This window comes from Vibrio sp. 10N.222.55.A1 (assembly GCF_041473835.1).
Classification (GTDB): domain Bacteria; phylum Pseudomonadota; class Gammaproteobacteria; order Enterobacterales; family Vibrionaceae; genus Vibrio; species Vibrio crassostreae_C.
Map to the genome: position 1 here is coordinate 1 of NZ_JBFRSX010000030.1, position 115,343 is coordinate 115,343.

The 115,343-nt window shown below is 44.3% G+C and carries 92 protein-coding genes, 1 pseudogene and 2 riboswitches (1 of these 95 running past the window's edge); of the genes and pseudogenes, 54 read left to right on the top strand and 39 right to left on the bottom strand.

Going from position 1 to position 115,343, the window contains the following annotated elements:
• Positions 1–414 precede the first annotated feature (414 nt).
• The 3 genes from uvrB to luxU all read left to right on the top strand — a co-directional run bounded on the left by uvrB (position 415) and on the right by luxU (position 4,505).
• Positions 415–2,445: an excinuclease ABC subunit UvrB gene (gene uvrB / locus AB4493_RS09395; protein WP_017066592.1), complete on the top strand. Its 2,031-nt coding sequence runs from the start codon at positions 415–417 to the stop codon at positions 2,443–2,445.
• Between the two features lie 302 nt (positions 2,446–2,747).
• Entirely contained in the window at positions 2,748–4,136 is a 1,389-nt protein-coding gene (gene luxO / locus AB4493_RS09400; RefSeq protein WP_004734031.1) for a quorum-sensing sigma-54 dependent transcriptional regulator LuxO, read from the top strand.
• A gap of 24 nt (positions 4,137–4,160) precedes the next feature.
• Complete coding sequence (gene luxU, locus AB4493_RS09405; protein WP_017062179.1) at positions 4,161–4,505, top strand: quorum-sensing phosphorelay protein LuxU; 345 nt, start codon at positions 4,161–4,163, stop codon at positions 4,503–4,505.
• Positions 4,506–4,579: 74 nt separating this feature from the next.
• Here luxU and AB4493_RS09410 read toward each other — a convergent pair whose 3' ends face one another.
• Entirely contained in the window at positions 4,580–5,467 is an 888-nt protein-coding gene (locus AB4493_RS09410; protein ID WP_017062178.1) for a YvcK family protein, read from the bottom strand.
• 194 nt (positions 5,468–5,661) lie between these two features.
• Positions 5,662–5,814: riboswitch (molybdenum cofactor riboswitch) on the top strand.
• Here AB4493_RS09410 and moaA point away from each other — a divergent pair.
• From moaA to AB4493_RS09465, 11 genes are all read left to right on the top strand, one after another.
• Complete coding sequence (gene moaA / locus AB4493_RS09415; protein ID WP_372154908.1) at positions 5,803–6,792, top strand: GTP 3',8-cyclase MoaA; 990 nt, start codon at positions 5,803–5,805, stop codon at positions 6,790–6,792. (Overlaps the previous riboswitch by 12 nt.)
• Positions 6,793–6,878: 86 nt before the next feature.
• Entirely contained in the window at positions 6,879–7,391 is a 513-nt protein-coding gene (gene moaB, locus AB4493_RS09420; RefSeq protein ID WP_004734027.1) for a molybdenum cofactor biosynthesis protein B, read from the top strand.
• A 12-nt stretch (positions 7,392–7,403) separates the two neighbouring features.
• Positions 7,404–7,883, top strand: a complete 480-nt coding sequence (gene moaC / locus AB4493_RS09425; protein ID WP_004734026.1) for a cyclic pyranopterin monophosphate synthase MoaC — start codon at positions 7,404–7,406, stop codon at positions 7,881–7,883.
• Entirely contained in the window at positions 7,880–8,125 is a 246-nt protein-coding gene (gene moaD, locus AB4493_RS09430) for a molybdopterin synthase sulfur carrier subunit (protein WP_017063465.1), read from the top strand. The genes moaC and moaD overlap by 4 nt, the downstream gene beginning before the upstream one ends.
• 2 nt (positions 8,126–8,127) lie before the next feature.
• Positions 8,128–8,583, top strand: coding sequence for a molybdopterin synthase catalytic subunit MoaE (gene moaE, locus AB4493_RS09435; RefSeq protein ID WP_372154909.1), 456 nt, complete (start codon positions 8,128–8,130; stop codon positions 8,581–8,583).
• 652 nt (positions 8,584–9,235) lie between these two features.
• Positions 9,236–10,867 carry an ABC transporter substrate-binding protein gene (locus AB4493_RS09440; RefSeq protein WP_372154910.1) on the top strand — a complete coding sequence of 544 codons (1,632 nt, stop codon included), beginning with the start codon at positions 9,236–9,238 and terminating at the stop codon, positions 10,865–10,867.
• Positions 10,868–10,981: 114 nt separating this feature from the next.
• Complete coding sequence (oppB, locus tag AB4493_RS09445) at positions 10,982–11,902, top strand: oligopeptide ABC transporter permease OppB (protein WP_017062174.1); 921 nt, start codon at positions 10,982–10,984, stop codon at positions 11,900–11,902.
• A gap of 15 nt (positions 11,903–11,917) precedes the next feature.
• On the top strand, positions 11,918–12,820 hold the full coding sequence (gene oppC, locus AB4493_RS09450) for an oligopeptide ABC transporter permease OppC (protein WP_017062173.1): 903 nt from the start codon (positions 11,918–11,920) through the stop codon (positions 12,818–12,820).
• Positions 12,821–12,862: 42 nt separating this feature from the next.
• Positions 12,863–13,834 carry an ABC transporter ATP-binding protein gene (locus AB4493_RS09455; RefSeq protein ID WP_012603544.1) on the top strand — a complete coding sequence of 324 codons (972 nt, stop codon included), beginning with the start codon at positions 12,863–12,865 and terminating at the stop codon, positions 13,832–13,834.
• Entirely contained in the window at positions 13,831–14,817 is a 987-nt protein-coding gene (gene oppF, locus AB4493_RS09460; protein WP_017062172.1) for a murein tripeptide/oligopeptide ABC transporter ATP binding protein OppF, read from the top strand. The genes AB4493_RS09455 and oppF overlap by 4 nt, the downstream gene beginning before the upstream one ends.
• Before the next feature lie 194 nt (positions 14,818–15,011).
• Positions 15,012–15,950, top strand: a complete 939-nt coding sequence (locus AB4493_RS09465) for a glutathione S-transferase family protein (protein ID WP_372154911.1) — start codon at positions 15,012–15,014, stop codon at positions 15,948–15,950.
• 82 nt (positions 15,951–16,032) lie between these two features.
• On the opposite strand, the gene pta is transcribed toward AB4493_RS09465, so the two are convergent.
• Both pta and AB4493_RS09475 read right to left on the bottom strand, forming a co-directional pair.
• Positions 16,033–18,198, bottom strand: coding sequence for a phosphate acetyltransferase (pta, locus tag AB4493_RS09470; RefSeq protein ID WP_017069189.1), 2,166 nt, complete (start codon positions 18,196–18,198; stop codon positions 16,033–16,035).
• A gap of 147 nt (positions 18,199–18,345) precedes the next feature.
• Positions 18,346–19,542, bottom strand: coding sequence for an acetate kinase (locus AB4493_RS09475; protein WP_017062169.1), 1,197 nt, complete (start codon positions 19,540–19,542; stop codon positions 18,346–18,348).
• 341 nt (positions 19,543–19,883) lie between these two features.
• Between AB4493_RS09475 and yfbV the strand changes: the two genes are divergently transcribed.
• From yfbV to AB4493_RS09490, 3 genes are all read left to right on the top strand, one after another.
• Entirely contained in the window at positions 19,884–20,336 is a 453-nt protein-coding gene (yfbV, locus tag AB4493_RS09480) for a terminus macrodomain insulation protein YfbV (protein ID WP_017062168.1), read from the top strand.
• A 302-nt stretch (positions 20,337–20,638) separates the two neighbouring features.
• Positions 20,639–21,604 (top strand): ABC transporter substrate-binding protein, encoded by a 966-nt coding sequence (locus AB4493_RS09485; RefSeq protein WP_017062167.1) that lies wholly within the window; start codon positions 20,639–20,641, stop codon positions 21,602–21,604.
• 251 nt (positions 21,605–21,855) lie between these two features.
• Positions 21,856–23,322, top strand: coding sequence for a sensor domain-containing diguanylate cyclase (locus AB4493_RS09490; protein ID WP_229647109.1), 1,467 nt, complete (start codon positions 21,856–21,858; stop codon positions 23,320–23,322).
• Positions 23,323–23,460: 138 nt separating this feature from the next.
• Here the strand turns inward: AB4493_RS09490 and dusC are convergent, their stop codons facing one another.
• A complete protein-coding gene (dusC, locus tag AB4493_RS09495; RefSeq protein WP_017069187.1) occupies positions 23,461–24,417 on the bottom strand; it encodes a tRNA dihydrouridine(16) synthase DusC in 957 nt (318 codons plus the stop codon).
• Between the two features lie 175 nt (positions 24,418–24,592).
• Here dusC and AB4493_RS09500 point away from each other — a divergent pair, with 175 nt between their 5' ends.
• A complete protein-coding gene (locus AB4493_RS09500) occupies positions 24,593–25,213 on the top strand; it encodes a YecA family protein (RefSeq protein WP_017062164.1) in 621 nt (206 codons plus the stop codon).
• 121 nt (positions 25,214–25,334) lie between these two features.
• Here the strand turns inward: AB4493_RS09500 and dsbB are convergent, their stop codons facing one another.
• Complete coding sequence (dsbB, locus tag AB4493_RS09505) at positions 25,335–25,850, bottom strand: disulfide bond formation protein DsbB (RefSeq protein WP_029235613.1); 516 nt, start codon at positions 25,848–25,850, stop codon at positions 25,335–25,337.
• A gap of 427 nt (positions 25,851–26,277) precedes the next feature.
• Entirely contained in the window at positions 26,278–27,870 is a 1,593-nt protein-coding gene (gene nhaB, locus AB4493_RS09510; RefSeq protein WP_372154912.1) for a Na(+)/H(+) antiporter NhaB, read from the bottom strand.
• A 640-nt stretch (positions 27,871–28,510) separates the two neighbouring features.
• On the opposite strand from nhaB, the gene fadR reads away from it, so the two are divergent.
• Entirely contained in the window at positions 28,511–29,350 is an 840-nt protein-coding gene (gene fadR / locus AB4493_RS09515; protein WP_017062161.1) for a fatty acid metabolism transcriptional regulator FadR, read from the top strand.
• 194 nt (positions 29,351–29,544) lie between these two features.
• Here fadR and AB4493_RS09520 read toward each other — a convergent pair whose 3' ends face one another.
• On the bottom strand, positions 29,545–30,024 hold the full coding sequence (locus AB4493_RS09520) for a DUF1456 family protein (RefSeq protein ID WP_016783812.1): 480 nt from the start codon (positions 30,022–30,024) through the stop codon (positions 29,545–29,547).
• 221 nt (positions 30,025–30,245) lie between these two features.
• Positions 30,246–32,306, bottom strand: a complete 2,061-nt coding sequence (gene metG / locus AB4493_RS09525; protein ID WP_017062160.1) for a methionine--tRNA ligase — start codon at positions 32,304–32,306, stop codon at positions 30,246–30,248.
• 157 nt (positions 32,307–32,463) lie between these two features.
• Here metG and apbC point away from each other — a divergent pair, with 157 nt between their 5' ends.
• From apbC to AB4493_RS09540, 3 genes are all read left to right on the top strand, one after another.
• Entirely contained in the window at positions 32,464–33,540 is a 1,077-nt protein-coding gene (apbC, locus tag AB4493_RS09530) for an iron-sulfur cluster carrier protein ApbC (protein WP_136978358.1), read from the top strand.
• A 257-nt stretch (positions 33,541–33,797) separates the two neighbouring features.
• Positions 33,798–34,439, top strand: a complete 642-nt coding sequence (gene udk, locus AB4493_RS09535) for a uridine kinase (protein WP_004734002.1) — start codon at positions 33,798–33,800, stop codon at positions 34,437–34,439.
• A gap of 106 nt (positions 34,440–34,545) precedes the next feature.
• Positions 34,546–36,684, top strand: coding sequence for an AsmA family protein (locus AB4493_RS09540; protein WP_372154913.1), 2,139 nt, complete (start codon positions 34,546–34,548; stop codon positions 36,682–36,684).
• A 223-nt stretch (positions 36,685–36,907) separates the two neighbouring features.
• Here AB4493_RS09540 and cobO read toward each other — a convergent pair whose 3' ends face one another.
• On the bottom strand, positions 36,908–37,513 hold the full coding sequence (gene cobO, locus AB4493_RS09545) for a cob(I)yrinic acid a,c-diamide adenosyltransferase (RefSeq protein WP_017062158.1): 606 nt from the start codon (positions 37,511–37,513) through the stop codon (positions 36,908–36,910).
• Between the two features lie 84 nt (positions 37,514–37,597).
• Here cobO and AB4493_RS09550 point away from each other — a divergent pair, with 84 nt between their 5' ends.
• Positions 37,598–38,047 carry a low molecular weight protein-tyrosine-phosphatase gene (locus AB4493_RS09550; protein WP_017067202.1) on the top strand — a complete coding sequence of 150 codons (450 nt, stop codon included), beginning with the start codon at positions 37,598–37,600 and terminating at the stop codon, positions 38,045–38,047.
• A gap of 114 nt (positions 38,048–38,161) precedes the next feature.
• Here AB4493_RS09550 and AB4493_RS09555 read toward each other — a convergent pair whose 3' ends face one another.
• Together AB4493_RS09555 and rne are read right to left on the bottom strand one after the other, a co-directional pair.
• Positions 38,162–39,709: a SulP family inorganic anion transporter gene (locus tag AB4493_RS09555; protein WP_017063477.1), complete on the bottom strand. Its 1,548-nt coding sequence runs from the start codon at positions 39,707–39,709 to the stop codon at positions 38,162–38,164.
• Between the two features lie 258 nt (positions 39,710–39,967).
• Positions 39,968–43,135: a ribonuclease E gene (rne, locus tag AB4493_RS09560; RefSeq protein WP_371724735.1), complete on the bottom strand. Its 3,168-nt coding sequence runs from the start codon at positions 43,133–43,135 to the stop codon at positions 39,968–39,970.
• A gap of 618 nt (positions 43,136–43,753) precedes the next feature.
• Between rne and rluC the strand changes: the two genes are divergently transcribed.
• Entirely contained in the window at positions 43,754–44,698 is a 945-nt protein-coding gene (gene rluC / locus AB4493_RS09565; RefSeq protein ID WP_017054981.1) for a 23S rRNA pseudouridine(955/2504/2580) synthase RluC, read from the top strand.
• A gap of 266 nt (positions 44,699–44,964) precedes the next feature.
• Here rluC and AB4493_RS09570 read toward each other — a convergent pair whose 3' ends face one another.
• The gene (locus tag AB4493_RS09570; protein WP_017067204.1) at positions 44,965–45,546 is read right to left on the bottom strand and encodes a nucleoside triphosphate pyrophosphatase; all 582 of its coding nucleotides are present in this window, start codon (positions 45,544–45,546) and stop codon (positions 44,965–44,967) included.
• A gap of 149 nt (positions 45,547–45,695) precedes the next feature.
• On the opposite strand from AB4493_RS09570, the gene yceD reads away from it, so the two are divergent.
• From yceD to AB4493_RS09645, 15 genes are all read left to right on the top strand, one after another.
• Positions 45,696–46,223, top strand: a complete 528-nt coding sequence (yceD, locus tag AB4493_RS09575; RefSeq protein ID WP_017062153.1) for a 23S rRNA accumulation protein YceD — start codon at positions 45,696–45,698, stop codon at positions 46,221–46,223.
• A 35-nt stretch (positions 46,224–46,258) separates the two neighbouring features.
• On the top strand, positions 46,259–46,429 hold the full coding sequence (gene rpmF, locus AB4493_RS09580) for a 50S ribosomal protein L32 (protein WP_004737376.1): 171 nt from the start codon (positions 46,259–46,261) through the stop codon (positions 46,427–46,429).
• A gap of 9 nt (positions 46,430–46,438) precedes the next feature.
• On the top strand, positions 46,439–47,464 hold the full coding sequence (gene plsX, locus AB4493_RS09585; protein WP_017062152.1) for a phosphate acyltransferase PlsX: 1,026 nt from the start codon (positions 46,439–46,441) through the stop codon (positions 47,462–47,464).
• A 5-nt stretch (positions 47,465–47,469) separates the two neighbouring features.
• Positions 47,470–48,420, top strand: coding sequence for a beta-ketoacyl-ACP synthase III (locus AB4493_RS09590; RefSeq protein WP_017054985.1), 951 nt, complete (start codon positions 47,470–47,472; stop codon positions 48,418–48,420).
• 80 nt (positions 48,421–48,500) lie between these two features.
• On the top strand, positions 48,501–49,424 hold the full coding sequence (gene fabD, locus AB4493_RS09595; RefSeq protein ID WP_017063479.1) for an ACP S-malonyltransferase: 924 nt from the start codon (positions 48,501–48,503) through the stop codon (positions 49,422–49,424).
• A gap of 25 nt (positions 49,425–49,449) precedes the next feature.
• Positions 49,450–50,184 carry a 3-oxoacyl-ACP reductase FabG gene (fabG, locus tag AB4493_RS09600; RefSeq protein WP_029235138.1) on the top strand — a complete coding sequence of 245 codons (735 nt, stop codon included), beginning with the start codon at positions 49,450–49,452 and terminating at the stop codon, positions 50,182–50,184.
• A gap of 166 nt (positions 50,185–50,350) precedes the next feature.
• Complete coding sequence (acpP, locus tag AB4493_RS09605; RefSeq protein ID WP_004737381.1) at positions 50,351–50,584, top strand: acyl carrier protein; 234 nt, start codon at positions 50,351–50,353, stop codon at positions 50,582–50,584.
• Between the two features lie 93 nt (positions 50,585–50,677).
• Positions 50,678–51,922: a beta-ketoacyl-ACP synthase II gene (fabF, locus tag AB4493_RS09610; protein ID WP_010437291.1), complete on the top strand. Its 1,245-nt coding sequence runs from the start codon at positions 50,678–50,680 to the stop codon at positions 51,920–51,922.
• A 104-nt stretch (positions 51,923–52,026) separates the two neighbouring features.
• Positions 52,027–52,905 carry an aminodeoxychorismate lyase gene (pabC, locus tag AB4493_RS09615; RefSeq protein WP_372154914.1) on the top strand — a complete coding sequence of 293 codons (879 nt, stop codon included), beginning with the start codon at positions 52,027–52,029 and terminating at the stop codon, positions 52,903–52,905.
• Positions 52,902–53,918 (top strand): endolytic transglycosylase MltG, encoded by a 1,017-nt coding sequence (gene mltG / locus AB4493_RS09620; RefSeq protein WP_017062149.1) that lies wholly within the window; start codon positions 52,902–52,904, stop codon positions 53,916–53,918. The genes pabC and mltG overlap by 4 nt, the downstream gene beginning before the upstream one ends.
• Positions 53,919–53,928: 10 nt before the next feature.
• The gene (gene tmk, locus AB4493_RS09625; protein ID WP_017062148.1) at positions 53,929–54,561 is read left to right on the top strand and encodes a dTMP kinase; all 633 of its coding nucleotides are present in this window, start codon (positions 53,929–53,931) and stop codon (positions 54,559–54,561) included.
• Positions 54,562–54,567: 6 nt separating this feature from the next.
• A complete protein-coding gene (locus AB4493_RS09630) occupies positions 54,568–55,533 on the top strand; it encodes a DNA polymerase III subunit delta' (protein WP_017062147.1) in 966 nt (321 codons plus the stop codon).
• Positions 55,524–56,291 (top strand): TatD family hydrolase, encoded by a 768-nt coding sequence (locus AB4493_RS09635; protein WP_017067206.1) that lies wholly within the window; start codon positions 55,524–55,526, stop codon positions 56,289–56,291. The genes AB4493_RS09630 and AB4493_RS09635 overlap by 10 nt, the downstream gene beginning before the upstream one ends.
• 445 nt (positions 56,292–56,736) lie before the next feature.
• Positions 56,737–58,167, top strand: coding sequence for a PTS glucose transporter subunit IIBC (ptsG, locus tag AB4493_RS09640; protein ID WP_017062145.1), 1,431 nt, complete (start codon positions 56,737–56,739; stop codon positions 58,165–58,167).
• Between the two features lie 229 nt (positions 58,168–58,396).
• Positions 58,397–58,801: a hypothetical protein gene (locus tag AB4493_RS09645; protein ID WP_017062144.1), complete on the top strand. Its 405-nt coding sequence runs from the start codon at positions 58,397–58,399 to the stop codon at positions 58,799–58,801.
• A gap of 91 nt (positions 58,802–58,892) precedes the next feature.
• On the opposite strand, the gene AB4493_RS09650 is transcribed toward AB4493_RS09645, so the two are convergent.
• Positions 58,893–59,486 (bottom strand): outer membrane beta-barrel protein, encoded by a 594-nt coding sequence (locus AB4493_RS09650; protein ID WP_017067207.1) that lies wholly within the window; start codon positions 59,484–59,486, stop codon positions 58,893–58,895.
• Between the two features lie 145 nt (positions 59,487–59,631).
• On the opposite strand from AB4493_RS09650, the gene AB4493_RS09655 reads away from it, so the two are divergent.
• Both AB4493_RS09655 and AB4493_RS09660 read left to right on the top strand, forming a co-directional pair.
• Positions 59,632–59,721, top strand: coding sequence for a YnhF family membrane protein (locus tag AB4493_RS09655; RefSeq protein ID WP_100214626.1), 90 nt, complete (start codon positions 59,632–59,634; stop codon positions 59,719–59,721).
• Positions 59,722–59,762: 41 nt separating this feature from the next.
• Positions 59,763–60,977 carry a patatin family protein gene (locus tag AB4493_RS09660; protein WP_372154915.1) on the top strand — a complete coding sequence of 405 codons (1,215 nt, stop codon included), beginning with the start codon at positions 59,763–59,765 and terminating at the stop codon, positions 60,975–60,977.
• Positions 60,978–61,136: 159 nt separating this feature from the next.
• Here the strand turns inward: AB4493_RS09660 and pyk are convergent, their stop codons facing one another.
• Complete coding sequence (gene pyk, locus AB4493_RS09665; RefSeq protein ID WP_102321122.1) at positions 61,137–62,585, bottom strand: pyruvate kinase; 1,449 nt, start codon at positions 62,583–62,585, stop codon at positions 61,137–61,139.
• 319 nt (positions 62,586–62,904) lie between these two features.
• Between pyk and AB4493_RS09670 the strand changes: the two genes are divergently transcribed.
• Positions 62,905–64,122 (top strand): ROK family protein, encoded by a 1,218-nt coding sequence (locus AB4493_RS09670; protein ID WP_372154916.1) that lies wholly within the window; start codon positions 62,905–62,907, stop codon positions 64,120–64,122.
• Positions 64,123–64,290: 168 nt separating this feature from the next.
• Positions 64,291–65,232: a chemotaxis protein CheV gene (locus tag AB4493_RS09675; RefSeq protein WP_017062139.1), complete on the top strand. Its 942-nt coding sequence runs from the start codon at positions 64,291–64,293 to the stop codon at positions 65,230–65,232.
• 333 nt (positions 65,233–65,565) lie between these two features.
• On the opposite strand, the gene AB4493_RS09680 is transcribed toward AB4493_RS09675, so the two are convergent.
• The 4 genes from AB4493_RS09680 to AB4493_RS09695 form a co-directional block, all read right to left on the bottom strand.
• Positions 65,566–68,658, bottom strand: a complete 3,093-nt coding sequence (locus tag AB4493_RS09680; protein WP_372154917.1) for an error-prone DNA polymerase — start codon at positions 68,656–68,658, stop codon at positions 65,566–65,568.
• Positions 68,659–68,771: 113 nt separating this feature from the next.
• On the bottom strand, positions 68,772–70,241 hold the full coding sequence (locus tag AB4493_RS09685) for a DNA polymerase Y family protein (protein WP_372154918.1): 1,470 nt from the start codon (positions 70,239–70,241) through the stop codon (positions 68,772–68,774).
• A gap of 3 nt (positions 70,242–70,244) precedes the next feature.
• Positions 70,245–70,952, bottom strand: coding sequence for a translesion DNA synthesis-associated protein ImuA (imuA, locus tag AB4493_RS09690; protein WP_017063488.1), 708 nt, complete (start codon positions 70,950–70,952; stop codon positions 70,245–70,247).
• Between the two features lie 318 nt (positions 70,953–71,270).
• Positions 71,271–72,011, bottom strand: coding sequence for a YciK family oxidoreductase (locus AB4493_RS09695; protein ID WP_017062135.1), 741 nt, complete (start codon positions 72,009–72,011; stop codon positions 71,271–71,273).
• Positions 72,012–72,148: 137 nt separating this feature from the next.
• Between AB4493_RS09695 and sohB the strand changes: the two genes are divergently transcribed.
• Positions 72,149–73,216, top strand: a complete 1,068-nt coding sequence (sohB, locus tag AB4493_RS09700) for a protease SohB (protein WP_372154919.1) — start codon at positions 72,149–72,151, stop codon at positions 73,214–73,216.
• A gap of 197 nt (positions 73,217–73,413) precedes the next feature.
• Here the strand turns inward: sohB and AB4493_RS09705 are convergent, their stop codons facing one another.
• From AB4493_RS09705 to AB4493_RS09715, 3 genes are all read right to left on the bottom strand, one after another.
• On the bottom strand, positions 73,414–74,976 hold the full coding sequence (locus AB4493_RS09705) for a SpoVR family protein (protein WP_017062134.1): 1,563 nt from the start codon (positions 74,974–74,976) through the stop codon (positions 73,414–73,416).
• A gap of 11 nt (positions 74,977–74,987) precedes the next feature.
• Positions 74,988–76,259 carry a YeaH/YhbH family protein gene (locus AB4493_RS09710; RefSeq protein ID WP_017062133.1) on the bottom strand — a complete coding sequence of 424 codons (1,272 nt, stop codon included), beginning with the start codon at positions 76,257–76,259 and terminating at the stop codon, positions 74,988–74,990.
• A 127-nt stretch (positions 76,260–76,386) separates the two neighbouring features.
• Positions 76,387–78,321: a PrkA family serine protein kinase gene (locus tag AB4493_RS09715; protein WP_017062132.1), complete on the bottom strand. Its 1,935-nt coding sequence runs from the start codon at positions 78,319–78,321 to the stop codon at positions 76,387–76,389.
• Between the two features lie 378 nt (positions 78,322–78,699).
• On the opposite strand from AB4493_RS09715, the pseudogene AB4493_RS09720 reads away from it, so the two are divergent.
• Positions 78,700–78,840, top strand: a pseudogene (locus AB4493_RS09720) (MipA/OmpV family protein); the annotation flags it as partial.
• Positions 78,841–78,948: 108 nt separating this feature from the next.
• Here AB4493_RS09720 and AB4493_RS09725 read toward each other — a convergent pair.
• The 5 genes from AB4493_RS09725 to AB4493_RS09745 form a co-directional block, all read right to left on the bottom strand.
• Positions 78,949–79,449, bottom strand: coding sequence for a YfbU family protein (locus AB4493_RS09725; protein WP_017070032.1), 501 nt, complete (start codon positions 79,447–79,449; stop codon positions 78,949–78,951).
• A 224-nt stretch (positions 79,450–79,673) separates the two neighbouring features.
• Entirely contained in the window at positions 79,674–80,414 is a 741-nt protein-coding gene (pflA, locus tag AB4493_RS09730) for a pyruvate formate lyase 1-activating protein (RefSeq protein ID WP_010437353.1), read from the bottom strand.
• A gap of 164 nt (positions 80,415–80,578) precedes the next feature.
• On the bottom strand, positions 80,579–81,580 hold the full coding sequence (locus tag AB4493_RS09735) for a lipid A deacylase LpxR family protein (protein ID WP_017062129.1): 1,002 nt from the start codon (positions 81,578–81,580) through the stop codon (positions 80,579–80,581).
• A gap of 200 nt (positions 81,581–81,780) precedes the next feature.
• Positions 81,781–84,057 carry a formate C-acetyltransferase gene (gene pflB, locus AB4493_RS09740; protein ID WP_017062127.1) on the bottom strand — a complete coding sequence of 759 codons (2,277 nt, stop codon included), beginning with the start codon at positions 84,055–84,057 and terminating at the stop codon, positions 81,781–81,783.
• 307 nt (positions 84,058–84,364) lie between these two features.
• Positions 84,365–85,906, bottom strand: a complete 1,542-nt coding sequence (locus AB4493_RS09745; protein ID WP_017062126.1) for a DUF3360 family protein — start codon at positions 85,904–85,906, stop codon at positions 84,365–84,367.
• Between the two features lie 791 nt (positions 85,907–86,697).
• Here AB4493_RS09745 and AB4493_RS09750 point away from each other — a divergent pair.
• From AB4493_RS09750 to AB4493_RS09765, 4 genes are all read left to right on the top strand, one after another.
• Positions 86,698–87,468, top strand: coding sequence for an ABC transporter ATP-binding protein (locus AB4493_RS09750; RefSeq protein ID WP_004736532.1), 771 nt, complete (start codon positions 86,698–86,700; stop codon positions 87,466–87,468).
• 137 nt (positions 87,469–87,605) lie between these two features.
• Positions 87,606–88,376 (top strand): ABC transporter substrate-binding protein, encoded by a 771-nt coding sequence (locus AB4493_RS09755; RefSeq protein WP_017062125.1) that lies wholly within the window; start codon positions 87,606–87,608, stop codon positions 88,374–88,376.
• Between the two features lie 79 nt (positions 88,377–88,455).
• The gene (locus AB4493_RS09760; protein ID WP_017062124.1) at positions 88,456–89,196 is read left to right on the top strand and encodes an ABC transporter permease; all 741 of its coding nucleotides are present in this window, start codon (positions 88,456–88,458) and stop codon (positions 89,194–89,196) included.
• 2 nt (positions 89,197–89,198) lie between these two features.
• Positions 89,199–89,876, top strand: coding sequence for an ABC transporter permease (locus tag AB4493_RS09765; protein WP_017062123.1), 678 nt, complete (start codon positions 89,199–89,201; stop codon positions 89,874–89,876).
• A gap of 163 nt (positions 89,877–90,039) precedes the next feature.
• On the opposite strand, the gene AB4493_RS09770 is transcribed toward AB4493_RS09765, so the two are convergent.
• The 6 genes from AB4493_RS09770 to emrD all read right to left on the bottom strand — a co-directional run bounded on the left by AB4493_RS09770 (position 90,040) and on the right by emrD (position 100,817).
• The gene (locus tag AB4493_RS09770; protein WP_372154921.1) at positions 90,040–92,910 is read right to left on the bottom strand and encodes a hypothetical protein; all 2,871 of its coding nucleotides are present in this window, start codon (positions 92,908–92,910) and stop codon (positions 90,040–90,042) included.
• 30 nt (positions 92,911–92,940) lie between these two features.
• A riboswitch (cyclic di-GMP riboswitch) is annotated at positions 92,941–93,024 on the bottom strand.
• Positions 93,025–93,036: 12 nt separating this feature from the next.
• Positions 93,037–94,377 carry an HlyD family type I secretion periplasmic adaptor subunit gene (locus AB4493_RS09775; RefSeq protein ID WP_372137717.1) on the bottom strand — a complete coding sequence of 447 codons (1,341 nt, stop codon included), beginning with the start codon at positions 94,375–94,377 and terminating at the stop codon, positions 93,037–93,039.
• On the bottom strand, positions 94,370–96,055 hold the full coding sequence (locus AB4493_RS09780) for a type I secretion system permease/ATPase (RefSeq protein ID WP_372154922.1): 1,686 nt from the start codon (positions 96,053–96,055) through the stop codon (positions 94,370–94,372). Before AB4493_RS09780 ends, AB4493_RS09775 begins: the two co-directional genes overlap by 8 nt.
• A gap of 156 nt (positions 96,056–96,211) precedes the next feature.
• A complete protein-coding gene (gene xthA, locus AB4493_RS09785) occupies positions 96,212–97,018 on the bottom strand; it encodes an exodeoxyribonuclease III (protein WP_010437369.1) in 807 nt (268 codons plus the stop codon).
• Positions 97,019–97,187: 169 nt separating this feature from the next.
• Positions 97,188–99,278, bottom strand: a complete 2,091-nt coding sequence (locus AB4493_RS09790; RefSeq protein WP_017065926.1) for a S9 family peptidase — start codon at positions 99,276–99,278, stop codon at positions 97,188–97,190.
• Between the two features lie 333 nt (positions 99,279–99,611).
• Positions 99,612–100,817: a multidrug efflux MFS transporter EmrD gene (gene emrD, locus AB4493_RS09795; RefSeq protein WP_017065927.1), complete on the bottom strand. Its 1,206-nt coding sequence runs from the start codon at positions 100,815–100,817 to the stop codon at positions 99,612–99,614.
• 499 nt (positions 100,818–101,316) lie between these two features.
• On the opposite strand from emrD, the gene AB4493_RS09800 reads away from it, so the two are divergent.
• Positions 101,317–103,434: a methyl-accepting chemotaxis protein gene (locus AB4493_RS09800; RefSeq protein WP_372154923.1), complete on the top strand. Its 2,118-nt coding sequence runs from the start codon at positions 101,317–101,319 to the stop codon at positions 103,432–103,434.
• 112 nt (positions 103,435–103,546) lie between these two features.
• On the opposite strand, the gene AB4493_RS09805 is transcribed toward AB4493_RS09800, so the two are convergent.
• From AB4493_RS09805 to dinG, 5 genes are all read right to left on the bottom strand, one after another.
• Positions 103,547–104,680 carry a cupin domain-containing protein gene (locus AB4493_RS09805; protein ID WP_017066710.1) on the bottom strand — a complete coding sequence of 378 codons (1,134 nt, stop codon included), beginning with the start codon at positions 104,678–104,680 and terminating at the stop codon, positions 103,547–103,549.
• A gap of 50 nt (positions 104,681–104,730) precedes the next feature.
• Positions 104,731–104,901 (bottom strand): pleiotropic regulatory protein RsmS, encoded by a 171-nt coding sequence (gene rsmS, locus AB4493_RS09810; protein ID WP_017055021.1) that lies wholly within the window; start codon positions 104,899–104,901, stop codon positions 104,731–104,733.
• Positions 104,891–105,439 carry a primosomal replication protein gene (locus tag AB4493_RS09815; RefSeq protein ID WP_017062115.1) on the bottom strand — a complete coding sequence of 183 codons (549 nt, stop codon included), beginning with the start codon at positions 105,437–105,439 and terminating at the stop codon, positions 104,891–104,893. Before AB4493_RS09815 ends, rsmS begins: the two co-directional genes overlap by 11 nt.
• 22 nt (positions 105,440–105,461) lie before the next feature.
• Positions 105,462–106,241 carry a sulfite exporter TauE/SafE family protein gene (locus tag AB4493_RS09820; protein WP_372154924.1) on the bottom strand — a complete coding sequence of 260 codons (780 nt, stop codon included), beginning with the start codon at positions 106,239–106,241 and terminating at the stop codon, positions 105,462–105,464.
• A gap of 128 nt (positions 106,242–106,369) precedes the next feature.
• On the bottom strand, positions 106,370–108,445 hold the full coding sequence (dinG, locus tag AB4493_RS09825; RefSeq protein WP_372154925.1) for an ATP-dependent DNA helicase DinG: 2,076 nt from the start codon (positions 108,443–108,445) through the stop codon (positions 106,370–106,372).
• 513 nt (positions 108,446–108,958) lie between these two features.
• On the opposite strand from dinG, the gene AB4493_RS09830 reads away from it, so the two are divergent.
• Together AB4493_RS09830 and AB4493_RS09835 are read left to right on the top strand one after the other, a co-directional pair.
• The gene (locus tag AB4493_RS09830; protein ID WP_017070022.1) at positions 108,959–109,978 is read left to right on the top strand and encodes a porin; all 1,020 of its coding nucleotides are present in this window, start codon (positions 108,959–108,961) and stop codon (positions 109,976–109,978) included.
• Positions 109,979–110,052: 74 nt separating this feature from the next.
• Positions 110,053–110,700 carry a DUF2057 family protein gene (locus tag AB4493_RS09835; protein ID WP_102398103.1) on the top strand — a complete coding sequence of 216 codons (648 nt, stop codon included), beginning with the start codon at positions 110,053–110,055 and terminating at the stop codon, positions 110,698–110,700.
• A gap of 58 nt (positions 110,701–110,758) precedes the next feature.
• Here AB4493_RS09835 and AB4493_RS09840 read toward each other — a convergent pair whose 3' ends face one another.
• Positions 110,759–111,487 carry a pseudouridine synthase gene (locus AB4493_RS09840; protein WP_136973574.1) on the bottom strand — a complete coding sequence of 243 codons (729 nt, stop codon included), beginning with the start codon at positions 111,485–111,487 and terminating at the stop codon, positions 110,759–110,761.
• 321 nt (positions 111,488–111,808) lie between these two features.
• Between AB4493_RS09840 and AB4493_RS09845 the strand changes: the two genes are divergently transcribed.
• On the top strand, positions 111,809–114,034 hold the full coding sequence (locus AB4493_RS09845; protein WP_017067848.1) for an NADP-dependent isocitrate dehydrogenase: 2,226 nt from the start codon (positions 111,809–111,811) through the stop codon (positions 114,032–114,034).
• Positions 114,035–114,361: 327 nt separating this feature from the next.
• On the opposite strand, the gene cspD is transcribed toward AB4493_RS09845, so the two are convergent.
• The gene (gene cspD / locus AB4493_RS09850) at positions 114,362–114,583 is read right to left on the bottom strand and encodes a cold shock domain-containing protein CspD (protein WP_004736548.1); all 222 of its coding nucleotides are present in this window, start codon (positions 114,581–114,583) and stop codon (positions 114,362–114,364) included.
• A 585-nt stretch (positions 114,584–115,168) separates the two neighbouring features.
• Here cspD and clpS point away from each other — a divergent pair.
• A protein-coding gene (clpS, locus tag AB4493_RS09855; RefSeq protein ID WP_372154927.1) for an ATP-dependent Clp protease adapter ClpS crosses the window boundary here: on the top strand, positions 115,169–115,343 show its 5' portion. The gene runs 146 nt beyond the window's last position; 175 of the gene's 321 nt are visible here — the first part of the coding sequence; it begins with the start codon at positions 115,169–115,171; the stop codon falls past the right edge of the window.

Consider the following 115,343-nt stretch of genomic DNA (forward strand, 5'->3'; position numbering starts at 1 on the left):
AACGCCTTATAGGATTTAGCTTTGCTTTAGTTATCCACCAAAATTGTGGATAAGTGTGTGTGTGAAACTTTAACAACAATAATCGGGATAAATCGAAAAATGTAAAAACCTTATCTAACGTAATGTATTTAAAAGATTTATAGCAAAATGTCGCAATTGTATAACTTTTGTAGATTATAAAACGAACAGTAAAACAAGCGGTATTTTTAGGTTTTTTGGGGAAAAGTAGTGGATTAAAATTCGAGTAATTTAGCTGGGGAAACTTTGCAGGGCACGGATAATACCAAGTTCTAAAAATAAAAGCTATAACTGATCTCTGATCTTAAGATGCATTTCTCTAGATAATTGTTGCAACGACACTCCTCCTAGAGTGACAATGACCTGATTAAAAAAACAGTATGGAAATGGCGACCTATGAGTAAACTCTTTGACTTGGTATCGGACTACAGCCCGTCCGGTGATCAGCCGACAGCGATAACCAAATTACTAGACGGATTAGATTCTGGTTTGGCACATCAAACTCTACTAGGGGTAACGGGCTCAGGTAAAACCTTTACCCTTGCCAACGTCATTTCCCAATCTCAAAGACCTGCGATTCTGTTAGCGCCTAACAAGACATTGGCGGCTCAACTTTACGGTGAGATGAAATCTTTCTTTCCAAACAATGCCGTTGAGTATTTCGTTTCTTACTACGATTACTACCAACCTGAAGCCTACGTTCCAACCACGGACACGTTCATCGAGAAAGATGCGTCTGTGAACGCTCATATCGAACAAATGAGGCTTTCGGCAACCAAAGCCTTATTAGAACGAAAAGACGCCATCATTGTGGCTTCTGTGTCGGCTATCTACGGTCTGGGTGATCCTAAGTCTTATTTGAAGATGATGCTTCATTTGAGTCGTGGCGAGGTGATGGATCAGCGAGACATCCTGCGTCGATTGGCTGAGCTGCAATATTCAAGAAACGATGTCGCCTTTGAACGTGGTCAGTTCCGTGTTCGTGGTGAGGTGATTGATATCTTTCCGGCTGAATCTGACCAAGATGCGGTTCGAATTGAGATGTTCGATGACGAAGTGGACTGCATTAGTATTTTTGATCCTCTGACTGGTGCGGTGAAACAAAGAGACTTGCCGCGCTTTACGGTTTATCCAAAAACTCACTATGTAACGCCAAGAGAAAAAATCCTTGAGGCGATTGAGAACATCAAGGACGAACTGCGCGATCGTGCTCAATACTTAAAAGACAACAATAAGCTTTTGGAAGAGCAGCGTATCTCTCAAAGAACTCAGTTTGATATTGAGATGATGACTGAGCTTGGCTTCTGTTCCGGTATCGAAAACTATTCACGATACTTGAGCGGCCGTGCGGAAGGGGAAGCGCCGCCAACGTTATTTGACTACCTGCCTGATGATGGTTTGCTGATCATCGATGAGTCACACGTGACTGTGCCGCAAATTGGTGCGATGTATAAAGGTGACCGTTCTCGTAAAGAAACCTTGGTCGAGTTTGGTTTTAGACTGCCTTCTGCATTGGATAACCGTCCAATGAAGTTTGAAGAATTTGAGTCTATAGCCCCACAAACGATTTTTGTGTCGGCAACACCAGGTAATTACGAGATTGAAAAATCAGATGGCGAGATTGCTGATCAAGTGGTACGTCCTACTGGTCTGTTAGACCCAATCATCGAAGTAAGACCTGTCGCGACGCAGGTGGATGACTTGCTGTCTGAAATCAGAATCCGTTCAGTGAAAGAAGAGCGTGTTTTGGTTACCACGTTGACCAAGAGAATGGCAGAAGACTTAACCGAATACCTAAGTGAGCACGGCGTTAAAGTGCGTTACTTGCACTCGGATATCGATACCGTTGAGCGTGTAGAGATCATCCGAGACCTACGTTTGGGCAAGTTCGATGTGTTAGTGGGCATTAACTTACTTCGTGAAGGTTTGGATATGCCTGAAGTGTCGCTGGTGGCGATTCTTGATGCAGATAAAGAGGGCTTCTTGCGTTCTGAGCGTTCTCTGATTCAAACCATTGGTCGTGCTGCTCGTAACTTGGAAGGTCGAGCAATCCTTTATGGTGATTCGATTACTAAGTCGATGAGAAAAGCGATTGATGAAACCGATCGTCGTCGCGAGAAACAGCAAGCCTACAACGAAGAGCAAGGCATCACTCCGCAAGCGTTGAAACGCAATATCAAAGACATTATGGAACTGGGTGATCTAACCAAGTCGAAGCAGCAGCGCCAATCGAAACAAGTTCCACTATCTAAGGTGGCAGAGCCTTCTGAAAGTTATGCAGTACTTACGCCGCAACAGCTTGATAAAGAGATCAGCAAGCTAGAATCTGCGATGTATCAGCATGCTCAGAATCTGGAATTTGAATTGGCCGCACAGAAGCGTGATGAAATTGATCAGTTAAGAAAGCAGTTTATTACCAACAGCTAATATCACTTTTCGCTCGAGAATTGATCCCCCTCAACACAAGAATTGAGAGTGTTTCAGACAAAAAAACAGCCAGTAGTAAATGTTCTACTGGCTTACGTTTGTGAACAATCGGTCCACTAACAACGTCAGTTGGCTAGGTGACCCGAAGGTCATTTATACCGTTGCATCGTTCGTGCCAGATAGATAAAACATTGATTGTTTGAAGCAAGTAAAAAAACACACTACAAATACTGTGGCTAATTTGCATAATGCAAAGCGGAATGCGACTATAATAAGAAATGCAAATTATAAATGGCTAGGATATGCAATCAAAAACGCTAGATAACAAATCGAAGTATTTGTTGATGGTAGAGGATACCGCTTCGGTAGCAGCTTTATATCGCTCGTATCTTACACCGCTCGAAATTGATATCAACATTGTTGGCACTGGCCGCGATGCAATCGAGAGTTTGAATCATCGAATCCCAGACCTTATTTTATTAGATCTACGTCTACCTGATATGACGGGTATGGACGTGCTATTTGCTGTAAAACAGAAGTACCCTGAAGTTCCGGTTATCTTCATGACGGCTCATGGCTCTATCGATACCGCCGTAGAAGCGATGCGTCATGGTTCTCAAGATTTCCTTATCAAACCGTGTGAAGCCGACCGACTCCGTATTACGGTGAATAATGCGATCCGCAAAGCCACCAAGCTTAAAAATAGCTCGGAACACCCAGGAAACCAAAATTACCAAGGCTTTATCGGCAGTAGCCAAACCATGCAGCAGGTTTACCGAACGATTGATTCTGCTGCATCGAGTAAGGCGAGCATTTTCATTACTGGTGAAAGTGGTACCGGTAAAGAGGTATGTGCAGAAGCCATTCATGCGGCGAGTAAGCGTGGCGATAAGCCTTTCATCGCGATTAACTGTGCCGCTATCCCTAAAGATCTGATTGAAAGTGAATTGTTTGGTCACGTTAAAGGTGCCTTTACCGGTGCGGCGACCGATCGCCAAGGTGCTGCTGAGCTTGCTGATGGTGGAACACTGTTTCTTGATGAACTGTGCGAAATGGACTTAGAGCTGCAAACCAAGCTGCTGCGCTTTATCCAAACCGGTACTTTCCAAAAAGTCGGCTCTTCGAAGATGAAGAGTGTCGACGTTCGTTTTGTGTGTGCGACCAACCGTGACCCTTGGAAAGAAGTACAAGAAGGTCGCTTTAGAGAAGATTTATACTATCGTTTATACGTGATTCCATTGCACTTGCCGCCATTGCGTGAGCGTGGTGAAGATGTCATCGAGATCGCGTATTCTCTGCTAGGCTATATGTCGGTCGAGGAGGGGAAGGCGTTTGTACGTTTTGCTCAGGAAGTACTTGATCGCTTTAATCAATATGAGTGGCCGGGTAACGTTCGTCAGCTACAAAACGTGTTGCGGAACGTGGTGGTTTTGAATAACGGCAAAGAGATTACTCTCAACATGCTTCCACCACCGTTGAACCAACCGATTGAAAACAGTCTGCGATTGAAAGAGAAGCAGAATGAAGACATCACGGTAAAAGATATTTTCCCATTGTGGATCACTGAGAAAACGGCTATCGAGCAGGCCATTAAAGCGTGTGATGGCAACATCCCTCGTGCGGCAGGTTTCTTAGATGTCAGTCCATCGACGATATACCGTAAGTTGCAAACGTGGAATGCGAAGCAGTAATCAACAAACAATAAGAAAATAATAATGACGAAAGTATTAAATCAGCAAAAAGTTGATGAGCTTGCCGGCGAAATAGGCCAAGAGAATGTCCCGGTTTTACTGGAAATCTTTTTAGGTGAGTTGAAAGGCTACTACGAACACCTAGAGATAAATAAAGAGTCGGATACCTCTAAGTACTTGGCTGATATCAGTCATGCGCTTAAGAGCAGCGCAGCAAGCTTTGGTGCGGATTCTTTGTGTAGTTTTGCGATTAGCTTAGACGCAAAAGTGAAGCAAGCGTTGCCTGTAACCGAGATTGATTTTCAAGATATGCAAGACCTCCTGTTATCGACGTACACTGAATATCAGCAGTTGATGACGGACCTTTAAAACAGCGAGTTATTACTGAGATTAAAAAAGGAGCAGCATGCTCCTTTTTTGTTGTTTGTCGCTTGAACCTATGGCTACGCCAACTGGGCTTCAATGGCTTGTTGAAGCTTCACACGGTCGTGTCGCCAATCTCGGTTTGCCGATGCAAGATCTGTGGTCACACAATTCCATTGCACTTCTAGTTCCGGGTGAGGTTCATTGCCTAACACGATGTCTATTTTCCTTGCCTTACAGGTACGTTCACACCACTCCAATTGCTCTTGAAGCGTCATTTTCCCTGCGGGACCGTGCTCTGGTGAAAGGTTTTCAACGAAGATAACTTTTGCCTTGGTGTTCTCAGAGATTGCTTTGCCAATCTCTGGAAGGAGAAGAGGGGGCATCACACTGGTTAAAAAGCTTCCAGGGCCAAGGACAATGCAGTCTGCTTGCTCAACGGCAGCAACGGCTTCTTTGGTTGCTGGCACTTCTGGAGACAAGTCCATCATGCGCAGCTTTTCCGTCATGTCATCAACGTTGGTTTCGCCGGTAACCCAGCGGCCGTCCATTGATAGAGCCGTGAGGTCTGAAGGATGCTCAGTCATCGGCACGATATTGACATCGACCTTGAGCATATTTCGAATCAGGTTAATTGCTTCCAATGGGCGAACGGAAAGGTTGTCTAACGCCGTCAGCATTAGGTTACCCAAGTTATGACCGTCTAGCTCACCTTGACCACGAAAGCGGTATTCGAACATCATCGAACTGATTGAAGGCTCTGTGATTAATTGGTTGATACAGTTGCGTGTATCTCCCCATGCGATGCCACCTTGGCAATCTCTAATACGTCCGGTGGAACCGCCGTTATCTGTCGTTGCAACAATGCCAGTTGCGTTGTTACCAAAGTCTTTTAATGCAGCTAACATGCGACCTAAGCCATGGCCACCGCCGATTGCTACGACTTTCTTTGAAGAGTAAATATTCATTTATTGTTCTTGTTAGGTTATTACCAACTATAATTTAGGTTAAATGCTTCTCGCTATATACTCAACAAGAGTTATTTTGAGCGTTTGATACGTTTTTTTTGCCGATGTGACCCGTTTTTTACCATCAGAGCTAGATTCACGTACAAATATTAAGTATTTTATTACTCAGCTACTGCGCGTGTGAATATAACGCTCAGTTGCCATAACTCCGAGCTCTCGCATGCTAAGTCGCACAGTGGTATTTGCTGTACCGATACGCATCAAGAGCCAGTGACATGTTGTCACAAGGGCTTAATTGGAAATGATTATGCCTCCCGTGTTTGGAAAGGTGTTCCGTGGCGCAACAATTCGAAGATAGATTCCATCGCAAGTTTTATTACTTGCGCTTGTCGGTTACAGACGTCTGTAACTTTAAATGTACTTACTGCTTACCAGATGGTTACAAACCGTCAGGGCAAAAAAACTCGTCTTTTTTAAGTGTTCCCGAGATCAAACGCGTTGTTAAAGCGTTTGCAGATTGTGGTACCTCAAAGATCCGCATTACAGGCGGAGAGCCGAGTCTGCGTAAAGACTTTCCTGAAATCATACATACCGTTGCTTCTACTCCAGGCATCGAAAAAGTAGCCACCACAACGAATGGCTACCGCATGGAGAAACAAGTAGGGCAATGGCGTGATGCTGGTTTAACCCATATAAACGTGAGCGTGGATAGTTTAGATTCGCGCATGTTCCATCAGATCACTGGTGAGAATAAGTTTACTGAGGTTATGCGAGGCATTGATAAAGCGTTTGAGGTTGGCTTTGAACAAGTCAAAGTCAACGTCGTATTAATGAAAGACCTCAATAGTCAGGAATTACCAGCCTTCCTTAATTGGATCAAAGACAAACCTATTCAATTACGTTTTATCGAGCTGATGAAAACCGGCGAGATGGACGAGTTGTTCGATAAACATCATGTGTCTGGCGTTGCGATTCGCAACCAGCTTATTGCTAATGGTTGGCTGTTAAAAGTCAAAGCCGTTAACGATGGCCCGGCGCAAGTGTTTGTCCACCCAGACTACAACGGTGAAATCGGTTTGATCATGCCTTACGAGAAAGACTTTTGTGAGAGTTGTAACCGACTGCGCGTTTCTGCGACCGGTAAACTTCACTTATGTCTGTTTGGCGACCATGGTGTTGAACTGAGAGATCTGATTCAAGAAGATCAACAAGAGCAAGAACTCATTGATCGAATTCAGGCTCAGCTTCAAACCAAGTCCGTTAGCCACTTCTTACACGATGGCAACAGCGGCATGACTCCAAACTTGGCGTCAATCGGCGGTTAACCCGCTACACACTCTAAAGCATTTTATCGCTCAGCTTCTTCAGGCTGGGCGAATCAGTCTAATGAAAAATTTATATAGGTGAACAAATGGGTCACGCAGAAAGCAAATTCCAAGCAGCAAACATCGCAGTACTAACGGTTTCAGATACTCGTACAGAAGAAAACGACACTTCAGGCGGTTACCTAGCAGAGCATGCTAAAGAAGCGGGTCACAACGTGGTTGATAAGCAAATCGTTATTGATGACATGTACAAGATCCGTGCGATCGTATCTAAATGGATCGCTGATGAAAGCGTACAAGCTATCATGATCACGGGTGGTACTGGTTTCACTTCTCGTGACAGCACGCCTGAAGCGCTTAAGCCACTGTTCGACAAAGAAGTAGAAGGCTTTGGTGAGCTATTCCGTCAAGTATCTTACGAAGAGATCGGTACTTCGACAATTCAATCTCGTGCGATTGCGGGTTTTGCTAACCACACGGTTATCTTTGCGATGCCAGGTTCTACAGGCGCTTGCCGCACCGGTTGGACTAAGATCATCAAGCAACAGATGGATGCTAGCCACCGTCCTTGTAACTTCATGCCACACCTTTCTGTATAAGGCGGTTTGAGTATGAGCCAATTTACACACATTAACGCGTCTGGCGAAGCAAACATGGTCGATGTATCGGCTAAAGCGGAAACAGTACGTGAAGCGAGAGCGGAAGCCTTCGTTCAAATGTCGGCAGAAACGCTAGAGCTGATTGTCTCTGGTAGCCACCATAAAGGTGATGTTTTCGCAACGGCACGTATTGCGGGTATTCAAGCGGCGAAGAAGACGTGGGATCTGATTCCCCTGTGTCACCCTCTGCTATTAACTAAAGTAGAAGTGCAGCTTGAAGCTATCGAGTCTGAAAACAAGGTTCGCATCGAATCTGTTTGTAAGCTTGCGGGTAAGACGGGCGTAGAGATGGAAGCGCTAACGGCTGCTTCTGTGGCTGCGTTAACGATTTACGATATGTGTAAAGCTGTTCAGAAAGACATTGTTATCGAAAACGTGCGCCTGCTAGAGAAGACAGGTGGTAAATCTGGTCACTTTAAGGTGGAGTCATGATTACAGTACTTTTCTTTGCTCAAACTCGTGAACTTGTTGGTGTGGACAGCGTTGAAGTTGATGCACAATTTAAGACGATTGAAGCGATTCGTAGTCATCTTGTGACACAAGAAGGCAAATGGGATATCGCATTGGAAGAGGGGAAGCTTCTGGCTGCACTTAACCAATCAATCGTACCTCTGACAGCTGAAGTGAAAGACGGCGACGAAGTGGCTTTCTTCCCACCAGTGACTGGAGGCTAAGCATGGATCCAAGAGTATTAGTGACAGCTGAGGACTTCTCGGTAGGCGACGAATACGACTACTTGGCTCAAGGTACAGCTGCCGGAGCGATTGTGACGTTCGTTGGTAAAGTTCGCGACATGAACCTTGGCGACAATGTGATTGGTTTGTCTCTGGAGCACTATCCGGGTATGACAGAAAAATCACTGAACGAGATCTGTGACCAAGCTGAGGCTCGCTGGCCTATTCAGAAGATGCGTGTTATCCACCGTGTAGGTGACTTAGATATCGGCGACCAGATTGTTTACGTTGGTGTATCCAGTGCACACCGTGGTGCTGCATTTGAAGCCTGTGAATTCGTTATGGACTTCCTGAAAACCAAGGCTCCCTTTTGGAAAAAGGAACGCACGACCGAAACGACGCGTTGGGTTGATTCTCGTGATTCAGACACGAAAGCAGCGGAACGCTGGGAGAAGTAATTTCTCTTAAAGTGATGTTGCTTCAGCATTTACTCATTTGTATATGAGACAGTCAAAAACCGACCACTTAGGTCGGTTTTTTTGTACCTGCTATAAATCTATTTATAGATAATCATTGATTTGACAAATGATAATTCATTGTGGTTGCATATAAATTCAGCGCGTAATTTTGTCTTAATTGGTGCATTGGATAACCCGGTTTGGTGCAGAGCATTATGCTGTCTTGTATAAAGTGATTATCCTCACAAATAGTGTAGACGGTTTAGGTGATATGTGATGTGCAATTAGATTTCATGTGGCATTAATGTTAATTTGCGCTCAGTGTTCTAGCATAAGATGCTAAAAAAAAGTATCAACACAGATACATCAACACTAAAGGCTGTTTTTTAATTAATCCCTCTACGCAAGTCACTACTGATTTGGGGTTTTTTAGATATTTACACTGATACCTTAAGTATTTCGGAGAATTATCCGATTTTTTGCGACTTGTTTGTGGCAAATTACTTCAATGGTTGATAGTGTGTGCCTCAATCTTTGTAAGGTTTTAGATTTTTATGCTTAAATTTTGAGCTAAATAAATCTAAATCACTGCCGTTCAGTGAACCAAGCAAAGAAGTCATGGATGCAATACGGAAAACTTGGAGTTTATTAAATGTACAAGAATAAAATCACTCAGGCCCTTCTTCTAGGTGCTGGTTTGGCAGTGGCTGCCACTTCTACTCTTTCTATCGCTGCTGAAGTTCCAGCAGGCACAGAACTGGCAAAAGTTCAGGAACTTGTTCGCGGTAACGGTACTGAAGTTGCAACTATCGACCCACACAAATCTCAAGGTGTACCAGAATCTCACGTAATTCGTGATCTTCTAGAAGGTCTAGTGAACCAAGACGGCGACGGCAACACTATCCCTGGTGTTGCGGAAAGCTGGGATACGACAGACAACAAAACATTCACTTTCCACCTACGCAAAGACGCAAAATGGTCTAATGGCGATCCTGTAACAGCTCAAGATTTTGTATACAGCTGGCAACGTGCAGTTGATCCTGCAACGGCTTCTCCATACGCTTGGTACATGGAATACACCAAGATGGCGAATGCGAAAGATATCGTAGCGGGTAAGAAAGACAAGAGTGAACTAGGCGTTAAAGCAGTGGATGCAAACACTCTAGTTGTTGAATTAGAAACAGCGGTACCATACTTCGTAATGATGATGGGCCACACAACAATGAAGCCAGTACACAAGGCTACTGTTGAAGAATTCGGTGATCAATGGACTAAGCCTGACCACTTCGTTGGTAACGGTGCATTCTCTGTTGATAAATGGGTTGTTAACGAGCGTTTAGTTCTAAAACGTAACGACCAATACTGGAACAACGATAAGACGGTTCTAAATAAAGTAACCTTCCTACCAATCGAGAACCAAGTCGCGGAAATGAACCGCTTCCTATCTGGCGAAATCGATTTCACAAACGAACTGCCAACTGAGCACTTCAAGCGTCTTCAAAAAGAGTACGCGGAAGATGTATCTGTAGCGGGTAACCTATGTACTTACTACTACATCTTCAACACGAAGAAAGCACCATTTGATGATGTTCGTGTTCGCCAAGCAATCTCTTACGCAATCGACCGTGATATCGTAACAGGTGCTATCCTAGCGCAAGGTCAAAAACCTGCGTACTTCCTAACGCCTGAAATCACAGCTGGCTTCGATCCTGAGCTACCAGCTTACGGTAAGATGTCTCAAAAAGAGCGTAACGCAGAAGCAGAACGTCTTCTTGAAGAAGCAGGTTACGGTAAAGATAACCCACTTAAATTCAACCTACTTTACAACACTTCAGAGAACCACAAGAAGATTGCTGTAGCGCTAGGTTCGATGTGGAAGAAAACACTGGGTCTTTCTGTAACACTTGAGAACCAAGAGTGGAAAACGTACCTATCTTCTAAAGATTCTGGTGACTTCGAAGTAGCACGTGCTGGTTGGTGTGGTGACTACAACGAAGCGTCTTCGTTCCTGACGCTAATGAAGAGTAACAACACTACCGGTGGTGTTCACTACGACAGCGCGGCTTACGATAAGATCATCGATAAAGCACTTAACTCAACTTCAGAAGAAGAGCGCAAAGCACTTTACCTAGAAGCTGAGGCGCTAATGGCAAACGACATGCCAATTGCTCCTATCTACCAATACGTGAAATCTCGTCTACTTAACCCGCATGTTGGTGGTTTCCCAATCAACAACGCGGAAGACAAGATCTTCTCGAAAGACCTATACATCAAAGCTCAATAATAAGCTTCGATTCTAAAAAGTTAATATAACTATAACGATACAGGCACTACATGCGCAGGGCGCGCATGTAGCGTCTTTCTAATTTTAATTGTCACAGACTGAAAGAGTGAGTTTATGCTTAAATTCATTATGAAACGGATATTTGAAGCGATTCCAACCATGTTGGTGTTGATCACTATATCTTTCTTTCTTATGCGTTTCGCACCGGGTAACCCGTTTTCAAGCGAGCGTCCATTACCGCCAGAAGTTATGGCTAACATCGAAGCTAAATACGGCTTGGATAAACCAGTATTTGAACAATACACCACGTATTTGACAAATATCTTACAAGGTGACTTCGGTCCCTCTTTTAAATACCAAGATTACACAGTAAATGAGCTGATCGCGGTTGCACTTCCAGTATCTGCGAAGGTAGGTTTCGTTGCCTTTATCTTCACACTATTGATGGGGGTCACCGTCGGGACGATTGCCGCCTTGAAGCACAATACCTGGGTCGACTACACCATAATGTCGACCGCCATGCTCGGGGTGGTGATGCCATCCTTCGTGTTGGCACCGGCGCTTATTTACCTTTTCTCCCTGCACTGGAACATATTCCCAGCAGGTGGTTGGCATGGCGGTACATTTATGTACATCGTGCTGCCTGTTATCGCGATGTCTCTTCTTTACGTAGCAACCTTTGCTCGTATTACTCGCGGTAGCATGATTGAAACGCTAAACAGTAACTTTATCCGAACTGCGCGTGCAAAAGGTCTAAGCTACCGTTATATCATTCTAAAACATGCACTTAAGCCAGCAATGCTACCTGTTGTTTCTTACATGGGACCTGCGTTCGTAGGTATCATCACAGGTTCAGTTGTTGTTGAAACCATCTTCGGCCTACCAGGTATCGGTAAGCTGTTTGTTAACGCCGCGTTTAACCGTGACTACTCGCTAGTAATGGGTGTAACCATCTTGATTGGTTTCCTATTCATCTTGTTCAACGCAATCGTTGATATTTTGCTAGCGCTTATTGACCCGAAAATTCGCTACTAACAGGGACGCATGGTTATGTTGAAGAAAAAAGAAAATTTAGAAGCGATCGAAAAGTTCTCTGAGAGCTTAGAGATTGAAGGTCGTAGTTTGTGGCAGGACGCGCGCATTCGTTTCATGCGAAACAAAGCTGCGATGGTGAGTCTGTTCATTCTTACGCTTATGGTACTGGCAGTTATCTTCTTACCAATGCTGGCTCAGTACACTTATGATGATACTGACTGGTACGCAATGCACGTTGGTCCGAATGCGGATCACTGGTTTGGTACCGATAGCTTAGGTCGTGATTTGTACGTTCGTACTCTTGTCGGTGGCCGCATCTCATTGATGGTTGGTGTGATGGGTGCCTTCGTAGCGGTACTGATTGGTACGCTTTACGGTGCAGCTTCAGGCTTCATCGGCGGTCGTACTGACCGAGTGATGATGCGTATCCTAGAGATCTTGTACGCAGTGCCATTCATGTTCCTAGTAATCGTACTGGTAACGTTCTTTGGTCGTAACATCGTCCTAATCTTCGTTGCTATTGGTGCGATTGCTTGGCTAGATATGGCGCGTATTGTACGTGGTCAAACGTTGAGCCTACGTAGTAAAGAGTTCATTGAAGCTGCACACGTATGTGGTGTAAGCAAATGGAAGATCATTACACGTCACATCGTACCGAACGTACTGGGTATCGTAGCGGTTTACTCTACGTTGCTTATTCCAAGCATGATCCTTACAGAATCATTCTTATCTTTCCTTGGTCTTGGTGTTCAAGAGCCTATGACAAGCTGGGGCGCATTGCTTCAAGAAGGTTCGCAAACAATGGAAGTTGCAATCTGGCAATTGACATTCCCTGCGGCATTCATGGTAGTTACGCTGTTCTGCTTTAACTACGTAGGTGATGGTCTGCGCGACGCGCTTGATCCAAAAGACAGATAACGAAATAGCAATTAAAAGCTATAAAAGATTAAGGAAGCAATAATGAGCTTATTAGATGTCAAAGATCTGCGCGTCGAATTTACCACACAAGATGGTATCGTAACCGCAGTAAACGACTTGAACTTCTCACTTAACCAAGGCGAAACGCTGGGTATTGTTGGTGAGTCGGGTTCAGGTAAATCACAAACGGTATTTGCACTGATGGGGCTGCTGGCTAAGAACGGCATCATCTCAGGCAGTGCAAAGTTTGAAGGCAATGAAATTCTCAACCTGCCTGAAAAAGCACTGAACAAGGTTCGTGCTGAACAGATCGCGATGATCTTCCAAGATCCAATGACCTCACTGAACCCTTACATGAAAGTAAGTGATCAGCTGATGGAAGTACTTATGCTGCATAAAGGCATGGGTAAAGCAGAAGCGTTTGAAGAATCAGTACGCATGCTTGAAGCGGTGAAAATCCCTGAAGCACGCAAGCGTATCACTATGTACCCGCACGAGTTTTCGGGCGGTATGCGTCAGCGTGTGATGATCGCAATGGCACTGCTGTGTCGTCCTAAATTGCTTATCGCTGATGAACCAACAACGGCACTGGATGTAACCATTCAAGCGCAAATCATGGAATTGCTGAACGAACTAAAAGATGAGTTCAATACAGCAATCATTATGATCACCCATGACTTGGGTGTTGTTGCTGGTTCTTGTGACAAAGTACTTGTGATGTACGCGGGTCGTACAATGGAGTACGGCACGGTTGATGAAATCTTCTACGAGCCAAGCCACCCATATGCGGAAGGCCTGCTTAAAGCGATTCCTCGTTTGGATACCGAAGGTGAAATTCTACCGACGATTCCAGGTAACCCACCTAACTTACTTCGCCTACCAACAGGTTGTCCTTACCAAGACCGTTGTCACCGTGTAATGGACCGTTGTAAGCAAGAAGCACCGATTTTGCAGCCATTTGCTAAAGACCGTCAGCGTGCTTGTTTTTCTGATTGGGAGACTTGGACAAAATGAGTAAAGAATTACTATTAGATATTAAAGACCTGAAAGTTCACTTTAGCATTGCAGCTAAGTCTGCTTGGCCTTGGGCAAAACCATCAAACCTTAAAGCGGTTGATGGTGTTGATGTTCACCTTTACGAAGGCGAAACGCTCGGCGTAGTAGGTGAGTCTGGCTGTGGTAAGTCAACTTTTGCCCGCGCGATTATCGGCTTGGTTGAAGCGACCGAAGGTCAAGTGATGTGGTTAGGTCAAGACCTAACTAAGATGCAGGAAGTGAAGCGTCGTGAGACTCGTAAAGAGATTCAGATGATCTTCCAAGACCCGCTAGCGTCGCTTAACCCCCGTATGTCAGTAGGCGATATCATTGCTGAGCCTCTAGAGACTTTCTTCCCTGAACTTTCTAAACAAGAAGTAAAGGACAGAGTTAAAGAGATGATGGCAAAGGTTGGTCTACTACCAAACGTAATCAACCGTTACCCACATGAATTCTCTGGTGGTCAGTGTCAGCGTATTGGTATTGCACGTGCGCTTATCTTGAAACCTAAGATGATCATCTGTGATGAACCTGTTTCTGCACTGGATGTATCTATCCAAGCTCAAGTAGTTAACCTTCTGAAAGAGCTACAGAAAGAACTTGGTTTGTCTTTGGTATTCATCGCGCACGATTTGTCAGTGGTTAAACACATCTCTGACCGTGTATTGGTGATGTACCTAGGTAACGCGGTAGAGCTTGGTGAATCAGATGCATTGTTCTCTGATCCTAAGCACCCATACACCAAAGCGTTGATGTCTGCAGTTCCAATTCCAGACCCACGCTTAGAGCGCAGCAAAACCATTCAGATGTTGGAAGGTGATCTCCCATCGCCAATCAATCCGCCATCAGGTTGTGTGTTCCGTACTCGTTGCCCACAAGCAACAGAGGCGTGTGCGCAAACTAAGCCAACTATCCAAGGCGATGACGTACACGCAGTATCTTGCTTGCACGTGCAAGTCTAGAGCCTATTTAAACCGGTTCAGCCTGTGACAGGCTTAAGCGCAACTTGTTTATGAGTTGCGCTTTTTTTGTATCTAAAGATCCATATTAAATAAGCTTCATCAAATAATTCGAACAACTAAGCCAACTTCTTCTAGTTTTGAAAAAGTTGGCTTTTTTTATACTAAAGAAAAGCTTGGATGACAGAGGTTTGGATATGGGTAAGTTAGTTGAAGGTGTTTGGCACGATGTGTGGTACGACACCAAAGAAAGCGGTGGTAAGTTCGTTCGTGAAGATGCGGGCTTTCGTCACTGGGTAGAGAATAAACCGGGCGCGCAGTTTGAGCCGGAAAGCGGCCGTTACCATCTATACGTATCGTTAGCTTGCCCTTGGGCGCACAGAACCCTTATCTTCCGCGAGCTGAAAGACCTAACCGATCACATTGACGTGACAGTCGTTTGCCCAGACATGATGAGTGAAGGTTGGCAAATGGGGTTACCTGAACCTCTGTTTGGTCATACCCGAATGCACCAAATCTACACTCAAGCCAAACCGGACTATTCAGGTCGAGTAACGGTGCCTGTGTTGTGGGATAAGAAAACCAACACCATTGTGAGTAACGAGTCGTCTGAAATCATTCGCATGTTTAACTCAGAGTTTAATGAGCTAACGGGTAACACCGATGATTACTACCCGTGGGAGTTGTCCAAGAAGATTGATGAGTGGAATGATTATATCGACCCAAACATCAACAACGGCGTTTATCGTACTGGCTTTGCGACAACACAAGAAGCCTACGAAGAAGCTTATGACGCCTTGTTTGAAGCCCTAGACAAAGTAGACGCTCACCTTAGCGAACATCGCTATTTAGCGGGTAACGAGATTACAGAAGCGGATTGGCGCTTGTTCACTACTCTGGTTCGATTTGACGCGGTTTATGTTGGGCACTTTAAGTGTAATAAGCAGCGAATTGCTGACTACCCACATATTCAAGGTTACTTAAAAGAGTTGTACCAAATAAAGGGTATTAAAGAGACGACCGATTTCTATCATATCAAGCGTCACTACTACTACAGTCACACTGGTATCAATCCGACTCAAGTTGTACCCAAAGGACCAGAGCTAGACTTAGAATCACCACATGGTCGAGGCTAGGCTTACCAAGTAGTTCCTTTACTCCAGACATAAAAAAACCCTAGATAAACATCTAGGGTTTTTGCTTTTTACAAAAGAAAAATTAGTTAATTACTTTTTCTTCAGCTTGTGCAGCTTGGTCTGCTTGGATAGCCGTTAGAGCTACTGTGTAAACGATATCGTCTACTAGAGCGCCACGAGACAAGTCATTTACTGGCTTGCGCATACCTTGAAGCATTGGACCGATAGATACTAGATCTGCTGAACGCTGTACAGCTTTGTAAGTCGTGTTACCCGTGTTTAAGTCTGGGAATACGAATACTGTCGCTTTACCTGCAACTGGAGAGTTAGGCGCTTTAGAAGCGGCTACGTTTTCCATGATTGCTGCATCGTACTGTAGAGGACCGTCGATCACTAGATCAGGACGCTTCTCTTGAGCAAGTTTCGTTGCTTCACGTACTTTATCTACGTCTGCACCCTTACCAGATTCACCAGTAGAGTAAGAGATCATAGCAACGCGTGGGTCGATACCGAATGCCGCAGCAGAATCTGCAGATTGGATAGCGATTTCAGCAAGCTGTTCAGCTGTTGGATCTGGGTTGATCGCACAGTCACCGTATACAAGAACTTGATCAGGCAGAAGCATGAAGAAGATCGAAGATACGATAGAAGCATCAGGAGCAGTCTTGATGATCTGGAACGGAGGAACGATAGTGTTCGCCGTTGTGTGAACAGCACCAGAAACTAGGCCGTCAACTTCGCCAGCTTCAAGCATCATAGTACCTAGGAATACTGAATCTTCTAGCTTCTCACGAGCAACAACTTCAGTCATACCTTTAGCGCCACGAAGTTCTACTAGACGAGCTACGTAGTTTTCGCGAACTGATGCAGAATCGATGATCTCAACGCCAGCGCCAAGCTCAACACCTTGCTGCGCTGCAACGCGACGGATTTCTTCAGGGTTACCTAGAAGTACACACGTTGCGATACCGCGCTCAGCACAGATAGCCGCAGCTTTAACTGTACGTGGCTCATCACCTTCAGGAAGAACGATGCGCTTAGCCGCTTTACGAGCAAATTCAGTTAGCTGGTAACGGAATGCTGGTGGGCTTAGACGACGGATGCCTTGAGTACCTTCAGATAGAGAATCAATCCAAGGGCCATCAATGTGGCTTGCAACGTGATCGTTAACGAACTCGATACGCTCTTTATCGTCTGCAGGAACTTCTAGGTTGAAGCTCTGTAGGTTTAGAGATGTCTGCCAAGTGTTACCTTGAGCCTTGAAGATCGGTAGACCTGAAGCGAATGCTGGTGCACAAAGGTTAGCAATGCTTTCTGGAATGTCGTAACCGCCAGTAAGCAGGATTGCGCCAATCTCAACACCGTTTTTCGCAGCAAGAGCCGCAGCAACGATAACGTCAGGACGGTCTGCAGAAGTTACTAGCAGTGAGCCTGGTTTGAAGTGCTCAATCATGTGCGGTAGAGAACGTGCACAGAAAGTGATGCTCTTAATACGACGAGTTGAGATTTCACCTTCGTTAACGATTTCAGCGTTAAGGTGCTTAGCCATATCAACCGCACGAGTTGCGATTAGATCGATGCTCCATGGCACGCAGCCAAGAACACGGATAGGGCTAGAGTTGAAGATTTGCATTACTTCAAGGTTCGCTTGCTGAGCGCTGTCTGCATCATCAAAGATTTCAGATAGGTCAGGGCGAGTACGGCCAGCCTCATCAACAGGAGCGTTAAGCTTGTTGATGATTACGCCTTTGATGTTTTTGTTCTTAGTACCGCCGAAGTTAGAACATGCTACTTCTATACGCTCTTTAAGCTGCGTAGGGTTGTCAGTACCAGGAGTCGCAACGAATACGATCTCCGCGCCAAGTGTTTTTGCGATTTCCGCGTTCACTTGGTTAGCAAATGGGTGCTTACGAGTAGGTACTAGACCTTCGATTAGCGTAACTTCTGCGTCTTTGTTGATCTTGTTGTATTGCTCAACAACAGACTCAAGAAGCTCGTCCATTTTTTCGCTACCGATCAAAGCTTCAGCTTTAGTCATTGCGATTGGCTCACCAATCTTAATGTCGCTGTTTGCGCTGATGATAGTAGACGTTAGATCTGGTTGGTTACCACCGCTGCGAGGCTGAGCGATTGGCTTGTAGAAAGAAACACTTACGCCCTTACGCTCCATAGCGCGAAGAACACCCATGCTAACACTAGTAAGACCAACACCAGCGCTTGTAGGGATAAGCATAATAGTACGTGACATTGACGAACACCTTTGACTATTGGAAATAAAAAAAGCTCAACTGCTATTCCCACCGATATTTAAATTGGGGTAGGAATAGAAGTTGAGCCCCATTTTCTTGATATGAAAAACTGACTAGCTTCGAATGAAGCTAGTCAGGAAAATCAATTAAAGACCTGCTAGTTTCGCAGTGTCTTCAGCAATTACTAGCTCTTCGTTAGTAGAGATAACCATTGCAGGGATACGGCTGTTAGCTGTAGTGATAGTACCTTCGCCGCCGAAACGAGCTTTAAGGTTAGCTTCACCGTCAACTTCGATACCGAAGATGCCTAGGCGGTTAAGAACCATTTCACGGATTGGGCCTGAGTTCTCGCCGATGCCGCCAGTGAAAGTGATTGCGTCTAGACGACCTTCTAGAGTTGCAGTGTAACCAGCTACGTACTTAGCTAGACGGTGACAGAACACGTCCATTGCACGAGTTGCTTCTTCTTTCTCACCGTAGTTGTCTTCAACGAAACGACAGTCAGAAGTCACTTCAGTTAGACCAGCAAGACCAGACTCTTTAGTTAGCATGTTGTTGATTTCTTCAACAGAGTAACCAAGTGCGTCGTGTAGGTGGAAGATGATTGCAGGGTCTAGGTCACCACAACGAGTACCCATTACAAGACCTTCAAGAGGAGTAAGACCCATAGAAGTGTCTACAGATTTACCGTTCTTGATTGCACATACAGAAGCGCCGTTACCTAGGTGACAGTTGATGATGTTAACTTCTTCAACTGGCTTGTTTAGTAGGCCTGCAACTTCACGAGTGATGAATAGGTGAGAAGTACCGTGCATGCCGTAACGACGGATGCCGTGCTCTTTGTACAGGTTGTACGGTAGAGCGTATAGGTAAGACTCAGAAGGCATTGTTTGGTGGAACGCAGTGTCAAAAACAGCAACGTTTTGTAGACCAGGGAAGTTCTGTTGAGCCGCTTCGATACCGATAAGGTGAGCAGGGTTGTGAAGAGGTGCGAAAGTCGCAGCGTCTTGAATACCCTTAAGAACTTCATCAGTGATAAGTGCAGAAGAAGTGAACTGCTCGCCACCGTGTACGATACGGTGACCGATAGCGCCAAGGTTAGCTTTAAGCTCAGGCTTAGAAGCAAGAATAGTTTCTACCATGAAAGATAGTGCTTCTACGTGAGCTGCGCCCGCGCCTAGTTGTGCTTCATGCTTGCCATCAAGTTTCCACTTCATACGAGCTTCTGGAAGACCTAGACACTCAGCAAGACCAGTTAGGTGCTCTGCACCTGTTTCTGCATCAACAACAGCGAATTTAAGAGAAGAACTACCACAGTTTAAAACTAAAACTAGCTTAGACATTAATGACTACCTGTTTATTTTTCTGATCGAAATCAGTTAAGGATGAAAATTAATCTCAAGAATAGTCGAAGCACATAGGCTTGCGTACTAACCTTGGTCAAAAAAACGTTAATTTCCGTATAAAGTGAAAGCGCTCTTTATCAAAAAGAGGCTTGTGCATTCCTTGCAGAAGTCTTCTCAAAGTTGCTTAAATTGTAAATAAGGGCAACAATGAGATTGAGGTCTGCAAATAATAGCGATATTGTGCAAATATAACAAAAAAATTTGAAAGAATATTATTTCTCGTCAAATTTTTGTGTTTTTAGTTGATGATTTCAACTTTTTTTTAATGGGAGACTCATATGAGCAATAGAGTTGGTTTAGCTAGTAGTTTAAAAGATGGCCAAAAGTACATGGATCTCTGGCCCGTCCGAAAAGAGTTAAACGCGATCTTCCCAGAACAACGCATTATTAAAGCGACCCGTTTTGGCGTGAAAGTGATGCCTGCGATTGCCGCTATCAGTGTTCTTACACAAATGGTCTTTAATAATTACCAAGCGATGCCACAGGCTGTGGTTATGGCTTTGTTTGCGATCAGCTTGCCGCTACAAGGTATGTGGTGGTTGGGCAATCGCTCAAATACACAACTTCCGCCGGCGCTAGTATCGTGGTACCGCGAACTGCATGAAAAGATCACTGAAACGGGTTTTGCGTTAGAGCCTATGAAGCCGCGCCCTCGCTATAAAGAATTGGCAATCATTTTAAATCGTGCCTTTCGTCAGTTAGATAAATCCTCAATGGAGCGTTGGTTCTAAAGAATCCCAGCTCTCCCTCTTGTCTGAGAACAACTATTCATCTTCTATAGCTTGTTCTCAGATTTGCTCCTCTTTTTGTTACCTCGCTTACTTTCCGTTTAGCTTACCTGTCCTTATTCACTTGGTTTCTTACCTTCCTCCGAAGTCAATATAGCCTTTCTCACATAACTCGAGCCTTGTTGTATTTTTGTTAAATATCACTTCAAGTTATCAATGGTTACTGGTAATAATGTCAATAGTGATTTTGATGTTGTTCTCTTTGAGCGAGTAATGACGGGTAGAGCTTGATTCAGGGAGCGATAATGAGTTCTGTAAGAAAGGTATTGGCAGCGGTTTTAAGTTGCTTGATGTTGCTATGGACTGGCAATGCAATGGCAAACGTTGCCAAAGTGTCGGTTTCACAAGTTGTTGACCATCCAGATCTGAATGCGACACGTTTAGGGCTTCTTGAAGGATTGAGAGCCAATGGTTATGAACCCGGTAAGAACTTAGAATTCTCCTATGAAATGGCGAATGGTAACCCGGCTCAGGCAGCCAAGATTGCCAGAGAGCTCGTCAGTGAAAATCCACATGTACTTGTTGGTATCGCGACACCGACTTCACAAGCCTTAGTGTCGGCGACTCGCTCGATTCCTATCGTGTTTACCGCGGTTACGGATCCTATCGGCGCTAGGCTCGTTAAACAATTAGAAAAGCCGGGGCGTAATGTCACGGGGCTTTCTGACTTATCTCCGATCACTCAGCATGTGTCATTAATCAAAGAACTACTCCCTGAAGCTAATTCAATCGGTGTAGTTTACAACCCAGCAGAAGCAAATGCCGTTGCGTTAGTTGGGTTATTGAGAAAGGCAACTCGAGATTTCGGTTATACACTTCACACCGAAAAAGCGCTGACTGTTGACGATGTCGAAGCAAAAGCAGAATCCATTGCTAAGAAGTCCGATGTTATCTATGCCTTGACCGATAATACGGTTGCAAGCGGCATGGAGGGTCTTATCAAAGCGGCTAACCATGCAGATACGCCAGTCGTCGCAGGCGCCACATCTTATGTCGGAAAGGGAGCGATTGCTGGTTTAGGTCTAGATTATTATGATGTTGGGGTTCAGACCGCGGATTATGTCGCAGCCATTCTGGAAGGACAGAAGCCCGGGAAGTTGAGTGTCAAAACTGCGCAGAGCTCTCAGCTGGTGGTCAACCTAGATGCTGCTCGTGAGCTTGGCGTGACAGTGCCTCAATCTGTGATTGAGCGTGCGGTCATTAGCCGGTGAATTGAGTTTGGTGTTAGGTGAGCTAATAGGCCATAAGTCATATTATTAACAGCATTGAAATGGGCTCAGATAACAAACTCACCTGCTCTATATGTTGGCGCTTCTCTATTTTATTCATTTGTAAGCGGTTATTTGACCGTTAGGTGTGTCGTTAATATCAATTTACATTATTTTACGTCGAGCGAATTGCCGATTAATGTAATAATATTAATGGGGAAAATGAAAATAGCTGAACGCTAAGAGCACATTATATGAAAGTAAATAGGCACTTTAGCCTAACCTTTGTTTTCGGGTTTCCCGCTGTGATCGCCGCGATGTTACTTGGCCTAATAGGAAAGAATCATTTTGACGCGGTAGAAAAAGATATCAGTAGTGAGTTTCATCGTATTGAAGATGTGTTCAAAAGAACCACAAAAGTGGCGACAGCCCTAGACTACAGCTTCTCCAACTATTATAAATCAGGAAACCCTCTCTTTCTTGATCACAACAAACATGTTGTGGATGGTCTTTGCCAAATCTGGCCTATTGATGTATTGCTACTTGCCGACGGTAAAACCTCAGACATTCCCTCTGTCGATATCGACTATATGCTAATCGGTCAAGAGTCTCTTTGTTCTGAAAGCAGTGATAGTTATAAGAGCGCGTCAGAAAAAATAGCGTTAGCTCCTATTCTTTCATTTTTATCCCAGCTTGATGAATACCATGCCGGCGTGCACTTTATTGATACGAGCGGCTATGTGATCTCTTCACCTGAAGGTTTTGCCAAAGGGCTGAGCAAAGAGTTACTCTCGACCATAAAGAGTCGTCCTTATTGGCAGAAAACAGCCAACAACCCTGACCAACTCACCCTTTCAGGCCCTGGTTATCGTTTTGATTCCCTTGACCGTATAATCAGTATGACGATCCCTGTATTCCATAAAGGCGTTCACCAAGGGATGCTGTCGGTGGATATTAATGCTGACAAGCTGCTCGCAAACTCGAATGAGCATCTTGCAGGTCGGATCGATATCATTGATACCACTTTAGCGACTCCGGTAGATTCTGCTGCTTTTTATCACGAGATCAAACTGGATGGTGTCTCGTCTCACCATGCGATGTATTACAAATTAGACATCGCGAAAGAGGTTGAGCACTTTTTCGTCTACGAGAAAGACAGCCTTATTGTTGCCATCATTGTGTATCTGTTCTCAGTAACCATCTTCTTCTACGTCAATTCCAATATTGAACGTGGTTACTTCAAAGATCTCGCAGCCAAAGACCCTATGACAGGGTTATTGAATCGTCGTGGCTTAGAAGCGTTCTGGCGCAGTGTAGAGCACGATCAACTGTTTGCATTAACCGTCTTCGATATTGATGATTTTAAGTCAATTAACGACACCTACGGCCACGATAAGGGGGATGATGTGATTCGTTATATGTCGCGTCAGATCAGCAACAGTATTCGAAGCAGTGACGTTGCAGCACGGTTTGGCGGTGAAGAGTTTGTCGTTTATATGAAAGGCGAAGATCGTGAAACTTTGATGAGAACATTAGAGCGAGTGAAGAATGCGATTTGTTCCACTTCAGCCGACATTATTCCAAATGGATTTACGGTGTCTGGCGGTGTCTGCATTGTTGAAACTGAGCAAAGTAAACTTAACTTCGATGAGATATTTAAGTACGCCGATGAAAAGCTGTACGTGGCTAAGACGACGGGTAAAGACCGTCTTGAATTTTAACCACGTTATTGAATCGATGCTTTGTATGAAAATGAAAATGAAAATGAAAGAGGGAAGAGCGAACGTGTCTACCAAGCAAAGCTTATTTGCACCGGTAAACACGTTTTTAGCGTTGGGTATTTAACCCTAAACATAATCTTAAACAGGTTGGCGGCGTTCTTCTTGATAACGCTGAAGGCGTTCTACAATCGGTGGCGCCTTTTTGAAAGTACGAATTTCTTTAAACAGTTCGTTCGCTTCAGGGTAGCCTTTACTTAGATAAACAAACCACTGCTTCACTCTATTGGGGTAGTACATGCCTTTGTCCCCTTTAATTTGAAACTCTGAATAGCGCAGCAAAAGTTCAATGACTTTATCCCACGGCATTTTCTGGTGGTTGTGCTTAACGACGTTACCAAGGTTTGGAATATTGAAAGCACCACGGCAGACCATTAATGAATCGACGCCTGTTGCTTCTATGCAATCTTGACCATCTTGATAGTTCCAGATCTCCCCATTAGCAATCAACGGCAGAGATGTTTTTTCTCTTATTTGATTGATGAAGTCCCATTTGATTTCGCTGGCTTTATAGCCGCCAACTTTGGTTCTTGCATGCACGGTGAGTTCGTCAGCTTTGGCTTGTTCGATGGCATCGACGATTTCAAAGCACTCTTCCGGATGCTCCCAACCTAATCGAATCTTTGCGGACACAGGAATGTGTGCCGGTACCGCTTCTCGACAGGCGTTCACCACTTGATAGATGAGCTCTGGCTCTTTTAGCAATGAAGCGCCACCATTACTTTTGTTGACCGCTTTTGCTGGGCAACCAAAATTAAGATCGATCCCTTTCGCGCCTAAGCTAGCAGCTTGAAAAGCATTCTCGGCCATCCAATTTGGGTGTTGCCCTAGAAGTTGGAGATGGATTGGCACACCAGCCATGGTCTGAGAGCCTTGATGTAGCTCAGGGCAAATACGGTGGAACACATGCGGGGGAAGAAGTTGATCTACGACGCGCACAAACTCTGTCACACAGAGATCGTAATCATTAATCTCTGTGAGAATTTCACGCATTAGGTGGTCTAGAACGCCCTCCATAGGGCCAAGTATTACGCGCATGTTGCTTTACCAAAACTGAATGAACCGAAAAATTCGAGGCGTGATTGTACGGTGTGCTTACAGAATTGTCACTATGAGTGTGGTGCATGTCTTAATGATGGTTTCGTCTCTTAATAGCGACATCTTTGGGAGGATGGCGTTATAATATCGAAAATGCCCAATATCCAGAGCTTTCATGACATATCAATTATTAAGCCTACCAGAATCAATCACTGACATTACTCCGCAGTTTATGGAAGGTGCAATCCTTGCCTCTAACTTAGCGACCAAACCACTCGATCCAGAAGAGTGGCTGGTTATCGTTGCGCCTGAAGCGGGTAAAGAGCTGGTAACAACGGTGACAGAACAGATTAATCGTCAGCACAACCTGATTCAGCGTAATGAATACCTATTAACAGACGTACTGGCTGAAGGTGACTTTAACGAACAGTTCGCTGATTTTTCTGAAGGCTTCATGATGGTTTGGCCAACAGTGGAAGAGCAGTGGCAGAGCGTGACAGTCGCGGATGGTACTCTGCGCATGTTGCAAGCGCTCTTAACCACCTTGATGCTTGCGATTGATGAAGAGCAAACTCAACAACAAATGATCGCTGCAGGGCTTACTAACCCACCATCGCTTGCCGATTTAGTGGGTCAAGTCGATCTGATGATCTCAGAAGTGGCAATGGCAGCGGATGAAGCTATGTTGGGCAATAAGTCCCAGAGCGTGAACCCGTTTAAAGACATTGGTCGAAACGACCTTTGCCCTTGTGAAAGCGGCAAGAAGTTTAAACAATGCTGCGGTAAAAGCAGCTAATCACGGCTTGTTGAGCAACTTAGTTTGTGTGAATAACAGACTCTCTTAATATGTTCAAAAGCTTAAGTAATAAAAAAGTCGACCTCGTGGTCGACTTTTTTGTTGTCCAAGTGTCAACGGCTTACTGCAAGTCCTTTTTCGACTTCACAAATTGAGAAATAACCACAATACCGAAAGCAACCAAGTTACCTGCAAAGATAATTACTAGCCACTGAGGCATAGAAAGATCGAAGAACTGCCACACAACCTTGCTACAATCGCCGTAAGCCTCAAACATCCACGGAGCCCATTGGTTTAAAGGCGCCCAGCTAGGGAAGGTTACGAATAAGTCGCAGGTTGCGAAAGGGGACGGATTGAACTGGTAATCGACGTGCTCTAAAGCAAGCATCAAACCTTTGTATGCGCCAAATCCCCAGCTAGCAAGGCCTAACCAGCGTGATATTGGGTTATTCGGGGCAATCGCACCAATCATGGCGGCAACACCGATAGCGAGCATAGCAACGCGCTCATAGATACACATCACGCAAGGACCAAGCATCATCACGTGTTGGAAGAAGAGAGCGCACGCTTCAAAAAAGACAATAAAAGCCAGCAGTAAAAGCCAAGATAAACGTCCCTTAGAGAAGTCTTTGATCATTGCTAAAAAGTTCACGAATTGAATCCTGTCTATAAAATAAAAAAGCCCTGATTACTCAGAGCTTTTTATCTTGGATAAGTTTCCTAATCAACTAATATTTTTGATTAGCTAGGGCGTGTTGACCTTTCGCGATTAAATTTTGTTCGAGATAAAAGCGTTTTAATCGCGGCGAGGGGGAAGTAGCCTAGTCATTCTAAGCAAATCCCCCTCAACAAAGAGTAAAACGCTTTTTGCGGGGGCGCCCAGCTCGAACCCTTCGGGCAGTGTTTGCTGGTCATTTCTACTACGTTATCGGCTTCTCATGTAGGCTAGCTACACATCAAAGCCTCTGCCTTGTATAAATACCCAGCAACTCGCTGCAAAAATCAGCTCGAAAGGTCAACACGCCCTCGACACACTTATTGTGGTTTGCGACACAATGTTTAGCTTAATGACCACCAGAGATAACTGGAGCAACGACTTCACCAGTGCGTTGAATGATCCAACCTGCATCATAGAACCATGCTGTTATTGGCTCTACGAAGAACACAATGCCTGCTAGGCCAACCAGTGCCAATACGATGGTGTATGGCAACGCCATGATAACCATGCGACCGTAAGACAATCTAATTAACGGAGCAAGTGCTGATGTTAATAGGAATAGGAATGCAGCCTGGCCGTTTGGCGTTGCAACAGAAGGTAGGTTAGTACCAGTGTTGATAGCAACAGCAAGTAGGTCGAACTGATCACGAGTGATGATGCCTTCAACCAGTGCAGTTTTCACTTCGTTAATGTAAACCGTACCGACGAACACGTTATCTGAAACCATCGATAAAATACCGTTGGCAATATAGAAGAGTGCGAGCTGTGCGCCTTTATCTTCAACGTGAAGTACTGCATCGATGACTGGCTTAAATAGAGCTTGGTCGATGATCACAGCAACAACAGCGAAGAAAACGGCAAGAAGTGCAGTAAATGGCAGCGCTTCTTCAAAGGCTTTACCCATAGAGTGTTCTTCAATAACACCCGTAAATGCTGTAGCTAAGATGATCACAGACAGGCCAATCAAACCTACTTCAGCAACGTGAAGTGCAAGGCCGACGATAAGCCAAACTGCGATTGCACTTTGAACCCATAGTTTTGCTACGTCTTGCTTTGTGCGGTTTGCACGTTCTTTGTTGTCAAACTCAACTAAGATTTGGCGAACATTCATTGGTAGTTGAGCACCGTAACCAAACACTTTGAATTTCTCGACAAGTGCACAAGTTAAAATACCGCAGAAGAAAACAGGTAGTGTTACTGGCAGCATACGGATGATAAATTCACCGAACTCCCAACCTGCTTGCTTAGCAATTACCAAGTTTTGTGGTTCACCTACCATGGTCATTACACCACCCAGTGCTGTACCCACACCAGCGTGCATTAGCAGTGAACGTAGGAAAGCACGGTAGTTTTCTAGGTCATCACGAGTTAGCTCTGAGATCTCTTCATCATGAGTATGATCGTGCGAAGACGTTGTGCCCTTGCCTGATGCAACCTTGTGGTAGATAGAGTAGAAGCCGACCGCAACGCTAATAACTACGGCGATTACTGTTAGTGCATCTAGGAATGCTGATAAGAAAGCGGCAGCAACACAGAAGGCAACGGAGAGTAAAATTTTAGATTGGATGCCAAGCAAGATCTTCGTGAAAATGAACAAAAGCAGTTCTTTCATGAAGTAAATGCCAGCAACCATGAATACGAGCAAGAGTAATACAGGAAGGTTTGCTTGCAGCTCGTGATAAACCATTTCTGGTTTGGTCATGCCAATGGCGACTGCTTGAATAGCTAATAGACCACCCGGTTGAAGTGGGTAGCATTTGAGAGCCATAGCTAGAGTGAAAATAAACTCAACCACCAATAGCCAGCCCGCAACAAATGGGTCAACTAGGAAGAAAACAAACGGGTTGATGATTAAAAAGGAAATGATGGCAAGTTTATACCAATCAGGAGCTTTACCAAGGAAGTTCTTGATAAAAGCGTTTCCGAGAGACATCGGCATGTTAATACTCTTTTATGTTGATTATGAATAGACAAGCAATACAACATTTTGAGAATCGAGCTATAGAAATTGTTAAAAACTATGACTAACAGTGACTTAGAAAAACTACATTCCATGTAATGTTCTGTGGTCTTGCCAAGTCACTCCCTTAGAAACTCAAGCACTGCTTATTTTTGAGCGCAACTTTACTCTTAGATAACATTTAGTCAACAGGAAAAGCCCTGTAGCCCTAAAAATACCTCTTTTTTGTTGAGAAACGCGATCAAAGTAGCGCAAGCATACCACTTAAAATGTGATAAAAACCGACTAGAATCAATATTTCAGCGAAATGATTGAAAATTACAGAATAACGACGGCTTATATATGATTATTACAACTTAATATTGCAAATTAATAGCTTTAAAAATATGACCAATACCATTGATTTTAAAGAAAAATTGTTGTGTTAACGGTTTGTTTAAATGGTGGTTTAGAGTCGCTTGCTTTACAAACCTGAGGTGCAAACGTGTGCTGAACTTTAGAGTTATAACTCTAACGGTGTTTAGGGTGAGTAAAATTTTTGAGGGTGTTTCCGCTAGGTGTGAACTAGTGGTATGATGAGTAAATTAGAACAGAATAATTAAATTGGATTGAAGTGTAGATGGTCATTAAGGCGAAGAGCCCGGCAGGATTTGCAGAGAAGTATATCATTGAAAGTATTTGGAATGGCCGTTTCCCTCCAGGTTCTATCTTGCCCGCAGAGCGTGAGCTTTCTGAGCTGATTGGTGTTACACGTACTACGCTTCGTGAAGTACTACAACGTCTTGCTCGTGATGGTTGGTTGACAATCCAACATGGCAAACCAACTAAAGTTAACCAGTTTATGGAAACCTCAGGTCTTCATATCCTTGATACGCTAATGACGTTGGACGTTGATAACGCAAGCAAAATGGTAGAAGACCTGCTTGCTGCTCGTACTAATATCAGCCCTATCTTTATGCGTTATGCATTCAAAGCAAACAAAGAAGCTTCAGAGCGTACTATCAGTAACGTGATTGAATCTTGTGAAGCGCTACTTGCGGCACCAACTTGGGATGAGTTCCTAGAATCGTCGCCATACGCTGACAAGATCAAACAAGCGGTAAAAGAAGATTCAGAAAAAGATGAAGCGAAACGTCAGACGATCTTAATCGCGAAGACTTTCAACTTCTATGATTACATGCTTTTCCAACGTTTGGCATTCCACTCAGGCAACCAGATTTACGGCCTGATCTTTAACGGTGTGCGTAAACTTTATGACCGTATCGGTAGCTACTACTTCTCTAACCCAGAAGCACGACGTTTAGCGATGGACTTTTATAAAGAGTTGTTCATTATCTGTGAAAGTGGCGAGCGCGAAACTTTGCCATTAGTGATTCGTAACTACGGTATCGCAAGTGCACAAGTTTGGAATGAAATGAAAACGACATTGCCGACGAACTTCACTGAAGACGACAGCTAAGCCATAGGTTTACTATTGTTGTTCCTGTTTAGTCAGTGACGTAAAGAAAACGAAAAAGCGGCGAGATAATTCAATTATCTCGCCGCTTTTTATTTATCTGTCGTTACTAGAAAATTATCAGTGGGTCAGTTACTTACCTATGACGAGTAATTTATCTATGTGTAGCAACTTAAAATTTATCTAGGAGTAGTAACTTAACCCGTAAACTCTTCTGAGTCTGGACGGTTGGTAAATTGCACACCGTTTAGAAAATCGCAAAGTAGTTGGTCTTCACACACTTTGTAGTTTTTGTTTTCTGGCTTGCGGAAGTAAGCGCCGATTTCGTACTTGCTCAAGCTAATGCCAACCACTTCTAGTACGTCCAAAACATCTTCTGCTTTCATGTTCAATGCGATACGAAGCTTCATGAAGATCATGTTGTTCGTCAGTGCAACTTCAGGTTTAGGTTGCTCGCCTTCTTTTTTGCCACGCTTAAGGTTGATGAAACCATTTAGGAATACCGCTAACTCTTTATCTTTCATCTTAGAGCATGACTTGTCGTTGTCATCTTTTAGCCAGTTAATCACTTGGTCATGAGCAACAGTCACATCAGCTTGTTCGATAGCTTTGATGATTTGTGCATTTTTAAGGTTTAGTGCGTGTTGAATACGACGCAAGATTTCGTTGTTAGTCACTGGGGATTCCTAAAAAGGGTTTTAGAGTAAAGAGGTGTTGGTTTAGCCTATTTTTGTCGACGAACCAATTTCTACTCTACATAGCATAGTTGACGGCGACTCTAACAGAGAACGCTAATTTTCGGTAGATATAAAAAATCCCCAATGCTGATTAACTCTTTCAAGTCAAAAATGCATTAGGGATTTAGTGATGGGTGCTTGTTATCTGACTGGAGTCAGAATTACATTACACGCATACCAGGTTGAGCACCTTCGTGTGGCTCAAGGATCCATAGGTCGCTGCCGCCAGGGCCCGCTGCTAGGATCATGCCTTCAGACATACCAAACTTCATCTTACGAGGTTTTAGGTTTGCTACCATTACAGTTAGCTTGCCTTCTAGCTCTTCAGGTTTGTATGCTGATTTGATACCAGAGAATACTTGGCGAGTCTCACCACCGATGTCTAGTTGGAACTTCAGTAGTTTGTTCGCTTTTGGTACTTCTTCACAAGAGATGATACGAGCGATACGCATGTCTACTGCTGCAAAGGCATCGAACTCAATCTCGTCTGCGATTGGCTCTTTGTCTAGCTCAGTTTGGCTTGCTTGCTCTTTTTCAGCTTCTGCTTTTTCTTTCGCTGCTGCTTCAGCGGCTGCATCTTCTTTAGAAGACTCAACCATTGCTTCCACTTTCTTAGGGTCAATGCGGTTGAATAGCGCTTTGAACTTAGTGATCTCGTGATCAGTTAGCGGAGTAGCAATCGCTTCCCACGTTAGCTCTTCGTTTAGGAAAGCTTCAGTGCGAGCTGCAAGCTCTGGCATCACTGGTTTCAGGTAAGCCATCAGTACGCGGAATAGGTTAATACCTACAGAAGAAACTTGTTGAAGCTCAGCTTCTTTGCCTTCTTCTTTTGCAAGAACCCAAGGCGCTTTTTCGTCGATGTACTGGTTAGCTTTATCCGCTAGTGCAGTGATTTCTCGGATAGCACGGCTGAATTCACGAGTTTCGTATAGTTCACCGATACGCTCAGCAGCAGCAACGAATTCGTTGTATAGCTCAGGCTCTGCAAATTCAGCAGCTAGCTTGCCTTCAAAACGCTTAGTAATGAAGCCAGCGTTACGAGAAGCTAGGTTAACAATCTTGTTTACTACGTCAGCGTTTACACGTTGGGTGAAGTCTTCAAGGTTAAGATCTAAGTCATCGATGCGGCTGTTTAGTTTCGCAGCGTAGTAGTAACGTAGACACTCAGGGTCTAGGTGGTTTAGGTACGTGCTTGCTTTGATGAATGTGCCTTTCGACTTAGACATCTTCGCACCGTTCACTGTTACGTAGCCGTGTACGAATACGTTGTTTGGCTTACGGAAACCTGCGCCGTCTAGCATTGCTGGCCAGAATAGGCTGTGGAAGTAAACAATGTCTTTACCGATGAAGTGGTAAAGCTCAGTTGTGCTGTCTTTCTTCCAGTATTCATCGAAGTTTAGATCGTCACGTTTGTCACATAGGTTCTTGAAAGAAGCCATGTAGCCAACAGGTGCGTCTAGCCATACGTAGAAGAACTTGTCTTTTTCGCCTGGGATTTCAAAGCCGAAGTAAGGTGCATCACGTGAGATATCCCACTGTTGCAGACCAGACTCAAACCATTCCTGCATTTTGTTTGCAGTTTCATTCTGTAGAGAGCCAGAACGAGTCCACTCTTTAAGCATGCTTTCGAACTGAGGTAGGTCGAAGAAGAAGTGCTCAGAGTCTTTCATTACTGGAGTTGCGCCAGAAACCGCTGATTTAGGGTTAATTAGCTCAGTTGGGCTGTATGTCTCACCACAGTTATCACAGTTATCACCATACTGGTCTTCTGACTTACACTTAGGGCAAGTACCTTTTACGAAGCGGTCTGGTAGGAACATCTCTTTCTCAGGATCGAAAAGCTGAGAAATAGTGCGGCTAGAAATGAAGCCGTTCTTTTTAAGTTCTAAGTAGATGTGAGAAGCCAGTTCACGGTTCTCTTCGCTGTGTGTGCTGTGGTAGTTATCAAAGCTGATATCAAAGCCAGCGAAGTCTTTTTGGTGCTCTTCACTAACAGCAGCGATCATCTCTTCTGGCGTGATACCCATCTGTTGAGCTTTAAGCATAATTGGCGTGCCGTGAGCATCGTCAGCACAGATGAAGTTTACAGTGTTGCCACGTAGACGCTGGTATCGAACCCAGATATCAGCTTGGATATGCTCAAGCATATGGCCAAGGTGAATAGAGCCGTTAGCGTACGGAAGCGCACAAGTTACCAAAAGTTGTCTTGGATCAGTTGCCATACTTAATAATTCGCTTTTTTGATAGGTATAAATTTGAGAGGTAATACTACTTTATAACGTGTGATACGCCAAGGTATCAGACTAAGGATTCCCCTAGTTTTTTAGGGGTTCAGTCTTCATCTCGTGGGTGATAGCATAAATAAAAAAAGGAGTCCCAATGCGTAACTTTACTTCTAAGCAAGATTTCTGTTCATGGTTGAATGAGTTCGAGTCACCAATCCTCATCCCAGAGTGGGCGCTACACCAAAATATTGTATCGGTTGATCCGCGTGGATCATTTGTTATCACCTTACCTTTTGCCGCTAATCAGCTTGCGGTTGAATTGGAACAGTGGATTCACTCTCAGATTGAACAACAGCTTGTTAGCGCTTTTCAGTTTGAAGTGAAGGTGAAGCCGTCTGCGTTAGAAACCACGGTTGCGACACCATTGAAGGGGGTGAAGAACATCATCGCCGTGACATCTGCAAAGGGTGGGGTGGGTAAATCGACCACTTCAGTCAACCTTGCTTTGGCTTTATCTAAGTCTGGTTCAAAAGTGGGTTTGTTGGATGCGGATATCTATGGTCCTTCTGTACCTATGATGCTTGGCCAATTAGATGCGAAACCAGAAGTCCAGAATAACAAGTGGATGATGCCAATCGAAGCGCACGGTATTTTCACTCACTCTATCGGTTATCTTGTGTCGAAAGATGACGCTGCGATTTGGCGCGGTCCAATGGCGGCCAAGGCTTTAGGTCAGCTTGTTAACGAAACCGTATGGCCAGAGTTGGATTATCTAGTTATTGATATGCCACCGGGCACGGGCGATATTCAGCTGACGTTATCGCAACAGATCCCAGTGACCGGGGCTGTAGTGGTGACCACTCCTCAAGATTTGGCGCTAGCGGATGCACGTAAAGGCGTAGCGATGTTTGATAAGGTGAGTGTGCCAGTCGCAGGCTTAGTTGAAAACATGAGCTATCATATTTGTAGTCACTGTGGTGAGAAAGAGCATATCTTTGGTGTTGGTGGTGCCGAAGCTATGTCAGAAGAGTTTTACCTCGATATTTTGGCACAGATCCCTCTTCATATTGATGTGCGAGAAGATATCGATGCAGGTTGCCCGACGGTGATTCGTCGTCCAGATAGTGAACATACACGTCACTACTTAGAGCTTGCAGAGAATGTGGCTGCGAAGATGTTCTGGACCGGCAAGGCGAGACCAGAAGCGATTAACTTTTCTTTGGTTGAATAGCGAAAGATAATCAAAAAGTTGTGTTAATCATGTTGGATTAGATAAATAGCGGTTGGATTTAGGCTGATAGCCATTGGGGTTGTGCAAATAGTTGTAGGCAAGTTATTTGAAAGCAAACGATTGCATTCATTAAATGCATTGATATCATCAATTTGACTGCAATTAGCTAAAATGGCGACTAGAATCTATGTGCTTTAGCCCCTATAATCAGGCGGTTTATCTCTTCCCACCACCAAACCATATCGGGTGCAAAATTAATGTCTGATAATAATCAATGTGTCATCGTAGGTATCGCTGGCGCTTCAGCTTCAGGAAAAAGTCTGATTGCTAGTACAATTTATAATGAATTGCGCGAAAAAGTAGGCGACCATCAAATTGGTGTTATCACGGAAGATTGCTATTACAGCGACCAAAGCCACTTGAGTATGGAAGAGCGTGTTAAAACTAACTACGATCACCCAAATGCACTAGATCATGATCTTTTATGTGAACATCTACAGCAGCTAATGAGTGGCAACGCCGTAGAAGTTCCTGAATACAGCTACACAGAGCACACACGTACTTCTGAAACGACTACACTTACTCCAAAGAAAGTGATCATTTTAGAGGGTATTCTGCTTCTAACAGACCCGCGTCTTCGTAAACTAATGCACGCAAGTGTGTTTATGGATACACCATTAGACATCTGTCTATTACGCCGTGTTAAGCGTGATGTAGAAGAGCGTGGTCGTACAATGGACACTGTACTTAAGCAATACCAAGAAACAGTACGTCCAATGTTCATGCAGTTTATCGAGCCTTCAAAACAACATGCAGACATCATCGTTCCTCGTGGTGGTAAAAACCGTATTGCGATTGATGTGCTAAAAGCGCACATTGCGAAGTTGTTGAAGTCTTAATCGAATAAAATTTTGCCTAAGTGACTCACTTAGCTTTATTTTTTACCGAATCAGTGGCACTTTTATAGTGCCACTTTCTTTTGGAATCTAAGCAAGGAATATGCGGATGAAGAAACTACTCATTTTCATAGCTGTACCAGTGTTTGTTGTCGTTGCAGCAATTCTGGCACTAGTGCTGTTAGTGAATCCCAACCAATTTAAGCCATTAATTGTCGAACAAGCCCAAAAACACACAGGCCTAGAGCTAGTGATCGAGGGTGATATCAGCTGGCAATTCTTCCCATCCATTGGCTTTGAACTTGGTCAAACTGAATTACGCAACCCTGAAGGTTTTAGGCAACCTAACCTATTTAAGGTTGATACCGTTGGCGTTGACGTTTCGGTTACTCCGCTATTTAGCAACCAACTAGAGATCGGCAACATTACTCTAGATGGTGCAGAATTCTATTTAGAAACGCTTAAAGATGGTCGCAAGAACATTGATGCACTAACGCAAGCGTCAGCGCCTCAAGAATCTGAGCCTGCAGCAGGCACAAGTTCTGAATCAGCGCCTGCCCCTCAAGAGCAAACTACCACAGACGCATCGGGTTGGACGATCAACCTTGCAGGCGTAACTGTATCAAACGCATTGTTTGAAATGGACGACAAGCAAGCGGGTTCATTCACTAAGCTATACGATGTGTCTTTGAATCTTTCTGAGTTTGCCGTTGATACATGGACAACCGCGACATTTGCGGCTTCTGGTGAGAACAATCAACAGAAGTTCTCTGCACAAGGCAGTGCAGAATTCAAATTAGCTGAAGGCTTTGCAAGTTACGCACTTCGTAATATCGACTTAAACGCTAAGTTCAATGATCCAGCGACGTCGATTGAGTCAGCAAAAATTGGCTTGAATACGTTTGAGTTCGATAAGGTAAACCAACTGACTTACGCTGTAATCGGTAATGCAGCTGGCCTTGACCTTGATCTTAAAGGTGGCGGTGAACTTACTGTTGATAGCGCGATTTCAAAAGTAACGCTGAACAAGTTAACGTTAGACTCAACATTCAAAGGCGACACGCTTCCTCAGTCTCCAATGAAAGTCGACATGCTGTCTGACTTAAGCTTCGATCTTAACAAGAGCCACCTGAGCTTTGTGTTAGAGAAGCTACAAGCTAACGCTATTGCATTAGACGGTAAAGCAGACGTAATCCTATCTGAAATACCAAAGGTTCGTTTCTCTCTTCATAGCCCGAATATTGATTTAGATGAATTCTTAGGCTTAGGCAATACAACAGAAACAGCGAGCACAGCGCCTTCTGGTTCTGCTGGTGGTTCAACGTCAAGTTCTGGTAGTTCAGATCCAGCTAAAGAAGTGGAACCTGATCTGTCGGCTCTGAAAACGTTAGACGTGAAAGGTGACATCACGATTGATAAGTTCAAGGCGAACAACGCGAAGATGCAGAATGTTAAAACCGCATTTTCGGTTAACCGTGGTATCGCAGAGCTAACCTCATTCACCTCGAATCTTTACCAAGGTTCTATTTCTGCTACTGCAAAGTTAGACGCTCGTAAAACACCAGCGACTTACACGGCTAAGAAGAAAATCAAAGGCGTGAAAGTACAACCGTTACTGGTTGATGTTGCAGATAACGATATGCTGGAAGGTACCGGTAATATTGATGTCAACGTGAAAGGTAAGAGTCTAACTCCGACGGGTATCAAGAAAAACCTAGTCGGTACTATCGCGATTAACTTTGAAGATGGTGCAGTTAACGGCATCAACGTAGCTCAACTGATTCGAGAAAACTACGCTAAGATCAAGGGCGAGAAAGTTGAAAGCACAAATGAAGCTCAAAAAACGGACTTCAGTGCAATGAAAGCGACGCTGAAAGTGGATAAAGGTTGGGTTTCAACTAACGACTTATCAGCACAGTCGCCACTGTTACGTGTGACAGGTCAAGGTAAAGCAAACTTCATCAATGAAACGGTCGACTTCCTTGTGCGTACATCAATTGTGGGTTCACTTGAAGGTCAGGGCGGTAAGAGCATCGACGACCTGAAAGATGTGACTATCCCAATTAAGGTAACAGGTCAGTGGGCAGCCCCGAAATTTGCACTTGTTTTTGATGATGTATTGAAACAGAAAGCACAGAAAGAAATTGATCGTGGTTTAGAAAAGTTAGACGAAAAGTACGGTGACAAGATCAAAGATGAGAAAACAAGAGACGCAGTAAACGGTCTACTAAAAGGTTTGTTTAACTAGTCTTCATCTCATTTAAAAATGAACAAAGCGCCACTCCTGTTGTAGGAATGGCGCTTTTTATTTTTGGCTCGATAATACTCAAGAGAGATTCCCTATGACACTCGTCCCTCGCTCTAGGGAATGACGATAGGCCGTCGTCCTTTGTTCAAGAGCGTAACGGCCTAGTGGTCGTCATCCTCGAGAGGGAAGAATGACCGAGTCGGGGATCTCTGGTTGAAGGTGATTACCAGTCAACGCCTTGTAGCGCTTTAACACCAGATTCAAAAGCGTGTTTCACATTGCGAACTTCAGATACTGTATCTGCTATCTCAGTAAGAGTACGGTGCGCGCCACGACCTGTAATGATGACAGACTGCATCTTCGGGCGGTTATTCAACGCCTCAACCACTTCATCGAGTTCGATGTAACCGTAGCTAACCATGTAAGTCAGTTCATCAAACAGAATCACATCGATCGACTCATCAGCCAGCATGCGTTGGCACTCTTTCCATACACGCTGCGCAGCTTCAATATCTTGCGCTTTGTTCTGAGTTTCCCAAGTAAAGCCTGTGCCCATGACTTGGAACTCGACATCAAGCTTTTGCAGAACGTTTTTTTCGCCGTTATCCCAGGTACCTTTAACAAACTGAGCAACGGCGCATTTCTTACCATGACCAACTGCACGTGTAATCGTACCAAAACCGGATGTTGATTTACCTTTACCGTTCCCCGTGATGACCAGCAATAGGCCTTTTACTTCTTGTGCTGCAGCGACACGTGCATCGACTTGTTCTTTTACTTTCTGTTGTCTTGCTTTGTGGCGTTGTTCTTTGTTGTCTTCAGTCGACATAACAAATCCTTTTAAGTTGTGATTGCGTCTATCATAGCCTAACTTAACGATAGCAAAAACCATCGGAAGAACAGGTGATTAGGGATGAAAAAGATACTCGTAGTTTGTATGGGGAATATTTGCCGCTCGCCAACAGGTGAAGCGGTGCTAAGGAAGAAAGCGCAACAGCTGGATATTGATGTTGTGGTCGACTCTGCGGGGACGATTGGTTTTCATCAAGGCAACCCGCCAGACTCGCGATCCAAATCTGCAGGAGAGAAGCGAGGCTACAGCTTTAAGGGGATTACTTCTCGTAAAGTGGTAGATAATGACTTCGAAGAATTTGACCTGATACTCGCGGCCGATAGGGCGAATTTAGACGACTTAATGAGCCAATGCCCAGTTCACCTCCAATACAAGCTCGCATTATTTTTGAGCTTTGGAGAGTCACAATATCAAGAGATCCCCGATCCGTATTATGGTGAGGGAAATGGTTTTGAATTGGTGTTGGATTTAATCGAAGAGTCTAGCGAAGCGATACTGCGTTCGATGTAGTGTAGGAACAATGTACGTCGTTTTGTTATCAGCGTAAGGGCTGACCGATAGGTATAAAAAAGGCCGACATTGAATGTCGGCCTCTCTAAATCTAACTTAAAGCTACAGCTAAGATTACTTAGACATTACTTTGTAGATTGGGTCTTCTGCAACGTTCGCTTCAACTAAGCTACCTGCTTTGTGCAGCATAGCAACACAGTCTTGGCTTAGGTGGCGAAGGTGAAGTGTTTTACCTAGCGCCGCGTAACGGTCAGCAATCGTGTCGATCGCTTCAATTGCAGAGTGGTCAGTCACGCGTGAGTTTGCGAAATCAACGATTACATCTTGTGGATCGTTGTATGCGTCAAACAACTCTAGGAAGTTAGCCGTTGAACCAAAGAAGATTGGGCCGTTAACTTTGTACTCTTTTGAGCCTTCAGCGTTTACTGATGTATCTGCGTAGATGTGTTTAGCATGTTGCCAAGCAAACATTAGCGCAGAAGCGACAACACCAACACCTACTGCCACAGCAAGATCAGTCAGTACTGTTACTACGGTAACAAGAACGATAACGAAGAAGTCTTGTTTAGGAACGCGACGCGCAAGCTTGAAGGTTGCCCATTCAAATGTGCCGATAACAACCATGAACATTACGCCCACAAGTGCTGCTAGAGGAATCATTTCAATCAGTGCAGAACCGAACAGGATGAACATCAGTAGTGCAACTGCGGCGACGATACCTGAAAGACGACCACGACCACCTGAGTTTACGTTGATCATCGATTGACCGATCATCGCACAACCACCCATCGCACCGAATACAGAACACGTTACGTTAGCCATACCTTGACCAACACATTCACGGTTAGATTGACCACGAGTGTTTGTCATTTCATCTAGTACTGTCAGTGTCAGTAGAGACTCGATCAGGCCGATAGCCGCAAGGATAATTGCGTACGGTAGGATGATCTGTAGTGTCTCAAAAGAAAACGGAACAGCAGGAATAGAGAACGTTGGTAGAGAACCCGCTAGCGTTGCAGCTTCGTCACCAGACATTGTACGTAGGAAGTCGACAACAGTGCGAGTTTCAAGGTCAAGACCCACAACCAAAGCCGTTACTGTAACAATAGCAACTAATGAAGATGGTACTGCTGTTGTTAGCTTAGGTAGGAAGTGGATGATAGCCATTGTAAGGGCTACTAGACCTAGCATTAGTGTCATTTGACCGCTTGGTAACCAAGTCAACGCACCTGTTACGTCTGGCGCTTTAAATTGACCAAGTTGAGCTAGGAAGATAACAATGGCCAAACCGTTCACGAAACCAATCATTACTGGGTGTGGAACGATACGGATAAATTTACCTAGTTTAAATACACCTGCTGCAATTTGCAGAAGGCCAGCCAGCATAACGGCTGCGAATAGGTATTGAACACCATGGGTTGCCACTAGGCTCACCATTACAACGGCCATTGCGCCGGTTGCGCCAGAAATCATACCTGGACGGCCGCCAAAGACAGAAGTGATTAAACCTACGATGAATGCTGCATAAAGACCAACCATTGGGTCAACGCCAGCAACAAAGGCGAATGCTACAGCTTCAGGTACCAGAGCCAGGGCTACTGTAAGACCTGAAAGCACGTCATTCTTTACAGAGTGCTTTGAAAATTGTGGGAATTCGAACATGTTTGCTCAGCTATGCTTAAGATGGATTTACCGACACGGGTGTATTGCGTAGCCAAACAGTGATGGAAAAGAGCGGCAATAGCGAAGTGTCGAAAAGATAAGTGCGCGAATGCTACCCAAAAATGTGATTAAGTTCAAGGTTGAACCTAACTTTGAGTAATATATCTGTTAATTTTTATTCGATTAGTAGATATGAAAAAGGCTGCTTTAATAAGCAGCCTTTGATTCTATTTACTCGCGATTACCTATCAGTAATCACTAGTAGTTTGGCTTAGTCATCGCCGCGCCAGCTTTGTTCGACGCTGCCTGACTGCCTGCACCTTTCGATACAAAACGTTCAGTGCGGAACGGAGCTGCAATCACTTCAATCTCTTTGATCTCTTGAGGACCAGGAGCTTTAGTCATTGGTGAACCGGCTTGCTTCTTAGCAACAGCTGCCTTTGGTGCCGCTTTAGGAGCTTCTGCTTTAACAACAGGTGCTTCTTCAACTTTTGCACTTTCAGCTTTAGGCGCTTCAGCTTCAACAACTGGTGTTGCTTCTGCTTGTACAGCTTCTGCTACAACAGGCGCTTCAACTTTCGTCGCTTCTGCAATCACTGGAGCTTCAACTTTCGCGGTTTCAACAACCACTGGTGCTTCTTCAACGACTGCAGGAGCTTCAACTACAGCAGGAGTCTCAGCTACTTGAGCTTCAACAGCAGCATCTTCACGACGGATGATAACTTTACCCATTGCAAGCTCTGGACATGCGAAGCCGCCAGTCATTGCTACGTTGCTTTGTGGTGCCGTCTCTAGAGCAACATTCTGCTCTTGAACAGATGTTTGAGCTTCAGCTGCTACTTGAACTTCAGCCACTTCAGGCTTTGCCTGCTTGTGGTGAGGTTTTGGAATGAAGCGAGGCATCACTTTACCCATAGCCATCTCTGGAGAAGCTACACCACCTTTACGTAGGCGGAATGGGTTAGGGCGACGATCACGACCGCGACGACGACGTTGACCACTTGCACGTAGGTGACGTGGAGAACGACGGTTACGACGTTGTTTCGGCTCTTCCTGTTCAGTTTGCTCTGCATTCGCTTGAGTTGCTTCTACTTGTTCCGCAACTTTTTGCTCTTGAGCTACTGACTGTTCTTTTGAAACAGATAGTTCTTTAGCAGCAACCTGCTCTTTTGAAGCGTTATCTTCAGCTTGAGCTTGTTGGTCTTTAACACGAACTTGCTTGTTCAGTTTACGACGCTGACGACGCTCTTTAATCTTAGCTGCTTTCGCTTCAGGTTTAGCCTTAGGCGCTTCCGGTTTACCAGCTTGTGCTTCTGCTGCTAGCTGTAGACCTTCTTCTGCTAATTTAGATGGTGCTTGCTCTTCGCGTTGCTTCTGCTCATCACGTGGCTTGTTGCGACGGTCTTGCTTAGGCTTGCGAGGCTGACGAGTTTGCTGTGGAGCTGCTTCTTTTTGCTCTTCAGGCTTCTCATCACGAGCTGGCTTACGGCGGCGTTTGTTGTCACGGTTTTCGTTACGATTGTCACCACGTTCACCACGGTCGTTACGCTGTTCGCCACGCTCACCACGTTGGTTACGACGACGGTTATCGTTACGATCACGGCGTTGACGGTTGCCGTTGTTACGATTGTTTTTAGGTTTTTCTTCTTCTTTCTTCTCTTCTTCTTTTTTCTCTTCTTGAGTTGAAGAGCCAAATAAGAAGCTACCGATAGCTTTGAAGAAACGACCAATTAGGCCTGGTTCTTGAGTCGCTGCTGGTTCAGCTTTCTTCTCTTCTACAGCTTTAGGTGCTGGAGCAGGAGTTGGTGCTGATTGAGCAGGAGCTGCGAAGCCTTTCAGAGCAGGTTCTTCGATCTTCTTAGGACGAATAGTCTGTTCAGCAGGCTCTTTGCTTTCCGCTTCTTTTAGAGCTTCTAGCTTGTTAGGCAGCAAGTAAGATAGTAGATCGAACTCTTCACCTTCACGAACACGGATAACCTCAAAATGCGGCGTTTCCATGTCTGAGTTAGGAACAACAGTGATCTTAACTTCTTGGTTCTTCTCGATGTGGTTTACTGAGCGACGTTTTTCGTTCAGAAGGTAAGAAGCGATTGGAACAGGCACAACAGCAAGTACTTGTGCTGTGTTGTCTTTTAGAGCTTCTTCTTCAATCAAACGTAGAACAGAAAGTGCTAGAGATTCGTTATCACGAACAACACCAGTACCTGTACAACGAGGACAAATGTGGTGGCTTGCTTCTGCTAGTGATGGGCTCAAACGTTGACGAGACATCTCTAGAAGACCAAAGCGAGAAATACGACCAATCTGAACACGTGCGCGATCTAAACGAACGGCATCACGTAGACGGCTTTCTACTTCGCGTTGGTGGCGAACCGGGGTCATATCGATAAAGTCGATTACAACAAGACCACCTAGGTCACGTAGACGTAATTGACGTGCAATTTCATCGGCAGCTTCTAGGTTAGTGTTAAGTGCTGTTTCTTCAATATCGCCGCCCTTTGTTGCACGAGCAGAGTTGATATCGATAGAAGTCAGTGCTTCTGTTGGGTCGATTACGATAGAACCACCAGATGGAAGACGAACTTCACGTTGGAAAGCAGATTCGATCTGGCTTTCAATCTGGTAATGGCTGAATAGTGGCACTTCACCATCGTATTTCTTAACGCGATTCATGAAATCTGGGCGTATTAATTGAATGTGCGCTTGTGCACGTTCAAAAATAGTATTGCTGTCGATTAGAATCTCGCCAATATCACGACGTAGGTAGTCACGAATTGCGCGAACAATAACGTTACTCTCTTGGTGAATTAGGAAAGGAGCTGCATTTGAATCAGAAGCTTGCTTGATAGCGCCCCAATGGTTCAATAGAACATTCAGGTCCCACTCTAGCTCTTCTGCGCTTTTGCCAACACCCGCTGTACGCACGATTAAGCCCATACCTTGAGGAAGCTCAAGAGTGCTTAATGCTGCTTTCAGTTGAGTGCGTTCATCACCTTCGATACGACGAGAAATACCGCCAGCACGAGGGTTATTAGGCATAAGAACTAAGTAACTACCAGCCAAAGAGATGAAAGTTGTCAGTGCAGCACCTTTGCTACCACGTTCTTCTTTCTCTACTTGTACGATTACTTCTTGGCCTTCTTTTAGCACTTCTTTAATGCTAGGACGGCCTTGGTATGTATAACCTTCAGGGAAGTATTCGCGGGCAATTTCTTTAAGAGGGAGGAAACCGTGACGTTCTGCGCCGTAATCAACGAATGCCGCTTCTAGGCTTGGTTCAATACGGGTAATACGTCCTTTGTAGATATTCGCTTTCTTTGACTCGTGACCTGGACTTTCGATATCTAGATCGAACAGTCGTTGGCCATCAACCAAAGCGACACGCAACTCTTCTTTTTGAGTTGCGTTAATTAACATTCTTTTCATTTAGAAGTTCTCATTGTCTTTTCTTATTTTCATCATTGTTCTTATCGCTTTATTTCGTTTCTCATGGTGCCAGATCCCATGGCTTTATCGGTGCAGCCTCCCGGCTGGAGAGGGATGCTCTGGGGCACGTCAGTCATCATAGGGAGTTAGCCTATGATCCGCGATGTGGCGGTGAATACTCAACATGAGTGTACGTGAGTAGAGCGATAAGGAACTCAGTTGACCGTGTCTTACGCCGATTGCAGCACTGTCTAATCTGAGTTATCTACTCATTTACTTGCTTATGAATGGTTAGCTGTTTAAATAACAGTCAAACCACTGATAGCAGCTGTGAACTATAGCAGCGGTCGGTAAACACAGCAATCTGCTTTGTCGGAATGCTGTAAAAAAAACAGTTTTTGTTTGGGTTTTGATAGCTCTAACTCACTGTCTATAAATAATTTATCAATTGATATTTTAATTTGCAGGAATCTTGGTGCTTTTTTGTTCGAAGAATCAAAGAAATATAGAACTTCGGCGACCATTTTGGGATAGATCGGTAAGGATTAGGGATAAATAAGTTCGGAATAGGGCTAAGAAAATCTCAATTATCAAAAGTGACAGTGATACAATAGCGCAATGAGCGAAATTAGAACCCAAGTCCAATTCGTCGACATTGACGAAGATATGGCTGGTCAGCGTATTGATAACTTCTTACGCAACCAATTAAAAAACATCCCGAAAAGCATGATTTACCGAATCGTGCGTAAAGGCGAAGTCCGCGTAAATAAAAAACGCATTAAGGCTGAGTACAAACTAAAAGCTGGCGATTTAGTTCGTATCCCTCCGGTTACTATTGAAGAGAAAACAGAAGAGAACGTGCCGAGCACGAAACTCAACAAGGTTTCAGAATTAGAACAGTGCATCATTTATGAAGATGATCACATGCTAATTCTTAACAAACCGTCTGGCACTGCTGTTCATGGTGGTAGCGGATTAAAATTTGGCGCGATTGAAGCATTACGTGCTCTTCGCCCTGATGCTCGTTTTCTTGAATTAGTGCACCGTATCGATAGAGATACGTCTGGCATTTTGCTTGTTGCTAAGAAGCGCTCGGCGCTAAGACACCTTCAAGCACAGTTCCGTGAAAAAACGGTTCAAAAATACTACTTCGCTTTAGTTATGGGCGAATGGAAGAACAGCTGCAAAGTCGTCAACGCACCTTTGTTGAAAAATGAAGTGAACAGCATTGTTCGAGTTAACCCGAATGGTAAAGCTTCTGAAACCCGTTTTAAGGTTTTAGAAAAATTCCAAGAGGCGACGTTGATTCAAGCAAGCCCAATTACAGGCCGAACACACCAAATTCGTGTGCACGCTCAGTATACTGGTCACCCAATTGCTTGGGATGATCGCTACGGTGATCGTCGTTTTGACGCTTACACGGGTAAGGTTGGTCTTGATCGTCTGTTCCTACATGCAGCAAACATCAAGTTCACACACCCAGGTAGTGAAGAGAAGATGGATATCTCGGCGCCAATGGAAAGAAGGCTAGAGAAAGCCCTAACTGGTTTACGTAAGCTTTAAGAAGATACGAGATACGAAGGTATAGAGTGCCTCTAAATTTGTTCTTCAGTATCCATAAATGAGAAAGGTTGACGAATATCGTCAACCTTTTTTGTTTTCATCTGTTGTAGAAGATCCCCAAGTCGCTCGTTCCTCGCTCTTGAGGATGACGACTTTTTAAAATCACGCTCTATATCATTAGTTGGTTAGATAAAATTGCGTGTTCCGCCATTCCCTAGACTGACGAAGGAAGGAGTAGGGAATCTCTAACAAAGAGAGCGTATCCGTTATAGTACACCCATTCCTTGCGCTTCTAACATATCGACTAGATCGATCAGCGGTAAGCCGATCAAAGTATTTGGGTCTTTCCCTTCCATCTGTTTAAACAACGCGATGCCTAACCCTTCACACATAAAGCTACCTGCGCAGTAATAAGGCTGCTCTTTTTCAACATAACTAATGATCTGTTGCTTAGTTAAATCGCGGAAATGCACTACAAAGGTGTCGAGACGTGTGTCAGCTTCATTGGTTTCGTTGTTCCAAACCGAAAGCCCAGTATAAAAAGTAATGCTCTTGCCGCTTTGACGAGATAACTGCTCGATCGCTTTTTCTCGAGTGTGAGGCTTACCAATGATCTCTCCATCAATTACGCAAACCTGATCAGAACCAATGACTAAGCTAGGTTGCTCCACAACACAAGACTTAGCTTTGGTCTCAGCAAGGCGCATCACCAGCTGTTGAGGCGTCTCTTCAGGAAGCGGCGTTTCATCGCAGTCTGGCTTGGCTGTAATGAAGCTTAACTGTAGTTTTTTGAGGATCTCTTGCCTAAATGGTGATGTAGAGGCTAAAACTAGTTGGTAATTTCTCATTTTAATTTACAATTCAAGGAAGCATTTATCTCAGGATAACGTAACTTGTCCTGCTATTCATAATGCTCTGAATAGGAAAGGCAGGAAAGTACATTTTTTTTGCCATTTCCTTTGACTAAACACGATTTGGAAGATAAGATTCGCGCCCTATGCAAAAGGAAAAAATACCGCGTACAGTTGATCCGGCAAGAACGGCTCAAAAACGACTCGATATGGATGGTATCATCCAGGTCAGTCTTTTGAAGCGTTTAACTGAAGCAACTGAAGGCGTAAAACGTGACGCGCAAGTCTCAATGTCATTTGGGCTTGATGAACAACGATTAGTCGTTATCTCTGGTAAAGCTAACGTCGAAGTCGATTTAGAGTGTCAACGTTGTAATGAGGTTTTCGCACATGAGTGCGATGTCCAATTTACTTATACTCCTGTTTACAGTGAGAAAAGTGAAGAGGAAGCACCGGAAGAGTACGATTTGGTAGATCTGAACGAGTACGGTGAGTTAGACCTGATTCAATTAGTTGAAGACGAGTTCATCCTTGGATTGCCACAAATAGCAATGCACGACGATGCGAAATGTAGCGTTAACTCAAATAACTTGGTGTTTGGTGAACTTCCTGAAGAAATTGAGGAAGACAAAAAGCCGAATCCATTTGATGTTTTAAAAAGCTTAAAGAAGTAATTGCTTCTTTAAGAATTTACATAGGAGTAGGGTCAATGGCCGTACAAAAGAGCAAGAAATCACGTTCAATGCGTGGCATGCGTCGTTCACACGATGCGCTAACTACAGCTGCACTTTCTGTAGACGCAACTTCAGGTGAAACTCACCTACGTCACAACGTGACTGCCGAAGGTTTCTACCGCGGCAAAAAGGTTATCAACAAGTAAGGTTGACCTTTGCAAAATCTAACCGTTGCGCTTGATGCAATGGGCGGGGACTTCGGTCCTCGTGTAACAGTGCCTGCCGCCGTGCAGGCACTGTCGTATTTCCCAGAGCTAAAAGTCATTCTAATAGGTGATCGAAACGCGATCACATCTCAATTATCTTCATTAGGTCGAATGCCTGATTCTCGTTTGAGTATCCAGCATTGTGATCGAGTCATTTCCAATTCTGAAAAACCTTCACTAGCCTTACGTAATAGTCAGGGTAGCTCTATGCGTGCCGCTATCGATCTGGTTGCCGAATCACAGGCTGATGCTTGTGTGAGTGGTGGTAACACTGGCGCACTGATGGCTTTATCCCGTTTCAGACTCAAGCTTCTTCCCGGTATTGATAGGCCTGCATTGGTTTCAGCTTTGCCTACTGCATCCGGAAATCGCACATGGATGCTTGATTTAGGGGCGAACGTTTCTAGTGACGCAGATTCACTCTTTCAGTTTGCTGTCATGGGCAGTGCATTAGCAGAACAACATTTAGGTCGCGCACCACGTGTCGCTATCTTGAATATCGGTGCAGAAGAAATTAAAGGCAATGACCTTGTAAAACGATGCGCTGAAATGTTGTCTAATACCCAGTCTGTGAACTTCATAGGCTATATTGAAGGTAATCAATTACTTCAAGATGCTGCTGATGTCGTCGTATGTGATGGTTTTGTGGGCAATGTCTGCTTAAAAACGTGCGAAGGTACGGCTCAGCTCTTTATTGATAAGCTAAAAACGCGCATGATGGCTTCAACAATAAAGGGTTGGATAGCCAGAATGCTGTTTTCTGAGCTATTTACTGAATTAAAAACCTTGAACCCCGACCAGTATAACGGCGCAAGTTTGTTAGGATTGCGCGGCATTGTCATTAAAAGTCATGGAAGTGCTGATGTGTCTGCAGTCGTCAACGCGATTGGTGAAGCAGTACACGAGGTCAAACGACAAGTCCCCAGCCGCATTAGCGATCGTTTGGAAGCGGTTTTACTCGAGAGGCATTATTAGTCTTCATGTATAGCAAAATTTTAGGTACTGGCAGCTACTTGCCATCTCAGGTGCGTACTAACGCAGACTTAGAGAAAATGGTAGAGACTAGCGATGAGTGGATCGTTGCTAGAACGGGTATTAAAGAGCGTCGTATTTCAGCGGAAAACGAAACCGTTGCTGATATGGCGTTTTACGCTGCTGAAAATGCCATTGAAATGGCAGGTATCGACAAAGAAGAGATTGATTTAATCATCGTTGCGACAACCAGCAGTAGCCACACATTCCCGTCTTCGGCATGTCAGGTACAAGGCAAGCTTGGTATCAAAGGCTGCCCTGCGTTTGATTTGGCTGCAGCGTGTTCTGGTTTTGTCTACGCACTGTCTGTTGCTGATCAACACATCAAGACTGGCATGTGTAAGAACGTTTTGGTAATTGGTGCGGATGCACTGTCAAAAACCTGTGATCCGACTGACCGCTCTACTATCATCCTATTTGGTGATGCAGCAGGCGCGGTGGTTGTAGGCGCAAGCGAAGAGCCAGGTATTTTGTCTACTCATATTTACTCTGATGGTAAATACGGTGAGCTTCTAAGCCTAGAAGTACCAGAGCGCGGCGGTGATGCAGACAAATGGCTGCACATGGCGGGCAACGAAGTATTTAAAGTGGCGGTAACTCAGCTTTCTAAGCTAGTTAAAGACACCTTAGCGGCGAACAATATGGATAAGTCAGAGCTTGATTGGTTAGTTCCACACCAAGCGAACTACCGTATTATCTCGGCAACCGCTAAAAAGCTGACGATGTCGCTTGATCAAGTAGTGATTACTCTTGATAAGCACGGCAACACGTCAGCAGCTACCGTACCAACGGCCCTAGATGAGGCTGTTCGCGACGGGCGAATTAAACGTGGTCAAACGCTTCTACTTGAAGCATTTGGCGGCGGCTTCACTTGGGGTTCTGCGTTAGTTAAATTCTAACCCTAAGCGATAATCAACAAACAAGGCACATAACTTATGTGCCTTATTCAATTTTTTGCTTTGCTTAAAGGAAAATTACAATGAGCAAATTTGCTATCGTATTCCCAGGCCAAGGCTCTCAAGCTATCGGTATGCTTGCTGACCTAGGCGAACAGTATGATGTTGTTAAAAAGACATTTGCTGAAGCTTCAGAAGCACTTGGTTACGATCTATGGGCATTGGTTCAAGATGGTCCTGTAGAAAATCTAAATGAAACTTTTCGCACTCAACCGGCTCTATTAACAGCGTCTGTTGCAATTTGGCGTGTATGGCAAGAGCTTGGCCTAGAGCAACCTGTAAATCTAGCAGGTCACAGCCTAGGTGAATATTCTGCACTTGTATGTGCCGGCGTTATCGACTTTAAAGAAGCGATCAAGCTGGTTGAACTACGTGGTCAACTGATGCAAGAAGCGGTTCCTGCAGGTGTTGGTGCAATGTACGCAATCATCGGTCTAGACGATGAAGCGATTGCTAAAGCGTGTGAAGAAGCTGCGCAAGACGAAGTTGTGTCTCCAGTTAACTTTAACTCTCCTGGCCAAGTTGTTATCGCGGGTAACAAAGCGGCAGTAGAGCGTGCTGGTGCACTTTGTAAAGAAGCGGGCGCTAAGCGTGCACTTCCGCTACCTGTTTCTGTGCCGTCTCACTGTGCACTGATGAAGCCAGCAGCAGACAAGCTAGCGGTGGCTCTAGAAGCTCTAGAGTTCAACACGCCAGCATTGCCTGTTATCAATAACGTTGATGTTATCGCTGAAACAGATCCTGCAAAAATTAAAGACGCACTTGTTCGTCAGCTGTACAGCCCAGTTCGTTGGACTGAAGGCGTACAAGCGATGAATGAGCAAGGCGTTGAGAAGCTACTTGAATTAGGCCCTGGTAAAGTTCTTACTGGTCTAACAAAACGAATCGTAAAAACTATGACAGCTGCTGCAGTTAATGACACTGCATCACTAGAAGCTGCTAAGTAAATAACCACTTAATAGAGAAGTTATGATGAATTTAGAAGGCAAAGTTGCACTAGTTACAGGCGCAAGCCGTGGCATCGGTCGTGCAATCGCTGAACTTTTAGTTGAGCGTGGTGCTAAAGTTATCGGTACTGCGACATCTGAAGGCGGCGCAGCTGCAATCAGCGAGTACCTTGGTGAGAACGGTAAAGGTCTTGCTCTTAATGTAACGGATACTGACTCAATTGCTGCTACACTGAAAACCATCAACGATGAATTCGGTGCGATTGACATTCTAGTTAACAACGCAGGTATCACTCGTGATAACCTACTGATGCGTATGAAAGACGACGAATGGAATGACATCATCGATACTAACCTAACGCCTATCTTCCGCATGTCTAAAGCTGTATTGCGTGGCATGATGAAGAAACGTCAAGGCCGTATCGTAAACGTTGGTTCTGTAGTAGGTACTATGGGTAACGCTGGTCAAGCTAACTACGCAGCTGCAAAAGCAGGCGTAATTGGTTTTACTAAATCAATGGCTCGTGAAGTTGCGTCTCGTGGCGTTACAGTGAACACTGTAGCTCCTGGTTTCATCGAAACTGACATGACTAAAGCGCTAAATGATGACCAACGTGCAGCAACTTTGGCGAATGTACCAGCAGGTCGACTAGGTGACCCTCGCGAAATCGCTGAAGCTGTGGTATTTTTGGCGTCACCTGCGGCAGCTTATATCACAGGTGAAACACTTCACGTCAATGGCGGTATGTACATGGTGTAAATTATGTGCAACATTTGTGCATGATTTAAGTCAAGATCATACGTAATTTCGGTTAAAATCGTGAAAATTGTGGTTTGACCAGAAAAGTTGACCTTGCAACTTTCAATAGATTGAATAAACTACGGAAAACATCGCATAAAGCGAACTCTGTAAAGGAAAAGAAAAAATGAGCAACCTCGAAGAACGCGTAAAGAAAATCATTGTTGAACAGCTAGGTGTAGACGAAGCTGAAGTTAAAAACGAAGCTTCTTTCGTTGATGACCTAGGTGCAGATTCTCTAGACACAGTAGAGCTAGTAATGGCTCTAGAAGAAGAATTCGACACTGAAATCCCAGATGAAGAAGCTGAGAAAATTACTACTGTTCAAGCAGCTATCGATTACGTAACTAGCGCTCAGTAATAATCTCTCCCAGGCGGTCACCTCGACCGCCTGTGTTTTATCTAACTCATCTATCCTCATCTTAAATCACCTCAATCCCCGGAGTGTAAAATCGTGTCCAAGCGTCGTGTAGTTGTCACTGGCATGGGTATGTTGTCACCGGTAGGCAACACTGTAGAATCTTCTTGGAAAGCCCTGCTAGCTGGTCAAAGTGGTATCGTTAATATCGATCATTTTGATGCAACCAATTTCTCAACTCGTTTTGCAGGTCTAGTTAAAGACTTTAACTGCGAAGAGTATATGACTAAAAAAGATGCTCGTAAGATGGACTTGTTCATCCAGTACGGCGTCGCAGCAGGTATTCAAGCTTTAGATGATTCAGCCCTAACTATTACTGAAGAAAACGCTCCACGTGTGGGTGTTGCTATCGGTTCTGGTATTGGTGGTCTTGGTTTGATCGAAGCCGGTCACCAAGCTCTAACTGAAAAAGGCCCTCGTAAGATCAGCCCGTTCTTCGTACCGTCGACGATCGTGAATATGATTGCTGGTCACATGTCTATCATGCGTGGCCTACGCGGTCCAAACATCGCGATTTCTACTGCATGTACGACTGGCCTACATAACATTGGTCACGCGGCTCGTATGATTGCATACGGCGATGCAGACGCAATGCTAGCGGGTGGTGCTGAAAAAGCATCAACTCCACTAGGTATGGGCGGTTTTGGTGCGGCTAAAGCACTTTCTACTCGTAACGATGAGCCTCAAAAAGCTTCTCGTCCATGGGACAAAGGCCGTGATGGCTTCGTTCTTGGCGACGGTGCAGGCATGATGGTTCTTGAAGAGTACGAACATGCGAAAGCTCGTGGCGCTAAGATTTACTGTGAGCTAGTTGGCTTCGGTATGTCGGGTGACGCTTACCACATGACATCTCCAAGTGAAGATGGCTCAGGTGGCGCACTAGCAATGGAAGCGGCTATGCGTGATGCTGGCATTACTGGTGAACAAATCGGTTATGTAAACGCACACGGTACTTCGACTCCTGCAGGTGACGTAGCGGAAGTTAAGGGCATCAAGCGTGCTCTTGGCGAAGCAGGCAGCAAGCAAGTATTGGTTTCTTCTACGAAATCAATGACAGGCCACCTTCTAGGTGCTGCTGGTTCTGCTGAAGCTATCATCACGGCTATGTCTCTGGTTGACCAAATTGTTCCACCAACAATCAACCTAGATGATCCTGAAGAAGGCTTAGATATTGACTTAGTACCTCACACTGCGCGTGAAGTTAGCAACATGGAATATGCTGCATGTAACTCATTCGGTTTCGGTGGTACAAACGGCTGTTTGATCTTCAAAAAGATTTAATCATCTTATTAAAGACGTAAACACTCGTAGATAGTCACAATTAGACTTGTTTTTAAACGGCTTGATGCTTTAGCATTGAGCCGTTTCTTTTTATGGGGAAAAACATGTTTTGGGTTGATGGAGAAAGCCAGCAAACTATCGATATTTTGGATCGCTCGTTTCAGTACGGAGACGGCTGTTTTACGACAATGCTCGTGAGTGATGGTGAGATACAACATCTTCACGATCATCAGCACCGTGTCGACGAGTGCCTTAAAGCACTACGCATTTCTGCTCTTGATTGGGATGTTGTTAGTCTTTGGCTCGATACTGCGCTTCAACACATCCAACATAACGCTCTTCATGGCACAAAGAGCCTTGATGGTTCAAAGAAGCTCCATAACGCCAACAAGCCTCATAATCAAAAAGCAGGGATCAAGCTGCACGTTAGTCGTGGAGCGGGTGGGCGTGGCTACAGTACCAAGAATATCGCCAAGCCGACAATCACCATCAGTACCTTTGATTACCCAAGCCATTATTCAGCGTGGCAAGACTCCGGTGTTGAACTCGGTATCTGCCATCAAGCGCTAGGTTTGAGCCCACTACTGGCTGGCCATAAGCACAATAATCGCCTTGAGCAGATTTTGATGAAAGATGAAATGGGTCAAGCTAATGAAGTGGATGGCGTGGTTCTTGATATATCGGGCAATGTGATTGAAACCACCATGGCCAATCTGTTCTGGCGCAAAGGTCAGTCGATATACACACCTCAACTCACTCAAAGTGGTGTCGCGGGGGTTATGCGTAAGCAAGTGTTAACCGCGCTGAATCAGGCTGAACTTTCCGTTACAATTAGTGACTACTGCTTATCTCAACTCATGCAAGCTGATGAGGTTTTCATGACAAACTCCATTTTAGGGGTTGCCCCAGTTACCCGTATTAGTGATACCCAATTTAACATTGGAACCATTACTCGTAGCCTTCAAGGACAACTAAACTCGTGATCAAAAAGTTATTTATTTTTATTATCTTGTGCTTAATTGCAGCCGGTGCTGCTGGTTTTTATGTTTACAACCAAGCGCAAGATAACCTGAAACAAGTTATTCAATTAGAAAAACCACAAGTCGTGACTGTTGCTTCAGGTAGCAGCTTTAACCGCGTTCTAGCCCAGTTGATTAACGAGGGGCTGTTTGAGGCTTCTCCTTACGAGAAATTAATCCGTAAGTTACATCCTGAGCTTGTAGACGTAAAAGCGGGTACTTTCCTGCTTGAACCGGGTTTAACCTTAGAGCAAGCGCTACAGGTGCTTGTAGAAGGGAAAGAACACCAGTTTACTATTACCTTTGTTGAAGGCAGTCGTTTTGACGAATGGCTTGTTCAGCTAAAAGACAACGAATTCATTCAACAGACATTGGATGGCGTTTCTGAAAAAGAGATCGCTGAAAAGTTGGGTATTGAAAACGAAAAGCTAGAAGGTCTCTTCTTAGCAGAAACGTATCACTACACCTACGGCACCACTGATTTAGATTTGTTGAAGCGCGCGCATCGAGACCTAATGAGCGTGGTGAATGAAGAGTGGGAAAATCGAGCGGATAAGCTGCCTCTTAAATCGCCATACGAAGCGTTAATTCTTGCATCTATCATTGAGAAAGAGACCGCTGTTGCGTCAGAACGTGAGCGTGTTTCTTCTGTGTTTGTTAACCGTCTAAACAAGCGTATGCGTTTGCAAACTGACCCAACGGTTATCTATGGCATGGGTGACAGCTACGATGGCAACATCCGTAAGAAAGACTTACGCACGCCAACGCCTTACAACACCTATACAATGAGTGGCTTGCCACCGACACCTATCGCTATGGCAGGCAAAGCGTCTATCAACGCGGCGTTGAATCCAGAGAAGAGCAACTACTTGTATTTCGTTGCGAGTGGAACAGGTGGGCACGTATTTTCAAAGAGTTTGACTGAGCATAACCGTGCAGTGCGAGCTTACTTAAAGCAATTAAGAAAAAACAGATAAAGAAATAATTATGAATCAGTCGAAATTTATCGTGGTTGAAGGCCTTGAAGGCGCTGGCAAAAGCACAGCAATCAATGCCATCGTTGAGACATTAAAAGCATCGGGTGTTGAAGATATTGTTAATACTCGCGAGCCGGGTGGTACTGTCTTAGCTGAAAAGATGCGTTCATTGGTTAAAGAAGAGCACGAAGGCGAGAAGCTTCAAGACATGACTGAATTGCTGTTGATGTATGCAGCACGTGTTCAATTAGTCGAGAACGTCATCAAGCCGGCACTCGCCAATGGTCAATGGGTATTGGGTGATCGTCATGATATGTCTTCACAGGCATACCAAGGTGGTGGTCGCCAGATCGCGCGCACGACTATGGAATCACTGAAAGCAACCACGCTAGGCGGCTTTAAACCCGATCTAACGCTATATTTGGACCTAGACCCTAGAGTAGGGCTAGAGCGTGCTAGAGGCCGTGGTGAGCTTGATAGAATTGAAAAGATGGACATCTCATTTTTCGACCGCACGCGTGAGCGCTATCTAGAAATTGCAGAACAAGATGATTCTGTACTTGTGATTAACGCGCAGCAAGAAATTGAGCAAGTAGCCGCTGATATTAAAGTCGCGCTAACTGCTTGGCTCGACAAACAGTAGGTAGTCATGGCTGAAGTGTATTCTTGGCTCACACCGGTATGGAGTGAGTGGAAAAAAAGTCTCGATGCGGAGCGTTTTCCTAACTCTGTGATTGTTAATGCACCGGAAGGGCTCGGCGTTGATGCTTTGATTAGCCAACTTACCGACGCATTGATGTGCACGAACTATGAAAGCGAGTCGTGCGGGTTTTGCCACAGCTGTGAGTTAATGAAGTCGGGCAGTCATCCTGATTTTCATGTGATCTCACCCGAGAAAGAAGGTAAGTCGATCACGGTTGATCAAGTGCGTGCCAGTAACCGCTGGGCTCAAGAGTCTTCTCAGTTAGGTGGTTTGCGCGTTATTTTGCTTAACCCTGCTGAAGCAATGAACGAATCGGCTTCCAACGCACTATTGAAAACTCTGGAAGAGCCATCAAGCAAGTGCATCTTCATTCTGTCTACTCGTAACAGTAATCGCTTAATGCCGACTATTATTAGCCGTTGTCAGCAATTCAATGTGGTTAGTCCGCAGTTAGAGACAGCATCAGCGTGGTTAGATGGTGAAGTGGGCAAAGCGGTACCGCAGTATATTTTAGCACTCAATGACAACGCGCCTTTAAAAGCAAAAGCGATGTTTGAGCAAGGTGGCGTTGAAGCTTCAACAAAAGCGCTCGATGGCTTTGTGAATGTGATAAAAGGCACTCAACCTGACATGCTAAAGTTCTCTACAGAGCTTAGCAAAGACCCTTTGATTCAACTTGGCTGGCTTTGGCATCTATTGTCAGATGTACAGAAGCTGCATTTTGGTTTGGCGAATCAGGCTTTCACTCCGAGTGCGAAAGCACTGTGTGAGGCGATGTCTTATCAAAGTGCTTATGCAGCATCGAATAAACTGCTGACATTGATTGAGCAGTTAAAGCAACACCCTGGGCTCAATACGGAGCTACTCATAATGAATTGGCTGATAGCCACTTGCGAGGAAACATGTTCGTAGATTCCCACTGTCATTTAGACAAACTGGATTACCAAGATTTACACACCAGCGTAGAAGATGTGGTTAACAAGGCGAAGGCTGCTAACGTAGACCAATTGCTTTCTGTCGGTGTGACACTCGATTCGTTTGAAAATATGCTCGAGATGATCTCGCCGTTTGATAACGTTAAAGCCTCTTGTGGCGTTCACCCTCTCGATGTTGAAAGTGATTTCAGCCTAGAGACAATGCGTGAATACGCGAGCAACCCTAAGGTTGTGGCGATTGGAGAGACAGGTTTAGATTATCACTACCAACCAGAGACGGCGGAGCTGCAACAGCTACGATTTAAGCAGCATGTTGAGTTAGCCGTTGAGCTGAATAAACCTTTGATCATTCACACTCGTAACGCACGTGAAGACACATTAGCTATTTTACGTGATGGCGGAGCTGAGAAGTGTGGTGGTGTGATTCACTGCTTTACCGAAGATCAAGCGTTCGCTGAAGCAGCAATGGAACTAGGTTTCTATATCTCAATTTCAGGCATTGTGACCTTTAAGCAGGCTACAGAACTTAAAGAAGTTGTTAAGAACCTACCGCTAGACAGGTTGCTGATCGAGACAGATTCTCCATATTTGGCGCCCATTCCATATCGTGGGAAGCAGAATCAGCCTGCATATGTCGTCGAAGTGGCGGCCTACATTGGGCAATTAAAAGGTGTGTCGATGAAAGAGGTTGCCGAACAAACGACCAAAAATTACCAAAAACTTTTTTTGCGATAAAAATCTAAGTAAACAAATAAAAGGGAGCGAAAGCTCCCTTTTTGTGTTTTTGATCACTAAAAATACGTTTTTTTTTAATGTTTACGAATTATGTTGAACTTGAGAGCGCTAATTATAACATTTGTAATTTTGTTACTAAAAATAACATTCGCTCCTATTTTATTTACTCAGTAAAATAATAGGACTATTGAAAAATACTTATATATTTCAATTGATTAAATGCTTGTAAAGGATTGCATTTCTAGATTTGACATGTGATCCAAGACGTATTTTGAAACTAAATTTCGTAAGTGACTAGAAAGTTAGTTCCCCATCAATATATATTTAGCGGCAGAAAATATAATGCAATACATGGTTACATTTTCGCAGGGTGCTAACATATAGGCTACGGGGGTGTGCCGTTAGAACCCAATATAATTATTTTATCTTTATCAGGAGCATAAACATGTTTAAGAACCTTTTTGCTAGCCTGCAGAAAGTTGGTAAGTCTCTGATGCTTCCAGTATCAGTTTTACCAGTTGCGGGTATTTTGCTAGGTGTCGGTGCAGCAGATCTTCCTTTCATTCCAGAAATCGTTTCAAACTTAATGGAACAAGCTGGTGGTTCAGTATTCGGTCAAATGGCACTACTGTTCGCAGTAGGTGTTGCACTTGGCTTTACTAACAACGATGGTGTAGCGGGTCTAGCTGCTATCGTTGGTTACGGCATCATGACGGCTACACTTGGCGTAATGGCTGGTGTAATGGGCGTTGATAAAATCGATACTGGTGTGCTAGGTGGTATCCTAGTCGGTGGTGTTGCTGCTTGGGCATTCAACCGTTTCTTCCGTATTCAACTACCAGAGTACCTTGGCTTCTTCGCTGGTAAGCGTGCTGTGCCAATCATCACAGGTTTCTCTGCGATTGGTCTAGCAATCCTACTATCTGTAGTATGGCCACCAGTTGGCGGCGCTATCTCTGCGTTCTCTGATTGGGCTGCTCACCAAAACCCACAAGTGGCGTTTGGTATCTACGGTATCGTTGAGCGTTCTCTAATTCCATTTGGTCTTCACCACGTTTGGAACGTACCTTTCTTCTTTGAAGCTGGTACTTGTGTAAACGCTGCTGGCGAAACTCAAAACGGTGTTCTTACTTGTTACTTAGTTGCTGATGACGCATCTCGTGCAGCGGGCAATGGCTTCGGTCAGCTAGCTGGTGGTTACATGTTCAAGATGTTCGGTCTACCTGCTGCTGCAATCGCGATTGCACACTCAGCTAAGCCTGAAAACCGCGCTAAAGTAATGGGCATCATGGCTTCTGCTGCGTTGACTTCATTCCTAACGGGTATCACTGAACCAATCGAATTCTCTTTCCTATTCGTTGCTCCAGTACTGTACGCAATCCACGCTCTACTAGCTGGTTCTGCATACGTTCTTGCGAACACTCTAGGTTTTGTACACGGTACATCTTTCTCACACGGTCTAATCGACTTCCTAGTTCTATCTGGCAACGCGTCTAAGATGGGCCTAATGGTTGTATGTGGTATTGCTTACGCTGCAATTTACTACATCGTATTCCGCACTGTGATTAAAGCTCTAGACCTTAAAACTCCAGGCCGTGAAGACGAGACTGAAGAAGAGTCAGTTGCGACTGGTTCTGAACTTGCTGGTGAGCTAGTTGCTGCATTCGGTGGTAAAGCGAACATCACTGGTCTTGACGCTTGTATTACTCGTCTACGTGTTGCAGTAGCTGATACAGCTCTTGTTGACCAAGACAAGCTGAAGAAACTAGGCGCTGCAGGTGTTGTAGTAGTAGCGGGTGGCGTACAAGCTATCTTCGGTACTAAGTCTGACAACCTTAAGACAGACATGGATGAGTGGATCCGTAACAACGGTTAATTCTCTGATTCAATAAATTGAAAGGAGGCCGAAAGGCCTCCTTTTTTGTTTTCTGCTCTATGAAAGATCTATTGTGCTTAATCTCCATTAACTCAGATACTTATCATTCAACTCGATCAGTTGATGGTTGCTCTTAAATTTTTCGTGTCTTTTATCTTTTACCCAGCGATGACACCTTTTGCTGAGATTCCAGTAGACTTCCGTTTTTTAAATACAGTCTGAGAATATTATGAAACATCGTTACTTGATCGGCCTTATGTGCTGCAGCGGAGCCTCGTTTGCTCAAGCTTCTGAAGCTCCAGCTTTGGAAGTGGGACTCGCCATTGACCAAGACCTGAGTGTCGTTGTGGAATTTGATCAGAAATACCGTGCTACGATTGGCAATGACGGCGCTGCCTTTGATTACATTTTGAAGCGTGGTCAGTTCGAGACTGAAGCTCCGTTGAGCTGGTACGTCGGTGCTGGTGCTTGGGCTGAATGGAATGACGACTTTGGCTTACGCTTGCCGTTAGGCGTGAAAGTGAATTTCTACGAAGGTTGGAATGCTTACGCTCAAGTTCACCCTGAACTCGATATGTATAAAGGTGTTGAGTTGCAAGTGGGCGGCGCTTTAGGTGTTACCTATAAGTTCTAACCTGAACTAAAACCGTTTTAATAATGAAAAAACCAGCATTTAGCTGGTTTTTTCGTTTGGGCCGATCTTATATTTTGCTTCATTGAGCCACTTAGAAAGTAAAACTCAGTCCGACATTGGCTTGGAATTGGTTCATCCAGTCAGTATCAAAGCGAATGATGCACTCTTGCCCGTTATTTGGGATATTACAAACACCGGAGGTATCGTTGTCGACAACCGTGCCTAACCAACGTACTTGTGTGTTCAACGCTAGTCGGTCACTAAATTTGTACTCTAAGCCACCAAAGATAGAAGTTGAGAATCCATACTTATCTTTTGCCCAGTCTACATCGACGTAAGAAGCACCCAGGCCTAGCCCTAGATAACCCGACAACACAGGCGAAGCAGGGTAGTAGATGCTGCTTTGAAGGTGCAGGTATTGGATGGAGGAGCTTAGGTTGAGCGTTTCTAATTCCGAGCTCTGATTGGAGTAGAAGAAGCCGATGCGTCCTTTTTCAAGTGGCGTTTCAATGGCAAAGGTGTAATTTTCAGAGCCTTTCATGTCATAGGTTTTACCGTCCTGGTCTTCGACACTGCCACCGCCGGTATAACCTACCATAGGTGTAATGATGATCTCCGGCGAAGCATACGCGCTTGAAACGGAGAGAAGCGTAATCAGTGCCATCATATTTGCTTTGTTATTCATGAGTATATCCTTATCCATACACATACTAATTGTGATGGTTACATCAATATTGTGCGACTAATTTCGACGATTCTTGAAGATACTTCACACACCTGATAGTACTTAAATAGAGACTCGACAAATTAATAACAAGCCAGAGGTGTCTATGGACCATAATCTGAAAAATGCCCTACAAATTACCGTGTTTATCTACATGATCATTCTTTCATTTGGCTTTATTGCGATTGGTAGTTAATACCATCTATTGCGAGGCTGAGTTTTGATACTCAGGGAATAATGAATAGTGGGATTATAACCAATATTGATACAGCAATAGACTTGGATTATTACGCTAAGTTTATTGCTGGAAAAACAGCACTGGTCGCTCAAGGTGGCGGACAGAGAAGTATTTTTACTTCTGGAGTGCTGGATGCCTTTCTTCTCTCAAATTTTGACCCCTTCGACGAATTTTTTGGTACCTCAGCAGGTGCTCTCAACTTATGCGCTTATCTGTGCCGTGATAAAGGCCTTGGCCGTTCTTTTGTTCTCGCCCTCACAACCTCACCAGAGTTCTTCAATCTCTTTTCCTATATACGACACAGAAAGAACCTAGGATTAGAATGGGCACTAGAACAAATTATGGCTTACCCATATAAGCTCGATCTGGATTTAGGGCGGCAAACGCTAGGCGATCGCCACTTCTATGCGGCTGTAACGGATTCCAAAGACTTACGAGACCACTACTTCCCATTATTGGGTGAAGATTGGTACAAGGTGATGATTGCGACCTGCGCCATTCCTCGTTTGTACAATGATGAAGTCTTTATTGGTGACAGTGCTTATGTGGACGGTGGTGTATCGGCGTGTATCCCAGTTCAGGAAGCGTGGCGAAGACAAGCCCGTTCTATTGTAGTGATTCGTACTGAGCCAGTGGTTGAGGAAGGTAATACCCAATTGGTTGAAGCACCAGTTAAGGGATCTTCAGTCAAAGCGCCTAAACCAATCTCTGCCGAAGAACTGGAGTGGTTTCGCGAATCTTTCGACAGTGTTCAAGGTCATTGGCAACAGAAAGTGGAGCAGTGGAAAACCGATTGGACCTCTTTCTTCCAACAACAAATTATGCGCTCAAAAGAGCAGAAGCGTGACCGTGGGCATTTAGACCTGCTGAACGGTGGTCGCTGGCTATTTGGTGCAGATGATATTTATCGCTTAAGTCATTTGATTGGCGATAAGTTTGATTCAGGCTTGGCTGACATGCTGATGGTGCATTATCAGACCTACTCATTGACTCAGGATTTTTTGAATTCGCCACCAGACGACGCGTTTGTGGTTCAGATAGCACCTAGTCAAACGCTTAAATCGAGCTCATTAATGAGTCATAAAGATGATTTACTGCATGATTACGAATTGGGTTTAGAAGCCGGTTACCGATTTGTGGAGACCTATACCTCAACGGAAAACGCTCGCAACTCGCATATGCCACAGTTAGCCACCATTGCTGCGGGTAACTAATTCCCGAAGTTGATGAGCTAGCATGCTGTGAGCTCGTTATGCTGTTTAAGCAGATTGTAGTGAGTCGTGTTCTGAAATGAAAAAGGGTTATTGAACTTGGTTCGATAACCCTTTTAAGTTTTTGAGATTAGGCGAATCGTTTCGCCTTAAGGTCAAATATTAGGTGACAGGCAAGATTCTCATACAGTTGGTTGACCCTGCTACATCCATAATGTCTCCTTGGGTGACGATCACTAGGTCGCCAAACTTAAGGTATCCTTCTTCTTTCAGGCAATCTAACGTTGATAGTGCAATATCAAAGCTGTCTTTGGCTTCTGTCTCGAAGTAGATAGGTGTTACACCTCGGTACAAGGTACAGCGATTAAGCGTTCCTTCGTTACGAGACAGCGCGTAAATAGGCATGTCAGCACTTAGGCGAGACATCATCAGTGCAGTGCGGCCCGACTCGGTTAGAGTGACAACGCCTTTAATGCCTTCCATATGGTTTGCAGAGTAGATGGTCGCCATCGAAACGGTTTCTTCGGCAGTAACAAAGGTGCGGTCAATACGGTAATTGGATTGGTTATTAATGCCTGCCATTTTTTCCGCACCAATACAGACTTCAGCCATCGATTTTACGGTCTCGACTGGGTAGTCACCAGCTGCAGTTTCACCAGACAGCATCACAGCATCGGTGCCATCGAGTACGGCGTTGGCAACATCCATAACTTCGGCACGGGTTGGCATTGGCGCAGAAATCATTGATTCCATCATCTGAGTTGCGGTGATGACAGTTCGGTTAAGCGCTCTGGCACGGCGTATAAGCTGTTTTTGTACTCCGACTAACTCAGGGTCGCCAATTTCCACTCCGAGGTCACCACGAGCCACCATGACCACATCTGAGGCCATTATGATGTCATCCATGTTCTCAACTGTAGCTACTGTCTCTGCTCGCTCCACTTTTGCGACGAGGTGAGCTTCTAAGCCGGCTTCTCGTGCAAGCTGACGAGCATAGTGCATGTCTTCACCATTACGAGGGAAAGACACCGCTAGGTAATCCACTTTGATTTGTGCGGCGGTGACGATGTCGCGCTTGTCTTTTTCTGTTAGCGCTTCTGCGGAAAGGCCACCCCCTTTTTTGTTGATGCCTTTGTTATTTGAGAGTGGGCCGCCAATGATGACTTCGGTATGAACGCGACAGCCTTCCACTTTGGTTACTTTGAGTTGAACACGACCATCGTCAAGCAACAGTATATCGCCGGCGGATACGTCGTTAGGCAGTTCTTTGTAATCAAGGCCAACGGCTTCTTGATTGCCTTCACCTAAACCTAGGCTGCTATCGAGAGTGAACAGGTCGCCTACGGCAAGTTGGATTTTGCCATCTTTGAATGTCGACACACGAATCTTGGGACCTTGTAAGTCTCCGAGAATGGCGATTTGAGTACCGTGTCTTTTTGCTATTGCTCTGACTTTTTCTGCGCGTTGTATATGGTCGTCGCTGGTGCCGTGAGAGAAGTTCATACGGACTATATTGGCACCGGCTTTGATGATCTCTTCAAGCACGTTACCTTTATCAGTAGAAGGGCCTAGCGTTGTGACGATTTTCGTTTTTCTTAATTCGGCTGTCATGAATACTCCTAGAGTGAGGCCAAGTAATCTTTTAAAAGACTGAATTAAGTATATGCATTAATTGATAATTTATTGGGAGCTAGGAGGATATTTCTTGATTTGCCTTTAATTATTGAATTCAGGGCTCAAACGCGATGTTTTATTCTGAAAATTAAGTCGCAAATTATCGATGTGGGTGTTAATTTTCCTCGAACTATTTGACTCGATACACAAAGATTCATGTATATACGTGATACTGGTCACGGCGATATACCAAGTGACTTCACAATTACTTCGCAAAGTAAAAAAATTACCTCGTTGATGATTTCTGGAGCGTAAAATGTACATGGCTCAACCGGGCCATATTGATCATATCAAACAGGTCAATGCTGGTCGTGTATATAAACTAATTGACCTTAAAGGTCCTATTTCTCGTATCGATCTGTCCAAGCAAAGTGAGTTGGCTCCGGCGAGTATTACTAAAATTACCCGTGAACTCATTGAAGCTCACCTTATTCACGAAACGACGGTTCAAGAAGCCACGACTCGTGGGCGTCCTGCTGTCGGTCTGCAAACCAATAACGAAGGTTGGCAATTTTTGTCGATGCGTCTTGGTCGCGGATACTTGACGATCGCGCTCCATGAATTGGGCGGCGACGTGCTTATCGATACCAAGATTGATATCCATGAACGTGATCAAGACGATGTGCTTGCGCGTCTTCTCCATGAAATCGATGAGTTCTTCCAAACCTATGCCGAGCAACTCGACAGGGTGACGAGTATCGCTATCACACTGCCAGGTCTGGTGAATTCAGAGCAAGGTATTGTGTTGCAGATGCCGCACTATAACGTTGAAAACTTAGCGTTGGGGCCGGAGATCTACAAAGAAACCGGTTTGCCAGTTTTTATTGCCAATGATACCCGAGCGTGGGCATTAGCAGAAAAGCTGTTTGGTAACTCACAAGACAACGACAACTCTGTTCTTATCTCGATTCACCACGGTTTAGGTGCCGGGATCATTCTTGATGGTCGCGTTCTGCAAGGACGTCACGGTAACATCGGTGAGTTGGGGCATATCCAGATCGACAAGGAAGGCAAGCTTTGCCACTGTGGTAATCGAGGCTGTTTAGAAACGGTGGCGAGTTCTCAGGCAATCCGTGAGCAAGTCAAAGAGCGATTGGTAAATGGTGAAGAATCAACGCTAACGGTGTTTGAAGACGTCACTATTGAACAGATCTGTGCTGCCGCTGCTAATGGGGATCCGCTGGCTGTCGAAGTGATTGAACAGTTAGGCCGTTATCTAGGTTCTGCGATTGCGATTGTGATTAACCTGTTCAACCCAGAGAAAATCTTGGTGGGTGGTGTTATCAATCAGGCGAAGAGCGTGTTATACCCGGCGATTCAAAAGTGTATCGAAGAGCAGAGTCTATCGGTTTACCATAAAGACTTAGAGCTGGTGGAATCTCGTTTTTATAAGCAGGCAACCATGCCAGGTGCTGCGCTCATCAAGCAGGCCTTATACGATGGCCAACTGTTAATGAAAGTTGTTGAAGGTTAACTCCTTATACTCGTCTTTTAGCCTCACCCGAAACCTTTCCATGTACTTAAGCTTTGTATAACATCATTTGTTGTACTTAGTTTAAGCATTCTGTGCATTGGCGCTTTGCTTTAACCTATTGAAGTAGGCTATTGTAGCCACAGTTATTATTTGTCACTAAGGTGTTGTATGTCTGGCGTTTTAAATTCGGTTGATCAGAGAACCAAACTGGTCGGTGAAAACCGTCTGGAACTCTTGTTATTCAGCTTAAATAGTCGTCAACTATTTGCGATTAACGTATTTAAAGTGAAAGAAGTCCTCAAAGTGCCAGTACTCACTCGCTTACCGGGCTCTCATCATCATATTACGGGTGTTGCGTCTTTACGTGGTGAATCGGTGCCTGTTATCGATTTACGCAGTGCCATTGGCTTTCCGCCATCTCGTGCGGAGTCTCAAGAGAGCAACCTGATTATTACGGAATACAACCGAACCGTACAAGGTTTCTTGGTTGGGCAAGTTCGTAATATCGTGAACACGACATGGACAGAAATCCAGCCGCCGCCAAAGACAACAGGCCGTGCAAACTACCTAACCGCTATTACGCATATTCAAGAAGAAGAGCAGCACAAGATCGTCGAGATCATCGATGTTGAGAAAGTGTTGGCTGAGATCATTGATTACGATGTCTCGATCTCTGAAGGCGTTTTAGATGAACAATTAGCTCAGGAGATGATAGGACGCAATGTGCTTATCGTTGATGACTCTTCAACAGCGCGTAACCAGATCAAAGGCACCTTGTCGCAGTTGGGTTTGAACATTATTGAGTGTTGTGATGGCTTAGAAGCACTGACCTTACTTAAGGGCTGGTGTGATGAAGGCAAAGACATCAATCAAGAAATATTGTTGATGATCACCGATGCTGAAATGCCTGAAATGGACGGCTACAAGCTGACACACGAAGTACGTACTGACCCAAGAATGCATGACCTATTCATCACGCTAAATACTTCATTAAGTGGAAGTTTTAATGAAGCTATGGTTGAGAAAGTAGGGTGTAACCGCTTTATTTCTAAGTTCCAGCCAGACCTCTTGGTTGAAGTGACTCAAGAGCGAATGCGTCAGATTTTATAATTAATGCTGCTGTACGGTTTGTTTTGAGTGACCTTATAGAAAACGCTCGCTAATATTCACGCAGCATATTTTTCTTAACGAAATATGCTCAACTACTAGCGTAATTTTTCACACACAATCTAAGGTAGTTCCTCTTAATGATATGGTTAACGTCTAAAGTCGTCATGACTTTGAGCTTATTACTGTATAGGGAATTTAAGAAAAGACGTACGGAAGCTGAAGTTGAGTCATAACTCAACAACTGGAATTGAAGGGAAGCGGATGCTTCCCTTTTTCGTTTTTCTTTCTCTCTTTTCTTTAGCCAATGATCGATTGAGAACAGTTGGTACTTCGCTAATGAAAATCCCGAGATTTGGTTTTCAAGCCAACAATTTCATCGGTAATATCGATAAGTTTTCCCGCGATAACATGCACGACTTCACCTTCTTTTTCTAATATCCCTTGTACTTTTAACGCCTTGGCTGTGAGATAAGCTTGCTGTTGAGCGCGTGCGGTTGCTCCCCATACCACGACATTAATATTGCCAGTGCTATCTTCCAGCGTAACAAAGGTGACACCTGCCGCGGTGCCGGGAGATTGTTTACCTGTGACTAATCCGACAACGGTGACCATAGATTTGTGTCTTTGCTGTATTAAATCTTTCATGTGTGTGAATCGACCTAATCGTCCTGCTTCTTCGAGCAAAGTGATGGGGTGCTTGTTCAATGAAATTCCGACACTGGTGAAGTCTTCGAGTAGATCTTGCATCTCATTGGGCTTGTGCAGTACATGTTCGTCATGTCCTGCCTCAGCATCGTCATAGGCTTGGCTAAACAGAGGTAAATCCGACGCCGAGTCCATGATCGCCCAGCGAGTCTGGAAGCGGTCTCCAGAAACGTTATGTAGCGCATTGGCCGATGCCAGTAGCTCGATATCTTTCTTATTCATCGATAACTGTTTCACCTGACTAGGGTGGCGATAACCGGATGGTGGACGATTGGCGAGCACGCTTTGAATCCCATGCTCGCTGAATCCTTTGATTTGTCGCAGTCCTAAGCGAATCGCTAGACCATTCTGATGAGAGACAACCGTGTGGTCGTTTTGAGAAGCGTTCACACATACCGGAAGTATCACCACATTATGTCGTTGTGCGTCCTGTACCAACTGTGAGGGGCTATAAAACCCCATCGGTTGGCTATTCAACAGAGAAGCGTAGAAACATTCAGGGTAATAGCATTTCAACCAAGCGGAGCAATACGCTAACACCGCAAACGAAGCGGAGTGGCTTTCAGGAAAACCGTACTCGCCAAAGCCGCATATCTGTTTAAAGATCTGCTCAGCAAACTCTGTCTCATAGCCGCGCTTTTGCATTCCTTCGATGAGTTTGTTTTTAAACTTAAAGACGTTGCCATTTTTCTTCCAAGCGGCCATTGCCCGTCTGAGTTGATCTGCTTCTCCGCCTGTGAACCCTGCAGCGACCATCGCGAGTTTGATCACTTGCTCTTGGAATATCGGTACACCTAAGGTGCGCGACAGTACTGATTCCACGTCTTTAGATGGATAACTGATTGGCTCAATGCCATCTCGACGCTTGAGAAACGGATGCACCATATCACCCTGAATAGGGCCTGGGCGTACGATAGCGATTTGAATCACCAAGTCGTAATAAGTCTTCGGTTTAAGCCTTGGCAGCATGCTCATTTGTGCGCGTGACTCAATTTGGAATATCCCGACTGTGTCTGCTCGCTGAATCATGCCGTAAACCTGAGGATCGTCCTTAAGGCGAGTGATCTCAGCAATGGTCAGTGATCGCCCGTGAATACGTTTGATCAGGTCGAAACATTTACGAATCGCAGAGAGCATACCCAACGCGAGCACATCAACTTTCAGCAAGCCTAAGGTTTCTAGATCATCCTTATCCCATTGGATAATGGTTCGATCGTGCATCGCTGCATTTTCGACGGGAACCAGCTCATACAAAGGCCCTGAGGATATGACAAAGCCACCGACATGTTGAGATAAGTGACGTGGGAAGCCGATAATCTCATTAACCAAGTGGATAAACTGCTGCCCCTTCAAATAATCAGGTTGTAGCCCTAATTGAGTGAGCTGAGCCTGCCAACCTAAGCTTTTGTCCCTGCGATTGGTGTTCTTGATGAAGTAGTCGAGCTGAGTTTCTTGTAGCCCTAATGCTTTCCCCACATCTCTCACCGCACTTTTGAAGCGATAAGAGATGACTGTTGCAGCAAGTGCAGCCCGTTCTCTACCGTATTTTTTATAGATGTATTGGATGACTTCTTCACGACGTTCGTGTTCAAAATCGACATCAATATCAGGCGGCTCATCGCGCTCTTTACTGATGAAACGCTCAAACAGCACCGAGATCTGTCTTGGGTCGACAGAGGTGATTTCTAAGCAGTAACAGACCACGGAATTGGCCGCTGAACCTCGACCTTGGTAAAGAATGCCTTGGCTTTTGGCAAACATCACGATGTCATGAATGGTGAGAAAAAAGAAAGGGTAGTCAAGCTCGTCAATTAATCCCAATTCTTTATCTATGATTTGTTGGATGTCGTTAGGTACACCTTGTGGGAAGCGAGTCTGTTTTCCTTTTTCGACCAACATGCGCAGATAACTCATGGGTGTCTCCCCTTGAGGAATCAGCTCACTGGGATATTCGTATCGCAAGCTATTTAAATCAAATTCACACAGCTCAGCGATACGGTTGCTCTCTTCTAGCCACTCCGCTTTGAAGATATGAGAGAGCTTATTGATACTCCGTAAACAGCGCTCGGCATTAGCGAGTAAGTGACTGCCCACTTCGGTAATGGGCTTTTGGTACTTTATCGCAGTGAGTGAGTGCTGTAAGGGTAAGCGGTTAGCATTGTGCATTAGCACGCCACCACAAGCTGTTATCGGCAGTTGATGATGTTGTGACAGCTCAACGCAGTAATCTGTGTACTGCTGGTCGGTTTGCTTTAGGTGTCTTTGTAAGCCGATCCAAAGCCGACCTGAATGGTGCTGGGAGAGCCATTTCCCCCAATGCGCGTCTTCATTTTTCTGTTGAGGAAGCCAAAGAATAAAGCAGTGCTTAGCCGACATGATATCCCACTCAGAGAGCTGATAATGTCCCTTACTGCTACGACGTCTCGCGTTGGTAATTATACGGCACAGCTCGGCGTAGGCTTGTCTGTTTGGGCATATCAAGATCACTTGGCACTCTTCATTTAACCAAAACATGCTCCCGACAATTTGCTTGAGTGACAGTTTATGTTGCTTGATTGCAGAGTGAACCTTAACGATGCCCGCGACTGAGCACTCATCAGTAACCGCGAGTGCTTTGTAACGTAAGAAGTCGGCCTGTAAAACAAGCTCTTCCGCATGCGAAGCTCCCTCTAGAAAGGAGTAATTACTTTGACAGAAAAGCTCTGAGTATTGCTGAGACATAACGTAATCTCACTTAACCATTGCGAGTGAACATGATTGAAAAGGGACGCTGAAATTGAATAAGTAGAACGGAGGAGCTAACAAAGTTTCTTGCTGACTTACGTTCTTACCGACTAGCTAAATAAGCCGTGCAAAAACCACTGTTTATCTGGCGTTCTAAATATCCAGAGCCACCGACCGTTTTCGCTGTGAGCAATAAAGTAGTCACGAATGACCTTCTCTCCGTCCCACCAGCCAGACACAATGCGCTCTGGGCCTTGAGATAAGGTGACGCTTTCGGTTAAGGCTTCGGGCTCTGGCAGTAAAATACTGGGCCTGAGCCGCTGTTGAACGACGCTGAGAGCTATGGTTTGTTGCTCGCTCTCTGGGGGTGTTTGCCTTTTTGTCACAGACTTACTCAGTGTTGGGAGCGAATACTGATTGGCCTTTTCTGGCCTTGGGTCGTGCTGTATTTTTGGTGTTTGAATACAGGCTTGTCCAAGCTTTGCTTGCAGTAGTGAGAGCAAATCTAACGCGGCAAGTGTTCCGGTATTACCATCAAAAAGATCATGGTAGGCCATTTGGGGTTCTCCATGACGAACCAAGCTGAGGGTCAGTCCTTGAACCGGTGCGGTGAGCTTGAGTGACTCTAAGGTGAGATGAGTAAGGTTCGCCCATTTTTCAGCAAGGTAATCACCTTGTGCCGAATAAAAAGAGACAGGGTGATCGTCTTTATCTCTTAGGTGTAAAGTCAGAGTTAACTCGAAAGCCACTCGATCGCGTAGCTTCAAAAAACATTCGAGTTGATTCAGTAATTTCAGCAACGGCTTTTCGATAAATAGGATGTTTTCAATATCAAACAATAGCTCCAAATATTGCTGGAAATTCTCTGGTGGATGATAGAAATCAATCGGGTGCTTGAACTGGCCGTTAAGGCGACCGACATAATTCACCAAGTCGATATCAAAGCGGCGTGCGACCTCTTGCAAAGGCAGCTTTAATAAGTCTTCAACGGTATTGATACCGACACGGTTCAGGCGTTCCACTTGCTTGGTCGGTAGCTCACTGGAAATTAATGCTTGTTGATTGACCCAAGTTTTCATCTGCTCAATATTGTTTGTTGCTTGGTTGATCGCTTGCTTACCCAAAAGGATCGCAGAAAGCGGCGAATAACCCGTCGCAAAGTTGAACTGGATATTGAGCGTTTCTAAGTGGCTTTTGAGCTCATGCCAGTAGTTATCTAGCCCGTCGTAAAGTGACAGCATGTTAGAGGCTTTAATCAACAAACCATTAGGTGGCAATAACGCCATGTCGGAAGTGACCAGATACGCCCATTGAGCGATCTCTTTAAGCTTACTTTTCTCCAGTTCAATACTGTAAGGGTGGACGTGTAAGTTGTGGCACAAAGCTGCTGCAGACCCTAAGCCCATACCAAGCGAAATTCCCGATTGCAGCGCAGCTGGGTTTGCTTGCAGTACATGGTGATCTTTTTCATCCACGATGATAATAGGTTGTTCGCGTGAGTCTTCGCTCGAACCCAATTCATTAGAGTTAAACAAGGTATCCAACTGCAGAGATGGAAAGTGCAGATAAAGCCACAACATACGTTAGCCTTGCTTCGCAATAGGAAAAGCCAGCACAGTGTTACCAGACAAAGCGCGGTCTGAATTGTCTTCATAAACGACTTTCTCTGTGAGTAACGGCCAGTAGTGTGTCATGTCTAGAATAAAGCTGCCATACGACCAGCTGCCTTTTCTCTTAGTCACTTCAACCTTTAATCCCTGCGCGTGAGAAGAGAGTTTCATGCTTAAGGAAACGGGCAGGGATAATTGATTATGGCTGGTGGCTTTAAAGTGAAACTGCAGGCACTTACCGGTTTCACTGGCTGCTTGTAGGCGCTTTGTTTGGTGTATTTCTAGATCGGCTCCCCATAGCAATACAGAGTGACAAGCGCCGCTTTTGAGGCACTGCTCAGCTGCCCACAACGCATCGAGATCGCGTTGAGGCTGGATAACGAGAATGTTTTCTAATTCAATGCCTTGGCTGTTAAAAAACTCAGCACAGATCTTCCCTGGCGGGTTAATGAATATGGCCAGTTTTTGCGAGTTTTGTTGAGATAAATAGGGCGTCAGTAGGCGAAGCTCGCCGATCCCTTGTTGTGATTCAACTTCAATAACGCCGTGCGTCGGGAAGCCGCCATCAAGCTGTTTATCCAGTTGAGGATAGCCTGTTGAAGTGGTGCTTCCTTGCGTTGTTGATTGTAACCCTTTCCAGATTAGCTGGCGGTCTTGTAAGTTTTTTATTAGTTCATGCATAATTAAATACCTGTATATTTATACAGTATATTTAACAATGGAAAAGATGCAAAGCAAAATGACGAAAATTAGGGGAATAATACCAATCACAGTAAGTAAGTGATCATAAATAGCGCAGGAAAAATGCTTGAGAACAAGGCAGAAATTTTCGATAAGTAGTTATTCTACAATCAAAATTTCTAACGCCGTTATCGAGTGTTTTAACAAGCTAGGATGACCAGTTATTTACTACGATTGGTATCAGTGTTAGTTGATTGATTTAGATACAAAAAAAGCCGCTATGGAAGCGACTTTTTACTATTGGTCAATGATATCAAGTTACTTAGGTTGAGCATCGATACATTGGCCATTAATGTCCGTCACACTTGGGTTCATTAAGTGTAGGTACAGCGGTATGATGTCGAGTGGCGTTTTTAGCTTATTCGCATCTTCTCCAGGGTACGCTTTTGCACGCATACGTGTTTGAGTGCCACCTGGGTTGATTGCGTTAACACGGATATTTGTGTCTTCAAGCTCGTCCGCTAGGATTTGCATCATACCTTCGGTAGCAAACTTAGAAATTGCGTAAGTGCCCCAGAATGCACGGCCAGAGTGACCAACCGTTGAAGAGGTAAATACGATACGACCCGCTTCTGCTTTCTTAAGTGCAGGTAGCAGAGCTTGAGTCATCAAGAACTCAGACTTCACATTGATCTGCATAACATCATCAAAGGTTTCTTCATCAATCTGCTCAAACGGGCTCAGAGTGCCAAGAACGCCAGCATTATGAAGTAGGCCGTCTAAACGACCGAACTGTGATTGAATGGTTTCAGCCATATCAACGTAGTTCTGCTTTGTCGCACCTTTTAAATCCAATGGGATAATCGCAGGTTGTGGGTAACCAGCGCTTTCGATTTCATCGTAAATGAATTCAAGGTTTTTAACATTGCGGCCTAACAGAATGACAGTTGCACCATGTTGAGCGAAGCTTAGTGCTGCTTGGCGACCAATGCCAGCACCGGCACCTGTAACCAAAATTACTTTATCTTTGAGGGCATCTGTAGAGATTGGGTAATCCACTGTGCTTATCCTTCTTTCTTTTATTATGTTCGTCATTCCATTGATGTTTAATCACACAGATAACCGCAGGAATGATGAGAAATTCTTGGTAATCGTGACAAGATGGTTACAATACACTAATTCATACAATAGGGGATATGACATTGGAATTTTTGTTGGACTACGGCTTGTTTTTAGCCAAGATTGCGACCGTTGTAATCGCCATCATCGCAATTTTAGTGATTGCTAAATCTGTGGGTGGGAAATCAAGCGCGATTAAAGGTGAGCTGGAAATCACGAACCTATCTGAACATCATAAACAGACGATTGAACAACTAGAGCACCATCTACACGATGATGCTTTCATCAAAGCCCGTGATAAAGCAGAAAAGAAAGCGGAAAAAGAGAAAGTAAAATCACGCGGTAAAGAAGTGAAGAAAGCAGCGAAAGAGGGTGAGCTTGATAGTAAGCGTGAACCACATCTATTCGTTCTTGATTTTAACGGCAGCATTGATGCGAAAGAAGTGGCTTCATTACGTGAAGAGGTAACGGCGGTTCTGGCTGTGGCTCGTGAAGGTGATGAAGTATTGCTGAAACTTGAGTCTGGCGGTGGCATGGTTCACGGCTATGGTTTAGCGTCTTCTCAACTTGATCGTATCAAAGCGGCAGGTTTGCCTCTGACTATCTCGGTAGACAAAGTGGCGGCAAGCGGCGGTTACATGATGGCATGTATCGCAAACAAAATTGTATCTGCACCGTTTGCTATTGTTGGCTCTATTGGTGTTATCGCTCAACTGCCAAACTTCAACAAACTACTTAAAAAGCACGATATTGAGTTCGAGCAGCTAACGGCGGGTGAGTACAAACGCACGCTTACTATGTTTGGTGAGAACAGCGATAAAGCACGTGAGAAGTTTAAAGAAGAGCTAGAAGAGACACATGGCCTATTCAAAGACTTCATCCGTGACCATCGTCCTGCGTTAGATCTTGAAAAAGTAGCAACGGGTGAACACTGGTTTGGTACACAAGCACATGAACTTGGACTGGTGGATGAGATCAGCACTTCTGATGACTTAGTCGTAGCGGCATGTAAGGACAAAACGGTTCTAGCGATCCACTATGTACAGAAGAAAAAGCTTTCAGACAAACTAGCGGGCGTGGCAGGTAAATCTGCAGACAGCGTGCTGATGAAGCTGATTGAACGCGGTCAAAAGCCGATTGTTTAAGCTTATTGAGTTCTAGTTCTAGTTCTAGTTCTAGGCTTGGTGCCTTACGTTCATTTACAGACGTTTGAGCCTTAAAAAGAAAGCGCATAAGTCATCAGACTTATGCGTTTTTTTATTGCTCCACTTCCGAGCGGGTGACCACTATGTTGTAGGGGGAGCGGAGTTTTATACCAAACACTGACTTACTGTGATTGATATTAAATCTTGGCTCCATAATCATTACGTTTTGGACAAGTAGTCAGAATCTCTCTATGACCCGTATCTTTGAGCTCTTCCAAAATCACATCAAAGCCCCACAAGCGATAGAGATGCTTCATCACTTCGTCGTAGCCTTTATCAAGCGGGATGCGGTCGTGAGGCACATATTGCAGTGTCATTGAGCGGTCACCACGAACATCGACATTAAACACCTGAATGTTTGGTTCAAGGTTACTTAGGTTGTATTGCGCCGCAAGCTTCTCACGAATCAGGCGATAGCCCGGATCATCATGAATAGCACTCACCTCAATGGTATTTTTACGGTCGTCGTCGAGTACAGAGAACAGCTTAAAGTCTCGAATGATTTTTGGAGAAAGGTATTGGCTGATGAAACTTTCATCTTTGAAGTTGTGCATCGCAAAGTGCACCGCTTCTAACCAATCACTTCCGGCTAACTCAGGGAACCACTCTCTATCTTCATCGGTTGGCTCTTCACAGATGCGTCGGATGTCTCTAAACATCGCAAAGCCAAGCGCATAAGGGTTTATCCCGCTGAAATAAGGACTGTTGTAGGCAGGTTGTGCGACGACACTGGTATGGCTGTGTAGGAATTCTAAGATGAACTTATCACTCACCAAGCCTTCGTCGTAAAGGTGGTTAAGAATGGTGTAATGCCAGAAGGTTGCCCAGCCTTCGTTCATCACTTGAGTTTGTTTTTGAGGGTAGAAGTATTGGCTCACTTTGCGAACGATGCGAACACACTCTCGTTGCCAAGGTTCAAGCAGTGGTGCGTTCTTCTCGATAAAGTAGAGAATGTTTTCTTGAGGCTCGCTAGGAAAGCGGATCTTGGTCTCTTCTTCCTTACTTTTATTTTGAGGAACGGTTCGCCATAGCTCATTCACTTGAGATTGCAGATAAGCTTCGCGTTCTTCTTGTCTTGCTGTCTCTTCTGCAATGGAAATCTTCTCAGGGCGTTTGTATCGGTCTACGCCGTAATTCATCAGTGCGTGACAAGAATCAAGGAGCTGCTCGACTTCAGCAACACCATATTTCTCTTCACAACCACTGATGTACTTCTTAGCAAACAACAAGTAATCGATGATGGAACTGGCATCGGTCCATGTTTGGAACAGGTAGTTGCCTTTAAAGAAAGAGTTGTGGCCATAACAAGCGTGAGCCATTACCAGCGCCTGCATTGTGACCGTGTTCTCTTCCATCAGGTAAGCGATACAAGGATCGGAGTTGATTACGATTTCGTATGCCAAGCCCATTTGGCCATGCTTGTAGTTTTGCTCGGTTTGAATGAATTTCTTACCAAAAGACCAGTGGTTGTAATTGATAGGCATACCAATGCTCGAGTAGGCATCCATCATCTGTTCTGAAGTAATCACTTCAATCTGGTTTGGGTAAGTATCTAAACGGTAATGCTGCGCAACACGTTTGATTTCTACGTGGTATTTCTCCAAGAGGTTGAACGTCCAATCTGGACCATCAGGCAGCATCTTGTCGTTTTTCTTTTTTGCAGCTTTGTTTTTCTCTGCAACGTTTGATTTCGCTGTCATGGCAAACTCCCTTACGCTGTCTCTTTCTGGAACAGTTCTCTAAACACAGGAAAAATATCATCCACCGTTTTAATGTTTTTCATGGCGAAGTTGTCAAAGCTACTCTCGAGTTTTTCGTATTCGTGCCAAAGTGTTTGATGAGAGCGGCGTGTTATTTCGATGTAAGAGTAATATTGGCAAGTTGGCAGAAGCGTATTGACCAGTAACTCTTTACAGCGAGGAGAGTCATCAGCCCAGTTATCGCCATCAGAGGCTTGTGCTGCATAGATGTTCCACTCATTAGCAGGGTAGCGGTCTGCGACAATTTCCTTCATCAGTTTCAGTGCGCTCGAAACAATGGTGCCACCCGTTTCTTGTGAGTAGAAAAACTCATGTTCGTCGACCTCTTTAGCCTGAGTATGGTGACGAATAAACACAACATCGACGTTTTCGTAGGTGCGATTTAAGAACAGATACAGAAGAACATAAAAGCGCTTCGCAATATCTTTTGTGGCCTGATCCATAGAGCCCGATACATCCATTAGACAGAACATCACGGCTTGGCTAGATGGAATAGGGCGCTTCTCGTAGTTTTTAAAACGTAAGTCGAAGGTGTCAATGAACGGCACGCTTTCAATCTTTTTACGTAACTCGGCAATCTCTTCTTTGAGGCGACCTTCCTCAAAAGGTTGTGCCGGCTCCGTCATTTTAACTTGGTCAAGCTGTTCCATCAGTAGGTTAAGCTCGCGCTTTTTACCTGCTGTCATCGCGGTTCTACGAGCCAGAGATTGCTGTAGTGAACGAACGATAGCGATGTTGGATGGAATCCCCGCGCTTTGGTAACCAGAGCGGTGAGTTTTCCATTCGGTGATTTTGTTGACCTGATTTTTCTCTAGATTAGGTAGAGCTAAATCTTCAAAGAGAATATCAAGATACTCATCTTTTGAAATTTGGAAGGTAAATTCATCTTGGCCTTCGCCATCAGGACTTGCGTCGCCTTGGCCTGAGCCACCACCTTGACCACCACCTTTAGGGCGTTCGATTTTATCGCCAGTGATGAACTGATCATTACCTGGGTGAACGCGCTCTCTTACGCCGCCTTGACCTTGGTGAAAGTTCGGCTCTTTGATGTCTTTATGGGGAATAGTGACGTCTTCACCTGTTTCTGTATTGGTGATTGAGCGTCGGTTAACTGCATCGGCCACAGATTCTTTGATTTGCTCTTTATGGCGTCGTAAGAAACGCTGTCTATTCACAGCACTCTTATTTTTGCCATTGAGCCTCCGATCGATAAATTGTGCCATAAGAACTCCCTCTCAGCTGATGTCGCGATCCTACTTTTTATTCGGGTATAAGAGTTATTGATTTACTAAGGTATAAAAGTTATTGGTTTATACGAGCTGCTCAGTTGAGCAGCTCAATACCGTTTAGTTATGAGGATTTACGAACTCTTAGGTACCACTCAGATAGCAGTCTCACTTGCTTCTCGGTGTAGCCTTTTTCCATCATACGAGCAACGAAGTCGTCATGTTTTTTCTGATCATCCGTTGAGGTCTTAGCATTGAACGAAATAACAGGAAGTAGCTCTTCTGTGTTAGAGAACATTTTCTTCTCAATCACAGTGCGCAGTTTCTCGTAGCTCGTCCACACTGGGTTTTGACCGTTATTGTTGGCTTTGGCACGAAGCACAAAGTTCACAATCTCATTTCGGAAGTCTTTAGGGTTACTGATACCGGCTGTCTTCTCGATTTTCTCTAGTTCACCATTCAGAGAAGCACGGTCAAATAGTTGGCCTGTTTCTGGGTCGCGGTACTCTTGGTCTTGAATCCAGAAATCTGCGTAGGTGACATAGCGGTCGAAGATATTCTGACCGTACTCAGAGTAAGACTCTAGATAAGCGGTTTGAATTTCTTTACCGATGAACTCTACGTAGCGTGGCACTAGGTATCCTTTCAAGAACTCTAGGTACTTCTCGGCGGTCTCTTGAGGGAACTGCTCCCGTTCGATTTGCTGCTCAATAACGTAGAACAGGTGCACTGGGTTCGCGGCCACTTCGGCTTGGTCGAAGTTAAACACACGAGACAGGATCTTAAAGGCGAAACGCGTTGATAGCCCAGACATGCCTTCGTCAACGCCAGCATAATCTCGGTACTCTTGGTAGCTCTTCGCTTTTGGATCGGTGTCTTTTAGAGTCTCACCATCGTAAACACGCATCTTAGAGAATAGAGATGAGTTTTCAGGCTCTTTTAGTCTCGAAAGAATGCTGAATTGCGATAGCAGATCGAGTGTGCTTGGTGAGCAAGGCGCTTGGGATAGCTCACTGTGCTCAAGCAGTTTCTTGTAGATCTTAACTTCTTCAGACACACGCAGACAGTAAGGGACTTTTACAATGTACACACGGTCGAGGAATGCTTCGTTGTTTTTGTTGTTACGGAAGGTCTGCCACTCAGATTCGTTCGAGTGAGCGAGAATCATACCGTCAAATGGCAGTGCAGAAAGCCCTTCGGTACCGTTGAAGTTACCTTCTTGTGTTGCCGTAAGTAGAGGGTGTAATACTTTGATTGGCGCTTTGAACATCTCCACGAATTCCATCACACCTTGGTTGGCTTTACAAAGCGCACCAGAGTAGCTGTAGGCATCAGGATCATCTTGAGAGAAGTGTTCAAGTTTACGAATATCAACTTTACCAACCAGAGACGAGATATCTTGGTTGTTTTCATCACCTGGCTCCGTTTTCGCGATCGCAACTTGATCGAGAATAGAAGGGCGCAGTTTGATGACTTTGAATTTGGAAATATCACCGCCAAAATCGTGCAGACGTTTTGCTGCCCACGGAGACATAATTGAGCGAAGATAGCGTTTCTCAATGCCATATTCATTCTTCAATAAGTCGCCGTCTTCGTTAACGTCGAATAGACAGAATGGGTGATCGTTTACTGGGCTTCGTTCACCGTCAGCAGACAATACATAGATTGGTAGTTTCTGCATCAGGGCTTTGAGTTTTTCAGCGAGAGAAGATTTACCACCGCCCACAGGGCCAAGTAGGTAAAGGATTTGTTTACGTTCTTCTAAACCTTGCGCAGCATGTTTTAAGTAAGAAACAATCTGTTCAATCGCATCTTCCATACCGTAGAAATCTTTAAATTCGCTGTAGCGTGAGATGACACGGTTCGAGAAAATACGACTCAGTTGAGGGTCTTGAGCAGTGTCAATAACCTCTGGTTCGCCAATGGCTAGTAATAAGCGCTCGGCAGCATTAGCGTAAGCACTTTTATCGTCTTTACACAGCCCTAAGAACTCCTGCAATGTCAGCTCTTCTTCCTTGGCTGCTTCATAACGTGATTGATAGTGGTCAAAGATACTCATAGTCACATTCCCCTTGTTAACCAGTCAAAACTGACGAGCGATTGAAAAATAGGCTCTCCCTACATTTTAAGGTTAGACCGCTTCCACAATTTTGCTTAACAATTATGTATTTATTTACAATTTTGCGTGTGAAAAACGTGGCGAGCGCAATAGGCAACTTGAGGCGCGTAGAATCAAATTATTTTACATTCGAGGGGATCTGGCCGTTTGTTTTGAGATTTTAGGTCGCTTAACAATACTCACAATGGATTTATGTGCATTAGATGTATAACTGGGCTCTATTGATTTTTGGAATGGAGTACCATATAATGCGCGAAGTTATCAAAAATTGCTCAATAAATAGGTAGATGTAGTGAAGAATAATGGGTTCAAAATAGTGGCTATCTGCATGTTACGCCAAATGTTCGAGTAACTGGTGGCGTTCGTTATACCAACCTTGAAGGTGATATAGAGAATAGCCCAATACTTGAAAGTGGTATCAACATGGCCGCGAACGTTGGTGTTGCTTACGTTTTCTAGTTGCTTTGGTTTTTCTCTTTGTGTGCGAACATTAAAAAAAGGGTTACTCATGATGAGTAACCCTTTTTCTTGAAACTTTTTAAAAGTTATCGCTGATCTATTAACGAATTAAGCGCTAAAGATTTGAGATAGCTCTGTCGCACATAGGTGGTACTGACGAGGGCAGTTGCGCCATGTTGTTAGCATGCGACGGTACTTCTCTAGCATTGGCATCTGGCTATTGAAGTGGTGATCGGCTTTGTCGAATTGAGGGTAAAGACCTTCAGAATCAACAAGGAAACGCACGTAGTGTACGATCTGCGCTTCAGAAGCGATATCAAAACCTAAGAACTGCAGGCGACGTTGGTCTACTTCAGCACGCTCTTGTTCTGCAAGCATTTTGTTCGACTCTTGCATTGCATGGTACATCTCCATGATGTCGATAATTTCGCGACATTCTGCTTCAGTCAAACAACCAAACTCTTTGTTAAGTTCACGCATTTGGAGTTCGTAACCACGTTCTACAATCGTTTGTAGGCGCTGGTATTTCGCCGAGTTCTCAGGGTTCATTTGAGACATTAGGTAGTATTGATTTGATAGAATTAGACGCTGAGCATTGGTCATTTCCATGGGATGAGCCTCACTAAAAAACTAAATGTTATATTCTTTTGTTGCAGTAAGAGTAACAGCATTCCTACGCGTGGAAACATGATCTCAACACGGATTTAATATGATTTTTTTAATTGATAAACAAAAGTTGTAAAGAAAAGTGAAAGGATAGTTAGCGCTAGAAAAGAAAACGCCCCAATCGAAATTGAGGCGTTTAAAATAGAGGTTGAGCATCGTCTGCAGTATTAGTATTTTACGTTTGAATGATACTGGCTAAGAACAGCAACAATCTCATCCATTTTCTCTTTGCTTGGCGGATTTGTACCTTCAAGAGGGTAGTCAAAACCAAGTGCTTCCCACTTATGTGCACCCAGCTTATGGTATGGAAGCAGCTCTACTTTCTCGATGTTATCCATGTCTTTGATGAATTCACCTAGCAGATGAGCATCTTCAGGCGTGTCCGTGTAGCCAGGGACAATCACATAACGAATCCACGTCTTCTTACCGATTTTGTGTAGGTAGCGCGCAAAATCCAGAGTACGTCTGTTTGATACACCAATGAAATCGTGGTGAATCTCATCTCGCATGTGCTTAAGATCCAACATAACTAGATCAGAGGCTTCTAGGACTTCATCAACCACTTCAGTGTGCTTACGAATGTAGCCATTAGTATCAAGACAAGTGTGGATGCCTTCAGCTTGAGCTGCGCGGAAAAAGTCACGAACAAACTCAGGTTGTAGCATCGCTTCACCACCAGAACAGGTGATACCACCGCCCGATGCTTTCATGAAATGACGGTATGATTTTGCTTCGTTGATGATCTCTTCGACCGTTACTTCCTTTCCGTCATGAAGATCCCATGTATCACGGTTATGACAGTACATACAACGCATTAAGCAGCCTTGAAGAAACACAATAAAGCGGATACCAGGGCCATCGACAGTACCACAAGATTCGAATGAGTGAATGCGACCAGTTGTAGACATGAGCTATTCTCGTAGAGGAATTTATACCGTTTATTTTATTACAAAAACGGTACATAAAATAGGGTCAAATGGTAACGAGACCTTTAAAAATAAAGGCAACCACCTGTGAAGATGATTGCCTTTATTAAACTTGAAAAGTAAAGGACGAAAGCCCTTACTGGTGGCTAGAAGAAAGCAAACATTGTGATACCGCCAGTGGTGTACACTGACTCTTTCGCTTCTTCGTAATCCGGTGTTTTTGCGGTTAGCGCGAAAGAGGCACCAACGTATCGGTTATACCAAGCGACACCCAATACAGCAGTTGCTTGAATGTTCTCTAAAGTCACATCGTAGATCGCTGGATCTTCGTTGTTTTTATTAGCGTACTCATCAACACCTGAGCGATCGCCTTCGATAGTCAGGTCGTTGAATCGGTAGCGACCTTCGAGGCCTGCATAGGTAAACCAACCAGCGTTTGATGCGCCGATCATGCCCGGTTTGAATGGGTTTTCTGTGGTGATGTTAGCTGCACCAAAGTTACCGCCTAAGTCTGTACCCCAACGAAACATGAAGCCCGTTGAAATGTCACTTCTAAAGTTACCGACGTTGATTTCAGAAACGTTAGAGATTTCGTAGTCAGTATTCGCAAGAGCTTGATTACGCATTAGGTTGAAATGGCTTAGGTAACCAACGCTTCCCGCCCATTCATCATCGACTTGGTATTCCCAACCCATCGGCTCATCCGACTTAGTGATTGAGTGAACCAGCTTTTGAGCATCTTCAGACAGTGCACGTTCGCCCGTAGTACCAAACGTGATATTAAAACGCTGGGCTTGCTGTGGGTTTAAGCTGATGTAATTGAATTCAGTGTGAAGGTAACCTGCGTATGGGCGATCATTAGGCGATGGCGTTTCTAACTCAATGTCAGAAGGCGTATACATCTTGTGGCCAATGGTGATTTCCCACTTGTCTAGAGAGCTTGCGCCCCAGTAGGAAAGACTCAATGGTTTTACCCAGTTATATGGCGTAATACTTGATGATGTGTAACCCAGAAATAAGCCGTTGGTATAGTCTTGGTCGACACCAAAAATACCATCATTATCTAAAGCAAAAGTTAACGTAGAACGCTCAGAGGCTAAAGATGAGAAAGAGAGAAGAATCAGGGGTAAACAACGCAGGTATTTCATGGAGCAGTTACTCTTAAATTATGAACCGAGATATTACCGTAATTTGACAGAATTTGTGGAAAAAAAGTGAATGGCAGGGTGCTTTTTTGCTCAACCTAACATTTCGCGGGATAGGTGAGTGTAGTGCGATTTATTTCAGATATAAAAAAGCCCCGCACATTGGCGAGGCTAATATTATTTACTGTCTATTGAGCGTGAGCTTATAGAGATTCAGTAAATGTACGTGCGATTACGTCAGCTTGTTGCTCTGCAGTTAGAGAGTTAAAGCGAACAGCGTAACCAGATACACGGATTGTTAGCTGAGGGTATTTCTCAGGGTGCTTAACTGCGTCTTCAAGAGTTTCGCGGTTAAGAACGTTAACGTTAAGGTGTTGACCACCTTCAATGCCAGCTTCGTGGTGGAAGTAACCATCCATTAGGCCTGCAAGGTTAGCACGTTGGCTGTCTTGTTCTTTACCTAGTGCGTTTGGCACGATAGAGAACGTGTAAGAGATACCATCTTGTGCGTCAGCAAACGGTAGTTTACCTACAGACGTTAGTGAAGCTACAGCGCCTTTCTCATCACGACCGTGCATTGGGTTTGCACCAGGAGCGAAAGGAGCGCCAGCACGACGACCGTCTGGAGTGTTACCTGTTTTCTTACCGTAAACCACGTTAGACGTGATAGTAAGAACTGACTGTGTAGGGATAGAGTTACGGTAAGTCTTAAGCTTACGGATCTTGTTCATGAACGTAGAAACTAGTTCACAAGCAATATCATCTACACGAGAGTCGTTATTACCGTATTTAGGGTAATCGCCTTCAATTTCGAAGTCAGTTGCAATGCCATCTTCGTCGCGGATTGGTTTAACAGTCGCGAACTTGATTGCAGACAGTGAGTCAGCTGCAACAGATAGACCAGCAATACCACAAGCCATTGTACGACGAACGTCACGGTCATGAAGAGCCATTAGAGACGCTTCGTAGCTGTACTTGTCGTGCATGTAGTGAATGCTGTTTAGTGCAGTCACGTATTGCTTAGCTAGCCAGTCCATGAAGTGATCTAGACGGTCCATTACTTTATCGTAATCAAGAACAGCGTCAGTCATTGGAGCTTCTTTAGGACCAACTTGCATCTTAAGTTTTTCGTCCACACCGCCGTTGATTGCGTAAAGCATTGTTTTCGCAAGGTTAGCACGAGCACCGAAGAACTGCATTTGCTTACCAACGATCATTGGAGATACACAACAAGCGATAGCGTAATCATCAGACTCAAGGTCAGGACGCATTAGGTCATCATTTTCGTACTGGATAGAAGAAGTATCGATAGATACCTTCGCACAGAAACGTTTGAAGCCGTCAGGTAGTTGCTCAGACCAAAGAACAGTGATGTTTGGCTCTGGAGAAGGACCCATAGTGTATAGAGAGTTTAGGAAACGGAAGTTCGAACGCGTTACTAGCGTACGACCGTCGATACCCATACCACCCATAGACTCTGTTGCCCAGATTGGGTCGCCAGAGAATAGCTCATCGTACTCAGGAGTACGTAGGAAACGAACCATACGCAGCTTCATTACGAAGTGGTCGATCATTTCTTGTGCTTGGTCTTCTGTGATTTTGCCAGCAGCGATATCACGCTCGATGTAGATGTCTAGGAAAGTCGAAGTACGACCTAGAGACATTGCAGCACCGTTTTGAGATTTAACAGCAGCTAGGTAGCCGAAGTAAGTCCACTGGATAGCTTCTTGAGCAGTTTGAGCTGGCTCAGAGATATCGAAACCGTATTTCTCAGCCATTTGCTTGATTTGACCTAGAGCACGATGTTGCTCAGAAATCTCTTCACGCAGTTGCATTGTTTCTGCTAGGTTTTCACCGTTTTCGAATTGCTCTTGAAGAGAAGCAAACTGAGCTTGCTTGTCTTTCATTAGGAAGTCGATACCGTAAAGTGCAACACGACGGTAGTCACCAATGATACGACCACGGCCGTAAGCATCAGGAAGACCAGTCAGAACACCAGACTTACGACATTTTAGGATATCAGGAGTATAGATATCGAAAACGCCAGCGTTGTGTGTTTTACGGTATTCTGAGTAGATTTTTGAAACCATTGGGTCAAGAGTTTCACCGTATGCTTTACAAGAACCTTCAACCATACGTACACCACCGTTAGGGATGATTGCACGTTTTAGTGGCTTCTCAGTTTGTAGACCAACGATAGTCTCAAGATCTTTCTCGATGTAACCTGCATCGTGAGCAGTAATGGTAGAGATAACAGAAGTATCGAAGTCTACAGGTGCTTTAGTTGCGTTTTCCTGTTTGATACCTTCCATTACCGAAGACCAAAGCTTGTTAGTTGCTTCAGTACCCTCAGAAACTAGGAAAGACTCGTCGCCTTCATACGGCGTGTAGTTCTTTTGAATGAAATCACGAACGTTTACTTCGCTTTGCCACTCACCTGCAGCAAAATCTTCCCAAGCTTTAGCAAATTGCTCTGCCATGACATACCTACCTTTTTAGTAGAAAAAATACGTACATTAACACTGTTGAGCCAGCGCCCCTCGTAAGGGTAGTACACTCTTATTAATAACAATATATATGAGCATATAAGCATCATATGGTTATATATATTGTCACTACCTTTTATATGTTGTCTTTACTCTATGTATTCAAGACTACGCTAAAAAATTTCTGCAAACCTTAAACTAAATCAATAAATGCCAAAAAAAGTTGAAAAAATTTGAGTGGCAGGGGTTGCCACCCAAACTTTTTTTTAATCCTAATACTACTTTTGTGTAGTAAGGACTATTATAGCCAAGCTTTTAGACCATACTGACCTTCTAGCATACCAACTGCAAGCATTGCCACTAGACAGATAACTAAAACGCCAACAGGGATAACAATCTTATCTACAAATGATAGACGCTTTGCACGCTCTTTATCACCAATTAGACCATTATTATCAAGAAGCATAGTTAGTGCCCATGCTAATACTGGGTTAACAACCGCTGAACCAAAGATACAGATACCAGCCGCTTGAGAATCTTTTGAATCCTTAACCATTTGCATACCTGCTTCAAGTAGAGGTAGAGATACACCTACAAGTAGCGCAACACGCATCACTGGTGGCCATACTGCTACGTCCATCGGGAAACCAAGAATCGCAACAATAATACACAGAGAACCAAGCAAGATAGCGCCGCCAGGGATTGGACGTTTCGCGATTGCTGCTGGGATCATGTAAGTACCCCAAGAAGATGTGATGTTACCACCACCTACTGCAGTACCGACCATTTGACGAACAGAACACATCGTCATTGTGTCATCTACGTCCATCAGAACTTTTTCAGAACGTTTAGGGTAGTTCAGCTCTTGGAAGATACGGTGACCTAGGAAGTCTGGTGACCACATTGCTACTGCAAGAATAGCGAACGGTAGCGAAGCGATGAAGTGCTCAACGTTTGGCAAGCCAAGCATCCAACCTTCAGAAGTCGAACCCCACCAGTAAACTGGGTTTAGGTTTGGAATGCCCATTTCAGTTTCGAACACGATATCGAAACCAGCGCCTAATGCTAATGCAATAGCAAGGCCTGTAAACGCACAAACTGGAATAGCTAACCAACGCTTGTTCACTTTTGCTAAGAAAGCGTAGATAGCAATAGTAATAGCAAGAACGATAAGACCCACGTAACCCATGCTACCCGCTTCAACAGTAGAAGATTGAAGACCAACCGCCCATGCTTGAATTGAGTTGATTTGGCTCATGGTACCGGTTAAGCCTAAGAATATGAGCAAGCCACCTGCTGTACCTTCAGAAGTTAGGTTAACAAGTTTAGATCCGCCTTTTAGGAAACTTAGGATGAGACCGAACACACCGATCAGGATGGCCAATGCAAGAGGGTGAGCACCAGCGAGAGCGATGGTACCGATAAGAGGGATCATTGGGCCGTGGTTGCCGGCAAGGTTTGCTTTAGGGTTAAAGAAACCAGAAGCAAGGATACAAAACAGTAGTGCAGGAATAAGCATTTCTACACGAGCGACTTCAATTGCGAAGTCTTTACCTAGGTTTACGTGATCCCAAGCTTGAGTTAGGCCATCAGCCCACGACATCATTACTGCAGAGTACATCGCAATGATACCAATAGTACCAGCAAGTGCAGGAACAAGATCTTCAAGTTCAAAGCGGAAGTCACGACCTGGAAGGTTTAAACCGAAGCGGCGAGGCTTCATGATTTGAAGTTCGTGATCTAGATAATCTGAGCGGCTCTCAAATTCAGAAGCAGGACGGTGTAGCTCTTTATAGCTTTTCTCTTCTACTTCAGAGTTCGCATTATTGACAACGTCTGACATAGATTCCTCATATTTTTTGTTAGTAATTCTAAAATTGAATTCTATAAGTTCGCGTAATTGCGTTATTTCTTAGTTATAACTCATTAACATTATGTTGCACGGTTTTGCTGTGCTTTATGCAGCTAAGTTAAAAGAAATGTTTGGCATTTTTAATGCCTTATTCTTTGCTGAGGAGTCTAACAAGCTTACCCTTTAGGGTGATTGATCTTGATCACTTTATGAGTATATGTGAAAGAAAGCTACAAAACGCAGCGATTCATTAACTTCCCATTGATGAATCGTGTAATTAGTTTTCACAAATTGACGTTTACCTATCTTCTTCGAGCCTTTGTCGTCATGGCTCGAGTTCAATACTCAATTCTTACTGAGTTATTTCACTATTACTTGCTTCCCAACTGTTCCGAGTGAAATGCTTACAATGTAATAACCTTAAAATAATTGTGCCTTACGGTGTGTATGTAGTGTTGAGCGTGCAGATTATATTTTGCAGATCTCGGCGTATCTAAGTTCACAAAACTTGTTTTTCTTGTGAGACATCAAGCTACGTGAATCTCATTTTGATTAACTTTATTTAAACAATGTAAGGGGTGTAATTGCAGCTTATTGATAGAACTCATTCATTAAATTGAGGCGAAAACGCTACCTTTTGCATAATAAGTCAGAGTGAATCGCTATTTATACCAATTTATCAGGTTAATAATTTGTTGCATGTTGTTTCGTGTGGTGCTAGTTTGTATCGCATGAAAAGGTCGGAGTACCTTGCATTTTCACAAACTTGGGAGAGAAAGCGCATGAAAGATGTACCAGCGCTGGACATAAAGGATCTACACAAAACGTTTGGTCAAAATGAAGTTTTAAAGGGAATTTCACTTTCTGCGCATAAAGGCGATGTTGTATCGATTATCGGGTCTTCAGGGTCGGGTAAAAGTACTTTCCTTAGATGTATCAACCTTTTAGAGACACCAACTGCAGGCGAGATTTGGGTTAATGGCGAATTAATTCAAATGAAAAACAACCGCCAAGGCGTATCTGTTCCTGCCAACGAAAAACAAGTACAGCGTATCCGTTCACGCTTAGCGATGGTTTTTCAAGGCTTCAATCTTTGGTCTCACCTGACCGTTCTCGAAAATGTTATCGAAGCACCCGTTCACGTATTAGGTGTACCTAAAGCTCAAGCGATTGAAAATGCAGAACTACTACTTAAAAAAGTAGGCTTGTATGAGCGCAAAGATTACTACCCAGGTCATTTATCCGGTGGACAACAACAACGAGCGGCAATTGCTCGAGCGTTAGCGGTTGATCCGGAAGTGATGCTGTTTGATGAGCCAACATCAGCACTTGACCCTGAGTTAGTAGGGGAAGTACTCGGTGTAATGCGAGATCTAGCAGAAGAAGGAAGAACCATGCTTGTGGTAACACATGAAATGGCTTTTGCTCGTGACGTATCAAACCATGTGATGTTCCTGCACCAAGGTCTAGTGGAAGAACAGGGCGATCCAGCTAAACTGTTTACGGAACCTGAATCTGAACGTTTACAACAATTTATCTCATCGATTTACTAATCAGAATTGAAACGCCGTTGCCAACGGTAAACAGCGACGGTGTGAACAATAAAACACAACAAGTAAGTTAATAAGCAACAACAAACACAATATTAAAACTAGCAAAACATAAAAACCTAAATCACAGGAGTAGGGATATGAAAAAGTGGTTATTAGTCGCGGCACTTGCTGCAACTGCTGCAACGGGCGTAGCTCAAGCAAAAGAATGGAAAACAGTACGCTTTGGTATTGAAGGTGCTTACCCTCCATTTAGCTGGACAGAAGCTGACGGGTCACTGAAAGGCTTCGATGTCGATATGGCTAACGCACTTTGTACTGAAATGCAGGTGCAGTGTAAGATCGTTGCACAAGACTGGGATGGTATCATTCCTTCTCTACTTGCTCGTAAATATGATGCGATCATCGCGGCAATGTCTATCACGGAAGAGCGTAAGAAAAAAATCGACTTCACTGGTAAATACGCACTTATCCCAAACAAGTTCATCGCTAAGAAAGGTGCAGGCCTTAACTTTGATGATCTAAGCGGTCAAAAGATTGCAGTTCAACGTGCAACAACTCACGATAAATACCTAACAGACAACTACGGCGATACAGTAGAGATCGTTCGTTACGGTTCATTCGACGAAGCTTACCTTGATCTAGCAAACGGTCGTGTTGCTGCTGTACTAGGTGATGCATCTGCTCTAGAAGAAGGCGTGCTGAACAAAGCTGGTGGTGAAGACTACGAGTTTGTTGGCCCCTCTCTAACGGATCCTAAGTGGTTCGGTGAAGGTATGGGTATTGCTGTTCGTAAGCAAGACAAAGATCTGACTAAGCAATTAGATGCGGCAATCCTTTCACTACGTGAAAAAGGCATCTACCAAGATATCGCGGCTAAATACTTCAACTACGACGTATACGGTCAGTAATCTTTAGCGTCAATTCTTAAGGGAGAGGTTCTCCTCTCCCTGTCTTACCAACTTTTTCGCAGTTCTGTTGGAATCCATTATGTTTGATTTACAAGGATATGAAGCGTCGATCCTGAAAGGGGCGGTGCTCACAATCGAAGTTGCCTTGCTGTCGCTAATTTTAGCTATGGTTCTTGGTATGCTAGGTGCCTTAGCAAAACTCGCGCCTTATCGCTGGGCTCGTGCTATTGCAACCCTCTACACAACCGTCATTCGAGGCATTCCAGATCTCGTACTGATGATGCTGATTTTCTTTGGTGGACAAATCCTTTTAAACAACAGTTTGTATTCCATCAACGAGTGGCTCAACGAGTGGTTTGCATCCAGTGATCCTAACCACGAATGGACCGCTTACTTACCTGATTATATTGATGTCAGCCCATTTGTTGCTGGTGTCTTAACCATAGGCTTTATTTTCGGTGCCTATATGGCAGAAACGTTCCGTGGTGCCATCATGGCTGTCGACAGCGGTGAAATGGAAGCGGCAAAAGCTTATGGTATGAGCCCTGTAAAGGCGTTTCACCGCATACTGCTACCGCAGATGATTCGTCACGCATTACCGGGTTTTGGGAATAACTGGCTGGTATTACTTAAAACCACTGCGCTGGTTTCGATTATTGGCCTAGAAGACATGGTACGTGTTAGTGCACTGGCGGCGGGTTCAACCAAAATGCCATTCACTTTCTACATGACTGTGGCGATTATCTTCTTATTCTTCACCAGTGTTTCAACGGGCTTACTTAAGCTGGTTGAACGTAAATTCAGTATCCACGCGAGGTAGTTATGGACTTTTCATTGATAATTGAAAGCCTGCCGATTTACCTTGGTGGTTTATGGACAACGGCTTGGATGGTTTGCGTTGCTTTGATCATTGGCTTATTCGTCGCCATACCACTAGCTATCGCTCGTAACAGTCCAAATATGCTGATTAATGCTCCGGCTTGGTCATTCATCTATTTCTTCCGTGGTACGCCATTACTGGTTCAGCTGTACCTGATTTACTACGGTATGGACCAATTCTTCCCAGTGAAAGACACATTATGGGAAAACGCGTGGTTCTGTGCTTTGGTGGCATTCATTCTTAACACGTCAGCTTATACTGCTGAGATCATTCGCGGTGCGATTAATGGCTTACCGAAAGGTGAAGTGGAAGCAGCAAAAGCTTACGGCATGAGCACACCTAAGACTTACCGTCGTATCATCTTACCAAGTGCTCTACGTCGTGCATTACCGGCTTACAGTAACGAAGTTATCTTCATGCTTCACGGCTCTGCGGTAGCTGGTATCGTAACCATTATGGATCTAACCGGTGCAGCTCGTTTGGTTAACTCTCGTTACTATGCCCCATTCGAGTCTTTCCTAACGGCAGGTCTGTTCTACATGGCACTAACGTTCATCATCATCGCGATTTTCAAATTCGCAGAGAAGCGTTTCCTTGCTTATCTAAGACCCCTTAGCTAATTGCACGGTATTCACACAGTTAACAAAACGGCGCTCATTGAGCGCCGTTCTTATTTAGGGTTTGTATAGGAATTAGTTGAGTAGCTCTTTGAAGCAAAAAGGACTTATTACACAAGCAATAAGTCCTTTAACTTTGTTTCTGATTTACTAGTTCAAAAAGCAATTAAACTTCATTTACGCCAATGAAATCACCATCAAAGGATGCATCAGTGTAGATGATGACTTCTTTGCCTCCTTTGGTGAAGCTATAAGCGGTAATCGTTTCAGTTCCATCGAGTCCAAGTTTATCTTGCATATCTTGGTCTAGCGTCACTGATGTTGCGGTTTGGTATTGGAATCCTTGAAGATGACTTGCGTCGATATCTTCAATTCCTAAAGCAAAGAATTCAGCAACTTGGTCGTCGTTCTTTGCTCTATTACCATCAAGGTCATGGTTTTGATTGAAGGTTTTACCTAGAGAAATAGTCAGTTTGTCATTAGCTGAGTCTCCCCCTATGACTGCTTCAAACCCATTGATGTTTGACCCCTTCGACATGTCGATATCGACACCACCAGGGTCATTGGCGACCAGTACATCGAACCCTTTACCACCATGAATTAGAGTATCCTCTGCATCAAAGGCTACTGTATCGTTGCCTTTACCAGCACGGATTTCGTCTGCACCACCACCACCAATGATGATGTCATCGCCTTTACCGCCTTTGATATGGTCGATTCCGTCTCCGCCATCAAGCCAATCATCGCCTTTACCACCAAACAATTGCTCTGGTTGGTCGTCGATTTCAACGGTGGTTACCACATCATCGAAGTCACCATCACCGCCAGGGTTGTCATTCCAGAACTGATTTCCGAGTTCTGTACCCGGATTGAAGTTGTTAATGCCGCTAACATCTAAGGTAAGGTTGCCGTTACTACCGACTAAATCTTGTACGCCCAGCAAGAAGGGGTGGTCACTATTGTTAGAGCTGGTCGCTTGTTGAGTGTTTAAGTCAATTGCGATACTTTCGCCTGAGACGAAACCGTCATTCCCGCCATCTGGGATAATGAAGAACCCGAGCGTATCAACGCAATCATCACAGTGCCCCAAATCGAGACTAAAGCTGTTGCCAGCTTCAGAGTTTGGAAGGTGATCTTTCACATTCCCCCAAATGACTTCAGCGTTTACATTGCCTTCACTGTCTTTTGTGAAGTAACCAAACGAATTTTCGAAGCCCGCTTCGGTGCCTTCCATAGTGACGTCAATAGTCCCTCTGAAGCTACTTACATCGTAGTAACCCGTCTCAGGATCGAGTTCAGGTATGCCACCTTTGGCGTTGTCACCACCAAGAATGACATCGTCCCCACGACCACCGCGCAATATATCGGTTCCGTCACCCGTTAGGCCATCGGTGGTAACAGAAGTGACGTAGTAGTCACTTGAATCGGCATTAGCGTCTCCGTTTTTGTCAAATGCAGGACCAACGGCAGTAAACTGAAGTTCATCAAAGGCTTTAAAGCCAGTCTCATCAGGACCGATGTTTAGATAACCGCTGTTGTTATTGCCATCCGCTAAATCGCTCGCAATGAAATCGCCCTCAGCGACCAGAATACCTTCTCGATATGCTGCCCAATGGCCAGCCTCATCTACGCCATTGTCGCCTTCATTTAAGTAGAGGTTGGATATACCGACTTTAGCAATCATTGTATGTTCGTCTAAGCTGACAGAAAACATCTCTGATGCACCTTCACCAGAACCGCCGTCGTAGCTGAAGCCAATTTGAGCAAGCACGCCAGCCTCTGCTGCGCCATCTACCCCATAACCTGTACCGCCAGAACTTGCATTACCTGTATCAACGGTACCGACAGATCCATCAGCGTTGTAGGCGGTTGAATTTGCTGATAGGTCGACGGATGTCGTTGGCTCCGCTAATTCAAACTCGCCGGTTCCTTCGTTAAACGACAGCGCTTCAAAGTTATCGCCGATAATTACGTCATTCCCTTTACCGCCTCGAATCAAGTCGTTCCCAGCGGCGCCTTCATTTGCAGCGTCTGGCCCGTTATCACCAATGAGCACATCGTTATGCAGTACCTGCTTCAATGACACATTATCAATCAGAGCCCCAAAGGTGTCTTCTGCGCCGTCGGCAATAAAATTGAGTGAGTAATTTCCTGAAGAGAGATCGACATCTTCGCTAAACAGATCCCAATCATCATCGACGCCGTCAATGTCTTGGAAAGACTTCTCGAATACAACGTCGGTGCCCGCCATTATTTGGACTGTGAAAGGAGCGGTGGTGCTATCGCCTCCTTTATTACGGAAAGCGTAGGAAAAATCGAGTTGATATATACCGTCGTCATCGACCGTAAATGTTTGGGAGACGGTTGAATTTGAATTCGCGCCATGCGAGTCTAATTCTAGGAAGTGACCACTGGCGATATCAGTCCCGTAACCATCAGCTGGGACACCGCCATGCAGTTGTTCTTGAATCTCGATACTGCCAACCTCGGCGTTCCATGCACCGGCGCTTGGCGCTGTTCCCCATGTATTGCCAAGGTCAAAAGCTTCAAAATCACCATCGCTGATTAGGTTTTCGCCAAATTCTGCACCAGCGCCTCTGTCACCATAAATAATGTCATTGTTCGCACCGCCTTCAACATAATCATCACCGGCACCTGCAACCACAATGTCGTCAACACACTCTTCTCCTAGCGCTTCTAAATCTTTATCGCGTGCCGCGCTTAAATCGCGGTTAACGCCGGCTTCATCACCAGCATTGAGCGAATGATTCCAAGCTTCAACCACATCGTTTCCGGCACCTGCTTTAATTGTGTCCGATCCACGTCCAGCAGCGATAAAGTCATCGCCGCTGCCGGCATGCACAATGTCGTCGCCTTTACCGGCTCGTACTTCGAGGTTATCGCCGCTGAGGTTAGAAAGGTCATTGTTGACATCTCTAGATTCTGGGGTGGGGAGGTTAGGACCATCTACTAGTATATTGGTATCATTGCTACCATTACTTTTCAGTCCTGCTGCTGTATTGGTTACTTCTGCCATCGTTTTTTCCTCACATATCATTCGATACATAGAGGCAGCCCAGCCATCTCGGCTTCATCCCTGAGATCTGGAGCTTTCCGTCCTCACCTCACGATGAGTTTGGCTTTATCTTCTTTGTGCGCTTGGTTAAATTTCTCTCATTGCCTTATAGGCGCTCACAGAGAGTGGGTTGAGTAGATACTCGAGCGGTGTTTGTTGCTCAAGTAATATCATCACTTCTGCGGGCATGCCCGGATACAATGAGATGTTTTCTAATGCTTCTAGCTCAGACTTATCTAACGATACTCTCGCTAAGTAAGCAGAAGATCCTGTAGCTTGATCGCTAATGCGGTCAGCCGAAATATGGACTAATTTTCCACGAATCGGTGGTGTTTTACGGAAACTGTATGCAGTCAGTCTTACTTGGGTATCCAAGCCAATTCGTAAGGCTTCGATGTCTTCTGGCTTCACTAACGCTTCTACAATCAACTCGTCATTTTGCGGAACCAATTCCATCAAGGTTTCACCGGGTGGAACGATGGCATTTTCGGAGACCACATTAAGTCCAACCACCACACCACTTTGAGGTGCTCTTATTTCAACCCGGGTAAGAATATCTTGAGCATTGACCATAGCCTCTCTGGTTTCATTCAGCTTTCTTTCTAAATCTTGTATCTCTTCGCCGAGCGTTTTGGCGTAAGTATAATCGGCGTTAATCAGCTCCAATTTCGCTTCGGCGATGGTGCGTTTGGCGTGGCCAATCCTAGCTTTGAGGTCAGCAACGTTACCTTGTAATTGAGAGCGTTCTCGCTGTAAATCCAATAACCGAGATTTGGATGTGTTACCGGAAACAAGCAAATCTTGGTGCATTTGTACCTGTTCTTCTAAATACTTCAGGCTTCGGTTTCCGGCTAAGAATCGTTGTTGGAAGCCTTGCAGATCAAGTTTTGATTGCTCGACTTTTTGCTGTAACACATCGGATTCACCTGATTTTAACGATTGTCTTTTGCTGAAAAGCTTACTCTGCGTATCAAGTAAGCTTGATACGTTTGGGTCGCTCATGAGGGAGAGTAATCTCATATCAAATTTAATTTCTTGATGGCTCGCTAACTCTGATTGTAAGCGGTTCAGCCGCGCTAAATCACTTTGCCACTGAGCTCTTAGCCTTAGAAGCGATGCTTGAGCTTGTGTGTGACTTAACGTGATGAGTAGTTCGCCTTTTTGAACATGATCGCCGTCAGAAACATGGACGATTTCTACAATCCCGCCCTCTAAATGTTGAATGGGTTTTCGCTTTGATTCTACGATAATCACGCCAGGCGCGATGGCAGCAGAAGAAAGCGGGGCTAGGTATGCCCAAGCGGCAAAGCCTCCTAGAGTAGTCACAAGAACTAACCAGATGAACACCTGTATTTTGAATGTAGAAAAGATCAGTTTTCTACCATCGTCGAAGTGAATACCTTTGTCGTCATGATGAATACTAGCCATTCGACACCTCCGAGGAAGCGACATTGAAGAGCGACCGGACAACTTTACTCGCTTCGCCTGCTTGCGTTATCTGGCCGTTTTTCAATTCAACAACCCAATCGACATGTCTGAGTAAGCTTGGGTTATGCGTTACCATCACGACAGAAATGGATTTCTCTTTCGCCAATTGTAATAGCGAAACAAGAAACTCTTCGCCTTCTTTGTCGAGATGGGAATCAGGCTCATCAAGCACGAGTAGCTTAGGTGAGAAAACCAATGCTCTTGCGATGGCAAGTTTCTGGGCTTGTCCACCAGATAACTGATGACCAAAAGAGCCGATAATCGTTTCATATCCATTCGGTAAGGCGACAACAGCATCATGCACACCGGCTTGAATAGCGGATCTGACGATTTGGCTATCCGTAACGTTGGAATCAAATCGGGCGATATTTTGTTTGACAGTGCCATGTAAAAAGTCGATGTGCTGAGGAACATAACCGACGGTGTGTTTGAACTGATTCAGATTCCACAACTCAACATTGAGTCCATCGATAGAAATGCCACCTTTTGAGGGCGATATGCCGTTAGTGATCATTTTGCAGATGGAAGACTTACCTGACCCGCTAGGGCCTATCAATGCGACTCGATTTCCTGATTCCAGTCTTAGCTTCAAACCATTAAGAGTCGGCTTGTTAAGTTTTTCAGACGCGAACCATGTGACGTTGTCGATGACCAGATCACCTTTAATTGTTTCCAACTCGGTTCGCTCGGTATGTTTAGTATGAGAAGCAAATTCCTTAGCTAAGCGTTTGTTTGCATCCAAACCAGTTTTCCATGCTTGAATACCACTAGAGAGCATCTCAATTGGCTGGAGTGCTCTCGCCATTAGGATTGAACCCGCAATCATTCCACCAGCAGACATGGCATTTTGAATGACTAGACTTGCTCCGACAGCCATGATGATGAGTTGAAGGACCATACGTATGTAACGAGAAAATGCACTCAGTGAACAGGTGGCTTGATCTAAATGGCTTCGAGACCAGCTCTTCTCCGCCAATATTTCTTGGTAGGTCTGACTTAAACCTTGTTGTTGATGTTGGCTAAAGATCGTGGCGTGTTTTTGAAAGCACTCGTCGTTTTTTCTTTGTGTTGCGAGCTGGCTTAAGTAAGTGGTTTTAAAGTGCTTAGATTTAACCCAATGAGAAAGCAATGTTGTCATGAGAATAAAAACAACGGCACCCACACCGACTAATCCTATATATGGATGAATCGCAAACATAATAATAAGAAAAAGGGGAGTGAATGGCAGATCAAACATGACAAAGTAGGCTGGAGAAGAGAGTAGGCTCTTTACCTCACTTATATCGTTGAACAGATGTTTTTCTTTTGATTTCGATGAGAAGGAGGTTTGTTCAAATAGCTGCTGAGACGTGATAAATTCAAATTTGATCGCTTTCTTTTGTGCATACTTGGCTCTAGACGCGTCAAGGAACGCTTGGGCTGTAAGTAGGAACACAGCAATGAAAGCCAAGAATAGAAGCGTATCTAAACTTTGACTTGAGAGGACTCGATCAAACACTTGAAGGCTGAATAAGGGAACGACTAACATCAATACGCTGATCGCTCCGCTGACCACCATCATCGGAAGTAAACTACGCAGATTAATTGGATTTATACCGGCCCAAGGCTTTGCGTCCATACAAAACTCTCTCCATTGGTTGTCCAAATAGTATAGATGGGCAGTGGCGAGAATGTGAACTATCTCAAGCTTTTTGAGTGGATTTGAGCTAAGTAAAAAAAATGCACAAGCTAAACAAAAGCTTGTGCATTTTTGATTTGAAATTTAATTTGGATTTTATTTAAACGTCGACCAAATCGGAGCGTGATCTGACGGTTTTTCAATGCCGCGTAGCTCGTAATCGATGCCAGCTTCAGTACACTTATCGGCAAGCTTTTGAGTCGCTAGGACTACATCAATACGCAGGCCGCGGTTGTCTACGAAGCCTTTTGAGCGGTAATCAAACCACGAGTATTGATCATTCACTTCAGGGTGCAGCAAGCGGAAGCTGTCTACAAAGCCCCAGTCCATCAATGTTTTCAACCATTCTCGCTCTTCTGGTTGGAAAGAGCATTTACCTGTTTTTAACCAACGTTTCGCATTAGGTTCACCAATGCCGATGTCTGCGTCGATAGGGCTGATATTAATGTCGCCCATCACAATCACTTGCTCATCTTTGTTGTGATAATCGTTTAAGTAAGTCATTAAGTCTTTATAGAACTGGCGTTTGTACGGGTACTTTGTTTCATGCTTGATGTTATCCCCTTGAGGGAAGTAGCCATTTAGCACGGTAACCTTTTCACCATTTTCATCTTCAAACGTCGCCATGATCATGCGTTTTTGATGGTCTTCATTATCTGTTGGGAAACCCTTCTGCACAGAAATAGGCTCTTGCTTACACAACATTGCCACACCGTAGTGGGCTTTTTGACCGTGGAAGTAAACCTTATAGCCCATTGCTTCAACATCAGCAATTGGGAAGGCTTCATCGTGCACTTTTATCTCTTGCAGACCAATCACGTCGGGTTGGTGTTTGTCGATAATAGCTTGCAGTTGGTGAAGGCGGGCTCTAAGACCGTTGATGTTGAAGCTAATTACTTTCATTTGTTTTTATACCTCTCGTAAACCTTTGTCACTGCTTGTTTTTAAAGGTTTTTGATTTGGTGGATTTCATGGTTCATCGTATTTAACCATGCTTAATAATTTCTGTCGCCACTTTGTAGAGACAAAATGGCGACATTAAATGATGTGAATACTTACAGTTACGTAGAATCTATTGAGTCTTAAGTAAATCCAAAAAGAACGCGTATTCAAGTGCGTCTTCTTTTAATCGTTTAAATCGGCCAGAAGCGCCACCGTGACCGGCTTCCATATCGGTTTTGAACAGCAATACGTTGTTGTCTGTTTTCATTTCACGCAGCTTCGCAACCCATTTCATTGGCTCAAAGTACTGCACCTGTGAGTCATGCAGGCCTGTCGTTACCAACATGTTCGGGTAGTTTTGTACCTTAATGTTGTCGTACGGTGAGTACCCCAGCATGTAATCGTAGTAGGCTTTATCGTTCGGGTTACCCCATTCGTCATACTCATTGGTGGTTAGAGGGATCGATTCATCGAGCATGGTTGTCACAATGTCTACAAACGGAACATGTGCACCAATACCACGGTACAGTTCTGGTGCTTGGTTGATGATTGCTCCCATCAATAGACCGCCAGCAGACCCCCCAACGGCGAACACTTTATCTTTCGCGCCGTAGCCTTCTTCAACAAGCTCTTTGGTTACATCAATAAAGTCGTTGAACGTGTTTTGTTTGGTCAGTTTTTTGCCATCTTCATACCAAGGGCGACCAAGCATTTCTGAACCGCGGACATGTGCGATGGCATAAACAAAACCTCTATCCAGTAGGCTTAGGCGAGTTGAGCTGAAGGTAGGTTCAATCGTAGAGCCGTAAGACCCATAGCCGTATTGGTAGATTGGGTTAGTGCCGTCTTTCTTAAATAAGTCTTTACGATAAACCAAAGAGACAGGAACTTGCTTACCATCGCGAGCCGTAATCATGATTCGCTCTGATTGGTAGTTATCCGCTTCGAAATCACCTAATACGGGTGTTTGCTTCATGAGTTCGGATTCACCTGTACTTAGGTCGAAATCATAGTAAGTACCTGGCGTGGTTAAGCTGCTGTAATAGATACGAACTTTTGCGTTATCTAATTCATAGTTACTCGTTAGGTAAGCGGCAAATGCGGTGTCGTTAAATTCAAGTGGAAACTCGTGGCCTGTTGAGAGTTGGCGAACTTTCACTGTAGACAAGCCATCCGCGCGTTGCTCGTAGACAAGATGGTCATCAAACAACTCGAAATCTACAAGCTGAGTATTATCGTCTGCTGGGATGACATCGACCCATTTTGAGCGATCATGCATCTCTTCGGTTGTGACTTTCATTAAACGGAAGTTGACCGCTTGGTAGTTGGTGTAGATGTAATACCAATCACCTAGCTTAGCGATGCTGTACTCTATGCCGGTCTCTTTTGGGTAGAAAGCCTCAGCTGTAGCCTTTGGGTTGTTGGCATCGATGACTGAGACACCGCTGGTTTCTGTGCTCGAATGCCAAATGTAGACCTGTTCTCCATCTTTGCTTTTACTCAAAGAGGTGTAGTAAGCGCTATCGGCTTCTTCGTAGATTAACTGATCGCTTGCCTGAGCTGTGCCTAACACGTGGCGGTAAACTTGATAACCCAGCAATGTTTGTGGATTTTTTTTGATGTAGTAGAAGGCTTGGTTGTCGTTTTGCCACGCGATAGCACTTGAAGCGCCTTCAATTTCATCTTTTAGGTATTCACCTGTTGTGAGGTCTTTGATCTTGATGGTGTAAATGCGGCGGCTTAGCGTATCTTCGCCATAGGCCAACAAGTTTTCGTCTGGGCTGATCGTTAAGCCACCAATACTGAAGAATTCATGCTCTTTTGCTAGCTCGTTTACATCTAAGATGACTTGCTTGTCTGTGCCTAAAAAGTTTTTTTCACGCAGGTGAACTGGGTATTCGTTGTCGCCTGTCACCTTATTCGAGTAGTAGTAACTGCCTTTGCGAACCGGTACCGAATTGTCGTCTTTCGCGATTCGGCCTTTAATCTCTTCAAATAATTGTTTTTGTGCTGCTTCTGTATGTTTCAACACCGTATCTGCGTACTGATTCTCTTGCTCAAGTTGTTGCAATATCTCTGGATCTTGGCGTGCATCATCGCGCATCCAATAGTAATCATCGATTCGGGTTTCACCATGAATCGTCATTGCGTGAGGGACTTTCTTAGCAACGGGTGCTTGGGTTTGTTGAGCGACGAGTTGTGATTGAGAGTAGTGGTTCATGGTTGAGATTCCTTGATTGCTGCATCCGGCGAAAAGCGCTATTGATACGGCTAATGTGGTTAAAGCGATACGCATCTATATATCCTTAGTGTGCACCTTACTCTTTTTGATGCCAGCATCCTTTGTTGGTTGGGTATCTTCCAGTGATATTATTTATAATTGGATTCTGGATATGCACCTTCATCGTAAGTGTCTGTTATTGTTTTCAAAAAATCAAAGTAATGTTAAATGAAATTACTGATACGTGAGAGTGGAAGGAATAAATGTGCAACAAAAAGGGACACACTTTTCAGTATGTCCCTTTCCTTTGTTTAGCAAGATTCGAGTTTTACGTTAAATAGCCAATGGCATTTCGTTTGAGTGGTCAGGTTTACGATTAACCCAACGTAAACCAAGCATAGCGATGAATGACATAGCAATCATCAGGCAACCGAGTGGCAGTTGGTCTTGAGCTGGGAAGAACGATGCCAATAGTGTTGCGATGCCAGCACCTAGGTTTTGCATACCACCTAAAATCGCACCTCCAGTACCAGCGTGGTACGGGAATGGCGAAAGTGCCCCTGTTGTTGCTGCTGGGAATAATATGCCAGCGCCCAAGAAGTAAATTGTGGCACCGCCAATCAAAGTTAATGCTGTTGTTTGACCAAACAGACCCGGTATCAATACCACTGTTGAGCCTACCAATATCGCAACCAGACCAACATTCAATGCACGGCGCTCAGAGCGACGTTGTGCGATGTAACTAGATAAGCCTGCACCGACTAAGTAACCTGGAATAGGCAAGACAAACAGCAAGCTTACTGTGGTTGCCGGTAAGCCAAGTACGCCACCAAGCAACACACCTGCCGCTGCTTCAAATACGGCTACACCAGCAAAGGTTGCGACTAATACCAATAAGAAACCTTGGAAACGTTTATCAGACAGAACGAACTTGTAGCTGTTGGCAACCGATTCATGCTTGCGTCGTTCTTTCGGCAGTGTTTCCATCATGCTCGTCATCATAGTGATCACAACAGCAATACCAAACAGCGCAAGGAATAAGTAGCTAGAACGCCAGCCGAAAACTTCTGTTAGGTAACCACCCAGTACAGGAGCCATCAATGGTGAGAAAATCACACACATGCTAATCAAGCTGTTTGCACGGTGCAGCTCTGCGCCTTCAAAACAGTCGCGAGTCAATGTACGAGACATCGCACCACCACAACCGATGCCCAAACCTTGGATAAAGCTGCCCGCTAAGAACCATTCATATTCGTGAGCGAACAATGCCACCAAAGTACCGATGATGTAGATGATCAAACCAATCACGATGATCGGTTTACGACCTAGGCGATCTGAAAGTGGGCCGTAAACAAATTGCGACAGACCATAAGGGATCAAGTAACACGCCATCACTGCCTGCAGTGAAGATGCCGAAACTAAGAACTCACCTGCCATATGACCGATAGAAGGCACGTACATCGTTTGAGTCATTTGACCTACGGCAGTCAGAATAGCGATTAAAAAGGTAAGTTTCGCTAATGGAAACGAGGCGGACATTTGCGTATCTCTCCAAAAATTAAGACGTAAAAAGCCTTAGCGCTCCATTAAAGGAGAGCCAAATGAATAAAGTGTTCAGGGAATCTAGGCGCGAGATATTAGAGCTTGATTGCGGGCTTAGCAATCAAAAAGTGTGAAGTTGAGTAAGATAAAAATCTATGACTTGGATTATAAAAACTAATCCGAAATTGCTGCATTTTAAAGAGGGAGAGGGTGGAGTGGGCTTCCTTTAAATATCGATGTTCTGGCTATGTCCAAAGCGCTAAAACCTAAGCAACACAGCCAATGATTATATGAGTACATCATTTTAAATCACAGAAAAAAGGAAGAAAACACGCTCTATTAACATTTGTATAAACTTTCGTTTTATATGTAAGCAATTTGTGCTGTAATTATCCGCTAAGCTATTCGTCTAACTTGTTTACATTTTGTACAGCAATTCGTTGTCGATGTGATAGTTATGGTTATGGAAGTCTTTTGGCTTAAATAAGGATATTAAATGCGCTCTCTATCGGTACAGTGGAAAATAACCCTCTTAGCAGGTTGTTGTTTAATCATTACGTCACTGTCTCTTATTGGTTTCTCGATCTACAACGCAACGAGCAATCAACAAGTCATCAAATCTCAAAGTTCAGAATCAGTTATCAATAAAACTCAGCAGCTGCTGGCGTCTGTTTCTCAGCTTAATGCTCAAGAAACTCAACGTTATGTAGACGAAGCTATTTACCGCGCAGAAATGCTTGCGGCCAGTGCTCAGTTTCTAAAAAACAATGCAGACGAAAACTTTACACCAAGTGACGAGCTTCGTACCGCCTTGGATGAAATGGTTCGTCGCTCGGTTTTAAACTTCGACTCTATTCAAGGAGCGTATCTAGTTTTCAAGCCTGACTTGCTCGATAGTGAAGATGCGAATTATGTCGATGCTGATTATGTTGGTTCTAACGAAAAAGGTCGTTTTGCTCCTTACTGGAAGGTGGCAGATAACGGTGAAAATGTTCTAGCGAACGTTCTTTCAGAATCTATCTTGAATGATGACAGCAATAGCGAACGTTTTTACTGTCCTTTGTCTTCAGGGCAAACGTGTATTAGTACGCCGAGAGTCGTGAACAGCGGTGGTGTAGCACTACTTACGTCCTCTATTTCAGTCCCTATTTTGGTTGACGACGTTGCTATTGGTTTTCTTGGTATTGATCTAAGACTTGATGGTTTAACCAGTGTGATTACTCAATCTGACCAGAGCTTGTTTAACGGTGCGGGTAAAGCTTACGTGGTTAGTCTAGATGGTTCGGTCATCGCTTCTGATGATTCAAGCATTGCAGTCGGTTCAACTTTCCAAAGTGGCAATACAAACAGTGATTTAATGACCGACTTTATCTTTGGTGGTGAAGTGACAACGCAATGGAGCGAGAACGGTGAGTGGTTACTTGCCTTTGCACCTGTTGTTGCAGCTAACCAAACTTGGGGGGTGTTGTTTGAGATCCCAAGAGACAGTGTCGTCGCTGACGCAAATAAATTGGATTCCATCATTAGCACTAAGCTAAGTGAAGGCATCAAAACAGAAGTGATCGCCGGTACAGTGTTTATTATCTTTGGCTTAGCCATTATCGCGTTTGCCTCGTTGTCTATTGTGAAGCCGATTCGTCAGGTTGTGGAAAGGTTGAATGACATCGCTTCAGGTGAAGGTGATTTGACGCAGCGCTTGGAAGTGAAGTCTCAAGATGAAATCGGTCAGTTGTCAAAAGGATTTAACCTGTTCCTAGATAAGCTGCAACACACAATCAAAGAAGTCATTCACACCACAGAACAAGTGGCAAATACTACCAGCCAAGCGAAAGCATCAGCATCAAGTACTCGTGAAAGCAGCGAGTCTCAATTTAAAGAAGTGGATCTAGTCGCGACAGCGGCCGAAGAGATGACTCAAACTGCGGGCTTAGTGGTACAAAATGCAGAAGTGGCCGTTGATGCAGCGTGCGAAGCGAATCGTTCTGCTCAACAAGGGCAACAAGTCATCGAACTTTCAGCAGGTGAAATGAGAAAGCTGGTGGAGCGTATGTCGAGTGCTGTTCCTATTGTTGAAGAATTGGCAAAAAATAACGGAAACATCACCGAGATCTTAAGTGTGATTGAAGGGATCTCTGAGCAAACTAACTTACTGGCATTGAACGCGGCGATTGAAGCGGCTCGTGCTGGCGAACAAGGTCGAGGTTTTGCTGTTGTTGCGGATGAGGTAAGAAACCTCGCAAGTCGCACCCAGTCATCGGTTGGTGAGATCAGAGCGGTGATCGACAAGGTTCATGCTGGAACTCAAGATGTCGTTGAAGCAATACAAGAAGGCAATATCCTAGCTAACGATACAGCACTACACGTTCAGAAAGCAGTTGAAGATCTGGGGTCGATCTTTACTTCTATTGAGGCGATCAGTGATATGAACAGTCAGATCGTTCGAGCAGCCGAAGAGCAACAATCGGTTTCCGGTGAAGTAAATCAAAGCGTGGTTAATATTCGCGATTTGAGTGCGAAGATCTTGGAGCAAGCCGCGGCTTCTGAGCAAGTCGGCAATGAAATTGACCAACTGTCTCAACAACAACAGAAGTTGGTCAATCAGTTCAAGGTATAAGCATTAAGCCTTAACCAGTTCTTGAATAGAAAAAGGGACAAATGAAGATTTCATTTGTCCCTTTTTTAATTGTTTATTTAGAGGCTAGGCAATAACCAGCGGTTGACGCTGCTTACTCTTCGATAAACCAGTAGCCTTTGTTGACCAATTCAGTCACGACAGTTACGCCCGAAGGAGATAGGGCAGTAGCCGAGGTAATCATCGTCTCATCGCAAAGTATGTTGAGTAACGAAGAATCCGCTTCATCAACCTTAACCACTTCGCCATTGATGTAAGCCGTGTTGCTTTCATTTTCGTGGTAGAGCGCTTTTAAGCCTGATACTCGGTGAATTTCACCTTCAGACTCTATGTGTTGAGCGATCTCTTCTTGAGTCCATAGTGGCTCTGGAGCGACGATATCAAGCTGGTGGCGTGATTGGCTTAGCAGACAACCCATGAATTCACTGATGGTTTCAGGTTGCTCTAGTGCAGATTTCAACATGCCTGTGAGATTACTTAAATCCGATGAACGAATTTTTCCGTAGCCTTCTTGCATTTTGAATTCTGGATCGTGCAGGTGTACGTCACCCATATCATGAGCAAGCACAAAATCGGCAAAGTTGCTGATCAGTTCTTGTTCTTTAGGCGAGCGGTAGCCAATAGAGTAGCTCATTGACGGCTCTAACGTGCTCCCTTCATGTGGGAAACCTGGTGGGATATAAAGGATATCGCCCGGCTCTAAAGTTTCATCAATGATTGGGTCAAAACCTTCAATTTGACGAAGTGCAGACGCTTGAACAGTCTCTTTGTATTGGCCAACATCTTTAGCGCCAACCTTCCATTGACGTTTGCCTTGACCTTGAATGATGAAGACATCGTATTGATCAATATGTGGGCCTACGCCGCCTTCAGGTGCTGAGTAGCAGATCATGAGATCGTCGAATAACCAGTTTGGTAACGCTTGGAACGCCTCAGTCAGCTGATTTGCGCCTTGGTGCCAGTGGTTCGCTGCTTGAACGATCAGTTGCCAATGAGTTTCGGTTAATTCGCCAAACTTTTCTTCAGAGAATGGGCCGTGTTCTGCAGTCCACTGATTGTCGAGGTTAGAGACAAAGCGAGAATCCACTTCTTCTTCCATCGATAAACCAGCAAGTTCTTCCGGCGAAATTGGGTCGACGAAGTTTTGGAAGCCACCCTTTAAGATGGTTGGTTTTTTATGCCAGTAGTTTTCAAGAAACTCGGGCATAGAAAAGCTGAGTTGGTACATGTGAATCCTGTATATTTTTATGCTAGATGCTAGATGCTAGATGCTAGATGCTAGATGCTAGATGCTAGTTTGGCTTGTAAATCTTGCTGGACAATTTTGATTGCTTCTAACGCGACTTTTGGATCGATTTCGTTGCTTTCGAGCAGATAGATCAGGTCGACAGCTAACTTAACTTCTTCTGGTGCGTTATCCAGTGGTGATGGTGTGTTATCAGTGTTCATTTCGCTTAGGGTTCTCTAAGTTAATCAGTCTCTCAATATTTTTCATTGAGTCTTCACAGCGTTCTAATCGCTCTTTTGCTAACTGCCAAGCCTCTTCCGCTTTTTTCTTACTGTGGCGAGGCGCAGAATCAAACGTTAACTTTCGTACTCGTACTAAATCGACCAATCGCTTTTGCCAGTCTTGGTGCTGGGCGAGTTCGTTGTATAGGTCGTTCAGGGTTTTCCCTGACTTGCTTTTTCGGTCCAAGCGTAAATCGTGGTTGGCTAACTCTCTTTGGATTGCTGCAATCTGATTGGTCAGCTTTTCTGTCAGGTAGTTGGCTCTGGACGCGGTCAGTTGATTTGAGGTTTGTTCACGTACAATGGTGCGGTACGTTGCCTGAGTTTCAAGTGCATAGGGAAGCAAAACAGAGGCGCCGCATTTAAATAAGGCTCGGTCAAACAAGGCTTGATGATAAGCCCCTCGAGATTTGTCAACCTGCGAGCAATGGCCAATCAAGGTATCAATAACACTTTTTAGCTTTGAAAATTGATTCATTTCACTTCCCGTTGGCTACTGCCTATAAGTTCACAAACCAAGCTTCGTATGCCAGTTTAATTGCAAGTACGCTTACAACTGTAACAAACACAGGTCTTATAAATGTAGCACCGAACCGAATAGCAGAGTGAGCGCCAACAAATGCACCGGCCATCAAACAAAGGCCCATGGTAAAACCTAGAACCCAATCAATATGACCAAGAATCGCGAAGGTCACCAAAGAGGTAAAGTTACTGGTAAAGTTCATGGCTTTGGATAGACCAGAGGCAAGTAAGATGTTTAAGCGATAAAGCGCCATAGAGCTTACCGTCCAAAACGCGCCAGTTCCTGGGCCAGCAACCCCATCATAAAAGCCAAGAATGAATCCTTGGTACTTTTGTTTTCTCTTAAGCACAGGGCATGGCTTAGGAGACACATTATGGCTCACATCTGGAGTCTTATGAAAAATGGTATAGACCGCTGCGGCAAGAATGACTAACGGCAATACCTTCTCTAACCACTCGGTGCTAATGGCATCAACAGTGAGTGTGCCGATGGTCGCACCTATTAAAGTAGATATGAATGCATTGACCCAACACTCAGGCTTGAACAGCTTTTTACGGTAGTAAGTGAATGCAGCTGTAGATGAAGCGAAGGTTGCTGCAAGCTTGTTAGTACCCAATGCGATGTGTGGCGGTAAACCAAGTGACAGTAAAGCTGGAACGGTTAACATCCCTCCGCCACCTGCGACAGCATCAATAAAGCCTGCTGCAAATGCAACCAGAGCAAGTATGACCAACATGGTTGGCTCAATCATTTCCATAAATAGCTAGTGTTCTCGTTATCGGCTGATAGGGCAGCCACATGAAAAATCTATGGATTAGTCATGTTGGGTTGTGAATGCAAGGGCCTAGCGATGAAGGCCCATAACTACCTCAAGGGCAGGGGATATTAGTATTTTATTGTTCTTTTAAAAGGCGGTAGTGAATCGAGTAGGGACTTTCCGTATCGCTTCGTTACTATGCGTCTATCAAGGATCGTGACTTTACCAGAATCTCTTTCCTTACGCAGTAGTCTACCCACAGATTGAATAAGCTTTTTACTCGCATCTGGAACAGTAATCTGCATAAAAGGGTTACCACCGCGTGATTCAATATATTCTGAATGTGCTTGCTCTACGGGAGAGGTAGGAACACCAAAAGGAATCTTGGTAATAACGAGGTTTTCAAGAAGCTCACCCGGTAGATCAAGACCTTCAGAAAAGCTGCCAGTTCCAAAAAGAACGCTGGTTTTACCTTGGTCTATTAGCTTTTTATGTTTTTTTAGAATTTCAGTTCGTGAAGTATCGCCTTGAACCTGCAATGCCCACGACTTTTTAACGAAATCTGTTGTTAAAGCCTCTGCAACTTTGTTCATTTGCCAGTAAGAAGAGAATAGAACGAGATTGGCTTTTTTGTCTTCTATTACCTTAGGCAAAATTTCAATAAGATATTCGGTAAACTGAGGTGCTTGTGGTTCGTACTTCATTGCCGGAACGATCAGCTCAGCTTGATTCTGGTAATCAAACGGTGATGCCAAAGCCAAAAACTGTACGCCATCTTCTGCTTTTTGGCTGATACCGGCTTGATGACAGAAAAAGCTGAAAGAGTTGAGCGCCCTCATGGTCGCAGATACTAATACGGCACCCACACAGCGGCTCCAGATTTGTTGATCCAGTTGCCAACCTACCTCTAGTGGCGAAACATTCACAACGAAATCGCCTTCGCTTTCTTTATTCAGTTCGAGCCAACGAGCCAAAGGAGCGCCTTTTTCTCTCTTCGGCTCAGCCATTAAGCGCCAAACTTGAGCAAGGTTCTCTGTTCTTTGTATATAGAAGCCAATTTCTGCGAGTGCCGGCTCTGCAAGTTTTGCTGAAAGCTCGCCGTCTTTAACTCGTTCTGCAATTAGGTCTGCAATCTTCGCAACGGCTTGGCTCGCCTTTTGTGTGAGCTGCTTGAGATCTTTAGATTCATTCTCTAGCCACTCAGGTAAGTCGCCATGTTCGAAGCGATACAAGCCGTCTTCAAAGTGGTTAGCGTCAAACTGTTTACTCATTTGAGTCAGGGTAGGGATCAGCTGTTGCACTGAGTCTTGCAGTTCATTTCGAAACCGGTGGACACGTTTCTCGTCAGCGAGGCCTGAAAGCTTAGTGATGGATTGGTTTAAACGCTCTAACCATGAAGCGGCACCCTTTAGACTTGCCGCCGCAGAAGAGTGATCTCTGGCTACATGCGGTAAATGGTGAGCTTCATCGAATATATAGATGCTATTTTCTGGCTCAGGCAGTATCACACCGCCGCCTAAGTCAGCATCTGCCATCACTAAACTGTGATTGGCGATAATCACGTCTGCTTTATCTAGCTCTGAGCGCGCTTTTTGGAAAGGGCAGTCTCTATGAGTAGGCATACTGTTATTACAGCTGTGCTTATCACTAACAATCATCTGCCAAATCATGTTGTCGATGGGTTTTGGCCACGAATCGCGGTCACCATCCCATTTACCTTGGGTTAGGCTTCGATACATGGTTTGAAGTTGCTCGATATCTTTCTTCTTTGGCTTAGATTCGAACATGGCCATTTGTCCGCCATCAACCCCGCAGGCAGCGGCTAGCTTTTCGGAACAACAATAACGCTGTCTGCCCTTCGCTAATATGAAAGAAAACTCTCGATCAGTCAGTCTTCTATATAGAGGGAGATCTTTATTGACGAGCTGTTCTTGTAGCGCAACCGTCGCCGTTGATATGACTATTTTTCGGTTATTGAGCACAGCGACAGGAATAGTTGCCATTAAATAAGCCAGTGATTTCCCGATCCCGGTTCCCGCTTCTGCAACAATCATGCGATTACTTTTGTGGTATTGACCACAAAGTGTCTTCGCTATTTCTGCAACAAGGTAATTTTGAGCACGTCGAGGTACAAAGTTGTCCAACTGATCTTGGAGGTTTTGATAACTGGTGCGAATAGATTTTTGAATTTTAGTAGTTAGCATACTGTGACCTACGTAACGGAGCGAGGATAGTAGCACATATCACTAGTCGGTACATTTACGGTGAAATAGCTTGCTTTTGAATCAAAGGTAGATCTTGTTCACAAAAAAAAACTGAACCATCAGGAACTTAACTATTTTATTTATGTTGCGAAATATAAATATTAAAAAAGACTTGCTTGTAGGTGTTAAATCCTGAGATGTGGCGTTTTTACAAGTTGTTTGTGGTGTTAAATGCTGTTTTGTTCTTTTTTTGGATTATTATATTTCCTAATAAAACTTAGGATAAGCTGCTCGTAAAACTATGAAAAAAAATGTAAGTAGTTGATTTTGATTGCTTTGTGTTTTTTTTAGGTTTGTTTTTAGTTTATTTGACACGCAGGATAATCTTTTGCAATCTAGACCTCGAAATTTAGTGACGGTGATTAACCAACAAAGAGTGGTAATGACCAGTCATAAAAATAAAAGGGAACCGGGCAAGGATCTCCCATTCTTAGAAAAGGCAGTGGATTTATTATGAAAAAGACTCTATTAGCGCTAGCTATCGCAGCTACAGCAACTTCTGTAAACGCAGCAGAAATTTACTCTAACGACGATACTAAAGTTGGCCTAAAAGGCGAGGTAGATATCTACCTACAACAATCTGAAGTAGACGAGACTCTAACTAAAACAGTTAAAAACGAAGCTGACGTTTCTACTTGGGCTAAAATTCAACTAGACGCTGAGCAGAAGCTTAACGACCAGTTCACAGCATTCGCATCTTTCGAAATCGAAACTGACGGCAGCAACGCTAAGTTCGATGACGTTCTAGCTGGTTTTAAAACTGACACTTGGGGTATGGCTTTCGGTGAAACTGGCGACCTAGCAGAATCTGCTGACGCTATCCAGAAAGATGATATCACAAACGAAGGTAACTACATGGGCTCTACTGGTGGTCACCACCGCGAGTCTTCTGGCCACGGCGCTGTATTCAAAGGTCAATTCGTTGAAGGTTTCACAATCGTAGCTGACGTTAACACTGATTCTACTGAAGACGTTGACAACACTTACGGTATCTCTGCAGATTACGCATTCAGCAACTTCTCTATCGGTGCTTCTTACATCACTGGTGACGCTGCTAAAGACGTAGATTACTCTCTTGCTGGTGTTTCTGCTTCTGCTGAATTTGGTGGTTTTTACTTAGCGCTTACTTACGCACAGTTTGAAGGCAACCAAGGTTACGGTTACTGGGACCTATCTGACATCGCTGCTGATTCTTACGGCAACGGTGAAACTATGGGTATCGCAGCTGCTTACCAAATCGACGCTGTTCGTCTATACGCTACATACTCTGTAGCAACAACTGACGAAATCGCTACAGCAGCGGGTACTTCTAAGATCTCTGATATCGACTCTACTAACCTAGTTGTTGGTGTTGATTACGCATTCCGTGACAACATCCTATTCCTAGCTGAATACCAAACTGCTGATTTCGAATACGCATCACAAACTCTAGATGCTGACGGCGTTATCGCTGGTGTTTACTACACATTCTAATCTGTAGTTAACTATGCTATACAAAAGCCAGCTATTAGCTGGCTTTTTTACATTTATTGATTAAGGAATCGTACATGAACAAGTGGTATTTGAGTTTTGTCTGTCTATTCTCTGCACCATACGCAACGGCTGCTCTTGATTTGGCTTCTGGTATTTCGCTAAATACTTTGAACGGTGAGGTTGTTGAAAGTGTGGAAGACGCTGTATTCACCTCAGGTGAAAACCAACTCGTTTTAGATTACACAGGGTATTTGAGCGATAAAGGCAAACGCGAGTTTATCAGTACAGTTCCTTACATTATGGTAGTTAATGTTCCCGAAAATGCTGATGTTGATATTGATCTTCTAAGTAGAAAGTACGCTAAAATCGAAAAAAATGTAGACAGAGAACTTCCTATATTCAGTATCTCTGTAAACGGTGATGATGCAGAAGTCGTGCAAGAAGTTTTGCCTCCATCTCAAGGTGCACTGCCTTACAGCGATATCCCTCAGTTGGTTAAAGACTACAACCAAGAAAGAGGCTTAGTTTTTGATTCAGGCAAGATTCGTTCGTTGAAAGAAGAGCTAGCGGCGGTACAAACTGGTGCAGTAGTTGGAGCAACGGTAGCTGGCGACAGTACTGTGCAAGAGTCTGAAAATACGCTTCAACTTAAGCTATGGTATTCAAGAGCAAATGAAGAAGAGCGTAAAGCATTCCAAAAATGGTTAATTGACCAAAAGTAATCAATCTTCACGTACAAAAAAGCGAGACGTAAATCTCGCTTTAATATATTGCTATGAGTTAAATCTCTTTCCACTCACCAGGCTGCAGCTGCCCCACATTCATATTACCCATTGAGTAACGGATAAGACGCAGGGTAGGGAAGCCGATATTGGCTGTCATTCGTCTTACCTGACGGTTACGTCCTTCAATGATTGTAATAGCCAACCATGTTGTCGGTATCGCGGCTCTGAAGCGTACTGGAGGATTTCTATCCCACACAACAGGTTCAGACATCACCTCAACCTGAGCGGGCAGTGTCATGCCGTCTTTTAGTTCGACACCTTTTCTCAATTTATCTAAATCTTCCTCAGAAGGTGCGCCTTCAACCTGTACCCAGTAAGTCTTTGGGGATTTTGAGTTTGGTTGAGTTAGCTTAGCTTGAAAAATACCATCGTTGGTCAAGACCATTAACCCTTCGCTGTCGCGGTCAAGGCGACCTGCAGCATAAACGTCTTTCACTGGAATAAAGTCCGCTAGCGTTTTTCTCCCTTCGCCATCTGTAAATTGGCTTAGAGTATCGAAAGGCTTGTTGAACAGAATTACTTTGCGATCTTCGAGCGCAACCTTAGGTTTTGCATTGGTAGGCTTGCCTTTATATCGGTGCTTGCTTGAGTGAGATTTGTTGTGCGAATTGCCAGTGTTATTCTTATCACTGCTTCGGCTTTGTCTATTACCGCTTTGTTTTAATGTTGCACCAGAACGAGCCGGTTTGTCTGAACGAGATGCGCTGCGTGAGCGAGTAGACATGTTAACTACCTTGCAAAAATGTAAACGAAGTGTGCTGAAAAGTTTTCACTGAAACGGAATTGAGCTATCATTTGCGCGCCTAAAAGACACAAAATAGAACAAGTTGATGGACTCTTAAGCCTGATTTGTTTAATTATACCTTCGTGTTTTATTATAACAACGCACTCACGGATTTGGTTCATGCTGTCATCAAGATTGTATGAAAAATAAGATAGAGTACGACTATCGAGTAAGCAGTTTTCACTCTTAGAGTGGCTTACTGGTCAATTTATAACACGCTCACTACTTTAAATGAGCTTGTAAGAACTATAGGGAAATTTCATGCCTACTGAAAAACCAACGATCATCTATACCATTACAGACGAAGCTCCGGCGCTAGCAACATACTCTCTGCTGCCTATCATTCAATCTTTTACAGCTTCTTCTGGTATTAACGTTGATACTCGCGACATTTCACTTGCAGGGCGTATTATTGCCAACTTCCCTGACTATTTGAACGAAGAGCAACGTATTGGTGATGCATTAGCAGAACTAGGTGAATTGGCTAAGACACCAGAAGCAAACATTATCAAGCTTCCAAACATCTCTGCATCTGTACCTCAGCTTCAAGCAACAATCAAAGAGCTACAGTCAAAAGGTTACGCACTTCCTAATTACCCAGAAGAAGCAAACACTGACGAAGAGAAAGCAGTAAAAGCGACTTACGACAAAATCAAAGGCAGTGCAGTAAATCCAGTATTGCGTGAAGGTAACTCGGATCGCCGTGCTCCACTTTCAGTTAAAAACTACGCGAAGAAGAACCCACACTCAATGGGTGCTTGGTCTGCAGATTCTAAGTCGCACGTTTCAAGTATGGACGACAAAGACTTCTTCGGTAGTGAAAAGTCAGTAACCATTGAAGGTGCTACAGAAGTTAGCATTGAATTCGTTGGCAAAGATGGTGCGAAGAAAACATTGAAGCCAGCTTTTGCACTGCAAGATAAAGAGATCATTGATGCGTCAGTGATGAATAAGGCCGCTTTGGTTGCATTCTTCGAAAAAGAAATCGCATCGGCTAAAGAGCAAGGTGTACTGCTTTCTCTTCACTTGAAAGCGACGATGATGAAAGTATCTGACCCAGTGATCTTTGGTCACGCGGTTAAGGTTTACTACAAAGACGTATTTGCTAAACACGGTCAGCTGTTTGAAGAGCTAGGCGTTGATGTAAATAACGGCATCGGTGATGTCTACGCGAAGATTGATGCGCTTCCTCAAGAGCAGAAAGAAGCAATCGAAGCTGACCTGCAAGCGGTATACGAGACTCAGCCACCACTAGCGATGGTTGATTCGGACCGTGGCATTACTAACCTACACGTACCAAGCGATATCATTGTGGATGCATCTATGCCTGCAATGCTGCGTTCTTCTGGTCAAATGTGGGATCCAGAAGGTAAGCAAAAAGACACCAAAGCAATGATCCCAGATCGTAGCTACGCGAGCATTTACCAAGCGGTTATTGATTTCTGTAAAGAGAACGGCGCGTTCGATCCAACAACGATGGGTAGCGTACCAAACGTTGGCTTGATGGCTCAAAAAGCGGAAGAGTACGGTTCTCATGATAAGACTTTCATCCTTGAAGCTGCTGGTCAGGTTCAAGTTGTTGACGCTTCAGGCGCTGTGCTTCTTGAGCAAGACGTAGAGGAAGGCGATATCTTCCGTATGTGTCAGGTTAAAGATGCACCAATCCAAGACTGGGTTAAGCTTGCGGTAACGCGTGCTCGTGCATCGGGTGTTCCAGCGGTATTTTGGCTAGATGCGTCACGCGCACATGATGCTCAGCTTATCAAGAAAGTTGAAGCATACCTTCCTGAATACGATACCGATGGTCTTGAAATTAAGATCCTTGCTCCACTTGAAGCGACTCAATACTCACTGGTTCGTATCAAAGAAGGCCTAGATACTATTTCGGTTACTGGTAACGTATTACGTGATTACCTAACTGACTTGTTCCCGATTTTAGAGCTTGGTACATCAGCTAAGATGCTATCGATTGTTCCACTAATGAACGGTGGTGGTCTGTTTGAAACAGGTGCTGGCGGCTCTGCTCCTAAACATGTTCAACAAGTAGAGAAAGAAAACCACCTGCGTTGGGATTCTCTAGGTGAATTCTTGGCACTAGCGGCATCTCTAGAGCACCTGAGCGTAGTAACAGGTAACGCTAAAGCACAAGTTCTAGCTGATGCGCTTGATAAAGCGACGGGTGAGTTCCTTGATAACAACAAGTCTCCTTCACGTCGAGTAGGTGAGCTTGATAACCGTGGTAGCCACTACTATCTAGCGGCATACTGGGCTAAGGCGCTTGCTGAGCAAACGGCTGACGCTGATCTTGCTGCTGAGTTTGCAGGTGTGGCAAGTCAACTGGCTGAAAGTGAAGAAGCGATCGTTGCAGAGCTGAACAACGCTCAAGGTGTGGCTGGCGACTTAGGTGGTTACTACCTACTTGACGATGCATTGGTTTCAACACTAATGCGCCCAAGCTCAACGCTAAACGCGTTTATTGATGCATAGTGATTGGACTCATCGTTAGTCACTCATGAACGTGATTTGCTAACGAGTTGCTTAGGCTGATAGCTAAGTTATAGATAAAGTCAAAACGAAAGACGCTTTAACGATAATGTTAAAGCGTCTTTTTTCTGTCTAATACTTCTTAAGACCTAGCTTAAGGGGAGTAGCTCTTCGAGCTCATTGTCCAGTGAGCAACTTTAGAGCCCCCAAAACGAAAAAAACCGCTCACGTAATCCTGTGTTACAGGTATTAAATGAGCGGTTTCAATATTCTGTTTACCTGTCAGCCGTTAATGACGACTGATGGAGGTTAACATGAGTTTGCATTCGCCTATTTTGCGGCGCTGCCTTCTACAGGAACAACGGAGCTAGCATGCGAGCCTTTAGGTCCACTTTCTACTTCATAGTCGACCTGCTGACCAGCCTTTAAGGTTCGATAACCTTCCATTTGTATTGTGGAGTAGTGCGCGAAAATATCGCCGTCTTCACCTTCTGGACAAATAAAGCCAAACCCTTTGGCATTGTTAAACCATTTTACTGTACCTGTAGCCATGCTATACATCCCTCATGCATTTTGTTACTAACGTTGTTATATCAATTGTTGTAAGTGCGATTGATATCATTCCTACCAGCTAAAGAATTTCAGCTAATAGCTTGAATCTCGTACATTGCTTACGGAAATTAACGCTACCCTGCGTAATTATTCCTTATTGTTAATTTTTGAAGCGTGTTACTGATTTTAATTCATGTTGCAAAAGTGTATTAAAAAACCTTTTAGCTCCAATGTAGCTAATGATTGAGCACAGTCAATAGTAAATTGGTATAAAAGTGATCAATTTTAATAACAAATCACATTCGAGATTAACCGCAAACTATTAACCAAATAGTAACTTAGCGGTAATCTTATCGTTAGTATCAATAGTTATGGCGTCTTTTTAATCAATCACATATGTTAATCTTGTTAATCGAGATCTTTTATTTGCAGCGATGGAAATGGTGGATTAGGCTCAGTATAGAGGAATATTTTTTGGTACTGTTTCTAGGTGCAGTTTCTTAGTACACGGTAAAGCGTGAATGTGGTAAATTTGAGTTAGGTAAACACTCACGACTTCCGAAAAATAACCCTTAGCAAAGCGATATGAGCAGAAACTTTGAATGGGCATCTCCAGGCTCAGATTTACTGGAGAAAGAAGCAACAAAAGTAAAGCCACCGGCGATGTATAACGTTGTGTTGAATAACGATGACTACACGCCCATGGACTTTGTAATCGAGATCCTAGAGCGATTCTTCTCACTAGATATCGAAAAAGCAA

Excerpts from the sequence above, each read along its gene's own strand:
- AB4493_RS09680 (WP_372154917.1), bottom strand. The coding sequence starts at position 68,658 with ATGTCTCAGCAATACTCAGAGCTTTTCTGTCAAAGTAATTACTCCTTT.
- oppC (WP_017062173.1), top strand. The coding sequence starts at position 11,918 with ATGTTGAAGAAAAAAGAAAATTTAGAAGCGATCGAAAAGTTCTCTGAG.
- AB4493_RS09455 (WP_012603544.1), top strand. The coding sequence starts at position 12,863 with ATGAGCTTATTAGATGTCAAAGATCTGCGCGTCGAATTTACCACACAA.
- emrD (WP_017065927.1), bottom strand. The coding sequence starts at position 100,817 with ATGTCCGCCTCGTTTCCATTAGCGAAACTTACCTTTTTAATCGCTATT.
- dusC (WP_017069187.1), bottom strand. The coding sequence starts at position 24,417 with ATGCGCGTAATACTTGGCCCTATGGAGGGCGTTCTAGACCACCTAATG.
- AB4493_RS09735 (WP_017062129.1), bottom strand. The coding sequence starts at position 81,580 with ATGAAATACCTGCGTTGTTTACCCCTGATTCTTCTCTCTTTCTCATCT.
- apbC (WP_136978358.1), top strand. The coding sequence starts at position 32,464 with ATGCGTAACTTTACTTCTAAGCAAGATTTCTGTTCATGGTTGAATGAG.
- pyk (WP_102321122.1), bottom strand. The coding sequence starts at position 62,585 with ATGACAGCCGAATTAAGAAAAACGAAAATCGTCACAACGCTAGGCCCT.
- AB4493_RS09590 (WP_017054985.1), top strand. The coding sequence starts at position 47,470 with ATGTATAGCAAAATTTTAGGTACTGGCAGCTACTTGCCATCTCAGGTG.
- AB4493_RS09500 (WP_017062164.1), top strand. The coding sequence starts at position 24,593 with ATGACATATCAATTATTAAGCCTACCAGAATCAATCACTGACATTACT.
- imuA (WP_017063488.1), bottom strand. The coding sequence starts at position 70,952 with ATGCATGAACTAATAAAAAACTTACAAGACCGCCAGCTAATCTGGAAA.
- yceD (WP_017062153.1), top strand. The coding sequence starts at position 45,696 with ATGCAAAAGGAAAAAATACCGCGTACAGTTGATCCGGCAAGAACGGCT.
- AB4493_RS09790 (WP_017065926.1), bottom strand. The coding sequence starts at position 99,278 with ATGAACCACTACTCTCAATCACAACTCGTCGCTCAACAAACCCAAGCA.
- AB4493_RS09835 (WP_102398103.1), top strand. The coding sequence starts at position 110,053 with ATGAACAAGTGGTATTTGAGTTTTGTCTGTCTATTCTCTGCACCATAC.
- sohB (WP_372154919.1), top strand. The coding sequence starts at position 72,149 with ATGACATTGGAATTTTTGTTGGACTACGGCTTGTTTTTAGCCAAGATT.
- oppF (WP_017062172.1), top strand. The coding sequence starts at position 13,831 with ATGAGTAAAGAATTACTATTAGATATTAAAGACCTGAAAGTTCACTTT.
- yfbV (WP_017062168.1), top strand. The coding sequence starts at position 19,884 with ATGAGCAATAGAGTTGGTTTAGCTAGTAGTTTAAAAGATGGCCAAAAG.
- moaC (WP_004734026.1), top strand. The coding sequence starts at position 7,404 with ATGAGCCAATTTACACACATTAACGCGTCTGGCGAAGCAAACATGGTC.
- AB4493_RS09465 (WP_372154911.1), top strand. The coding sequence starts at position 15,012 with ATGGGTAAGTTAGTTGAAGGTGTTTGGCACGATGTGTGGTACGACACC.
- rne (WP_371724735.1), bottom strand. The coding sequence starts at position 43,135 with ATGAAAAGAATGTTAATTAACGCAACTCAAAAAGAAGAGTTGCGTGTC.
- pabC (WP_372154914.1), top strand. The coding sequence starts at position 52,027 with ATGTTTTGGGTTGATGGAGAAAGCCAGCAAACTATCGATATTTTGGAT.
- metG (WP_017062160.1), bottom strand. The coding sequence starts at position 32,306 with ATGGCAACTGATCCAAGACAACTTTTGGTAACTTGTGCGCTTCCGTAC.
- uvrB (WP_017066592.1), top strand. The coding sequence starts at position 415 with ATGAGTAAACTCTTTGACTTGGTATCGGACTACAGCCCGTCCGGTGAT.
- AB4493_RS09660 (WP_372154915.1), top strand. The coding sequence starts at position 59,763 with ATGAATAGTGGGATTATAACCAATATTGATACAGCAATAGACTTGGAT.
- fabD (WP_017063479.1), top strand. The coding sequence starts at position 48,501 with ATGAGCAAATTTGCTATCGTATTCCCAGGCCAAGGCTCTCAAGCTATC.
- oppB (WP_017062174.1), top strand. The coding sequence starts at position 10,982 with ATGCTTAAATTCATTATGAAACGGATATTTGAAGCGATTCCAACCATG.
- moaB (WP_004734027.1), top strand. The coding sequence starts at position 6,879 with ATGGGTCACGCAGAAAGCAAATTCCAAGCAGCAAACATCGCAGTACTA.
- AB4493_RS09775 (WP_372137717.1), bottom strand. The coding sequence starts at position 94,377 with ATGGCTAGTATTCATCATGACGACAAAGGTATTCACTTCGACGATGGT.
- acpP (WP_004737381.1), top strand. The coding sequence starts at position 50,351 with ATGAGCAACCTCGAAGAACGCGTAAAGAAAATCATTGTTGAACAGCTA.
- fadR (WP_017062161.1), top strand. The coding sequence starts at position 28,511 with ATGGTCATTAAGGCGAAGAGCCCGGCAGGATTTGCAGAGAAGTATATC.
- dinG (WP_372154925.1), bottom strand. The coding sequence starts at position 108,445 with ATGCTAACTACTAAAATTCAAAAATCTATTCGCACCAGTTATCAAAAC.
- moaD (WP_017063465.1), top strand. The coding sequence starts at position 7,880 with ATGATTACAGTACTTTTCTTTGCTCAAACTCGTGAACTTGTTGGTGTG.
- cobO (WP_017062158.1), bottom strand. The coding sequence starts at position 37,513 with ATGTCGACTGAAGACAACAAAGAACAACGCCACAAAGCAAGACAACAG.
- AB4493_RS09815 (WP_017062115.1), bottom strand. The coding sequence starts at position 105,439 with ATGAATCAATTTTCAAAGCTAAAAAGTGTTATTGATACCTTGATTGGC.
- AB4493_RS09685 (WP_372154918.1), bottom strand. The coding sequence starts at position 70,241 with ATGTTGTGGCTTTATCTGCACTTTCCATCTCTGCAGTTGGATACCTTG.
- AB4493_RS09710 (WP_017062133.1), bottom strand. The coding sequence starts at position 76,259 with ATGGCACAATTTATCGATCGGAGGCTCAATGGCAAAAATAAGAGTGCT.
- luxO (WP_004734031.1), top strand. The coding sequence starts at position 2,748 with ATGCAATCAAAAACGCTAGATAACAAATCGAAGTATTTGTTGATGGTA.
- AB4493_RS09410 (WP_017062178.1), bottom strand. The coding sequence starts at position 5,467 with ATGAATATTTACTCTTCAAAGAAAGTCGTAGCAATCGGCGGTGGCCAT.
- luxU (WP_017062179.1), top strand. The coding sequence starts at position 4,161 with ATGACGAAAGTATTAAATCAGCAAAAAGTTGATGAGCTTGCCGGCGAA.
- rpmF (WP_004737376.1), top strand. The coding sequence starts at position 46,259 with ATGGCCGTACAAAAGAGCAAGAAATCACGTTCAATGCGTGGCATGCGT.
- AB4493_RS09550 (WP_017067202.1), top strand. The coding sequence starts at position 37,598 with ATGAAAAAGATACTCGTAGTTTGTATGGGGAATATTTGCCGCTCGCCA.
- pflA (WP_010437353.1), bottom strand. The coding sequence starts at position 80,414 with ATGTCTACAACTGGTCGCATTCACTCATTCGAATCTTGTGGTACTGTC.
- AB4493_RS09840 (WP_136973574.1), bottom strand. The coding sequence starts at position 111,487 with ATGTCTACTCGCTCACGCAGCGCATCTCGTTCAGACAAACCGGCTCGT.
- AB4493_RS09570 (WP_017067204.1), bottom strand. The coding sequence starts at position 45,546 with ATGAGAAATTACCAACTAGTTTTAGCCTCTACATCACCATTTAGGCAA.
- xthA (WP_010437369.1), bottom strand. The coding sequence starts at position 97,018 with ATGAAAGTAATTAGCTTCAACATCAACGGTCTTAGAGCCCGCCTTCAC.
- AB4493_RS09725 (WP_017070032.1), bottom strand. The coding sequence starts at position 79,449 with ATGGAAATGACCAATGCTCAGCGTCTAATTCTATCAAATCAATACTAC.
- cspD (WP_004736548.1), bottom strand. The coding sequence starts at position 114,583 with ATGGCTACAGGTACAGTAAAATGGTTTAACAATGCCAAAGGGTTTGGC.
- udk (WP_004734002.1), top strand. The coding sequence starts at position 33,798 with ATGTCTGATAATAATCAATGTGTCATCGTAGGTATCGCTGGCGCTTCA.
- AB4493_RS09820 (WP_372154924.1), bottom strand. The coding sequence starts at position 106,241 with ATGGAAATGATTGAGCCAACCATGTTGGTCATACTTGCTCTGGTTGCA.
- ptsG (WP_017062145.1), top strand. The coding sequence starts at position 56,737 with ATGTTTAAGAACCTTTTTGCTAGCCTGCAGAAAGTTGGTAAGTCTCTG.
- AB4493_RS09555 (WP_017063477.1), bottom strand. The coding sequence starts at position 39,709 with ATGTTCGAATTCCCACAATTTTCAAAGCACTCTGTAAAGAATGACGTG.
- AB4493_RS09645 (WP_017062144.1), top strand. The coding sequence starts at position 58,397 with ATGAAACATCGTTACTTGATCGGCCTTATGTGCTGCAGCGGAGCCTCG.
- rsmS (WP_017055021.1), bottom strand. The coding sequence starts at position 104,901 with ATGAACACTGATAACACACCATCACCACTGGATAACGCACCAGAAGAA.
- AB4493_RS09715 (WP_017062132.1), bottom strand. The coding sequence starts at position 78,321 with ATGAGTATCTTTGACCACTATCAATCACGTTATGAAGCAGCCAAGGAA.
- AB4493_RS09805 (WP_017066710.1), bottom strand. The coding sequence starts at position 104,680 with ATGTACCAACTCAGCTTTTCTATGCCCGAGTTTCTTGAAAACTACTGG.
- AB4493_RS09760 (WP_017062124.1), top strand. The coding sequence starts at position 88,456 with ATGTTTGATTTACAAGGATATGAAGCGTCGATCCTGAAAGGGGCGGTG.
- AB4493_RS09475 (WP_017062169.1), bottom strand. The coding sequence starts at position 19,542 with ATGTCTAAGCTAGTTTTAGTTTTAAACTGTGGTAGTTCTTCTCTTAAA.
- AB4493_RS09440 (WP_372154910.1), top strand. The coding sequence starts at position 9,236 with ATGTACAAGAATAAAATCACTCAGGCCCTTCTTCTAGGTGCTGGTTTG.
- moaE (WP_372154909.1), top strand. The coding sequence starts at position 8,128 with ATGGATCCAAGAGTATTAGTGACAGCTGAGGACTTCTCGGTAGGCGAC.
- AB4493_RS09845 (WP_017067848.1), top strand. The coding sequence starts at position 111,809 with ATGCCTACTGAAAAACCAACGATCATCTATACCATTACAGACGAAGCT.
- AB4493_RS09540 (WP_372154913.1), top strand. The coding sequence starts at position 34,546 with ATGAAGAAACTACTCATTTTCATAGCTGTACCAGTGTTTGTTGTCGTT.
- AB4493_RS09755 (WP_017062125.1), top strand. The coding sequence starts at position 87,606 with ATGAAAAAGTGGTTATTAGTCGCGGCACTTGCTGCAACTGCTGCAACG.
- AB4493_RS09800 (WP_372154923.1), top strand. The coding sequence starts at position 101,317 with ATGCGCTCTCTATCGGTACAGTGGAAAATAACCCTCTTAGCAGGTTGT.
- AB4493_RS09630 (WP_017062147.1), top strand. The coding sequence starts at position 54,568 with ATGGCTGAAGTGTATTCTTGGCTCACACCGGTATGGAGTGAGTGGAAA.
- dsbB (WP_029235613.1), bottom strand. The coding sequence starts at position 25,850 with ATGATCAAAGACTTCTCTAAGGGACGTTTATCTTGGCTTTTACTGCTG.
- fabG (WP_029235138.1), top strand. The coding sequence starts at position 49,450 with ATGAATTTAGAAGGCAAAGTTGCACTAGTTACAGGCGCAAGCCGTGGC.
- AB4493_RS09780 (WP_372154922.1), bottom strand. The coding sequence starts at position 96,055 with ATGGACGCAAAGCCTTGGGCCGGTATAAATCCAATTAATCTGCGTAGT.
- AB4493_RS09745 (WP_017062126.1), bottom strand. The coding sequence starts at position 85,906 with ATGTCAGACGTTGTCAATAATGCGAACTCTGAAGTAGAAGAGAAAAGC.
- pflB (WP_017062127.1), bottom strand. The coding sequence starts at position 84,057 with ATGGCAGAGCAATTTGCTAAAGCTTGGGAAGATTTTGCTGCAGGTGAG.
- AB4493_RS09750 (WP_004736532.1), top strand. The coding sequence starts at position 86,698 with ATGAAAGATGTACCAGCGCTGGACATAAAGGATCTACACAAAACGTTT.
- AB4493_RS09670 (WP_372154916.1), top strand. The coding sequence starts at position 62,905 with ATGTACATGGCTCAACCGGGCCATATTGATCATATCAAACAGGTCAAT.
- rluC (WP_017054981.1), top strand. The coding sequence starts at position 43,754 with ATGAGCGAAATTAGAACCCAAGTCCAATTCGTCGACATTGACGAAGAT.
- AB4493_RS09830 (WP_017070022.1), top strand. The coding sequence starts at position 108,959 with ATGAAAAAGACTCTATTAGCGCTAGCTATCGCAGCTACAGCAACTTCT.
- AB4493_RS09675 (WP_017062139.1), top strand. The coding sequence starts at position 64,291 with ATGTCTGGCGTTTTAAATTCGGTTGATCAGAGAACCAAACTGGTCGGT.
- AB4493_RS09485 (WP_017062167.1), top strand. The coding sequence starts at position 20,639 with ATGAGTTCTGTAAGAAAGGTATTGGCAGCGGTTTTAAGTTGCTTGATG.
- AB4493_RS09490 (WP_229647109.1), top strand. The coding sequence starts at position 21,856 with ATGAAAGTAAATAGGCACTTTAGCCTAACCTTTGTTTTCGGGTTTCCC.
- tmk (WP_017062148.1), top strand. The coding sequence starts at position 53,929 with ATGAATCAGTCGAAATTTATCGTGGTTGAAGGCCTTGAAGGCGCTGGC.
- AB4493_RS09635 (WP_017067206.1), top strand. The coding sequence starts at position 55,524 with ATGTTCGTAGATTCCCACTGTCATTTAGACAAACTGGATTACCAAGAT.
- AB4493_RS09655 (WP_100214626.1), top strand. The coding sequence starts at position 59,632 with ATGGACCATAATCTGAAAAATGCCCTACAAATTACCGTGTTTATCTAC.
- AB4493_RS09650 (WP_017067207.1), bottom strand. The coding sequence starts at position 59,486 with ATGAATAACAAAGCAAATATGATGGCACTGATTACGCTTCTCTCCGTT.
- pta (WP_017069189.1), bottom strand. The coding sequence starts at position 18,198 with ATGTCACGTACTATTATGCTTATCCCTACAAGCGCTGGTGTTGGTCTT.
- nhaB (WP_372154912.1), bottom strand. The coding sequence starts at position 27,870 with ATGCCGATGTCTCTCGGAAACGCTTTTATCAAGAACTTCCTTGGTAAA.
- AB4493_RS09705 (WP_017062134.1), bottom strand. The coding sequence starts at position 74,976 with ATGACAGCGAAATCAAACGTTGCAGAGAAAAACAAAGCTGCAAAAAAG.
- AB4493_RS09765 (WP_017062123.1), top strand. The coding sequence starts at position 89,199 with ATGGACTTTTCATTGATAATTGAAAGCCTGCCGATTTACCTTGGTGGT.
- AB4493_RS09770 (WP_372154921.1), bottom strand. The coding sequence starts at position 92,910 with ATGGCAGAAGTAACCAATACAGCAGCAGGACTGAAAAGTAATGGTAGC.